This is a genomic window from Paraburkholderia sp. EG287B (assembly GCF_040965595.1).
GTDB lineage: Bacteria > Pseudomonadota > Gammaproteobacteria > Burkholderiales > Burkholderiaceae > Paraburkholderia.
This window is the reverse complement of the sequence record NZ_JBFRCG010000001.1, coordinates 283,678-398,094: the sequence shown is the minus strand read 5'-3', so window position 1 is coordinate 398,094 and position 114,417 is coordinate 283,678. Positions and strand designations below refer to the sequence as shown.

Genomic DNA, 114,417 nt, shown 5'->3' with positions numbered 1-114,417 from the left:
CGCCAACTCGATCCTGATCAAGATCAACCAGATCGGCACGCTGACGGAAACCTTCGCGGCCATCGAAATGGCCAAGCGCGCGGGTTACACGGCCGTGATCTCGCACCGCTCGGGCGAAACCGAAGACTCGACGATCGCCGACATCGCCGTGGGCCTGAACGCGGGTCAGATCAAGACCGGTTCGCTCTCGCGCAGCGACCGCATCTCGAAGTACAACCAGCTGCTGCGCATCGAGGAAGATCTCGGTGATATCGCCAGCTACCCGGGCAAGTCGGCGTTCTATAACCTCCGCTAAGCGGACCCAGCGCCGGCAGCAGCCTTGCTGTCACCCTCCGTCATCTCTCTCCGCCGCCCTGCGTATAGCGCAGGGCGGCGTGTATTTATCCGGCACCTTTCATGCGGCTTGTCACTGTCGTTCTGATCATCCTGCTCGTGCTGATCCAGTATCCGCTCTGGTGGGGCCATGGTGGTTGGCTGCGTGTCCACGAACTGCAGCAGCAACTCGCGCAGCAGCAAAAGCAGAACGACGACGAGAAACTGCGCAACGAACGCATAGCGGGCGAAGTGCAGGATCTGCAGAACGGCACGGCGGCGGTCGAGGAGCGGGCCCGCTATGAGATGGGCATGGTGAAGGACAGCGAGGTGTTCGTGCAGTTCGTCTCGCCGAACCAGACGCCGCCGGTTACGCCGAGCGGTTCGTCGAATACCTCGACGCGCGGCGAGATGTCGGCGGCGCCGGTGAGGGTGGTGCCGAACCCCGTTTCGCGTGTGCCGGAGAAGAAACACGGGCACGCGAAGGAAGCGAAGAAGGCGGGTTGAGCGGTCCGCTTGCGCCGAGCAGGCGAGCAAGCCAGGAGCAAACAAAAAGGCGCGGCATTGAGCCGCGCCTTTTTTTTGTTCTGAGCGTTCACGTCGCGAAGCCGCGCGATCACCAGCCCCAACCTGGATAGCCGTAGCCAATCCCGGTACCCCAGCCGTGCCCCCAGCCGCCGCTGTAATAGCTGCCGTAGACGGAGACCGGCGGCGCATACGCGCGCGACCAGGCTTGTGCGGCAGCTTCCGCAGCCATGGCGTTGTCCTGCTCGGCGAGGACCTGACGGTCGATCGCGTCGTAGCGTGCCTTCTCGTCGGGCGTGAGCACGGGCGCGTTGGCCGGGAGGCCCGACTGCGCCGGGGGCAGCCGGCTGTAGATTGGCGACGGGCCCGGCGGGTCCATCATGCAGCCGCTCGTCGACGCAACGGCCGCGCCGAGCGTTGTGAGTACGAGCAACGCGCTCACGCGCGGCATGCGCTCGCGTAGTGGACGTGCGAAGGGACGTATGAAGCGCTTGTTCTTGATCATGCTCTCTCCATCTGTCGGACGCCTAAGCAATTTGCGATGAAGGCAGCGCCGCATTTCAACACGGTTCCCGGTCCTGCCTGCGTGCCGCTGCGCGGGGCGGCGACGCAACTCGCGTTGCGCCGCCTCGGTGTTATCGCCTCAATGTGCCCTTGTGCGCCTCAGGTTGCTTCAGTGGCGACGCTCCGCGGCGGGGCTCACGCTTTCTGAGAGCCCCGTCACGGCAAAAAGTTGCGCCACATCCACAGGGTCGAACTCATAGCGCTGATTGCAGTAGTCGCAATGAATCTCGACATGACCGCGTTCCTCGATCACGCCGTCGACTTCCTCGCGGCCCAGCATCTTGAGCATCGCGCCCACCTTCTCGCGCGAGCACGAACACTGGAAACGCGGCGCAAGCGGCTCGAAGTGACGGACGTTCTCCTGCCAGAAGAGGCGGCGGAACAGCGTCTCGCCGTCTTCCTTGAGCATTTCGTCGCGCGTGAGCGTGCTGCCGAGCGTGCAGACACGCTCCCACGTATCGAGGTCGTGCTCGCCCTGGTGCGGCACGATCCCGCCGTCGCCCGGCAGTTTCTGCAGCAGCATGCCGACCGCGCGGTCGTCGTTGGCGGCGAGCCACAGGCGCGAGTCGAGCTGTTCCGAGTGATGCATGTAATGCTCGAGCACGGCGGCGATCGACTTGAGCGGGCCGTCTTCGCCATTCAGCGGCACGATGCCCTGGTAGGGCTGCTGGCCCGGCTGCTTTTTCGCGGGATCGAGCGTGATCACGCAGCGGCCCTGGCCGTCCGGATTGACGAGGTCGGCGAACGTGAGTTCCTCGCCGAGCGGCAGGGCGTTCTCGCCCGTGAAGTCTTCGCCGAGGCGGGCGGTGGCGCGCATCGTCAGATCCGAGCCGCACTGCACGACCAGCATCTTCACGGGGCCGTCGCCGAAGATCTGCATGATCAGCGTGCCGTCGAACTTGAGATTCGCCGAGAGCAGCGAGCACGCCGCCATCATCTCGCCGAGCACCGTGCGCACGGGTGCCGGATACTGGCGGCGCTTGAGCACTTCCTGCCACGTGTTGCCCAGCGAGACGATCTCGCCGCGCACCGGCGCTGCGCTGAACATGAATTTTTGCAACTGGTCGTTCACAATCTTTTCCTTCGTTTCAATCGGGGCGGCGCGGCCCGCGCCGCACACGGCGAGAGCGTGCTCTCAACCGATGCGCACGAGCTGCGCCTTGAAATATTCGCGGCGCTGCGCGTAGACATCCGCGTTGCGCTTGAGGCCGGCGATGTCGGCCTCGGTCAGTTCGCGCACGACCTTGGCCGGCGCGCCGAGAATCAGCGAGTTGTCGGGGAACACCTTGCCTTCCGTGACCACCGCACCCGCGCCAACCAGACAGTTGCGGCCGATGACCGCGCCATTCAAGACCACGGCCTGAATGCCGATCAGCGCGCCTTCCTTCACGGTGCAGCCGTGCAGCATGGCCTGATGGCCCACGGTCACGTTCGCTTCGAGCGTGAGCGGGTAGCCGGGGTCCGTGTGGAGCACCGCGCCTTCCTGAACGTTGCTGCGCGCGCCGACGGTGATCGGCTCGTTGTCGCCGCGCAGCGTCGCGCCGAACCAGACGCTCGAGTCTTCGGCCAGTTCGACCTTGCCGATGACGGTCGCGTTGTCCGCGACGAACACGCTTTCGTGAATGGTCGGTGCGGCTTCGCCAAGCTTGTAGATGGCCACGGTGTTGAGTCTCCTGTGTCTTTCGGGGCTGCTGCCGGTCTGCGGGCGACGCGCAACGGCTGCGCACGACGCGAGGCAGGTGAATCGCGTATTGTAAACGGTTGCGTGCGCGGTCCGCTTGGGGGCTTTTCGGGCGCCCCCGCGCGACAGTTTTCCACTCCCGCTTTTCGGTCCCTGTTTCTTTTGCCGATGAATTCCGTTTTCTCTGCCGCCGGCGCGAGCGCTGACGTCCCAGGACCCACCGATGTCGAGCCCTGCTGGCGCCTCGCCGCACTCGCCGCGCTGCGCGAACGCGACCCGGTCGCCAAGGCCAATGCAGTGCGCGCGCTGCACGCGCAGAGTCAGGCGCAGGCCGCTGCGCCTCGCTGGGAGCCGCAGCGCGTTATCCCGACGCCGGCCGGCTTGCCTGGCCGCCCCGCCGAGCCGCCGCTCGTCGAGCCGCGCGAGCTGCAGCGCCGCAGCATGAGCACGCCTCAAGGCCGCGTCGTGCTGCTGCACGCGCTGGCCCACATCGAATTCAACGCGATCAACCTCGCGCTCGACGCGGTCTGGCGCTTCCCCGCCATGCCCGACGCCTTCTACGCCGACTGGCTCAAGGTCGCGGCGGAGGAGGCGTATCACTTCTCGCTGCTGCGTGCGCGGCTCGCCGACTATGGTCACGCGTACGGCGATTTCCCCGCGCACAACGGCCTGTGGGAGATGTGCGAGCGTACGAGCGCCGACGTGCTCGCGCGCATGGCGCTGGTGCCGCGCGTGCTGGAGGCGCGCGGGCTCGACGCCTCGCCGCCCATCCGCGCGCGCCTGAAGCAGGCTGGCGACGATGCATCGGCCGCGATCCTCGACATCATCCTGCGCGACGAAGTGGGACACGTGCGCATCGGCAACCATTGGTTCCGCCACCTGTGCGAGGCGCGCGGTCTCGACCCGCACGCGGCATGGCTCACGCTCGCGGAGCAGTACCACGCGCCGCGCATGCGCGGTCCGTTCAACTTCGAGGCGCGCCGCTCGGCGGGCTTCGACGAAGCCGAACTGGACACGCTGGCGGCCCAGGACGCCGCGGAGCAGGCCGCCACGAAGCAGTCAACGGGGCGTCAGTCGAACGAATGACGTACTGCAAGCGCCCAGCGCCTATATAATCGAACGATCATTCTTTTTTGCGGCGGCGCAAATGAATCAATCCCGGTCCGAATTCGTCGACGTCAACGGCATCCGGCTGCACGTGCGCCGCTGGGGCGCCGAGGGCGCGCCCGTGCTGTTCATGCTGCACGGCTGGATGGACGTGGCGGCGTCGTTCCAGTTCGTCGTCGATGCGCTCGATGTTCGCGGCGGCGACTGGCAGGTCATCGCGCCCGACCTGCGTGGCTTCGGCCTGTCCGACTGGCCCGTTGCGCAGGGGCAGGGCAGCAATTACTGGTTCCCCGACTACCTCGCCGATCTCGATGCGCTGCTCGCCCATTACGCGCCCGAGGGGCAGGTGGATCTCGTCGGGCACAGTCTCGGCGCGAACATCGTGTGCCTCTATGCGGGCGTGCGGCCCGAGCGCGTGCGGCGTGTGGTCGACCTGGAGGGTTTCGGGCTGCCGGCGCCGTCACCCAGGCAGGCGCCGGTCCGCATGCGCGAGTGGCTCGACGAGGTGCGCACGCCGCCGCAACTGCGCTCGTACGCGTCGCTCGACGAGGTGGCCGCGCGGCTCGTGAAGACCAATCCGCGTCTGATCGCATCGCGCGCGCGCTTTCTCGCGCAACACTGGTCGAAGCCGGACGGCGAGGGCGGCTATGTGCTGCTCGGCGATTCGGCGCACAAGATGCGCGGTCCGCTGCTGTACCAGCTCGACGAGGTGATGGCGATCTGGTCGCAGGTGAGCGCGAGGGTGCTGCACGTCGAAGCCGCCGGCTCTGAAACGCTCGCACGGCTCGCCGGGGCGGTGCCCATCGACGCATTCAAGAAGCGTTTCGAGGCGTTTCCCGACTGGCGCGAACGGATCGTCGACGGGGCGGGGCACATGGTGCACCACGACCAGCCGGAAGAGGTCGCGCGCCTGATCGAGGCGTTCTGCGCCTGAGTGCAAGGCACTTCGAGTGCACATTCGGGCGGCGGCGAGGCACGAGGCGCCGCCCGACGACTTCACTGCGTTGCAGTAAAATGGACGTTCATCCTTTTCACGCATCCAATGAACGCCGATCTCCACTGTCACTCCACTGTCTCCGACGGGCAACTGGCCCCGGCTGCCGTCGCGCAGCTGGCGAAAGCGGGTGGCGTCGGCTTGTGGGCGCTCACCGATCACGACGTGCTCGGCGGCCAGCGCGAAGCGCGCGAGGCGGCCGAGGCGCTCGGCATGCGCTATCTGAGCGGCGTCGAGATCTCGGTCACCTGGGCGTCGCGTACGGTGCACATCGTCGGTTTGCATGTGGACCCGGAGTGCGCCGCGCTCGTCGACGGGCTCGCGCGCACGCGTGACGGCCGCGCGGCGCGCGCCGAAGCGATTGGCGAGCGGCTCGGCGAACTCGGCATTCCCGACGCGTACGAAGGCGCGTTCCAGTACGTCTCGAATCCCGACCTGGTCTCGCGCACCCATTTCGCTCGCTTTCTCGTCGAGAGCGGCCGTGCGCAGAACACCCAGGACGCGTTTTCGCGCTGGCTCGGCGAAGGCAAGCCCGGTTACGTTGCGCACCGCTGGGCCAAGCTCGCCGACGCCGTTGCGTGGATCAAGGCGGCGGGCGGCGAGGCGATCATCGCGCATCCGGGCCGCTATGCTTACACCCAGCTCGAATTCGACACGCTCTTCGGCGAATTCCTCGATCTGGGCGGCAAGGCCATCGAAGTCGTCACCGGTAGCCATACGCCCGACCAGTATGGCGAGTACGCGGCCGTTGCGCGGCGCTTTGGCTTCGAGGCGTCGCGCGGCTCCGACTTCCATGCGCCCGGGCCCGACGCGATCGAGCCCGGCACGCTGCCGCCTTTGCCTTCCGACCTCAAGCCTGTCTGGGAGCGATGGCTGTAGGCCGCGCACGGCGCGCGGCCCACTGATCCCGCCCGTTTGCTGCAAGGCGTTTCGCGCAGGTCAATCCCGCTTTGTCGTCGCTTCGTGGTAACTACGTGCAGTCGCCTGCCGTTCTCGCGCATCGTCCCGCTGCTTTCATCGCCCGCTGTTTTCATCGCCATTCGTCAGCTGATTACTGCCATGTCCCAGTTCTTTCGGCTTCACCCAGAAAACCCGCAGCCGCGTCTCGTCAAGCAGGCGGTGGAGATCATCCGCGACGGCGGTGTGATCGCATTGCCGACCGATTCGAGCTACGCGCTCGCCGCGCGCATCGACGACAAGCACGCGGCCGAACGTCTGCGGCGCATCCGCGGGCTCGACGAGAAGGCGCTGCTCTCGCTGATGGTGCGGGATCTGTCCGAACTCGCAAACTTCGCCATGGTCGACAACCGCCAATACCGGCTCATCAAGTCGGTGACGCCGGGGCCATATGTGTTCGTGCTGGTGGCGACGAAGGAAGTGCCTCGGCGTCTCTCGCATCCGTCGCGCAAGACCATCGGCCTGCGCGTGCCCGGTCATCCGATTCCGCTGGCGATTCTCGAGGAACTGGGCGAGCCGCTGCTTGCCACCACGCTGATCCTGCCGCCCGACACCGAGCCGCTCAACGACCCCGAGGAGATTCGCGAGCGCCTCGAGAAACAGCTCGATCTCGTGATCGACGGCGGGGCGTGCCCGTGCGAGCCGTCCACCGTGATCGATCTCACGGGCGAGGAGCCAGTGCTCGTGCGGCCGGGGCGGGGTTCGCTGGCGCCGTTCGGCATCGAAGAAGAAGAGGCGTGATGAGACCTGCGCGGCATGAACGCGGCATGACCGTGGCCTGAGCGCATTGACGCATTGATACAATAGCCCGCCATGGAAGCCAATCTGATTCAGACGATCGTCGTCTACGCCTTGCCCGTGATCTTCGCGATCACGCTGCACGAAGCCGCGCACGGCTACGTCGCGCGCATGCTCGGCGACAACACCGCGTATGTGCTCGGGCGCGTCTCGTTCAACCCGATGCGCCACATCGACCCGATCGGCACGATCGCCATGCCGCTCGTGCTCTATTTCCTGACGAACGGCGCGTTCGTGTTCGGTTACGCGAAGCCCGTGCCGATCGCCTTCAGCAATCTGCGCAATCCGCGCTGGGGCACGCTGTGGGTCGCGGCGGCCGGACCGCTGTGCAACTTCGTGCAGGCCATCGTATGGGGCGTGTTCGGCGTGGGGCTCGCGGTGCTCGGCGTGGACGAGCCGTTCTTCACGCGCATGGCCGCCGCCGGCGTGGGCGTGAATCTCGTGCTCGGCGTGCTGAACCTCTTTCCGCTGCCGCCGCTCGACGGCGGCCGCGTGCTCGGGGCGCTCCTGCCCACGCGCGCGAGCATTGCGCTCGCCCGTATCGAGCCCTATGGTTTCATCATCGTGATGGGGTTGCTCGTGAGTGGCATCTTCACGCGATTCTGGCTGCGCCCGCTCGTGAGTCTAGGTTACGACGCGGTCACGGCCATCCTTACCCCACTTGTGTCGCTCTTTTCATAACATCATGTTCCCAGACCGTATCTTCTCCGGCATGCGGCCCACCGGGTCGCTGCACCTCGGCCACTATCACGGCGTGCTGAAAAACTGGGTGCGCCTGCAGTCCGAGTATCCGTGCTTCTTCTGCGTGGTCGACTGGCATGCGCTCACCACGCACTATGAAACGCCGGATGTCATCGAGAAGAACGTCTGGGACGTCCTGATCGACTGGCTCGCTTCGGGCATCGACCCGAACCAGGCCACGCTCTTCATCCAGAGCCGCGTGCCGGAGCACGCCGAACTCGCGTTGCTGCTCGGCATGAGCACGCCGCTGTCCTGGCTCGAACGCGTGCCGACCTACAAGGAGCAGATCGAGAAGCTGCGCGACAAGGACCTCGGTACCTACGGCTTCCTCGGCTATCCGGTGCTGATGGCCGCCGACATCCTGCTGTACCGTGCGTCGCTCGTGCCGGTGGGCGAGGATCAGGTGCCGCACGTCGAAATGGCGCGCGAAATGGCCCGCCGCTTCAACTACATGTACGGCCGCGAGCCGGGCTTCGAAGAGAAGGCCAACGATGCGGCGAAGAAGCTGGGTGGCAAGCGCTCGAAGCTCTACCACGAGCTGCGCAACGCCTATCAGCAGGAAGGCAATGAAGAGGCGCTCGAACAGGCCCGCGCGATGCTTTCGGAGTCGCAAAGCCTTTCGATGAGCGATCGCGAGCGCCTCTTTGGCTACCTCGAAGGCTCGCGCAAAATCATCCTGCCGGAGCCGCAGGTGCTGCTCACGGAAGCCTCGCGCATGCCGGGTCTCGACGGCCAGAAGATGTCGAAGTCGTACGGCAACACCATCGGCCTGCGCGAAGACGCCGAGTCGATCACGAAAAAGGTCCGCACCATGCCGACCGACCCCGCGCGCGTGCGCCGCACCGATCCGGGCGATCCGGACAAGTGCCCGGTGTGGCAGCTCCACCAGGTCTACACCGACGAGCAGACGCACGACTGGGTGCAGAAGGGCTGCCGTTCGGCCGGGATCGGTTGTCTGGAGTGCAAGCAGCCCGTGATCGAGGGCATCCTGCGCGAGCAGCAGCCCATGCTCGAGCGCGCTCAGAAGTACATGGACGACCCCTCGCTGCTGCGTGCAATCGTCGCGGACGGCTGCGACAAGGCGCGCAAGTTCGCCAACGAGACGATGCGCGACGTGCGTGAGGCCATGGGCCTCTCGTACAGCTGATCGAGCCGATGACGTCGACGCCTGCCGCCGGTTCGCACGCCCATGGGCTTTCCGAGCCGTCGCGCTGGGTGCGCCGCTGGGCGCACCTCATCGCGCCCGGCGGCACGGTGCTCGACGTGGCCTCCGGCGCGGGCCGGCACACGCGCTGGCTGGCCAGCCAGGGGCACCCGGTAACGGCGCTCGATCGCGACGCCGCCGCGCTCGCCACGTTGCATGACGTAGCGGGTGTCGCGACGTTAGAGTGCGACCTCGAAGGCGCGCCCTGGCCGCTCGCACCGGACGCCCGCTTCGCGGCCGTCGTCGTCACGAACTACCTGCATCGCCCGCTCGTGCCCCGTCTCATCGAGGCGCTGGCGCCGGGCGGCGTCCTGATTTACGAAACCTTCGCGCAAGGCAACGAGACCGTCGGAAAGCCATCGAACCCCGCTTTCCTGCTCGCTCCGGGCGAGTTATTGGCCGTCTGTGCGCCTGCGCTGCGGGTAGTCGCCTATCAGGACGGATTTCTTTCGGAACCGCGTGAGGCGTATATTCAGCGCATCTGCGCGGTACGGGAAAAAACGACCTCAGTGTCCCTCGAAAGAGCCAGTAATGTACCTGAGAACCAGGGCCTACCCGTAACGCGTTACGATCTGACCGGCTAATCCGCTACAATCGCGGTTTAACCGACTCATTTTTCTGGCGTTTCATGGCTAACGGCACTCAGGACGGCATTACGCTGCAAGGCAGCATTCCCGCGATCGTCACCCCCATGCACGGGGACGGCAGTCTCGACCTGCCGGCATTCCGCAAACTGATCGACTGGCACGTGGAAGAGGGGACGGATGCCCTCGTCGTCGTCGGTACGAGCGGGGAGTCCGCCACGCTGGACGTCGAAGAACACATCCTGATGATCAAGACGGCGGTCGAGCACGCTGCCGGCCGTATGCCGATCATCGCGGGCGCCGGTGGCAATTCCACCGCCGAGGCGATCGAACTCACGAAGCACGCGAAGGAAGTGGGCGCACAGGCGTCGCTCCAGGTCGTGCCCTATTACAACAAGCCGACCCAGGAAGGCATGTACCGCCACTTCGCGAAGATCGCGGAGGACGTGGACCTGCCCGTCATCCTCTACAACGTGCCGGGCCGTACGGTCGCGGACATGGCGAACGAGACCATCCTGCGTCTGGCCGAAGTGCCGGGCATCATCGCGGTGAAAGAAGCGACGGGTAACATCGACCGCGCCGCGCACCTCATCAAGCATGCGCCGAAAGGCTTCAAGATTTTCAGCGGCGACGATCCCACGGCGATCGCGCTGATGCTGCTTGGCGGCCACGGCAATATTTCGGTGACCGCGAACGTTGCGCCGCGCCAGATGAGCGACCTGTGCAAGGCCGCGCTCTCCGGCGACGCGAAAACGGCGCGTGCGATCCATATGAAGCTGTTGTCGCTGCACAAGAACCTGTTCATCGAATCGAATCCGATTCCGGTGAAGTGGGCGCTGCAGGAACTCGGCCGCATCGAAGGCGGCATCCGACTGCCGCTCACGCCGCTCGACGCGCGCTACCACGACGTGGTGCGCGCCGCGCTGCGCGAAGCCGGTCTGGCTGGCTGATCCGATCAGCCAGCCGCCGATTTATCAACCGACGCCGCCACGGCCCAGCCGCCCAATCACTGAAAGACCTCGGACCGACCTCGGTCCACCGTCTCGAAGAGCAAGGCTTAGCGTTCCCGTATCACGAAGGCCCACATGAAACGTTCCGCTTTTTCCCTCCACGCAACCCGCATGGCGGTGCTGGCGCTTGCCCTCGGGTCGCTCGCAGGTTGCGAGTCGCTGAACGACATGTTCGCGTCCGATCGCGTCAACTACAAGGACACGCCGACCGCGCCGCCGCTGAATGTGCCGCAGGATCTGTCGTCGGCGCCGAACGACCAGAAGTACGTCGCGCCGCCGCCCACGATCACGCTTGGCGGCTCCGCTCAGCGCACGGTCATGCCGGCCGGCAACGCCACGCTCGGCGTGCCGGATGCGCAGGACCCGTTCGGCATGCACGTGGAGCGCGACGGCGACCGCCGCTGGCTCGTGGTGGACGGCCGCTCGCCTGACGACGTCTGGCCGCAACTGCAGGAATTCTGGACGGAGAACGGCTTCACGCTGACGACCGACTCGCCGTCCACGGGCATCATGACGACCGACTGGGCCGAGAACCGCGCCAACATTCCGGACGACTGGTTCCGCCGCACGATCGGCCGCGTGATTGATTTCGCGTACTCGTCGGGCACGCGCGACCGCTTCCGCGTGCTGGTCTCGCGCGGCCCGGACGGTCAAACCGATATTTCCGTCACGCATAACGCGATGGAAGAAGTGCTGACGGGGCAGGACAAGACGGGGTCGAAGTGGGTCGAGCGTCCGCGCGACCCGGCACTCGAAGCCGCCTTTCTCGCGAAGATCATGCAGAAGTTCGGCCTGACCGACGCGCAGTCCAAGCAACTGCTGACCGATGCGCGCCCGTCGACGGCTGGCGTCAAGGTCGCCGCCGGTCCTGACGGCACGACGCTCGACTTGCCCGAAGCGTTCGACACCGCGTGGCTGCGTGTGGGCCTCGCGCTCGACCGCACGAACTTTACGGTCGACAATCGCGACCGCGAGAAGGGCCTCTACTTCGTGCGCTACGCCGATTCGATGCAGGAGCTCAAGGGTGACGGCCTGCTCGGCAAGCTTTTCTACAACCCGAAGAAGGCCACGAAGGATCAGGGTCCGGAATACCGCGTAGCCGTGCGCTCGACGGGCAATTCGACCCAGGTTGCCGTGGTCGACCAGAGCGGCCGCGTCGACACCTCGTCGGACGCACAGCGTATCGTCTCCGCGCTCCACGCGCAGCTGAACTAGCGTGCGCTGATATGCGATTTGCGAGCCTCGGCAGCGGCAGCGAGGGTAACGCACTGGTCGTAGAAGCAGGCAGCGGCACGACGCCCACGCGCGTGCTGCTCGACTGCGGATTCTCAGCGAAGGAAGTCGAGCGGCGCCTCGCCCGCGCGGGGCTGGCCGCCGACGCGCTCACGGCAATTCTCATCACCCACGAACACAGCGATCACGTCGGCAGCGCGCTCACGCTCGCGCGCCGCTGGTCGATTCCGCTTTACATGAGCTGGGGCACGGCGCAGGCCGTGGGCGCCGACGACGCCGCAGGCGTCGAACTCAACGTCTTGTGGGGCGACGAGACGGTCGAGATCGGCGAACTCGGCGTATTGCCCTACACGGTGCCGCACGACGCGCGCGAGCCGCTGCAGTTCGTGTTCAGCGACGGCGCGAGCCGGCTTGGCGTACTGACCGACGTCGGCGAGTCGACCTCGCATATCAGCAACGTGCTGAGCGGTTGTGACGCACTGGTGCTCGAATGCAACCACGACCTCGAGATGCTCGCGGCGAGCCGTTATCCGGCTTCGCTCAAGGCGCGCATCGGTGGGTCGCATGGCCATCTGAACAACGAGGCGGCCGGCGGTATCCTCGCGGGGCTCGATCGCGCGAAGCTGCGGCATTTGATCGCCGCGCACCTGAGCCAGCAGAACAACACGCCGGAGCTTGCGCGCGCGGCGATGGCTGCGATTCTGGGAAATGCCGCGACGCAGATCGGGGTCGCTTCGCAAGCCGAGGGTTTCGACTGGATTGCGCTCTGAGTCCCGCGCCCGCGACGCGGCCAAACGAATAGACGAAAAAAGCCCATGACGAAAGTCATGGGCTTTTTGCTTGCTGAGGCGGGAATCCATCGATCCGGCCCCGCCAAGCTTTGATTAGACTTTAGTTACGATTGCCGCCGAAGATGCCGAGGATGGCCAGCAGGTTCGTGAACACGTTATACAGGTCCAGATAGATCGCGAGCGTGGCCGAGATGTAGTTCGTCTCGCCGCCGTTCACGACGCGCTGCACGTCGAACAGCATGTAGGCCGAGAAGATCGCGATGGCGAGCACCGAAACCGTGAGCATCAGCGCGGGCAGCTGCAGGAACATGTTCGCGACGCCGGCCAGCAGGATCACGATCACGCCCATGAAGAGCCACTTGCCGAGGCCCGAGAAGTCGCGCTTGCTGACCGTGGCGATGGTGGCCATGGCGGTGAAAATGATGCCGGTGCCGCCGAACGCTAGCATGATGAGCTGTGGGCCGTTCGAAAAGCCGAGGACGAACGACAGCAGGCGCGAGAGCATCAGGCCCATGAAGAACGTGAAGCCGAGCAGCACGAACACGCCGATCGAGCTGTTCTTGGTGCGCTCGATGGCGAACATGAAACCGAAGGCGATCGCGAAGAACGCGAGCAGGCTCATGGCCGGGCTGGTAGCGGCAAAAAGCGAGAAGCCGGTCGCGACGCCCACCCACGCGCCGAGCACCGTCGGCACCATCGACAGCGCGAGCAGCCAGTAGGTGTTGCGCAGTACGCGGTTGCGGGTCTCCGCCGAGGTGACGCTGCCGCCGCGGCCGAAGTTATAGGGATACTCGTTCATGCTTTCTCCTTGCGTGAGACGCGTGGGTGAGGGCGCGCAGGTGCGCGGTCCGCTCCCCCATAAGATAAGTGCGCCGACCCAGAGTTTCAACGGGTTGCCACACAGTTTCCGTTATGTTTGCACAGCGTATGCCGCCAATCTTAAGCCTCTCTGAATGGTACGGCAGCGCAGTGCGTGTGCCCGGCTTGCGCTCATTTGCCCCGGTTTGCCGGGCTATGAGGGTTCAATCGCAATCATACATGGGAACATGCTACAATTGCGGATTCATTTGAATCTGTAACCTCTTAATTTTCTGGAGTTTTTATGGCGATCGAACGCACCCTGTCGATTATCAAGCCGGACGCAGTGGCGAAGAACGTGATCGGCCAGATCTACAGCCGCTTCGAAAACGCTGGCCTGAAGATCATTGCCTCCCGCATGGTTCACCTCTCGCGCGCCGACGCTGAGAAGTTCTATGCTGTTCACGCAGCGCGCCCGTTCTTCAAGGACCTCGTCGATTTCATGATCTCGGGTCCGGTCGTGATTCAGGTTCTGGAAGGCGAGAACGCTATCCTGAAGCACCGCGATCTGATGGGCGCAACCGATCCGAAGAAGGCTGAGAAGGGCACGATCCGCGCCGACTTCGCCGACAGCATCGACGCGAACGCCGTGCACGGCTCGGACGCCGCTGAAACGGCAGCCGTGGAAGTCGCGTTCTTCTTCCCGCAAGTCAACGTCTACTCGCGCTAAGCACGGCGCGAGCTGACTGCAGTAGTAGCATAGGGTCGCGAACGGCGATGACGCTCACCGTCCAGTTCCCGATGCCGCGCAAGTGCGCAGGCAGCCGGGCAGCGCGGGCGGTGAGCGCGCTCTCGCACTGAAATGGCAGGATTCGACATGACGAGCAGTTCCACCGTCAACCTTCTCGATCTCGACGCCCAAGGGCTCGTCGCCTATTGCGAGAGCCTGGGCGAGAAGCCGTTTCGCGCCAAACAGCTTCAGCGCTGGATCCATCAGTACAACGCCGCCGACTTCGACGGCATGACGGATCTCGCCAAATCGCTGCGCGAGAAGCTCAAAGGGCGCGCCACCATCGGCATGCCCGGCATCATCAGCGACAACGTTTCCTCCGACGGCACGCGCAAGTGGCTCGTGGACGTCGGCAACGGCAACGCGGTCGAAACCGTGTTCATCCCCGAAGACAACCGCGGCACGCTGTGCGTGTCGTCGCAGGCGGGATGCGCGGTCAACTGCCGGTTTTGCTCCACCGGCAAGCAAGGTTTTTCACGCAATCTCACCACCGCCGAGATCATCGGCCAGCTGCGCATGGCGGAATTCGCCCTGCGCGCCTCGCTTCTGGGCGAGGCTGGAGGCCGTGCGACCGGCGGTGACGGCAAGGGCGAACGCGTCATCACGAACGTCGTGATGATGGGGATGGGCGAGCCGCTGCTGAACTACGACGCGGTCGTGCCCGCCATGCGCCTGATGCTCGACGACAACGCCTACGGCCTGTCGCGCCGGCGCGTCACGCTCTCTACGTCGGGCGTCGTGCCGATGATGGATCGTCTCGGCGCCGAGCTGCCCGTGGCGCTCGCCGTTTCCTTGCACGCACCGAACGACGCGCTGCGCGACGAACTCGTGCCGCTCAACCGCAAGTACCCGCTGCGCGAGTTGATGGCGGCGTGCCAGCGTTACCTGGAAGTGGCGCCGCGCGACTTCATCACGTTCGAGTACTGCATGCTCGACGGCGTCAACGACACGGAAGAGCACGCACGCCAGTTGCTCGCCGTGACGCGTGACGTGCCATGCAAATTCAATCTGATCCCGTTCAATCCGTTCCCCGAGTCGGGCTTGCTGCGCTCGAAATCGGACCAGATCAAACGCTTCGCGCAGATCCTCATGGATGCGGGCGTCGTCACGACCGTGCGCAAGACGCGCGGCGACGACATCGACGCGGCCTGCGGGCAGCTCGCCGGCGAAGTGAAGGACCGCACGCGCCTTGCTGAGCGCACGGGCCGGGCCGCGGGCAAGGTCATCGAAGTACGGCCGGTTCAGCACTGAACCGGCATCAGGAGGGCCGATGGCCGCGTGCGGGGGAAACGCGCGGCCGTGGGCGGTAGTAAAAGAAACGTTGCAGAAGCGATCGGAAGCGGCACACTGGCCGCACATTTTGTTATAAACGGTCTGCGAATCGGGTAGAGGCGGGGCGGGACGCGCCCAACCGGTTCCAGTATTGAAAAGAATCGACGCAAGGACTTTGGGATGAGCGAGCCGCAGCACCCTTTCGGGACAGACGGAACTGACAGCAACGCAGGTCGTTCGGCGCCGGGCGCCACACCTTCGCCGGTGCAGGCAGTGCCCGACACGATGGCCGCGGCCGGCGCGCGTCTTGCGCAGCTGCGCGAGGCCAAGGGTTGGGCGATCGAAGATGTCTCGGCGCGCCTGAAGGTGTCGGTGTCGAAGCTGCGCGAACTCGAAGCGGGCGATATCAGCCACCTGCCGGACACGACGTTCGCGCTCGGCGTGGTGCGTGCCTACGCGAAGCTGCTCGGTACCGATTCCGCGCCGTTCACGCAGGCGCTGCGCCGCGAGCGCGGCATGGCGCAGCCGGATCTGTCGATGCCGGCTTCGGCGGGCTCCGATCTGCCGCGCGGCCGCGTCTCGCTCTCGCTCGGCGGCAGTGGCGCGCGGGCTCCGCGCCGCCGCGCTTCGTGGTTGTGGGGCGTGGCGATCATCGTTATCGCGGTGCTCGCGATTTCCATGTGGCACACGAACAGTGGCGAATCGTCGGCCTGGTTTGCGCGCCTGAAGGCGATGGCGAACGGCGCGAGCGTGCAGACGGGCGCGTCGTCGCCGACCGTGACGCAGGGCGTTGCGACCGGCAACGAGGGTGCATCGGCCGTCCAGGGCGCGGATCAGTCCGTCGCGCCGCAGGCTGGTGACGCAAACGACGCCGGCGACAACGCCAACGCCAACGCGGCGCCCGATCAGGACGCTACGGCGAGCGCGCCGCAGGCTGCGCAACCGGCGCCTCAAGCTGCGCAACCCGCGCCTCAAGTTGCGCAACCGGCACCGCAGGCCGCGAAGCCTGCCGCTGCAAGCGCCGCACCGGCGGCGGCCGTTGCCAACGCGGCAAGCGCTGCGCGCGCCCAGGCGGCGAGCGCGCCGGCCGCAGCGGCAGCGCAGACCGCGGCAGCCGACAACGGCGCCGACACCTCGACGTTCGCGATCCGCGTGACCCAGGACACCTGGGTCAGCGTGCGCCAGAAGGATGGCAAGGAAGTTTTCTCGGGGCTGATCCACGGCAGCGACGCGCGTGAGATCAGCGGCACCGAGCCGCTCAAGGTCACCGTGGGCAACAAGGCCGGCATCGAGTCGATGACCATCGACGGCCAGCCGGTCGACACGTCGAAGTACGCGTCGGCGCGTGGCAATGTCGCGCGCTTCGTGCTGCCCTGATCAAGACATGGCATGCGTCGCGGCCTGGCAAGTCTCATTGCCGGCCGCGACGCTTTTTCAATTCACGCAGTGCCGCCGCCGGCTAGCCGGCGCTAGTGCGCGTGAGGCGTAAATGGGTTTTTCGATGCAAAGCGAAACGCAATCCTCGACCAGCAACAGTCAGATCTGCTCGAACGAGCCGGTTCTCGGCGGCCACGCGCCGCGCCGCAAGTCGCATGCCGTGCATGTGCGCTGGGGCGGCCAGCTGGTGACGATCGGCGGCGACGCGCCGGTGCGCGTGCAGTCGATGACCAACACCGACACCGCGGACCCCATCGGCACCGCGATCCAGATCAAGGAACTCGCGCAGGCGGGTTCGGAGCTCGTGCGTATCACGGTCAACACGCCGGAAGCGGCAGCGGCCGTGCCGCATATCCGCGAGCAGCTCGACCGCATGGGCGTGATGGTGCCGCTCGTCGGCGACTTCCACTACAACGGCCACCTGCTGCTGCGCGACTATCCCGCCTGCGCCGAGTCGCTGTCGAAGTACCGCATCAACCCGGGCAACGTGGGCCAGGGCGCGAAGCGCGACACGCAGTACGCGCAGATGATCGAAGCGGCCATCAAGTACGACAAGCCGGTGCGTATCGGCGTGAACTGGGGCAGCCTCGACCAGGACCTGCTCGCGCGCATGATGGACGAGAACGGCGCGCGCAAGGAGCCGTGGGAAGCGCAGAGCGTGATGTACGAAGCGCTCATTCAGTCGGCCATCGGCTCGGCGGAACGAGCCGTCGAACTCGGCCTCGGCCGCGACAAGATCATCCTGTCGTGCAAGGTGAGCGGCGTGCAGGACCTGATCGCGGTCTACCAGGAACTCGCGAAGCGTTGCGATTTCGCGCTGCACCTGGGCCTGACGGAAGCGGGCATGGGCTCGAAGGGCATCGTCGCGTCGACGGCGGCGCTTTCCGTGCTGCTGCAGCAGGGCATCGGCGACACGATCCGCATCTCGCTCACGCCGGAACCGGGCGGTGCGCGCACGGGCGAAGTCGTGGTCGGCCAGGAAATCCTGCAGACCATGGGCCTGCGCTCGTTCACGCCGATGGTCATCGCGTGCCCCGGCTGCGGCCGCACGACCAGCACGCTGTTCCAGGAACTGGCTTCGCAGATCCAGGGCTATCTGCGCGCGCAGATGCCGCTGTGGCGCGACGAGTATCCGGGCGTCGAGACGATGAACGTTGCCGTGATGGGCTGCATCGTGAACGGCCCGGGCGAGTCGAAGCACGCGAACATCGGCATCAGCCTGCCGGGCTCGGGCGAGAACCCCGCGGCGCCGGTCTTCATCGACGGCGAGAAGGTGAAGACGCTGCGCGGCGAGCACATCGCCGAAGAATTCCAGCAGATCGTGAGCGACTACGTCGCGCGCAAGTACGGCAAGGCCGAAGCGACGAACTGAGCAGGCGGGTCGATCCGTTTGTAGTTCGCATGTAGCCCGCTTGTCGCTCGATACGCACAACCGCATAAAGCCAATTCGCAACGCAATGACTGAACAAAAACGCAAGCCCGAAAAGCTCTCGGGCGTGAAGGGCATGAACGACATCCTGCCGCAGGAGGCAGGGCTGTGGGAATTCTTCGAAACCACGGTGAAGTCGCTGCTTCGTTCGTACGGCTATCAAAATATCCGCACGCCGATCGTCGAGCACACGCAACTATTCACGCGCGGCATCGGAGAAGTGACCGACATCGTCGAGAAGGAGATGTACAGCTTCACCGACGCGCTCAACGGCGAGAACCTCACGCTGCGCCCGGAAGGCACGGCGGCCGCCGTGCGCGCGTCGATCGAGCACAACATGCTCTACGACGGTCCGAAGCGCCTGTGGTACATCGGCCCGATGTTCCGTCACGAGCGTCCGCAGCGCGGCCGCTATCGCCAGTTCCATCAGGTGGGCGTCGAAGCGCTCGGTTTCGCGGGCCCCGATGCGGACGCTGAAATCATCCTGATGTGCCAACGCCTCTGGGACGACCTCGGCCTCACCGGCATCAAGCTCGAGATCAACTCGCTCGGCGTGGCCGAAGAACGTGCGGCGCATCGCGTCGAGCTGATCAAGTATCTCGAGCAGCACGTCGAGCTGCTCGACGAAGACGGCAAGCGCCGCCTCTACACGAACCCGCTGCGCGTGCTCGACACGAAGAATCCCGCGCTGCAGGAGATCGCGGACAAGGCGCCGAAGCTGATCGACTTCCTCGGCGAAGAATCGCGTGCGCACTTCGACGGGCTGCAGCGCATTCTCAAGTCGAACAACATCCCGTTCAAGATCAACCCGCGTCTCGTGCGTGGTCTCGATTACTACAATCTGACCGTGTTCGAGTGGGTGACCGACAAGCTCGGCGCGCAGGGCACCGTCGCGGCGGGCGGTCGTTACGATCCGCTGATCGAGCAGCTGGGCGGCAAGCCGACGGCAGCGTGCGGCTGGGCCATGGGCATCGAGCGCATTCTCGAACTGCTCAAGGAAGAGGACCTCGTGCCGGAAGAAGATGGTTGCGACGTCTACGTTGTCCACCAGGGCGAAGCCGCGCGCGAGCAGGCGTTCATCGTGGCGGAGCGTCTGCGCGATACGGGTCTCGACGTGATCTTGCATTGCAGCGCCGACGGTCAGAGCGCGAGCTTCAAGTCGCAGATGAAGCGCGCGGATGCCAGCGGCGCGGCCTTTGCCGTCGTGCTCGGCGAGGACGAAGTGGCCAGGGGCGAGGCCGGTGTGAAGGCGCTGCGCGGCACGGCTGCGGAGGCCCGCAGCGAGCAACAAACGGTAGCGCTTGAGGACTTGACCGAATATCTGATCAATGCGATGGTTGCATCCGCCGAAGACGGCGACGACTAACAGGGCCGCCCAAGGGGCCGCCCGGTGGGGCTGCCCAGGTCGCTGCGCATTCGAAAACAGGCTTCAGAATAAACGAGGAATCGCTACGCGATGAGTTACCACGACGAACAGGAATCGATCGAGAGCTTCAAGGCATGGTGGGGGCAGTGGGGTAACGCCACTACGTGGGTCGTGCTGATCGTTCTGCTCGCGCTCGCAGCGTGGAACGGCTGGAACTTCTGGCAGCGCCGCGAGGCGGCCGAAGCCGCCGTGCTGTACGACCAGGTGCAGCAGGCCGCGAACAGCAGCGACAAGGCCATGCTCACGCGCGTGGCGTCCGACATGGAAGATCGCTTCGGCAGCACGGCGTACGCGCAGATGACGGCGCTCGGCGTGGCCAAGGCGCTCTATATGGCGGGCGACACGGCCGGCGCGAAGGCACAGCTGCAATGGGCCGCCGACCACGCCAAGGACGACGAATTCCGCCAGATCGCAAAGCTGCGTCTCGCTTCGCTCCTGCTCGACGAAAAGGCCTACGATCAGGGCCTCGCGCTGATTCCGCAACCCGATTCGGGTCCGTTCAAGGGCATCGTGGCCGACGGTCGCGGCGATCTGCTGGCCGCGGCCGGCAAGCGCGACGACGCGCGCGCGGCCTACAAGCTGGCCCTCGACAGCCTGCCGAAGAGCGACGCTTCCGAGCGTCAGCTGATCCAGTTCAAGCTGGATGCGCTCGGCGGCTGAATCGCTGGCTAAATTGCGAAGCGTGCCGGACGTGCGCGCCGCGTTGCGAAACCATTCAAACCAATTTCATTCATGCGTCGTTCACCGATGAATCTGCTGAAACGAACCGTTGTGCCCGTCGCGCTCGCGATGACCGTCCTGGCTCTCGCAGCCTGCTCATCGACGAAAGACGTGCGCCGCGTGCCGGTGCCGCTGACCGAATTCAAGCCGGCGCTGGACGTCCAGCAGGTGTGGAAGTCGAGTGTCGGCAAGGCGGGTCGCTATCTGTTCGCGCCGGTCGCCGTGGGCGACGCTGTGTACGCGGCGGGCGAGAACGGCTCGGTCGCGAAGATCGACGCCGCATCGGGCAAGGACGTCTGGCGCACCAAGCTCAAGGACGACCTCTCGGCGGGCGTGGGCAGCGACGGCAATCTCACGGCAGTCGGCGGCCTGAAGGGTGACGTCTACGTGCTCGACTCGAATGGCAAGCTCTCGTGGCAGGCCAAGGCGCCGGGCGAGATCATCTCGCCGCCGCTCGTCGGCAACGGCCTCGTGATCGTGCGCACGATCGACGGCCAGATCGTCGCCTTCAACGGCCAGACGGGCGAGCAGAAGTGGATCTACCGCAACCGCGCCGTGCCGCTGAACCTGCGCGTTTCGGCCGGCATGACGTTCGCGGGCGAACAGGCCGTGCTGGCCGGGTTCCCGGGCGGCTCGTTCGCGGCGATCAACCTGCAAAGCGGCGACGCCTTCTGGGAAACGCCGGTTTCGTACCCGAAGGGCGTGACGGAAGTCGAGCGCATCAACGACGTGAGCGGTCCGCCCACGCTGGTCGGAGCCACGACCTGCGCGGTCACGTTCCAGGGCCAGCTTGGCTGTTTCGACGCCAATTCCGGTCGTCCGATGTGGCAAAAGCCGTTCTCGAGCACGAGCGGCATCGCGCAGGATGAAACCACGGTGGTGGGCGGCGACGACTGGTCGGTCGTGAAGGCCTTCAGCGTGTCGACGGGCGAGCCGACCTGGACGAACGAGAAGCTCAAGAGCCGCGACGTGAGCGTGCCCGCCGTGCTGGGCCACGCGGTCGTGCTCGGCGATTTTCAGGGCTACGTGCATTTCCTCTCGCTCGACGACGGCAGCTTCGTCTCGCGCGTGAAGACCGACGGCAGCCCGATCGCGGCCGCGCCGGTGCTCGCTGGCAACACCCTTGTCGTGCAGACGAAGGACGGCGACCTGTACGGTCTGCGTCCGCATTAAGCGTCGTCTGCGGCGGCGCCTCACGAGCGTCGCGCGGATGGATGCAGGTGCATGAGGCGCTGGAGCCCGCAGGTTCCGACGCCTTGCCCGCTGGCCGGCTGAAGCCGGCCGTGCCCGTTTTAGGAATGCGGCGTGCACGACCCCGCCGTTCACCGTTACCGCCACCCGGCGGTTGCGCGGCGTCCCGCCCCGGTCGCGCCGCGCTTTCGGCTCGGGGCCACGGCCCGGTCCGTGAATTTCGTGATAATTTGCAACTGATGCAGCCCCGCAGGCGCGGGGTTTGCCGCGCAGCGCGCCGGACTCGCCGGCGCCGCGCCTTACTGTAGAAAAGATCAGATGAAACCCGTAATCGCCCTCGTCGGGCGCCCCAATGTGGGGAAATCCACGCTGTTCAACCGGCTCACGCGTTCGCGCGATGCGCTGGTGGCCGACCTGCCCGGCCTCACGCGCGACCGTCACTACGGTGAAGGGCGCACGGGCGATCGCCCGTATCTCGTGGTCGACACCGGCGGCTTCGAGCCGGTCGCCAAGGACGGCATCCTGCACGAGATGGCTCGCCAGACGCGCCAGGCCGTGGAAGAAGCCGATATCGTCGTGTTCATCTGCGACGGCCGCAATGGCCTGGCACCGCAGGACAAGCACATCGCCGACTACCTGCGCAAGACCGGCCGGCCGATCTTCCTCGTCGTCAACAAGGCCGAAGGCATGAAGTACAGCGCCGTGGCCGCCGACTTCTACGAACTCGGTCTCGGCGACCCGCGCGCGATTTCCGCCGCGCACGGCGACGGCGTGACGGAAATGATCAACGAGGCGCTCCAAAAGGCGTACGCCGACCAGCCCGAAGAAAGCGAAGAGGACGCCGCGAAGCACGGCGTCAAGATTGCGATCGTCGGCCGCCCGAACGTAGGCAAGTCGACGCTCGTCAACACGCTGATCGGCGAAGACCGCGTGATCGCATTCGACATGCCGGGCACGACGCGCGATTCGATCTATGTGGATTTTGAGCGCAACGGCAAGAAGTACACGCTGATCGACACGGCGGGTCTGCGCCGCCGCGGCAAGGTGTTCGAAGCGATCGAGAAGTTCTCGGTGGTGAAGACGCTGCAGTCGATCGCCGACGCCAACGTCGTGATTCTGCTGCTCGATGCGCAGCAGGAAATCTCCGACCAGGACGCGCATATCGCGGGCTTCGTGGTGGAGCAGGGCCGCGCGCTCGTGGTGGGCGTGAACAAGTGGGACGGCATGGACGATCACGCGCGCGAGCGCACCAAGCACCACCTGCAGCGCAAGCTGAAGTTCCTCGACTTCGCGGAAATGCGCTTCATCTCGGCGACCGAGAAGTTCGGTATCGGCCCGCTGATGCGCTCGGTGGACGACGCCTACGCCGCCGCCATGGCGAAACTGCCCACGCCGAAGCTCACGCGCGCGCTCATCGAAGCCGTGGAGTTCCAGCAGCCGCGCCGCCGCGGCCCCGTGCGTCCGAAGCTGCGCTACGCGCACCAGGGGGGACAGAACCCGCCGATCATCGTCATTCACGGCAACGCACTCGACGCCGTGACTGAGACCTACAAGCGCTATCTGGAGAACCGTTTCCGGGAAACTTTCTCGCTCACCGGCACTCCATTGCGCATAGAGTTTCGCTCCTCGACGAATCCCTATACTGAGAAAAACTAGGCTGTTGCTGAATAGCGTTCGCTACCCCGCAAAGGCCTCCTGGCCGAACCGCCAGGAACCGCGCGGGGGAACGAGAATCGGCTATAGTGTAGCGATTGGTGGTGGATTTCTTTTTCTTCACCCCAATATAAGTTAAACCTGCAAAAAAATACGGAGTTTGCTATGAGCAACAAAGGGCAATTGTTACAAGACCCGTTTCTGAACGCGCTGCGCAAGGAGCACGTGCCTGTTTCGATCTATCTGGTCAACGGCATCAAGCTTCAAGGGAACATCGAATCGTTCGACCAGTACGTCGTGTTGCTCCGTAATACGGTTACGCAAATGGTTTACAAGCACGCCATCTCCACGGTGGTTCCGGCCCGTCCGGTGAACTTCCACCCGGATACGGAAGCGTCCTGACCCATGACGCGGCCGGCCCGGGGCGCCTCGCAGGCAGCTCTGGTCCGGCCGCTTTCATTTTGACATCCTCTAATTTGATCAACGCCGCACTCGTCGGCATCGACTTCGGCAAGACCGAGTTCGAAGCCAGTCTCGAAGAACTCAGCCTGCTCGCCAAAAGCGCGGGCGCCACTCCCGCTGTCACGCTCACCGGGCGACGCTCCAGCCCTGACGCCGCCATGTTCATCGGCAGCGGCAAGGCCGAGGAACTGCGTCTCGCCTGTGAGGCGAACGACATCGAAATCGTCATCTTCAATCACGCGCTGTCGCCCGCCCAGCAACGTAATCTGGAGCGCGCGCTCAATCGCCGCGTGGTCGACCGCACGAGCCTCATCCTCGACATCTTCGCCCAGCGCGCCCGCAGCCACGAAGGCAAACTGCAGGTCGAGCTCGCGCAGCTGCAATACCTCGCCACGCGCCTCGTGCGCGCCTGGACTCACCTCGAGCGCCAGAAGGGCGGTATCGGCCTGCGCGGCCCGGGTGAAACGCAGCTCGAAACCGACCGCCGCCTCATCGGCGAGCGCATCAAGATGCTGCAGGGCAAGCTTGCGAAGCTGCGTCGCCAGCATGGCACGCAGCGGCGTCAGCGCGAGCGCAACCGCACGATGTCGGTGTCGCTCGTGGGCTATACGAACGCGGGCAAGTCCACGCTCTTCAATGCGCTCACGAAGGCGCAGGCCTACGCCGCCGACCAGTTGTTCGCAACGCTCGACACGACCTCGCGGCGCGTCTGGCTCGGCGACGCAGTGGGGCAGATCGTGCTGTCCGATACGGTCGGGTTCATCCGCGAACTGCCTCACCAGCTCGTCGCCGCGTTTCGCGCGACGCTGCAGGAAACGGTGCAGGCCGATCTGCTGCTGCACGTGGTGGACGCGTCGAGCGCCGTGCGCCTCGATCAGATCGATCAGGTGAACGGGGTGCTGCACGATATCGGCGCGGACACGATCCGCCAGGTGCTGGTCTTCAACAAGATCGACGCCGTGCCGGAACTGGCGGCCCGCGGCGGAACGGTCGAGCGTGATGAATATGGTAATATTTCGCGCGTCTTTTTGAGCGCCCGCACAGGTGTCGGACTGGATGCGCTGCGCTCCGTCATCGCCGAAATCGCGACTGCCGAGCCGCTTGCCGATGCGCCGCAGTCCCTGGCCGCAGACTGGAGCGCGGTGCAGGAAGAACCTCGCTGGGAACCCGAACACGAGCGCTGAGGCGCGCCCGGCATTGTCTTGCACGCAAGGCCGGCCCAGCGGCTCCGACGGAATCCGCACGCAATTGACCCGCTGTCTACTCTGGTGAACGAACACAGGTGAACGATTACAACAAGCGGACTGGCTGGCAGCGCGCGCGCGCCATTTTCTCGCTGAACGACCCGCGTTGGGGTCGAGGCGACGGCAATGGCCAGCGTTCTGACGACGGGCGCCGCCCGCCGGGCAATAACGGCAACAAGGGTGGCAACGGCGACAAGGGCGACGGTCCGCCGGACCTCGACGAAATGTGGCGCGACTTCAACCGCCGCATGTCCGCTTTCTTCGGCCGCAAGGGCAAGGGTCCGGGCGGCTTCGGACCGCGTCCGGACAATGGCCATGGCGCGCGCATCGGCGTGGGCATCGTGCTCGGCGTGCTGATCGCGATCTATGTGGGCAGCGGCGTGTTCGTCGTGCAGGAAGGCCAGGCCGGTGTCGTGCTGCAGTTCGGCCAGTATCGCCACACGGTTGGCCAGGGCGTGCACTGGCGCATGCCCTATCCGTTCCAGACTCACGAAATCGTCAACATCGGTCAGATCCGCACCGTCGAGATCGGCCGCAGCAACCTCGTGCGTCCGGCAAACGTGAAGGATGCCGCGGTCATCACGCATGACGGCGACATTCTCAACGTGCGCCTGACCGTGCAGTACCAGGTCAAGCAGCCAACCGACTACCTGTTCCGCAGCGTCGATCCCGACCTCACCGTCACGCAGGCCGCCCAGGCGGCGGTGCGCACCGTGGTGGGCGCGCGCAGCACGAACGACATGCTGTACGCGGACCGCGAGCCGATTCGCGCCCAGCTTGCCGATACGATCCAGCACTCGCTCGACGAGTACAAGACGGGCCTCGGCGTGACCGGTGTCGCGATCCAGAGCGTCTCGGCGCCCGATCAGGTGCAGGCCGCGCTCGACGACGAAGCCAAGGCGCGCCAGGACCGCGAACGCGCGAAGCGCGACGCGCAGGCCTATGCCGACCAGCTGCTGCCGCGTGCGCAGACCGAGGCGGCGCGTCTCGTCGACGAAGCCAAGGCGTACAGCGAACGCGTGGTCTCGCAGGCGCAGGGCGACGCGCAGCGCTTCACGCAGGTCTACGAACAATATGCGAAGGCGCCGGCTGTGATTCGCGAGCGCATGTATCTCGAGACGATGCAACACATCTATTCGAATGCGACGAAGGTGTTCGTCGACAGCAAGTCGGGCAACAACGTGATTTATCTGCCGCTCGACAAACTCGTCGATACGACGCGTCAGCGCGCCGCCGTGGCGGCGGGCGCAACGGGCGCGGCTGCGGCCTCGGGCGCCGGCGCTGCGCCGGCAAGCGCGGCTTCGGACGCCAATGCGGCTTCCGCGCCGGCAGCGGGCAGCGAGCCACAGCCAGGCGCACAGCCAGGGGCCCAGCCGGGCGCCCAGCAGCAAGGCTCGCAGCAGCAGGGCGCGGCTCCCGCAACCACGGCCAGCGACGCGGCAGCCGCCGCGAGCGACGCCTTCCGTTCGCGCGATGCGTTCCGCTCGCGCGGCCGCGAAAGCGACGTGCAATAAGGGGCGCGCCGATATGAACAAGATCATTGCGCTCGTCGTTGCCGTCGTGGTTGTCGTGCTGGTTGCGTCGTCGGCCGTCTTCATGGTCGATCCGCGCCACGTCGCCATCATTTCTTCGTCGGGCGGGGCCAATGCCACGCTCGCCGGTCCCGGGCTGCATGTGAAGCTGCCGCCGCCGTTCCAGACCGTCACGTTCATCGACACGCGCATTCAGGCGTTCGATGCGCCCGACGCCGACCGCTACACGACCTCGGACAAGACCGAGCTGCTTGTCAACCCGGTCGTGCGTTACCGCATTTCCGATCCGCTCAAGCTCTTCGCGGCGACCAAGGGCGATGCGCAGACGCTTTCCGACCGTCTCGCGTCGCTGTCGCGCGACGCACTCGGCGACGCGATCTCGAAGGTCACGCTCAGCGAGGCGCTCGCGCAGCAGGAAGCCATCGCCAACGGCGCGCGCGACGCGCTGAGGCAAACCGCGGCGCCGCTCGGCATCGACGTGATCGCGATCGAGCTCACGCGCGTCGATTACCCGCCGGAGCTGGCGCAGACGGTCTTCAAGCGCATGAGTGCCGCGCGCGAGCAGGCCGCTGCCGAGATTCGCGAGAAGGGCGTGGCCGAAGCGCAGCAGATCAAGGACGACGCGGAGCGCAAGCAGCAGGGCGTGCTGGCCGATGCCTATGCTCAGGCGCAAGCGATCAAGGGCGAAGGTGACGGCCGGGCCGCCGCGATTGCCGCCGAGGCGTTCGGGCGCGACCCGGACTTCTACCGGTTCTATCAGAGCATGCTCGCGTACCGCGAGAGCTTCCGGCCCGGCGATGTCATCGTGGTCGATTCGTCGAGCGACTTCTTCCGCTTCATGCGTGGTCCGAACGGCGGCGCGAATAGCGGGGACAACGCTCCCGCTTCCGCCACCCCGCGCAAACACTAGACAAAACGAGACACACGCGCCGCGCTCTGCGCGGCGTATTTCTTCGCATGGACATAGCTGGCTCCCTCTTGCTCGCGATCGCGCTGATGCTGATTATCGAGGGCATGTTCCCGTTCGTCTTTCCGACGGCGTGGCGCGACACATTCCGTAAAATCGCGGAACGGCCGCCGCATCACATCAGGATCGGCGGGCTCATCGTGATGGGGCTCGGCCTCGTCCTGCTGATGCTGGCGACCTGACGGCCTCGTGCCGCAGTCGCCCTCAGAGGCGGTGTGCGATTGGCGTTTTTGACGGATTCCGAAATATCGGGCCGCGTGGCGTTTGGCCGCGCGCGGCCCTCATTGTGGCAGGACTCAACCGATGTCGACCTGGTTACTCCCCGAGAATATTGCGGACGTGCTGCCGTCCGAAGCGCGCAAGATCGAAGAGCTGCGCCGTCGCCTGCTCGATCGTTTTCGCGCGTATGGCTACGAAATGGTCATGCCGCCGTTGCTCGAGTATCTCGAGTCGCTGCTCGTGGGCAGCGGCCGCGACCTGAACCTGCGCACGTTCAAGCTCGTCGATCAGCTCTCGGGCCGCACGCTCGGCCTGCGCGCCGACATGACGCCGCAGGTCGCGCGCATCGACGCGCACCTGCTGAACCGCCAGGGTGTGACGCGCCTGTGCTACGCGGGCAACGTGCTGCACACGCTGCCGCGCGGTCTGCACGCCACGCGCGAACAGATCCAGACCGGCGCGGAAATCTACGGTCATGCGGGCCTCGAAGCGGACCTCGAAATCCAGCAGCTGATGCTCGATGCGCTGCGCCTCGCGGGCCTCGCGAAGGTGCGTCTCGACCTTTCGCACGCCGGTGTGCTCGCGGCGATCTTCGAAGCGGATCCCGCTGCGGCGGCGCTTGGCGATGCTTTGTATGAAGCGCTCGCTGGCAAGGACGTGCCGCGTCTCGCAGAACTCACGCAAAACCTCGGAGCCGCCACGCGCGACGCCTTGCGCGCGCTGCCGTCGCTTTACGGCGACGCGAGCGTGATCGACGAGGCACGCACGCGCCTGCCGGCGCTGCCGGGCATTGCTCGTGCACTCGACGACCTCGCGTTCCTCGTGCGCGAGATCAAGGGTGCGGAGCTGATGATCGACCTCGCGGATCTCGGCGGCTACGCGTACCACAGCGGTGTGATGTTCTCGGCCTACGTCGACGGCGTGCCGAACGCGGTGGCCCGCGGCGGCCGTTACGACAAGGTGGGCGAGGTCTATGGCCGCGCTCGGGCGGCAACGGGCTTCTCGCTCGATTTGCGCGAAGTGGCGCGTATTTCGCCGGTCGAAGCGCGCAGCAGCGCGGTCCTCGCGCCGTGGCGCCATGACGAGGCGCTGCGCAGCGCGGTCGCCGCGCTGCGCGATGCGGGCGAGGTCGTGATCCAGGCGCTGCCGGGCCACGAGCACGACATGGACGAGTTCGCCTGCGACCGCGTGCTGGTCGAGCGCGATGGCGTCTGGGTCGTCGAAAAGCACGCCTGATACCGCACTCGGGCGGCCATTCGCGCCGCCCGGCAAGCCTCCGCGCAAGCGTGCCAAAGCACGCTTCGGATCGCGCATGCCGTTGAGTGCAAAAGGAAATTCCGCGAATTTCGGGAAAAAAAGGCGGCCTTGCCGCTGAACCCAGGTAGAATACGTTTTTAACCAGCTAACGAAACACCATGTCTGCCAGCGCAGTGAATGTAACCCCGGGGCGCAATGTCGTCGTCGTGGGCACCCAATGGGGCGATGAGGGCAAGGGCAAGATCGTCGACTGGCTGACGGACCACGCGCAAGGCGTGGTGCGTTTCCAGGGCGGTCACAACGCCGGCCATACGCTCATCATCGGCGGCAAGAAGACCATTCTCCGACTGATCCCGTCGGGCATCATGCGTGCCGGCACCGCCTGCTATATCGGCAACGGCGTGGTGCTTTCGCCCGAGGCCCTGTTCAAGGAAATCGGCGAGCTCGAAGATGCGGGCATCGACGTCCAGAAGCGTCTGTTCATCTCCGAAGCCACCACGCTCATCCTGCCGTACCACATCGCCATCGACCAGGCGCGCGAAGCCAGGCGCGGCGCCGCGAAGATCGGTACGACGGGTCGCGGCATCGGTCCGGCCTACGAAGACAAGGTGGCACGCCGCGGCCTGCGCGTGCAGGACCTGTTCGAGCCGGAAACTTTCGCCGAGCGCCTGCGCGAGAACCTCGACTACCACAACTTCGTGCTTACGCAGTACCTGGGTGCGCCGGCTGTCGATTATCAGCAAACGCTCGACACGATGCTCTCGTACGCCGATCGTCTGAAGCCGATGGTCACGGACGTTTCGCGTCGTCTGTATGACGTGAACCACGAAGGCGGCAACCTCCTGTTCGAAGGCGCGCAAGGCACGCTGCTCGACATCGACCACGGCACCTATCCGTTCGTCACGTCGAGCAACTGCGTCGCGGGCGCGGCGTCTGCTGGCGCGGGCGTGGGTCCGCAAAAGCTCAACTACGTGCTCGGCATCACCAAGGCGTACTGCACGCGCGTCGGTTCGGGCCCGTTCCCGAGCGAACTGTACGACGCCGACAACGCCGATCGCCAGGAAGAAGTGGGCCTCACGCTCGCCAAGGTCGGCAAGGAATTCGGTTCGGTCACCGGCCGTCCGCGTCGCACCGGCTGGCTCGACGCCGCCGCGCTGCGCCGCTCGATCCAGATCAACGGCGTGACGGGTCTGTGCATCACGAAGCTCGACGTGCTCGACGGTCTCGACGAAGTGAAGCTCTGCGTCGGCTACAAGGTGGCTGGCCAGGACGTGGACATCCTCCCGCGCGGCGCCTCGCAAGTGGCCGCATGTGAGCCGGTCTACGAGACGTTCGAAGGCTGGAACGAAAGCACCATCGGCATCACGCAGTTCGACGCGCTGCCGAAGAGCGCGCAGGCGTATCTCACGCGCGTGCAGGAAGTCGCCGGTGTGCCGATCGACATGGTCTCGACCGGCCCGGATCGCGACGAAACGATCCTCCTGCGTCATCCGTTCAAGGTCTAAGTGGTAAGAAGGCAGAAGCAAAAATGATTCAAATGATGGACCCGCGCAACGACGAAAAGAACCTGTGGGTCGGCTGGGACGAGTATCACCGGCTGATCGAACTGCTCGCGCTCAAGGTGCACGAGTCGCGCTGGAAGTTCGACCAGATCCTGTGCCTCGCACGCGGCGGTCTGCGCGTGGGCGACCAGCTCTCGCGCATTTACGACCTGCCGCTGGCGATCCTCGCAACCAGCTCGTATCGCGAAGCCGCCGGCACGGAGCAGGGCGAGCTCGACATCGCGCAGTACATCACGATGACGCGCGGTCACCTGGAAGGCAACGTGCTGCTCGTCGACGATCTCGTCGACTCGGGCGTCACGCTCGCACGCGTGCAGGAGCACCTCAAGGAGCGCTACCCGGCCGTGACCGGTGTGCGTTCGGCGGTGCTCTGGTACAAGGGCTGCTCGAAGGTGACGCCGGACTATTTCGTCCAGCATCTGCCGACCAATCCGTGGATCCACCAGCCGTTCGAGGAGTGGGATACGGTGCGCCCGCACAATCTCAGTGCGTGGATCAAGCGTGGTCTGCAGCGAGCGCAAGACGCGCAGAAGTAATGCAGGGATCGTGCCGCCGCCAGGGTTCCCATACCCGCGGCGGCCAGATCCAGTGACGGAGCCTTCATGGCTCCGTTTTTTTTGTGCGTCGCCCACCGAATCGCCGGCGGCGGCGCAGGCGGGCAGACGGCATCTGGGGCCGGTGCTAAACTGCGCGGGGATCGGCGGATGTCGCAGTGCCGCGACGACCGCTCGGTTTCCGCCGCAGCCCGGTTTAGAATAGCGCTCGTTTTTTCCGCCTCGCAACGGATTACCGCGTATATGACAACTAGCACACACGTGGCCAAGCAGCCGCTACCTACTCTCGCCGTAGCGGCCATCGGCGTGGTGTTCGGCGACATCGGCACAAGCCCGCTGTATTCGCTGAAAGAGGCCTTCAGCCCATCGCACGGCATTCCGCTCAACGACACGTCCATTCTCGGCGTCATTTCGCTGCTGTTCTGGGCGATCGTGATCGTCGTGAGCGTCAAATATGTCCTTTTTGTGATGCGTGCCGACAACAACGGCGAAGGCGGCGTGCTCGCGCTCATGGCGCTTGCCATGCGGTCGTTCAACCGCAAGAGCAGGTCGGCTGCGCTGCTCACGGCATTGGGGATCTTCGGCGCATGCATGTTCTACGGCGATGCCGTGATCACGCCGGCCATCTCGGTCATGTCGGCGGTGGAAGGCCTCGAAATCGCCGCGCCCAAGCTCACGCATCTGGTGCTGCCGCTCACGATGGTGATCCTGATCCTGCTGTTCTGGATCCAGCGGCACGGCACCGCGCTGGTCGGCCGCCTGTTCGGCCCGATCATGGTGCTCTGGTTCATCACCATCGGCGTGCTCGGCGTCTCGCGCATCGTCCAGGCGCCCGGCGTCATCGCGGCGCTCAGCCCGTATTACGCGGTCAGTTTCATGGGCGCGCACATGCTGCAGGCCTACGTGGTGCTCGGCTCGGTCGTGCTGGTGCTGACCGGTGCGGAAGCGCTCTACGCCGACATGGGCCACTTCGGCGCGAAGCCGATTCGCTTTGCCTGGTACGCGCTCGTGATGCCCTCGCTCGTGCTCAACTACTTCGGGCAGGGCGCGCTGCTGATGCAGGACCATCACGCGATCGAAAATCCGTTCTTCCTGCTCGCGCCGGAATGGGCCTTGCTGCCGCTCGTCGTGCTTTCCACGGTGGCGACCGTGATCGCTTCGCAGGCCGTGATCTCGGGTGCGTATTCGCTTACGAGCCAGGCCATTCTGCTTGGCTATGTGCCGCGCATGAAGGTGCTCCACACGTCGGACCTCGCCATCGGCCAGATCTACGTGCCGGTCGTGAACTGGATGCTGCTCTTCATCATTCTGTGCATCGTGGTCGCCTTCAAGAGTTCGGACAACCTGGCGGCCGCATACGGTATCGCCGTGACCGCCACGATGGTGATCACCACGGTGCTCGTCGCCGTTGTGATGACGAAGGTGTGGAAGTGGAACAAGGCGCTCGTCACCTGCATCATCGCGGTGCTGCTGGCCGTCGATCTGGGCTTCTTCGGAGCGAACCTGCTGAAGGTCGAGGAGGGTGGCTGGCTGCCGCTCGGCATCGGCGCGCTGCTGTTCTTCCTGCTGATGACCTGGTTCAAGGGCCGCATGATCGTGAAGGACCGCACGGCCGCCGACGGTATTCCGCTCATGCCCTTCCTGCAGGGGCTGCTCGCGCATCCGCCGCATCGCGTTTCGGGCACGGCGATCTATCTCACGGGCAGCGAGTCGCTCGTGCCGGTGAGCCTGCTGCACAACCTCAAGCACAACAAGGTGCTGCACGAACGCACGATCTTCCTCACGTTCGTGATTCGCGACATTCCGTATGTGGCGGACGCCGAGCGCGTGACGGTGAAGGATATCGGCGGCGGGCTCTATCTCGTGAAGGCCGATTACGGCTTCAACGAAACGCCCGACGTGCAGGCGGTGCTCGACGAGATTTCGCGCACCCACAATATGACGTTCGAGATGATGGACACGTCGTTCTTCCTCGCGCGCGAGACGGTCGTACCGACGCAGTTGCCGGGCATGTCGATCTTCCGCGAACGCGTGTTCGCGTGGATGCATCAGAACGCTGCGAAGCCCACCGATTTCTTCAGCATTCCTGCGAACCGCGTGGTCGAACTCGGGACGAAGATCGAGATCTGATCGCGTCGTTTCGACCAGTAAAAAAGGCACCCTCGGGTGCCTTTTTGTTGCGCACGCAACGCGAGCCGCTGCGGCCCACGCTGCGTCATGCGGACATCAGCGCTGCGTGAGCTTCGCGAACGCCGCCGCCATCGCGCCTGCCGGTTCCGCATCGCGCGAACGCTGACCGCCGCGGTTGTCACGACCGCCGCCGCCGCGATTGTCGCGGTTGCCAGACTGGCCCGCGCTGCCGCCGCTGCGCGACGCGCCGGCGCTCGCGGGGTCGTCGTCCAGACGCATCGTGAGCGCGATGCGCTGACGCTTCACGTCGACGTCGAGCACCTTCACCTTCACGACCTGGCCGGCCTTGACGACTTCATGCGGGTCCTTGATGAACTTCGTCGACATGGCCGAGACGTGCACGAGCCCGTCCTGATGCACGCCCACGTCGATGAATGCGCCGAACGCGGCCACGTTCGTCACGACGCCTTCGAGCAGCATGCCCGGCACGAGGTCGGAGACTTTCTCGACGCCGTCGCGGAACGTCGCCGTCTTGAACTCGGGGCGCGGATCGCGGCCCGGCTTTTCCAGCTCGCTCAGGATGTCGCGCACCGTCGGCAGACCGAAACGTTCATCCACGAACTCGGTGGGCGCGAGGCCCGAGAGCGCTTCGCGGCTGCCGAGCACGTCGCCGATCGTACGCTTGATCTTCGCGAGCATGCGCTCGACGACGGGGTACGCTTCCGGGTGTACCGACGAGCGATCGAGCGGGTTGTCGCCGCCGTTGATGCGCAGGAAGCCGGCGGCCTGCTCGAAGGTCTTGTCGCCCAGACGCGGCACCTTCTTCAGATGCTCGCGCGAAGGGAACGGGCCGTTCGCATCGCGGAAATCGACGATATTGCGCGCGAGCGTCGAGTTCAGGCCCGACACGCGGGCGAGCAGGGCAACGGAGGCCGTGTTCGCGTCGACGCCCACGGCGTTCACGCAGTCTTCGACCACGGCGTCGAGCGAACGCGCGAGTTCGCGCTGGTTCACGTCGTGCTGGTACTGGCCCACGCCGATCGCTTTCGGCTCGATCTTCACGAGTTCGGCGAGCGGGTCCTGCAGACGGCGCGCGATGGAAACGGCGCCGCGCAGCGACACGTCGAGCTCGGGGAATTCCTTCGCAGCCAGTTCGGATGCCGAATAAACCGATGCGCCGGCTTCGGAAACCACGATCTTCTGCAGTTTCAGTTCGGGATGCTTCGAGATCAGCTCGCTCGCGAGCTTGTCGGTTTCACGCGAGGCCGTGCCGTTGCCGATGCTGATGAGTTCCGCCTGCGTCTGCGCGGCGATGCGCGCGAGCTTCGCGAGCGAGCCGTCCCAGTCGCGGCGCGGCTCGTGCGGGTAGATCGTATCGGTGGCGAGCAGCTTGCCCGTGCGGTCGACCACGGCGACCTTGACGCCCGTGCGCAGGCCCGGATCGAGGCCGATCACGGCCTTGGGGCCGGCCGGCGCGGCAAGCAGCAGATCCTTGAGGTTGCGCGCGAACACGCGGATCGCTTCGTTTTCCGCCTGCTCGCGCAGGTTGGTGAGCAGCTCGTTTTCGATATGCGGCTGCACCTTCACGCGCCAGCACCAGCGGCAGACATCGGAGAGCCATTTGTCGGCCGGACGATTCTGGTTCGCAATGCCGAAGTGGCGCGCAATCATCGCTTCGCCCGGATGCGGCACCTGCGTGTCCAGCTCGCCGCCGAGGCCGAGCTTGACCATCAGCACACCGGCGTTGCGGCCGCGGAACAGCGCGAGCGCGCGGTGCGACGGCACGGTCTTGATGGTCTCGGAATAGTCGTAGTAGTCGCGGAACTTCTCGCCTTCCTCGTTTTCCTTGCCCTCGACCACGCTCGACATCACCACGCCCTGGTTGTGCAGCCAGTCGCGCAGCTTGCCCAGCAGCTCAGCCGTTTCGCCGAACTGCTCGGAGAGGATGTCGCGCGCGCCGTCGAGCGCGGCCTTGACGTCGGCGACACCCTTTTCGGCGTCGACGTACTGTGCGGCTTCCGTTTGCGGGTCGAGCAGCGGGTTCGCGAGCAGTGCGTCGGCGAGCGGCTGCAGGCCGGCTTCGCGCGCGATCTGTGCACGCGTGCGGCGCTTGGGCTTGTAGGGCAGATAGAGGTCTTCGAGAACCTGCTTGCTGTCGGCCGCCTCGATGGCGCTGCGCAATTCGTCGGTGAGCTTGCCTTGTTCCTCGATGCTCGCGAGGATCGCCGCGCGGCGGTCTTCGAGTTCGCGCAGATAGAGCAGGCGCTCTTCGAGCGTACGCAGTTGCGTATCGTCGAGATTGCCCGTGACTTCCTTGCGGTAACGGGCGATGAACGGAACGGTCGAGCCTTCGTCGAGAAGCTGCACGGCGGCTGCGACCTGGCGCGGCTGCACGCTCAGTTCAGTGGCGATACGCTGGACGATCTTGAGTGCTACGGTTTCCGTCATAGGGTCTGGATATTCCTGCGAGGATCGGATTGCGGTCCGGGTTTGCGGTCCGGCGGCCGGTGCGGGCTCGAGCGCGCGGGGCGCCCGGTGTGCAAAACGGCACGTTGCCGGGTGCGTCCGCCGGCCGGTGGAGCGGGGCATTTTGCCATAAATGGCCGAGCGCTCAACCCGGGGGGTGTTAGAATTTCCCTCATGTTCCGCTGCCCACAGAAGACGTTGACGACCTCCCGCTTCTCCCCTGATTTGCCCCTTGCCCGGTTTCGCACGCCTCATGGCGTCACGCGGCGGTTCCCCGCTCTTGGGGCAATTTGTGCCGTCGCGTTGAGCCTCGGTGCAAGCGTTCCGGCCCTCGCGCAGGCGGTCGGGGTGACAGGGCCGCTGCAGCAGCAAGGTGCGGCAGCTGCGCCGGCGCAGCCGGCGCCTTCGGGCAACGCGCCGCTCGCGGCGTCCGAAGCGGCTGGGGCCGGCGGCGCGCCACAGTCGCAGCAGAGCGACTTCGACGCGCGGCAACAGGTGCTGGACCGTCGTACCGCGGAGAACGACTATCAGTTTGCAGTCGCGCAGCACAACTGCTACAGCACGTTCTTCGTGAATCATTGCATCGGCAAGGCGCGCGACAAGATGCGTGTCGTGCAGGCCGACATCCGCCGCGAGCAACTGGCGCTCGACGACGAAAAACGTACCGCGCATGCGCAGCAGCGCGACCAGCAGGCCGCCTTGCAACGCGCGCAGGACGAAGCCAATGCGCCGCAGCGCGCCGCCAACGAAGCGGCCAGCGCGCAGGCGTACGAACAGAAGCAGCAGCAACACGCGCTCGATCAGGCGCAACGCCAGGCCGAAGCGCCGCAGCGTGCGGCGAACGAGCAGGCGTATCAGGAAAAGCAGCGGCAGCATGCGCTGGCCCAGGCACAGCGCCAGGGCGAGCAATCGCAGCGCAACGCGAACCAGGCGGCGTACGACCAGAAGCAGGCGAACTACCAGAACCAGCTCGACGAAGCGCGCCGCCAGGGCGAACAAAAGGCTCAGGAACGCGCCGACAAGGCCCAGCGCTACCAGCAGAAGCAGGAAGACGCGGTGAAGCACAAGGCCGATGTCGCAGAGCGTCAGAAACAGGCGGCCGAGAAGGCGCAACAAAAGCAGCAACAAGAAGAACAGCAGAAGCAACAGGAAAAGCAGCAGCAGGAACAACAGCAGGACCAGTAGCACGAGTAGCACGCTTTTTCAGCCGGACTGCAACCTCAGGCGCGTCGTCCTTCGCAAGCGCGCGCCGCATATGTCGAGGAGGCGAGCATGCGCGAGCATCGTGAAGTCAAGACCGAGGTCCTTCGTGACCGCATTCTGCAACTGGAATCGGAACATGGCGATCTGGACCGCCTGATAGACAGGATGTCCGACACCCCGGACTATGACGATCTCGAACTGCAGAGGCTGAAGAAGCGCAAGCTCAAGGTCAAGGACAACATCCTCCTGCTGCAACTGCAGCTGGACCCCGATTCAACGAAGACTTCGGACGGGCACGCCTGATTCCGGGTCCTGGCAGGCGCCGGGGCGCGGCAGTCGGCGCGTTGCGCCGTTCCGGACCGAGCAGGAACCGCTTGCCTTGAATTCAACGACCGTTTCCCGTTCCCGGCCCGCGCGCGAAGGCGGCGCGCCGGAGGCCGACGCGCGCGCGGCGCAAACAGCCGCTGCACCCATGTTGAGCGCACGCCGTGCCGCCGAGCTCGAGGAGCTCTTCGCGGCCGACGGCTTGCTCGCCCGCGAGATCGACGGCTATCGCCCACGCGCTGCCCAGATCGAAATGGCGCGCGCGGTCGCGGCCGCAATGGAAGCCGCCGCGCAATCCCTGCCCGATCCCGCGGCGTTCGAACTCCAGTCGCGCCCGGCGCGGCGGGTCGAGCGTGGTGCGCCGGCGCAGCCCGCCGCCGGGGAAGCGGCGCGCGCCGCGGCCGAGAACGGCGACAACACGCTGATCGTCGAGGCGGGCACGGGCACGGGCAAGACCTATGCGTACCTCGTGCCGGCCATGCTGTGGGGCGGCAAGGTGGTCGTCTCGACGGGCACGAAGCATTTGCAGGACCAGCTCTTCGCGCGCGACATCCCCACGGTGCGCGACGCCCTGGCGGTGCCCGTGAGCGTGGCGATGCTTAAGGGGCGCGCCAACTATCTGTGCCACTACTACCTGCAGCGCACGGCCGACAATGGTCGGCTGCCGTCGCGCCAGGAAACCGCGTATCTGCAGGAAATCGTGCGCTTCGCGAAGATCACGCGCTCGGGCGACAAGGCCGAGCTCGCGAGCGTGCCCGAGACGGCGGCCGTCTGGTCGATGGTCACGTCGACGCGCGATAACTGTCTTGGCCAGGAGTGCCCGCATTACAAGGACTGCTTCGTGATGCAGGCGCGCCGCGAGGCGCAGCAGGCCGATATCGTGGTGGTCAATCACCATCTGTTCTTCGCCGACATCATGCTGCGCGACACCGGCATGGCCGAACTGCTGCCGAGCGCGAATACGATCATCTTCGACGAAGCACACCAGCTGCCCGAAACGGCAACGCTCTTTTTCGGCGAAACGCTCTCGACGGCGCAGTTCCTCGAGCTCGCGCGCGATTGCGTGGCCGAAGGCCTGAGCCACGCGCGCGACGCGGTGGAGTGGGTCAAGCTCGGCGCGGCGCTGGAACGCGCTGCACGCGACGTGCGGCTCGCGTTCAAGGAAGATTCGCTGCGGTTGTCGATCACGCAGTTGCCCGAGGATCACCCGCTCTTCGATGCGCTCGACGCGCTGCAGACCGAACTGGGCACGCTTGCCACGGCACTCGCGGGGCAGGCCGAGCGCGCTGAATCGATCGGCGCGTGCCTGCGCCGCGCGCGCGAGCTGCAGGGCATCCTCGCGGGCTGGACCGCGCCGCAGGGCGCCGCGCCAGCGCGCGAAACACTAAAGGCCGACGCGGACGGGCAGGACGAAAACGCGCACGCGCCGGACGACGCGGACGAGAAAGTCCGCTGGGTCGAGGTGTTCTCGCACACGGTGCAATTGCATGAAACCCCGCTTTCCGTGGCGCCGATCTTCGCCAAGCAGCGCGCCGGCGTGCCGCGCACCTGGGTCTTCACGTCGGCGACGCTTTCGGTGCGTGGCGACTTCACGCACTACGCGGCGCAAATGGGCCTGAGTTCGCGCCGTTCGATGACGCTGCCGAGCCCGTTCGACTATCCCACGCAAGGGCTGCTTTACGTGCCGCGCAACATGCCGCAGCCGTCGTCGCCGCAGTTCACCGACGCCGTGTTCGATGCGGCGCTGCCGGCGATCGAGGCGTCGGGCGGCGGTGTCTTCATGCTATGCACGACGCTGCGTGCCGTCGACCGCATTGCCCAGAAGCTGCGCGACACGATCGAGGCGCGCGGCTGGAATACGCCGCTGCTCGTGCAGGGCGACGCGAGCCGCACGGAGCTGCTCGAGCGCTTCCGCGCCTATGGCAATGCGATCCTCGTGGGCAGCCAGAGCTTCTGGGAGGGGGTGGATGTGCGCGGCGATGCGCTCTCGCTCGTGGTCATCGACAAGCTGCCGTTCGCGCCGCCCGACGATCCGGTGCTGGCGGCGCGCCTCGACGCGCTGGCGAAGAAAGGTCTGAGCCCGTTCGCGGTCCACCAGCTCCCGCAGGCGGTAATCACGCTCAAGCAGGGCGCGGGGCGACTGATTCGCGCGGAAACCGACCGCGGCGTGTTGATGATCTGCGACACCCGACTCGTCGACAAGCCGTATGGACGACGCATCTGGCAAAGCCTGCCGCCGTTCAAGCGGACCCGGGAGATCGAAGTGGTGCAGGCGTTCTTCGAAGAGAAGAACGGGCCGGCGGGGGAGCCTGGCGAAGCGCATTGAGTTTCATGCGCACCGCATAACAAAAAAGCCACGAACGTGAGTTCGTGGCTTTTTTGCTTGCCCGCCGTATGTCTGAAGCGCGTTTGACGCAAGCAGCAGACCGTACGGCGATTCGCTGCGATGCCCGCCGGGACCGAGGTCCCGGGCGAGCGTCGCGCGAATGCAACTTACTGGCTTGCGCCCGAAGCAGCAGCCGGAGCCGAAGCGCCTGCGTCCGAAGCAGCAGCGCCAGCGTCCGAAGCAGCGGCGGTAGCCGAAGCAGCAGCGTCGCTCGCAGCAGCAGCAGCGCCCGAAGCAGCAGCTGCCGAATCCGAAGCAGCAGCAGCCGGTGCCGAAGCAGCAGCAGCATCGCTAGCCGGCGCAGCAGCTTGGTCGCTGCTCTTGTTGCACGCAGCAAGTGCAACAGCTGCCAGCAGGGATGCTACGAGGAGGGATTTCTTCATGATCACGTCCTTTTATGGTTAAAGGTAAGCAACAGCGCAAAATAATACCGGTAAATGTGCCCCAACACCGACCTGAGCCGCTGGTGGAGACGCACTGCAAGAGCGTGAATCTTCCCTACGGCCTGGCCGGAAATTATAGGCACTTTCGTATCGACCGTCGACAAATCCGGGGACAATACGTTGTCTTTCTCATACAAGCACTATTTTAGTACGGTATAACAGTCCGAAGCGCTTAGGCAAGCACCCCGGTCCGAATCCAGCCCGCACGATACCACTCGTGTAGCAACGCTGTCACACACGAATCGTGTGAGAGTGTTACAAAGCGTTTCCCGTCCATAGAGCGCCTGTCGGCCAGTGCCGGCAGCCACTTTCTTGCCTCTTTGAGCAAGTACTGTTCCCCATTCAGGTAATACGACCGCGAATCGTAAAGCAGGATCGTCCTGCGGTCGAGTGTTATCCCGTTTTTTGCCGCTTGCGCAACGAAACGGGCTTCGTCGAGCGGCTTTTCGGGGGCGTCGAACACCACATTGGCTTTCGGTTCGGACAGCCAGGAGCCCACGAACGAGGAGACGTCGGCGTCGCTCCAGCGCACTTTAGCAAGCACGTCGCCAACACGCTCTACGAGTGCCGGAGGAAGCTGTGCCGGATGCGCCACGGCCGGCTGGTCGGGGTCGCGGTAGAGCGTGGGCTTGCCGCTGCCGTTATCGGCGCCGCGCTCGGCGAGCCAGTAAAGAAACTGGCTCGTCAATTCGTTCGTGGAAGGAGAACGAAAGCCAATCGAACACGTCATGCATTCGCCTTCGGCGATGCCGTCGTGGGCGATGTGCGGCGGCAGGTACAGCATGTCGCCCGGCTCCAGCACCCACTCTTCTTCAGGCTCGAAGTTCGCGAGAATCTTCAGCGGCAGGCCTTCCTGCAGGGAGAGATCGCGCTGGGCGCCGATGCGCCAGCGGCGCTTGCCGTGCACCTGCAGCAGGAAGACATCATACGAATCGAAGTGCGGGCCGACACCGCCGCCGTCCGATGCGTACGAGATCATCAGGTCGTCGAGACGTGCGTCGGGCGCGAAGCGAAAGCGCTCGAGCAGGGCACGCGCGCGGTCGTCGTGCAGGTCGGCACCCTGCACGAGGAGCGTCCACTGGCGGGTTTTCGGCGTCGGCAGTTCGTCCGGCGAGAACGGGCCGTGTTCGAGCGCCCAGCGGCGGCGAAAATGTGTGATGAGACGCGACTCGACATCGTCGCTGTCTGCGAGCGCGAAGAGGGCTTCGCGCGAGAGCGGCGCTTCGATGTCGGGAATCGCCTGGCGGATCAACAGCGGCTTTTTCTGCCAGTATTTGCGCATGAACTGCGCCGGCGTCAGGCCGCCCAGAAGCGGCGTGGCAACATCGGGCGCGGGGCATGCCAGGGGGAGGGAGGCGCGCCGCTTGCGCGCGTCCACCGGGTGGTCTGGGGACCGCTTCGGCATCGTATAATATGGTCTGTAATCTGGAGGAACGAATGAAAATTGCAAAGGACACCGTCGTGTCGGTCGCTTACAAGCTATCGGATGCGCAGGGCAATCTGATTGAGGAAAGCGACGAGCCGATGGTCTATCTGCACGGCGGCTATGATGGCACGTTCCCCAAGATCGAGGAAGTGCTGGACGGGCAGGAGCCGGGCTTCGAGACCCAGATCCAGCTTGAGCCGCAGGACGCTTTCGGGGAGTACGATCCCGAGCTCGTGAAGATCGAGCCGCGCAACCGCTTTCCCGAGCCGCTCGAAGTCGGCATGCAGTTCGAAGGCACGCCCGAAGAAGGCGATGAAGATCTCGACACGCTCATCTATACGGTCACGGATGTTGCCGAAGACAAGGTCGTGCTCGACGGCAACCATCCGCTGGCGGGTATGGCGCTGCGTTTCGCGCTGACGGTCAAGGAAGTGCGCACCGCCACCGAAGACGAAATCGAGCATGAGCACGCGCATGGCGCGGACGGCCTCGAAATCATTGACGAAGACGAAGAAGACGACGGCGACGAAGGCGCCTCGAAACCCACCCTGCACTAAGCGCCGCTCAATGCGCGAAGCCGCCTGACGCCGGTGCGCCGGGCGGCTGCAGCTGACCAGGCGGCTGGCCATTGCCGCTGCCGTTTCCACCCTCCTGGCCGTTCTGGCCGTTCGCATCGTTCCGACCATTTAGTCCATTCGGGCCACCCTGGGTGGGCCACGCTGGCATCAGCACGCCGTTGCCGGCCGGCGGCAAGCCGGGCGGCACGGCGGTTCCCGGTGCGCCAGGCGTCGCGGGCGCGACATCGGGCGACTGAGGCATGCCGGGAATCTCGGTCACGTCCGGCATCGACGATACTTCGGGCATTTCCGGCATCGCGGGCGACGATCCCGCGCCGGGCGTGTACGGCGAAGGCTGCGCGGGCAACAGCGGCAGATGCTTCGGCACATCGCGCACGCTCACGCGCAGCGGCGTACGGCGCGCCATGTCGGCGTCCACCTGCAGCCATTGCGTGAGCGGATCGTGCAGTGAGAATGCGATGCGCGTAACGTTTTCTATCCTTGCGCCCTTGTCGTTACGCAGCGGCTGATCGATCGTGAAGCCATGTGCGAGCTTCGAGTCGTCGGCATTCACGACGATGATCTGGCCGCGGAAAATCTCGGCGAGCTTCACGAGGCTGCGGCGCAACTCGAGATAGCCGTCGCGCGGTGCGCGGTGAAAGCGCAGCCACGCGAAGCGGTCGGGACGCTCGTAATGCTCGGGCATCGCGTTGCCTTGCATGAAGATGACGATCGCGCGCGCGTTGCGGCGCTTCGCATATTCGGCCGCATGTTCGAGCCAGAAGCCGTTGGCGATCACGCGGTCTTCGAACTCGCCGTTGCGCCCGCCCGCATTGAGATAGTGATTGTTGCCGTCCGGCACGTTCAGCCCGATGAACACGGTGTCGCCGAGTTGCCAGCGCACGTTTTCCCGATACGGCCGGAAGCGCGAGACTTCACTCTCGCGCGTGAGCGTCAAGGGGGTTTGGCCGAGCGCGTTGGGATCGGAGAAGAAGTTCTGGCGCAGGAAGTCGAGTCGCTCGGCGGGGTCGTAGGCGCCCGAACCGTTCATGCCGCAGCTGACCCAGTCGCGTTCGCCGGGCACGAACACGAGCGGCGCACGTGACGCATCGAGCAGGTCGCGACGCTGCTCGTAAAGATGGTCGGCACAGGTTTCGTGTGCGCCTTTGAGATTGCCGTCGTAGACCGTGAACGCGATTTGCGGATCGCGCCCGATGGCGTCGATGAGCCGCTGCGCCGATGCTTCCTCGGACTGCGAGGTGAGCGCGTTCGCCACGACCGCGAAGGCATAGCGCGGCGCCTGCGCGAATGCCGCGACCGGCGTACCCAGCGAAGCAGCCAGCATCAACGTGCACGACGCACGGCGCATCGTTTTCAGATAGCGCGCGCGGGGACCGCCGCGGCCCGCCGGTTGCGGTGGCCGCGGCGGCGTCGCGAGGCGACGCTCAGCGATTGGCGTCCGGCGCCGTGGCCAGCTCATGCAGTTCGTACAACAGGTCGAGTGCGTCGCGCGGGCGCAGTTCGTTCGGATCGAGTTCGCGCAGCCGCTGTGCGACGAGCGACGCGCCACGATCTTCCTCGACCGGCGCGGCGCGATCTTCGACGATGGGTGCATCGTCCTCATACTCGGCGGCGGGCGCGGCGAACAGGTCGAGTTGCGGCGTGGGCTGCCCCGCCGATTGCTGCTCCAGATGCACGAGATGCTTGCGCGCGGCGCGGATCACGGCGGCAGGCACGCCCGCGAGCTGCGCGACCTGCAGGCCGTAGCTCTGGTTCGCCGGGCCTTCCTGCACCGCATGCAGGAAGACGATGCCGTGGCCATGCTCGACGGCCGAAAGATGCACGTTCGCCGCCTGCGCAAATTCGGCCGGCAGTTGCGTGAGCTCGAAGTAGTGGGTGGCGAAGAGCGTGTGGCAACCGTTGTGCGCGAGCAGATGTCGCGCGATGGCCCACGCGAGCGCGAGGCCGTCGAACGTCGACGTGCCGCGCCCGATCTCGTCCATGAGCACGAGGCTTTGCGGCGTGGCGTCGTTGAGGATGGCCGCGGCTTCGGTCATCTCGACCATGAAGGTCGAGCGGCCGCCCGCGAGGTCGTCGGCGGCGCCGATGCGCGTGAAGATGCGGTCGATCGGCCCGAAGCTCGCGCGCTTTGCCGGCACGTAGCTGCCCACGTAAGCGAGCAAGGCGATCAGCGCGGTCTGCCGCATGAAGGTCGATTTACCGCCCATGTTCGGGCCGGTGATGAGCAGCAGCTTGCGCTCGGCCGAAAGCAGGCAGTCGTTGGCGATGAACTGCTCGACCTGCGCTTCGACCACGGGATGGCGACCTTGCTCGATCCCGATGCCGGGCGCCTGCGTAAACGTGGGCGCATTCCAGTCGAGCGCGCGCGCGCGTTCCGCGAACGCGGCCAGCAGGTCGAGTTCCGCGAGCGCGGCGGCCACGCGCTGGCAATCGGGAATGAACGGCAGCAGCGACTGCAGCAGCGCGTCGTAGAGCGCCTTTTCGCGCGAAAGCGCGCGTTCCTGCGCCGACAGCGCCTTGTCCTCGAACGTCTTCAGTTCCGGCGTGATGTAGCGCTCGGCGTTCTTGAGCGTCTGGCGACGGCGATAGTCGTCGGGCACCTTGTCGGTCTGGCCGCGTGTGACTTCGATATAGAAGCCGTGCACCTTGTTGTACTCGACGCGCAGATTGCCGATGCCGGTACGCGTGCGTTCGCGCGTTTCGAGGTCGAGCAGGAACTGACCGCAGTTCTCGGAGATGTCGCGCAGTTCGTCGAGATCCGCGTCGTAGCCGCGTGCGATCACGCCGCCGTCGCGCACCATCGCCGCCGGTTCCGGCGCGACCGCGCGCTGCAGGAGCGCCGCGCACTCGGCGGGCGGTTCGAGCGCCTCGGCAATGTGCGCGAGCGACGTGGCCGCGCCGCTGGCGGCGGCGACCTGTTCGCGCAGCGCGGGCAGCGCCGCGAAGGTGTCGCGCAGGCTCGACAGATCGCGCGGGCGCGCGGAAAGCAGCGCGAGGCGCCCGGTAATGCGCTCGACGTCGGCGATCTGGCGCAAGGCGCCGCGCAACGTATCGACGCTCGCTTGCGGCGGCGCCTCGAGCAACGCGCCGATGGCCTGCTGGCGCATTTGCGCGATCACGGCTTCGCGCGGCGGGTGATGGAGCCAGTGACGCAGCAAGCGGCTGCCCATGGCCGTGCTGCACGTGTCGAGCAGCGAGCAGAGCGTGGGCGATTCGGTGCCGCGCAGCGTTTCCGTGAGCTCGAGATTGCGGCGCGTGGCCGGATCGAGCCCGATGTATTCCGATTCGGCTTCGACCTTCAGGCTGCGCACGTGGCGCAGTTGCTGCCCCTGCGTGGCCGCCGCGTAGAGCAGCAGCGCGCCTGCCGCGCCGCACGCGCTCGTGAGCGTTTGCGCGCCGAAGCCGTCGAGGCTCGCCACGTCGAGCTGGTCGCACAGGCGTTGCTTGCCCGAGCCGACGTCGAAGTGCCAGGCAGGCACGCGGGTGAGCGCACCAGATCCGGAGGGTGGCGCCCACGCGGCGGTTTCCGCCGGCATTTCCGCGACGAGAATTTCCGCGGGCCGAATGCGCTCGAATGCCGTGGCGACCTGTTCCGGCGCGACTTCCGCGAGGCGCAGCGCGCCGCTCGCGAGATTGAGCCACGCGAGGCCCACGTTGACGGTCGCGCCGCGGCGGTTGTGGCCGGGGCAAACGGCCATCAGGTAGACGTCGTTCTTGTCGGAAAGGAGCGCGGCGTCGGTCAGCGTGCCGGGCGTCACCACGCGCACGACCTTGCGCTCGACCGGACCCTTGGAGGTGGCCGGGTCGCCGATCTGTTCGCAGATCGCCACCGACTCGCCCAGCTTCACGAGCTTCGCGAGATATTGCTCGACCGCGTGATGCGGCACGCCCGCCATCTTGATCGGATTGCCCGCCGAGGCCCCGCGCTGCGTGAGCGTGAGGTCGAGCAGGCGCGCGGCCTTCTCGGCGTCTTCGAAGAAGAGCTCGTAGAAGTCGCCCATCCGGTAGAACACGAGCGTGCCCGGATGGTCGGCCTTGATGCGTAGGTACTGCTGCATCATGGGAGTGTGTTGCGCGATGTCGGCTGCGCCGGCGGTGTGTGTAGCCATCCTCGGTGTCTTGCTAGGGGTTCAGGGCGTGAGTTTAACGCGCGCCGATTGCATGTAAAGTCAGCCTTTCGGCTAACGCCGTCACCAGTGCTTCCGTCATTCGTCGACCAGCGCCTGCAGGTCCACGGTGCGCGCGTTTGCCGCGCTGTGCCGCATGGCGAGCCAGATCATCGTCGAAACGAACAGGCCGAACGCGACGATGATCCACTGCACGGGGACTTTCGCGGTGAGCAGCAGCGCATACGCGCCGAGCATGAGCAGCACCGCGAGATTCTGGTTGAAATTCTGCACCGCGATCGAGTGGCCCGCCGAAAGCAGCGTCGCGCCGCGATGCTGGAGCAGGGCGTTCATCGGCACGATGAAAAAGCCGGCGAGCACGCCGAGCAGCACCATCAGCGGGTACGCGAAAAGCAGATAGAAGGGCACGATGAAGCTGCCGAAGCGCACGCCGACGCCCTGCGGAAAGAGGCCTTTGCTGTAGAACGCCATGCCGATCGCCACCGCGCCGCACAGCACGCCCACGGGCAGCACGCGCAGCGAGGCGCGCAGCGACACCCATGCGGCTGCCGCGCCCGCGCCGAGCGCGATGCCGAGCCCCGTCACGCCCTGCATCACGGCGGCTTTCGAGAGCGAGAGTCCGAGATTCGCGTCGGCCCACTTGAGCACGAGCAGTTGCAGTGTGACCGCCGCGCCCCACATCAGGGTCGTGACCCAGAGTGCGATCTGCGCGAGCTTGTCGGTCCAGAGCACGTTGAAGCTATGCGTGAAATCGCCCATGAGGCGAGCCGGCTCCCTGAGCCGGTTCTCATAGCGCGCGCCCGTGTCGGGAATGCCGATGTTGATGATCGCGGCGAACACGTACGTGATCATGACGGCGAACATCGCGAGGTCGGCGGCCGAATGGATCGCCGGCCACGGATGACGCGTGACGAAACGGTCGGCGTAAGTCGAAACGAGTGCGCCGCCCATCATCGTGCCGAGGATGGTGGAAAGCACCGTAGCCGACTCGAGCCACGCATTGGCGGCGATGAGCTTTTCGGCCGGCAGCAATTCCGTCAGGATTCCGTACTTTGCCGGCGAGTAAGCCGCCGCGCCAAAGCCGACCACGCCGTACGCGATCATCGGATGCACGCCCGCGATCATCAGGAGGCAGCCGCACGCCTTGAGCGCGTTCGAGACGAACATCACGTGGCGCTTTTGCAGGGCGTCGGCAAACGCGCCGACGAAAGGCGCGAGCAGGACGTAGGAGATCGTGAAGAAGATCTGCAGCAGCGGCGTCACCCAGGCGGGCGAAGCAATGACCGTGAGCAGTGCAATCGCCGCGATGAGGAGCGCGTTGTCGGCGAGCGACGACACGAACTGCGCGGCGATGATCGTGTAGAAGCCTTTTTTCATCGGATGCGTGCGTGGTCCTCTTGCAGCAGGGCGACGGGCGAAACAAAAAAGCGGCCGAAGCCGCTCGCTGCACATGCGTGGGCCAGGCGTGACTGGCGCGCGCTCTGCACGCGTCGCGGTGGAACAAGGCGTGCACCGCGACGCGCATGGGCGCTTACGCCGCCTTGGGCACGCGCGTGTACTTCGAGAGGATCGGCACCATTTGTGCGTAGATCTTCGGGTTGCCCGCGACGACTTCGCCCATGTGCAGGAAGTCCGAGTCGCCCGTGTAGTTGCCGATCAGACCGCCGGCTTCCGTCACGAGCAGGCCGCCTGCGGCGACGTCCCACGGATTGAGGCCCTGCTCGAAGAAGCCGTCCATGCGGCCGGCGGCGACGTTGGCCAGATCGAGCGCGGCCGCGCCCGGGCGCCGCAGGCCCGCGCACGCGTTGGTCATTGCGGCGAACAGCTCGCAGTAGCTGTCGAGGCCGTCCTTTTCGCGGAACGGGAAGCCGGTGCCGATCAGGCCGTCGGCGAGACGGTCGCGGCGGCCCACGCGGATGCGGCGGTCGTTCAGGAAAGCGCCGCGGCCGCGCGAGGCGGTGAAGAGGTCGTTGCGCGTCGGGTCGTAGACCACGGCCTGCGTGACGAGGCCCTTGTGTGCGAGCGCGATCGAGACGCAGTAGTACTGGAAGCCGTGGATGAAGTTGGTGGTGCCGTCGAGCGGATCGATGATCCACTGGTACTCGGACTCGTTCTCCGACTGGCCCGATTCCTCGGCGAGGATGGCGTGGTCGGGGTAGGCGGTCTTGAGCGTTTCGATGATGGCGGCTTCGGCCGCCTTGTCGACTTCCGTGACGAAATCGTTGTGCTGCTTCTTCGCGACCTGCACGAGATCGAGGTCGAGCGACGCGCGGTTGATGATCTGTCCGGCGCGGCGCGCGGCCTTGACAGCGATGTTGAGCATGGGATGCATGAGCCAGGATCCTTGTTGTCCGGCGCTCGCGAAGGCTGGATGCGCGCCGGTGGTGCAAAAGATAAAAGCGTCTAACGATTGGACAGGGCGCGGGCCTCGAGCGGACCTGCGGAACCTGTCCCGTCAACGGAGACGAATTGGATAAGAGCGGGGCGCGGCGGCGCTGTTGGCCAGCGACTTGCCGGGCGCCTGGCGGGCAGCAACACGGCTGCACGATTCGCCCGACGCGCGCGAGACCGCCATTTTACCCGAGTATCGGCGTTTCCATGGCTTCTCCCGGGCAGGATATCGGGATTTCTATGGATAGGACGTTCGGTCAGCGCGCCCGCCCAGGCAACCGTGGTGCACGGCGGCCATGCGCGGCAGGACGTGCATGAGCGCGCATCGCCGCGGCGCCGGGCGCGCTAACATAGACATTTCAATATCCTTTTCGCGGTTAGAGAACCATCTTGGCGCACCCCGATTCACCTGATTCCGACGCAACTTCCCACGCTACGGCGCCGGCTTCCGGCGACGCCCACGAGCCGCTGCGCGGCGGCTTCACGTCCACCCGCTTCGTGCTCGTCGAGCCGAGCCACCCCGGCAACGTCGGCGCGGCCGCGCGCGCGCTGAAGACCATGGGATTCTCGCGCCTCGTGCTGGTGGCGCCGCGCGTGCCGCAGGTCCACTGCGACCCGGAAGCCGTGGCCATGGCGAGCGGCGCCGACGACGTGCTCGCGGCCGCCCACATCGTGCCGACGCTCGCCGACGCGCTGGCGGGCGTGCAATGGTCGCTCGCGCTCACGGCGCGCACGCGCGAGTACGGTCCGCCGCCTGCGGCGCCGCGTCAGGCGGTGCAGGACGCCTGCCGCCAGGCGGTGCACGGCGGCGACATCGCACTCGTGTTCGGCAACGAGCGCACGGGCCTGTCGAACGACGACGTCGAGCGCTGCAGCGCGCTTGCGCATATTCCGGCCAATCCTGCCTATAGCTCGCTCAATCTTGCCCAGGCGGTCCAGGTGCTCTCCTACGAGTTGCGCCTCGCGTACCTCGGGGAGAGCGCGCCGGCCGCCGCACTGCCAGCGGCGGGCGGAGCGGGCGGCGCCGCCCAGCCTGCGGCCGGGTCGCCGCTCGCGACGAGCGACGACATCGAGCGCATGTACGTGCACCTCGAGAACGCGCTCATCGCGCTCGAGTTTCTCGACCCCGCCAATCCGAAGAAACTGATGTCGCGGCTGCGCCGGCTGTTCGCCCGCTCGGGGCTCGAGCGCGAGGAGGTCAATATCGTGCGCGGCATCGCCAAGCACATCCTCCTGCTCAAGAGCAAAGGCGACGGCAAGGGCGAGAGCCGCTGATCCTCTGCGCCGGCGCGGCTGCGTGCGCGCCGGCTCCAACCTTGCCACCGACGGGGGCTTCCGACCTCGAATCGGCTTTGCGCCTACAATCGGCTGAAAACCGGCGAAAAATTCATAAGCAAATGCGCGCGGCTGCAATAGCCGGTGCGCCGCTTGCGCGCATGCTGCGGCGTCGCGCGGCCGCCATTCCCCATGTTTCACCCGTTTTTAGCGTGACTGCCATGTTCAAGAGACTTCGCGAAGACATTGCCACGATCCGCGAGCGCGATCCCGCCGCCCGCAGCGCGTGGGAGGTCCTGACCTGTTATCCGGGTCTGCACGCGCTCGTGCTGCATCGCTTCGCGCATGCGTGCTGGCTCGCGAAGCGCCGCTGGCTCGCGCGCTACGTTTCGCAGGTCGCGCGTTTCCTGACGGGCATCGAGATCCATCCGGGCGCGACCATCGGCAGGCGCGTGTTCATCGATCACGGCATGGGCGTCGTGATCGGCGAGACGGCCGAAGTGGGCGACGACTGCACGATCTACCAGGGCGTGACGCTCGGCGGCACGTCGCTCACGCGGGGCGCGAAGCGCCACCCGACGCTGGGTCCGGGCGTGATCGTCGGTGCGGGCGCAAAGGTGCTCGGCGGCTTCACGGTGGGCGCCGGGGCGAAAATCGGCTCGAACGCCGTGGTCGTGAAGCCGGTGCCGGAAGGCGCGACGGCGGTGGGCAACCCCGCACGTGTCGTCGCGCCCGCGAAGACCGCGTCGGTGCAGGCGAAACCCGCCTCGGCGCGCGAGGGCTTTTGCGCCTATGGCATTACGCCCAATGCCGACGACCCGGTTTCGCTCGCGATCCACGGCCTGATCGACCACGCGGCTACGCAGACGCAGCGCGTCGATGCGATCGTCGTCGCGCTCGAGCGGCTCGGCGCGCGACTCGAGGCGCTGCACGGCGCCGATGCGGCGCTCGCCGAATTGCGGCGTCTATCCGAGGGGCTGGAATGCGGCGGCCCGCAAGCCGAAGCGTCGAGCCGCGAAGAAGAGAAGGCGCCTGCGCGCGTTTGAGGCGTGGCGCGAGGCGGGTGCTGATAGCGAGGCGCCAAAAGCGCGGGGCTAAAAGTAAAAGCGTCGCGCCTCAGTCCAGCGGCAGCACCCTGAAGCCTTCGGCATCCACGCGCAGATAGCCGCCGCGCGGCTTGCCGTGATCGAGATCCCAGTCGGGCAAGACCCAACGCGTGCCGCCGGGCTCCTGGTGGCGCGCCGGCCGGTGCGTGTGGCCGTGCACGATGGTGTTCGCACGCGCGCGCTTGAAAAGCGCCGCGACACCTTTGACGGTGACGTCGTACTTCGGCAGACGCGGGCCGCTGCGTTTGTTCTCGCTCGCGCGGCGCGCCCGCTCGGCGATCGCCCGCCGCCAGCGAAACGGCCACGCCAGAAACAGCAACTGCACGAGCCGGTTGCGCGCGAGCTTGCGAAAGAGCTGATAGCCGTGATCGTCGGTGCACATCGCGTCGCCGTGCGCGAGGGCGAGGCGCGTGCCGAACGCGGTGATCGCGATGGGGTCGGGCAGCCAGATCGCGCCCGCGGCTTTCATGAAGCGCTTGCCCATCAGAAAGTCGCGGTTGCCGTGCATGATGTAGAGCGCGATGCCGCGCTCGGAGAGCGTATGCATCAGCGCCGCCATGCGCGCGGGGAACACATCGGTGAGCATGTCGTCACCGATCCAGTATTCGAAGAGGTCGCCGAGTATGAACACCGAGTCGGCCTGATCGGCCGTGACCCGGATGAAGCGCTCGAACGCGGCGACCGTGCGCGGAATCCCTTCATTCAGATGCACATCGGAAATGAACAGAAACGGACGAGCCGCGTGCGGGCGCTTGCCCTCGCCGGGCACGCCCGCGGCAGCGTGTCGTAAAGCCTTTTCCTGCAGCATCGATGAAGGGGGTGCGTGAGAGTTGTATGAAGCTTATTCGGCGACGACAGCCTTCTCGATCACGACGTCGTCGACCGGCACGTCCTGATGGAAGCCCTTCGAGCCCGTCTTGACCTTCTTGATCTTGTCGACCACTTCGAGGCCTTCCACGACCTTGCCGAACACGGCGTAGCCCCAGCCTTGCGGCGTCGGCGACGAGTGGTTCAGGAAGTCGTTGTCGGCGACGTTGATGAAGAACTGTGCCGATGCCGAGTGCGGGTCGTTGGTGCGCGCCATGGCGATCGAGCCGCGCTCGTTCTTCAGGCCGTTGTTCGCTTCGTTTTCGATCGGCGCTTCGGTCGGCTTCTGCTTCATGCCGGCGTCGAAGCCGCCGCCCTGGATCATGAACCCGTCGATGACACGGTGAAACACCGTGCCGTCATAGTGGCCGTTCTTCACGTAGTTGAGGAAGTTGGCGACCGTCTTCGGGGCCTTCTCGGCGTTCAGTTCGAGCTTGATGACGCCGTGGTTCGTGTGCAGTTCGACCATGATGGGTTCCTTTGCCTGTGGCTGGGGGAATGAACGTCGCTGCATCGGCAAGAGGCGGGGCGTGTTGCCCAACGCGTGTGCCGGCGCCGCGACGTGCGACGGGTGAGGGCGGCGCTGCCGCCCGGTTAGTCGATGATTAACTGGCGTGTTGCCGACGTGCTCATTTGCCGACGACGGTCGCCGACTCGATCACGATTTCCTTTTGCGGCACGTCGGCCATCGGGCCTCGCGAGGTGGTGGGCGCCGCTTCGATCTTCTTCACGACGTCCATGCCTTGCGTGACCTTGCCGAACACGGCATAGCCGTTGCCGTCCGGGTTCGGATAGTCGAGGCCGGCGTTGTCGACCGTGTTGATGAAGAACTGCGCGGTGGCCGAATTCGGGTCGCTCGTGCGCGCCATCGCGATCGTGCCCGTGAGATTCTTCAGGCCGTTCTTGCTCTCGAGCGCGATCGGCGCGCGCGTGGGCTTCTCGACGAAGCTTTGCGTGTAGCCGCCGCCCTGGATCATGAAACCGCGAATCACGCGATGAAAGATCGTGCCGTTGTACTGGCCAGACTTCACGTACTGCAGGAAATTGTCGACGGTCTTCGGCGCTTTCTCCGGATAGAGCTCGACGCGAATGTCGCCTTCACTGGTCTTGAAGAGCACTTGCGGATGCGCGGCGGCCGGCTGGCCGTTTTGCGCAAAGGCGGGTGCGTTCGCGATCAGGGCGGCGCTGCCGAGCGCCAACATCAACCATTTCATGAGTATCCTCGGAAGTGCGGGAAAAACGTGTCGCGGCGCGCACGCTGCGCGCCAGATGTTAGTTCGACGGCGCCACGAAAGGCGGCATCGCGAGCGACCCCGTCGAGCCGCCGAACTGGTACGCGGGGTTGCTGAGCGCGGGCACGATGGCCGACGGGCTCGCTGCCGATGCGCCTTCTGCCGCTGCGGCGGCCGACTTCTTTTGCGCGGGCGGCGGCGAGATGATTTTCGCGATGTCGGCCTGGCGCTGCTGCGTGGTGGCGCTTGCATGGCCAAGCGTTTGCGCGCGGCGGTATGACGCGTCGGCCAGACGCAGGTAAAGGTCGCCGAGATTTTCCCACGCGAGTCCGTACGACGGGTTCGCCTTGACCGCGGTTTCGAGCGCGACGCGCGCCTCGTCGTAGCGGCCATGCTTCGCGTAAAGCGCCGCGAGATTGTTGTAAGGCTCGGGCAATTCGGGGTAGAGCTGCGTGAGTTCGGTGAACGCCTCGATCGCGTCGTCGTCGCGGTTCAGGCGCGCGAGAATGGTCGCACGCTTGAACTTCGCCTGCACGTCGCGCGGGTTCGTCTTGATGCGCGCGTCGAGCTGGCTGAGCGCGCCAGCCCAGTCGTGCTGGCTGATCGCGGCGTCGGCGCCGGGCGTCGCGTCGGAGGTCGCCGGGGGCGCGGCATGCGCGATGCTGACACTGCACAGCACGATCGCGACGCTCGAGAGAGCCGACGCGGCAAGGGTCGCAGCACGGGGCGCGCGGCCGCTGGAAGGTTTCATAGGGTGAGGTCGCGGTGTTATACTCCGAGCCATTCTAACAAAAGGTCTGTGCGTTTTCGTCGCGCGCTTTGTCCCTCGCCCGTTTCATTCGCATTCCGGGCGCGCTGCGCGAGTCGCCGGGCTTTCCAACGCCACTCGTGGTCGTCTCCGCCCCGATAGCAACCTGGTTGCAGTCCGGACGCCGACAGACAGCAGCCTGAGCAATGCGGGCATCACCCGCTGGCTGCGGTCGGCGCCGCCGCGGATTTCTTTCGACCCACGTATCCATCGCCTTTATGGAATCACTGCGCATCTACAACACGCTCGCGCGTGACAAGCAAAATTTCGTGCCACTCGAGCCCGGCGTCGTGCGTATGTACGTCTGCGGGATGACGGTGTACGACTATTGTCATGTCGGGCATGCGCGTGTGATGGTGGTGTTCGATATCGTGCAACGCTGGCTGCGCGCGATCGGCTACAACGTGACCTATGTGCGCAACATTACCGATATTGACGACAAGATCATTCGTCGTGCGGTAGAAAACGGCGAGACGATCAAGCAGCTCACCGACCGCTTCATCGCAGCGCTGCACGAAGACGCGGACGCGCTCGGCATCGAGCGTCCCGATCATGAGCCGCGCGCGACGCAGTACATCCCGCAGATGCTCGACATGATCGGCAAGCTCGAGCGCAACGGCTACGCGTACCAGGGTACGGACGGCGACGTGAACTACGCGGTGCGCAAGTTCGCGAACTATGGCGCGCTCTCGGGCAAGTCGATCGAAGACCTGCGCGCGGGCGAGCGTGTGGCGACGAACGATGCCAAGCAGGATCCGCTTGACTTCGTGTTGTGGAAACAGGCAAAACCGCAAGAGCCGGCCGACACGAGCTGGGACTCGAAGTATGGACGCGGGCGTCCGGGCTGGCATATCGAATGCTCGGCCATGGGCTGCACGTTGCTCGGCGAGCACTTCGACATTCATGGCGGCGGCCAGGACCTGCAGTTTCCGCACCACGAGAACGAGATCGCACAGAGCGAAGGCGCGACCGGCAAGACGTTCGTCAATACATGGATGCATAACGGCTTCGTGAATATCGACAACGAGAAGATGTCGAAATCGCTCGGCAACTTCTTCACGATCCGCGAAGTGCTGGCGAAGTACGATGCCGAAGTGGTGCGCTTCTTCATGGCGCGCGCGCATTACCGCTCGCCGCTGAATCACAGCGACGCGCATCTCGACGACGCGCGCAACGCGCTCACGCGTCTTTACACCGCGTTGAAGGACGTGGCGCCGGACGCGGGCGAGCTTGACTGGAACGAGCCGTACGCGCAACGTTTTCGTGCGGCAATGAACGACGATTTCAACACGCCGGTGGCGATCGCCGTGCTGTTCGAACTCGCGAGCGAGGTGAACCGCACGCGCGACGCCATGCTCGCGCGTCAGCTGCAGCGCCTCGCACGTGTGATCGGGCTGCTCGTGCGCGAGCCGCGCGTGTTCCTGCAACAGGCCGCGGGCGCACAAGATGCAGGCGCGCTCGACGTGGCAGCGATCGAAGCAAAGATCGCGGCGCGCACGGCGGCCAAGCAGGCGAAGCAATATGCGGAGGCGGACCGGATTCGGGCCGAACTGCTCGAATCCGGTGTCGCGCTCGAAGACAAACCGGGCGGGTTGACCGAGTGGCGCCGCGTGTAAGCGGGCTGTCCAGTTTCCACTGATCGATTCGCGAGGCAGGAGGCAGGATGGCAACGGCCACGAAGACGCAGACCAGGCGGTCTGCGTCGCTAACGGGCGGAACTGCGGGCGCACCCGCAGGTGCAAAGCGTGCGCTCAATGGAGCGGGCGGCAAGGCAGCGACAAAGGCGGCTGCGAAGACGGCGCGTGGGAAAACCAACGGCGCGTCCGGCTCGCACGAAGTGCTCGACGGCGCGGCCATCGAGGCTGCGCTCTCCACTGGTCCGGCGGCACTCGAAGCCGTGGAGCCCGCGGCGAACGCGCTGGGCGATCTCGAGTTCGAAGTGCAGCGTCCCGACTATTGGGACAAGGCCTGCGCGGACCTCGTCAAGCGCGACCGTATTCTCAAAAAGCTGATTCCGAAGTTCGGCCCCGTGCATTTGTTGAGCCGCGACGATCCGTTCGTCACGCTCGCGCGCTCGGTGGTCGGCCAGCAGATTTCGACGGCGGCGGCGCAGGCGCTTTGGCAGCGTGTGGAAGCCGCATGCCCAAAGCTCGTGCCGCAGCAATTCCTCAAACTCGGTCACGAAAAGCTGGCCGCGTGCGGCCTCTCGAAACGCAAGACGGAATACATCCTCGATCTCGCGCAGCACTTCGTTTCGGGTGCGTTGCACGTCGGCAAGTGGACGTCGATGGACGACGAAGACGTGATCGCGGAGCTCACGGCGATTCGCGGCATTGGCCGCTGGACCGCCGAAATGTTCCTGATCTTCAATCTCGCGCGCCCGAATGTGCTGCCGCTCGACGATCTGGGCCTGATCCGCGCGATCAGCGTCAACTATTTCAGTGGCGAGCCGGTCACGCGCAGCGAAGCGCGCGAAGTCGCGGCCAACTGGGAGCCGTGGCGTACCGTCGCGACCTGGTATATGTGGCGCAGCCTCGAGCCGTCGTGAGGCCCTAGGCAGTCGTCAGTGACTAAGAAAAATGCTATCGATCGAAGAAATCGATAGTTCTGAGCCGATTTCGGCGCGGGCTGGCGCGGTTAGAATACGCGCTGCCGCAAAGTGAAGGATTCCCACACATGAAGACCACGTTTCTGGATTTCGAACAGCCGATCGCTGAACTGGAAGCGAAGATCGAAGAACTGCGCTTCGTTCAGGACGATTCGGCCGTCGATATTTCGGAAGAAATCGAGCGGCTGTCGAAGAAGAGCCAGCAGCTCACGAAGGACCTCTATGCGAACCTGAGCCCGTGGCAGGTTTCGCAGATCGCGCGTCATCCGCAGCGTCCGTACACGCTCGACTACGTGCACGAGTTGTTTACCGATTTTCACGAACTCCATGGCGACCGCTCGTTCGCGGACGACCTTTCCGTCGTCGGCGGCCTCGCGCGCTTCAATGGCCAGGCCTGCATGGTGATCGGCCACCAGAAGGGCCGTGACACGAAGGAGCGCGCCGCGCGCAACTTCGGCATGCCGCGCCCGGAAGGCTATCGCAAGGCCGAACGCCTGATGCGCCTCGCCGAGAAGTTTGGCCTGCCCATCTTCACGTTCGTCGACACGCCGGGTGCGTACCCGGGCATCGGCGCGGAAGAGCGCGGCCAGTCGGAAGCCATCGGCCGCAATCTCTATGTGATGGCCGAACTCAAGACGCCGGTCATCACGACGATCATCGGCGAAGGCGGATCGGGCGGCGCGCTCGCCGTGGCCGTGGCCGATACCGTCATGATGCTGCAGTTCTCGACCTACTCGGTGATTTCGCCGGAAGGCTGCGCGTCGATTCTCTGGAAGAGCGCCGCGAAGGCGCCGGAAGCCGCTGAAGCGCTGGGCCTGACGGCGCACCGTCTGAAGGCGCTGGGCCTCATCGACAAGATCGTGAACGAGCCGCTCGGCGGCGCGCATCGCGACCCGAAGGGCATGGCCGCGCTGCTGCGTCGTGCGCTTGCCGACTCGCTGCGCCAGTTCCAGGGCATGAGCATCGCCGACCTGAAGCAGCGCCGTTTCGAGCGCCTGATGGCCTACGGCAAGTTCAAGGAAACGACGCCGGGCGCGTAAGGCGCGCGACGCCAACGCTCCTCGACGTCTGCGGTCCTGCTGTGACCGACCATCCCGAATCCGACGCCGGGCGCATCGTTCTCGATGCGCTCGGCGTTGTGCTTTCCACGCTTGCCGACGACGCACGCATCGCGATCGCGTATAGCGGCGGGCTCGACTCGTCCGTGCTGCTGGACGCCGCGGTGCGGGCGGCCGGAGCGCAGCGTCTCGTCGCACTGCATGTGCATCACGGCCTGAGCGCGAATGCCGACGCATGGCTTGCCCACTGCGAGGCGACTGCGCACGCGTATGGCGTGACGTTCGACGCGAGGCGCGTAGAGTTGGCGCGCGACGACGCGGCCGGCGTCGAGGCGGCTGCCCGCGACGCGCGCTACCGCGCGCTCGACGCGATGTGCGTGGCGCACGGCGTGCAGGCGCTCTGGCTCGCGCAGCATGCGGACGATCAGGCGGAAACGGTGCTGCTGCAGTTGCTGCGCGGCGCCGGGCTCGCGGGGCTCGCGGCGATGGCGCCCGCACGTGCGAGCGTGAATGGCGTGGCGCGCATGCGGCCGCTGCTCGCGCTGTTGCGCACGCAACTGGAGCGCTATGCCCGCGCGCACGGCCTGCACTGGATCGACGACGAATCCAACGACGACACGCGCTACGCGCGCAACGCCTTGCGTCACGACGTGATGCCGGCGCTCTCGGCCCATTTTCCCGGTTATCGCGATGCGCTCGCGCGCACGGCGGCGCATGCGGCTTCTTCGCAGCGTCTGCTCGACGATCTCGCGCGCATCGATTTGCGCGACGCTGGACGCGAGCGCGACAGCGCGCTTTCACATGCCGCGCTGCTCGCGCTCGACGATGCGCGCGCGCTCAATCTGCTGCGTTACTGGATGCGCGCGCTTGGCCTGCCGGCGGCATCAACGGCGCGGCTTGCGGATATGCTGCGGCAGTTGCGCGAGATTGCGCGCGATGATGTGAGCGGTCACGCGCTGCGCGTCGATCACGCCGGACACCGCTTGCGTGTGTATCGCGGCATCGTCTCGTGGGAAGCCGTGCGCGCGCGCGACGAACGCGCAGGCGAGGGCGTCGCTCATGCGCGCGCACCCGTGTCGTTGACCTGGCGCGGCGAGGAAGTCTGGCGGCTGCCGGCATGGCGCGGGACCTACGTCTTCGCGCCCGCCGCTCCCGACGATGCCGAGGCCGTTCCCGAGCGCGTGCTCGCGAGCGCGCCGCTCGTCGCGCGCGAGCGCAGCGGCGGCGAGCGCCTGCGCGACGAAGCCGCGAACGTGAGCCGCACGCTCAAGAACCTGTTCCAGACGCGCGGCGTGCCTGCATGGGAGCGCGACGTGCCGTTGCTCTATGTGGGCGAGACTTTGCTGTTCGTGCCCCGTATCGGCGTGAACCGGTCGGCGTTCGGTGCGACCCCCGGCGAATCTGGCGCGGCCTGGCGTCGCATCGAATGGCGCGAGGATGTGCTGATCGCCTGAAGTCGCGTCCGACGTCACCGATCAATTCGCCGACGCGAAGGGTGATCGTTCCCCCGCAAATCCTTGCGGCGCAAGCCTTTTTCGGCATCCGCAAGCGTGTTCTGTCTTGTAATTTGGGCGTCAATCGGGTAGTGTAAGTCGTTTGTCCAGCCCGCTTTTTCGCGTTCGCGGACGCCGTCAAAAGCGGCGTGTCTCGTGAAGGCGCGATTTTTCCTTCGAGCGGTATCCGACGGTTGCAGGGACGTCGTAGCGGCATGCGGGCAGGGCGCGAGTGCAAGGCACCAGCGCGCGTCGACACGATGCGCCGGCCTTCGCGCCCCTGAGGCAAAACCCCGCGCGTGCTGCACGCGCTGAAGCCGCCGCCGTGGCCCCAAGGCGTCCGGGCGGCCCGGTTCTTCAGTGCGCCAGCGCGGTAACATCTCCAGTTCAGAACGACAATGGCACTCATCGTACACAAATACGGCGGCACCTCGATGGGCTCGGTCGAGCGCATCAAGAACGTCGCCAAGCGCGTCGCCAAATGGCACAAGGCCGGCCACAAGATGGTCGTCGTGCCCTCGGCGATGTCCGGCGAAACCAATCGTCTGCTCGGTCTCGCGAAAGAAATTTCGCCGCAGCCCAGCCCGCGCGAGCTCGACATGATTGCGTCGACCGGTGAGCAGGTGAGCGTCGGCCTTTTGTCGATCGCCCTGCAGGAAGCAGGCGTCGACGCAATCAGCTACACCGGCTGGCAAGTGCCGGTCAAAACCGACAGCTCGTTCACCAAGGCCCGCATCAACGACATCGACGGCGAGCGCGTGCTGGCCGATCTCGACGACGGCAAGGTGGTCGTGATCACGGGCTTCCAGGGCATCGACCCGGAAGGCCACATCACCACGCTCGGCCGCGGCGGCTCGGACACGTCGGCGGTTGCAGTCGCAGCGGCGCTTAAGGCCGACGAATGCCTGATCTATACGGACGTCGACGGCGTCTACACGACCGACCCGCGTGTGGTCGACGACGCACGCCGTCTCGACCGCATTACGTTCGAAGAGATGCTGGAAATGGCCAGCCTCGGCTCGAAAGTGCTGCAGATCCGCTCGGTGGAATTCGCGGGCAAGTATCAGGTGAAGACGCGCGTGCTCTCCAGCCTGACCGACCCGATGATGAACCTCGACGAGGAAATGTCCTCGGGCACCCTGATTACTTTTGAAGAAGACGAGACCATGGAAAAAGCAGTCATCTCGGGTATCGCGTTCCAGCGCGACGAGGCCCGCATCATCGTGATGGGCGTGCCCGACAAGCCGGGCATCGCATATCAGATCCTCGGCCCGGTGGCGGACGCGAACATCGACGTCGACATGATCATCCAGAACCAGAGCGTGGCCGGCAAGACCGACTTCACGTTCACGGTGCCCCGCGGCGACTATCAGCGCGCCATCGACGTGCTGAATAACCAGGTGAAGGGCCACGTGAGCGCGGAGCAGGTGCTCGGCGACGCGAAGGTGTCGAAGGTTTCGGTGGTCGGCGTGGGCATGCGCTCGCACGTGGGCGTGGCGAGCAAGATGTTCCGCACGCTCTCGGAAGAGGGTATCAACATCCAGATGATCTCGACCTCGGAAATCAAGATCTCCGTGCTGATCGACGAGAAGTACATGGAACTGGCGGTGCGCGCGCTGCACAAGGCGTTCGACCTCGAGCACGCGTAAATCGCGCTGTTTTTGCGCGGCCGTCGCGCCGCGTTTGCGTTGTGTGACGAGGGTGTGACGCGGTTTTTCCGCTCGATTCCGCTTCGCGATGCCGCGCATGACGTTTGTTGTGCGCTTGCGGAAAAAACTTTGCAAAAAAGCGTCGTATGAATTGACCGGAAGGCGCTAACCCGCTATTATCTTTGCTTCGTTGCGCTGCCTCCCTGGCGCGAACGAAGTTTTCGGGAGACGTGGCCGAGAGGTCGAAGGCACTCCCCTGCTAAGGGAGCATCTGGGCCAAAACCTGGATCGAGGGTTCGAATCCCTCCGTCTCCGCCAGTAATGGCGGCGGAACCCCGCAAGTCTCGGCTTGCGGGGTTTTTGTTTTTTGGGTCGCCAATTGCTCGATGTGAGCAAGCAATGTGTCGTCGTTCGAGGGGAGGGAAGAGGTGCTGCAACAACCTTCAGGAATACCAGGTAAATTGCAGTGGCGCGCTCGCGAGCAAAGGTTCTGCATCGAGGCGCCGATAAATGGAATGGGCTTCGCGCGTTATGCGGGGTCTCCTGCGCACCGGTGCAAGCGATGCTATTCTCCCCGGCGCTGTTGGCCATCCGCCGCCCAGTGTAACGAGACGTAACGACATCGAACGCAGGCCAGGTTTGTGCATCAGTTATTACAAGTTTGAAATACGCGGGCGAAAGCCGTGCGTTATATTGGCTTCAACAAAACATCAAACCCGAAAGGTGAGTCCATGAAGTTCCCACGTGTTGTTGCAATGCTGCTCGGGGGCGTGGCTATCGGCGCATCGAGTGCTGCTATGGCTGGCGTGAGCGTTGGTGTCAACATCGGTATTCCGGCCCCGGTCTATGTCGCTCCGCAACCGGTCTACGCGCCGCCGCCTCCGCCGCCGGTCGTCTATCAGCCGGCGCCTGTTTATGCGGCGCCGCCGGCCATCGTCATCGGCTGGCACGGCGATCGTTACTGGGATGGCCGCCGCTACTGGGGGCGCGACGACTGGTATCGCCACCACGGCGGCTACGGCGGTCCGGGCCGCGGCCACTACGACCGCGACCACTACGACCGCGACCACGGTGGTCCTCCGGGACATTGGCACTAAGCCGCGAGGCTCATTGCCGGCGTGATGCGCGTGACACGGTGCGCATCGCACACCAGGCGTCGCGCCAAAAGAAAAGCCGCCCAGTGGGCGGCTTTTGCATTCTTGCCGTTGTGCGCGCAACGACGCCGCGAAGAGAGGCTTACTCGAGGCCGGCCATGCCGCCAACCACGGCGTTGAAGCCCGAGTCGACGTGCATGATCTCGGCGGTCACGCCGGCAGCCAGATCGGAGAGCAGGAACGCGGCGGAGTTGCCGACCTGCTCGATGGTCACGTTACGCTGCAGCGGGGCGTTCTGCTCGACGAAGTCGAGAATCTTGCCAAAGCCCTTGATGCCGCTTGCCGCGAGCGTCTTGATCGGACCGGCGGAAATGCCGTTCACGCGCACGCCTTGCGCCCCGAGCGCCACCGCGAGATAACGCACGCTCGCTTCGAGTGCGGCTTTCGCGACGCCCATGGTGTTGTAGTTCGGAATCGCGCGCTCCGCGCCGAGATAGGTCAGCGTCAGCAGCGAAGCGTTCTGCGCGAGCATCGGCTTGGCGGCCTTGGCGAGCGCCGGGAAGCTGTATGCCGAAATATCGTGCGCGATGCGGAAGTTCTCGCGCGTCATGCCGTCGAGGAAGTCACCCGCGATCGCTTCGCGCGGCGCGAAGCCGATCGAGTGGACGAGGCCGTCGAGCGTATCCCAGTGCTGCTTGAGGTTCGTGAAGAGCGCTTCGATTTGTGCGTCGTCGGCCACATCGCAGGGGAACACGAGGTCGCTGCCGAATTCCTGCGCGAACTCGGTGATACGGTCCTTGAAGCGGTCGCCGACGTACGTGAACGCCAGTTCCGCGCCTTCGCGCTTGCATGCCTGCGCGATGCCGTACGCGATCGAACGGTTCGACAGCAGGCCGGTCAACAGGATGCGTTTGCCAGCGAGGAAGCCCATGAATTCTCCTAAATCAGGTCAATGCGCCAGCGCCAGTGGGGGCGGCGCCGCGTGGTTTGGGTAGAATTCTCTCACAACTGACAAGGCAGCCTGGACAATTACCGATCTATGACGACAGGAACGCGAGGCAGGACGGCGCTTGGCGCGCTTGGGGCAACCGTTCCTGCGGCTCGGCTCGCACTTGCCAAAAGGCTGGCGGCGATGGGGCTGGCGCTCGCATGCGGCCTGCTGGCCATGCCGTGCGCGCACGCGGTCTACGCCATCGCGCAGTACGGCGAGCCCAAATATCCGCAAGGCTTCGCGCACTTCGACTACGTGAATCCGGATGCGCCCAAGGGCGGTACGCTCGTCCTCGCCAATCCTGACCGACTCACGAGCTTCGACAAGTTCAACCCGTTCACGCTGCGCGGCAACGCGGCGCCAGGGCTCGGCATGCTGTTCGAGAGCCTCACGACGGGGAGCCTCGACGAAGTGGCGTCGGCCTATGGTTTGCTCGCCGACGACATCCGTATCGCGCCCGACGCGCTTTCGGTGACGTTCCACATCAACCCGAAGGCGCGCTTCTCGAACGGCGATCCGGTGACAGCCGAAGACGTGAAGTTCTCGCTCGACACGCTCAAGAGCCGCCAGGCCGCGCCCTCCATGCAGGCGTATTTCAGCGAGATCACGCGCGCGGTGGTGGTCGATCCCGCGACGATCCGCTTCGAGTTCCGCAGCAACAACCGCGAGCTGCCGCTCATCGCGGGCGGCATGCCGGTGTTCTCGCACAAGTGGGGGTTGCGTCCGGACGGCAGCCGCATCGCCTTCGATCAGCTCGCGTTCGAGCAACCGATCGGCAGCGGCCCGTATGTGATCGACCGCTACTCGAACGGCCGCACGATCACCTACAAGCGCGACCCGAACTATTGGGGCAAGGAACTGCCGGTGCGGGTGGGCACCAACAACTTCGAGCGCATTACCTACAAGCTCTATTCGGACGACGTGGCGCGCCTCGAGGCCTTCAAGGCGGGCGAGTACGACGCGCTCGTCGAATACGTCGCGCGCAACTGGGTGCGGCGCGATGTCGGCAAGCGCTTCGACAGCGGCGAGCTGATCAAGAAAGAATTTCCGCAGCACAACGGCACCGGCATGCAGGGCTTCGTCATGAATCTGCGCAAGCCCGTGTTCCAGGACGTGCGCGTGCGCCGCGCCCTCGATCTCGCGCTCGACTTCCCGTGGCTCAACCGCATGCTGTTCTATAGCCAGTACCGCCGCATCGACAGCTGGTTCGCGAACACGCAGCTGCAGGCGAAGGGTCTGCCATCGCCTGGCGAGCTTGCCTTGCTCGAGCCGTGGCGCAAGTCGCTCGATCCCGCCGTGTTCGGGCCGCCGCCCTTGCAGCCCGATACGACCCCGCCGGGCTCGCTGCGTGCGAATCTGCTCAAGGCGCGCGCGCTGCTCGCCGAGGCCGGCTGGACCTATCGCGACGGCGCGCTGCGCAACGAGAAGGGCGAACCGTTCACGTTCGAGGTGCTCGACGATACGAGCGCTTCGACGCAGTGGGCGCCGATCATGGCGCAGTACACGCAGGCGCTCAGGCGCCTTGGCATCCAGGTGAACTATCGCTCGGTCGATTTCGCGCTCTACCAGAAGCGGCTCGATGCCTTCGACTTCGACATGACGACCATCAAGTTCCCCGACGTCCAGGTGCCGGGCGCGGAACAGGTCGACCGTTTCGGCAGCAAGGCCGCCGACGAGCCGGGCTCGGGCAATCTGCTCGGCCTGAAGTCGCCGGCCGTCGATGCGATCCTCAAGGCGCTCACGCAGGCGCAGACGCTCCAGCAATTGCTCGACGCCACGCATGCGCTCGACCGGGTGCTGATGCACGGCTACTATGTGGTGCCGCAGTGGTACAGCGCGACGCACCGGGTGGCGTTCAAGAACACGCTGGCGTATCCGGCGAAATTGCCGCTGTACTATGGCGCGAACGACTGGATCATCTCGACGTGGTGGTTCAAGCCGCAGCCCGAGCCCCAAGCGGCCGGTCATTGACAACGGACACGACGGGAGCAACGAATCATGTGGAGCTACATCGTCAAGCGCCTGCTGCTGATGATCCCGACGCTGCTCGGCGTGCTCACGCTGACCTTCGGCGTGATCCAGTTCGTGCCGGGCGGCCCCGTCGAACAGGCGGTGCGCGAATTGCGGCGGGGCGCGGAGCAGGGCATGCCGTTCGGCATGCGCGCGCATTCGGGCGTGGACGCGCAGCAGATCGCGCAGCTCAAGCAGCTTTACGGCTTCGACAAGCCGCCGCTGCAACGCTATTTCCTGATGCTCGGGCGCTTTGCGCGCTTCGATCTCGGACAGAGCTATTTCCATCACCAGAGCGTGTGGTCGCTGATTATTTCCAAGCTGCCGGTTTCGATCAGCATCGGCCTCTGGACCTTCTTTCTCACGTATCTGATATCGGTGCCGTTGGGCATCGCGAAGGCGGTGCGCAACGGCTCCCGGTTCGACCTCGTGACGAGTCTCGTCGTGCTCGTCGGTTATGCGATTCCGGGCTTCGTGCTGGGCGTGCTGCTGCTCGTGCTGTTCGGCGGCGGCTCGTTCCTGCAGCTCTTCCCGCTGCGCAATCTCACCTCTGACAACTGGGACACGCTCTCGCTCGGCGGCAAGATTCTCGACTATCTCTGGCACATCACGCTGCCCGTGACGGCCTCGGTCGTGGGCAGTTTCGCCGTCACGACCATGCTGACCAAGAACGCCTTTCTCGAAGAGATCCGCCGCCAATACGTGCTGACCGCGCGTGCGAAAGGCCTCTCGGAGCGCACCGTGCTCTGGAAGCACGTCTTTCGCAACGCGCTGCTGCCGCTCGTGGTGGGCTTCCCGGCGGCGTTCATCGGCGCGTTCTTCACCGGCAGCCTGCTGATCGAAACGCTGTTCTCGCTCGACGGGCTCGGGCTGCTTTCGTACGAATCCGTCGTGCGGCGCGATTATCCGGTCGTGCTCGGCACGCTGTACCTCTTCACGTTGATCGGACTGCTAACCAAACTGATCTCCGATCTGTGTTACGTGTGGGTCGATCCCCGCATCCAATTCGAACAACTGGAGCGCTGAGTTGAACCGAGTCCGCGCTGGCGCCGAGCCCGAACTGCGTACCGAGAGCGTGCGCGCCTTCAAGTCCCCCACACCGGCCCGCCGCGTGTGGCTGCGCTTCAGGCAGCAGCGTCTTGGCTACTGGAGCCTGATCGTGTTTCTCGTCGCGTTCGCGGCGAGTCTCGCGGGTCCGCTCTGGTGCAACGACAAGCCGCTCGTCGTGCACTACGACGGGCACCTGTATTTCCCGTTGTTCAAGGACTATCCGGAAACCACGTTCGGCGGCGATTTTCCGACGCCTGCCGACTACCTCGATCCATACATTCGGCACCGCTTCGACGCGCCGGGCAACTTCGCGATCTATCCGCCGAACCCGTACTACTACGACACGCTCAACTACTTCGCGAAAGTGCCGAACCCGGCGCCGCCGTCGCGCCAGAACTGGCTCGGCACCGACGAGAGCGGCCGCGACCTGTTTGCCCGCCTGCTCTATGGCTTTCGCGTGTCGGTGGAGTTCGCGCTCGTGCTGACCGCTATCGGCACGCTGCTCGGCGTGCTGGCGGGCGCGGTGCAAGGGTATTTCGGCGGCAAGGTCGATATCTTCGGGCAGCGTCTCATCGAGATCTGGAGTTCGCTCCCCGAGCTTTATCTGCTGATCATTTTTGCAGCGATCTTCGAGCCGGGCTTCGTGCTGTTGATCGTGCTGCTTTCGCTGTTTGGCTGGATCGGACTATCCGACTATGTGCGCGCCGAATTCCTGCGCAACCGCAACCAGGACTATGTGCTCGCCGCGCGCGCTATGGGCCTGTCGAACTGGCAGATCATCTGGCATCACGTGCTGCCCAACAGCCTCACGCCGGTCATCACGTTCCTGCCGTTTCGCATGAGCGGCGCGATTCTCGCGCTCACGAGCCTCGACTTCCTGGGCCTTGGCGTGCCCGCACCGACGCCGAGCCTCGGCGAGCTGCTCGCGCAGGGCAAGCGCAATCTCGACGCATGGTGGATCGCGCTCTCGACCTTCGGGGTGCTCGTGGCGACGCTGCTGCTGCTCACGTTCATCGGCGACGCGCTACGCAACGCGCTCGACACGCGCATTTCCGACGCCATGAAGGCCGGAGGCAACCAGTGAGCGCCGTGCCACAGGACGCCGCCGCGCCGCTCCTCTCGATCGAACACCTGAGCGTGCGCTTTGACGAGACGCTTGCCGTTGACGACGTCACGCTCGCGATCGGGCGCGGCGAGCGCGTGGCGCTCGTCGGCGAGTCGGGCTCGGGCAAGACCGTCACCGCGCTCGCGGTTCTGCGCCTCCTGCAGGACGCGCAGATCAGCGGAAGCATTCGCCTCGACGGCGACGATCTGCTCGCGAAGAGCGAGCGCGCGATGCGCGGCCTGCGCGGCAACGACGTCGCGATGATCTTCCAGGAGCCGATGACGGCGCTCAATCCGCTCTACACGATCGGCGAGCAGATCGCGGAAACCATCGTGCTGCACGACGGCGTCTCGAAGAGCGCGGCCTACGAGCAGGCGGTGGGCTTGCTCGAGCGCACGGGCATCACCGAGGCGCGGCGGCGCGTGTCGAGTTATCCGCATCAGCTTTCGGGCGGCCAGCGCCAGCGCGTGATGATCGCGATGGCGCTCGCGTGCCGTCCGCGCCTGTTGCTCGCCGACGAGCCGACCACGGCGCTCGACGTGACGATCCGCGGCCAGATCGTCGATCTGCTGCTCGAACTGCAGCGCGAGGAGGCGGCGCGGCGCGGCATGTCGGTGCTGCTCATCACGCACGACCTGAACCTCGTGCGCCGCTTCGCGCAGCGCGTGGCCGTGATGGAGAAGGGCAGGCTCGTGGAGTCGGGCAGCGTCGAGCAGATCTTCGAGGCGCCGCAACACCCGTATACGCAACGGCTGATCGCGAGCCGGCCCGAGCGCCACGTGCTGCCCGTCCTGCCGATCGCGCCGGTTCTCCTGCAGGCGAAGGACGTGATCGTCGACTTCGCAACGAAGCTGCCGGGTTTTCGCGGCTGGTGGCAAAAGGGGCGTTATCGCGCCGTGAACGACGCGAACCTTGCGGTGCGCCAGGGCGAGACGCTCGGCATCGTCGGCGAGTCCGGATCGGGAAAAACGACGCTGGCGATGGCGATGTTGGGGTTGCAGCGAACGGCAGGCGGTGTCGTCGAGTTCCAGGGGCGGCCGATCGCGAGCTACAAGGGCCGCGACAGGCTGTCGTTGCGCTCGCATTTGCAGGTTGTCTTTCAGGACCCGTTCAGTTCGCTTTCTCCACGCCAGACCATCGAGCGCATCGTGGGGGAGGGGCTCGCGCTGCATCGGCCCGATCTCTCCAGCGAGGAGCGGCGCAAGCGCGTCGTCGGCGTGCTGCGTGAAGTGGGCCTCGATCGCACCGCCTTGCAACGATACCCGCACGAGTTTTCGGGCGGCCAGCGCCAGCGTATCGCCATTGCGCGCACGCTGGTGCTGGAGCCGCGCGTGATCGTGCTCGACGAACCGACCAGCGCGCTCGACGTGTCGATCCAGCAACAGGTGTTGAGATTGTTGACGGAATTGCAACGCAAGTACAACCTGGGCTACGTGTTCATCAGCCACGACCTGGAGGTGATCGGCGCGATGGCGCATCGGGTGGTGGTGATGCAGGACGGGGCGATCGTCGAGGCAGGAGAGGTCGCGAATATCTTCGACAGACCGGCCCATCCTTACACCCGGAAATTGTTGAAAGCTGCCTTCGATCGCTAGGCTTTGGCGGAACTTTAGGTTGAATTTCGGTGAAATTCACCAATGAGGTGAATGTCGCGATTGAATTTTTCTATTTGTTTTGACACACAAATACTTACTGGCTAGTATCGTCCAAACTTTTCTACTAACTCCCTGATTTACGGGCAATTTCTACCGACCAATGCAGCACCGATACCTGACCCAGGCTTGCGCGCGCGTCGTCGCCGGGATGTTCATCGGCGTACTGATGGCCGCAGCTCCCAGCGCGTTCGCCGACGAAGTAAGCAGCTTTAACCAGAATGCCTCATTTTCGCCGAGCAATTCGGCGAATCCGCAGTCAATCCCCGCAGTTCAGAACGCCCTCCAGAATGCCAACCAGGCGACCCCGGCGGCGGCTCCGGCCCCGACCGAAGGCGGCGCCAAGGCGTTCCTGTCCGGCATGGCCGGCAAAGCCGGCGACGTCGTTGTCGGCGCACTCAATATGATCGGCGTGCGTTACCGCTGGGGTGGCAACACGCCCGACTCCGGACTCGACTGCAGCGGCTTCGTGCGCTACGTGTTCCAGGACACGCTCGGCATGTCGCTGCCGCGCCGCGCCGAGGAAATGAGCCGCGTGGGCGAGAAGGTCAGCATGAGCAACCTGAAGCCGGGCGACCTCGTGTTCTTCAACACGATGCGCCGCACGTTCTCGCACGTCGGCATCTACATCGGCGACAACAAGTTCGTGCATTCGCCGTCCACCGGCAGCACGATCCGCGTCGACGACCTCGACGACGGCTATTGGGAAAAGCGCTTCACGGGTGCGCGCCGTGTCGAAACGTCGTTCACGCCGGACCAGCAGCAAAACCTCAAGCGCGTGAGCGCTCAGTTCGACGGCAACGGCGGCAACTGATCGGGGTTGTGTAGCGAACAAAAAAGCCTGCTTCTTGCGAAGCAGGCTTTTTGCGTTTTCTGTGCCCCTGCGCCCGCCGAAGGGGCGCTCAGATCAAGCGATCAAGCCGTCAGGCGCGCTGCGGCGAGCTTGCGCTCGAGCTCCGGCATGATGCGCGCCGCGGCTTCCTCGCCTGCGAGAATCGCCGCGTTGCGCTGCGTGAAGTCGCTGGACGACATCGCGTTGAGGTTCGGGCGGATCACGACATCGGCGTACTTGTCGAGTTCGTAGGTCTTGATCGTCTGGCCCATGATCGTGAAGGTCTGCATCAGCACGTCGAACTGGCTCAGCGTCGAGGCCGTCTCCGGGCGCGCCGAGATGTCCACGGCGATCACGAAGTCGGCGCCCATCTTGCGTGCGAACGAGGCCGGCACCGGGCTCACGAGGCCGCCGTCCACGTATTCATGTCCCGCGATTTTCACGGGCTCGAAAATCGACGGAATGCTGCACGACGCGCGCACGGCAATGCCCGTGTTGCCGCGCTGGAACAGGATGGGCTGGCCCGTGCGCAGGTCGGTCGAGACGACGCCGAGCGGCTTCGCCATCTTCTCGATGGGCCGGTCGTGCAGCGTGGTGTTCAGATAGTTCTGGAGCGCCACGCCCTGCAGGAGCCCGCGCGTGCGAAACGGCATTGCCCAGTCGCTGATCGAGGCTTCGTCCATCGTCAGCGCGAGCTTGTTGAGCGCGAAGCCGTTCATGCCCGAGGCGTAAAGCGCCGCGACGACCGAGCCTGCGCTCGTGCCGACCACGAAGTCGACCTGCACGTTGCGCGCCTCGAGCGCCTTGATCACGCCGATATGCGCGAAGCCACGCGCCGCGCCACCGCCGAGCGCGAGGCCCACGCGAACCGGGTGCGCCGGCCTGGCGACGGGCGGCGGGGGCGCGGTGGTGACGGGCGGCGGGACGCTGGCGGTCTGCGTGCCCGCGGTCGTGCACGCGGCCAGGACGGAGGAGGCGGCCGCAAGCGAAAAGTGCCGGCGGCTCAACGAGGGCGATGACTGCTTCAAGAAGGTTCTCCATGCGGTCCGCGGGCGTGTCCGGCAAGGAACGACGCGGTACCCCGGTCTGCTCGCGCGGGCGGCCGAGTATCTGTGTTTGCGCGCGCGACGCCGCATCGTGGTGGCGGCGCGCCGACATCATAAGGCAAAGCGCGGCCGGTTTAGCAGGCGTGCATGTAACGCGATGTGTCCACGATGTGACGGCAGATGACAATGTGCTCGGCGGCTTGCGGGCGCGCGGACGTTTGCAGCAAAGAAACCGGGCGCCCGCACGCGAGCCTCGGGCCTCGCCCCCCGGCCGAAGTGGTGCATGGCGGGTATAATCCCGTCTCTAATTTTCCGGATTCCCGTTCGTGTGCGCGAGGCTGCGCGCGCCCCGGCGTTCCCGCGCTAGCCGCGCGGGCCGAACGCGCCGCGAACCCCGGCCGTCCGCCGCCGTCGCTGCTGTTATCGCCAGCGCCGCGCTCCGGATGGCATCGTCTTCGAGTAATCGCCCATGACTACCTCCGTCGTCCGTACCCGCTTCGCGCCGAGCCCGACCGGCTTCATCCACCTCGGCAACATCCGTTCCGCGCTCTACCCGTGGGCGTTCGCGCGCCACAACAAGGGCGTCTTCGTGCTGCGGATCGAAGATACCGATCTCGAGCGTTCGACGTCGGAATCGGTCGATGCGATCCTCGAAGGCATGGAATGGCTCGGCCTGAATTTCGACGAAGGTCCGTTCTACCAGATGCAGCGCATGGACCGTTATCGCGAAGTGCTCAGGCAGATGCAGGAGCAGGGCCTCGTGTACCCGTGCTACATGTCGACCGAAGAGCTCGACGCGCTGCGCGAGCGTCAGCGCGCGGCCGGCGAGAAGCCGCGCTACGACGGCACGTGGCGCCCGGAGCCGGGCAAGGTGCTGCCCACGCCGCCGGCGGGGGTGCAGCCGGTGCTGCGCTTTCGCAACCCGCTCACCGGCGTGGTGGCATGGGACGACGCCGTCAAGGGCCGCGTGGAGATCTCGAACGAAGAGCTCGACGACCTCGTGATCGCGCGCCCGGACGGCACGCCGACCTACAACTTCTGCGTGGTCGTGGACGATCTCGACATGAAGATCACGCACGTGATTCGCGGCGACGATCACGTGAATAACACGCCGCGCCAGATCAACATCCTGCGCGCGCTCGGCGGCGAGCCGCCGGTCTACGCGCACCTGCCTACCGTGCTCAACGAGCAGGGCGAAAAGATGAGCAAGCGCCACGGCGCGATGAGCGTGATGGGTTATCGCGATGCGGGCTATCTGCCGGAAGCGGTCCTCAACTATCTCGCACGTCTGGGTTGGTCGCACGGCGACGCCGAAGTGTTCACGTGCGAGCAGTTCGTGGAGTGGTTCGATCTCGAGCATCTCGGCAAGTCGCCCGCGCAATACGACCACAACAAGCTCAACTGGCTCAACAACCACTACCTGAAGGAAGTGGACAACGCGCGCCTCGCCGCGCTCTCGAAGCCGTTCTTCGCTGCCCTCGGCGTGGACGAGGCGGCGCTCGCCAAGGGGCCGTCGCTCGAAGGCGTGGTCGCGCTTTTCAAGGACCGTGCGAACACGATCAAGGAGATCGCCGAGAGCGCGATGATGTTCTACCGCGAGCCGCAGCCGGAAGCCGAAGCGCTCGCACAGCACATCACGGAAGCCGTACGCCCCGCGCTCGCCGATCTCGTCGTCGCGCTCAAGGGCGCGGAGTGGACGAAGGAGGGCGTCTCGGCAGCGCTGAAGGCGACGCTCGCCACACACAAGCTCAAGATGCCCCAGCTCGCGATGCCGGCCCGCCTGCTCGTGGCAGGGACGACGCATACGCCTTCGGTCGATGCGGTGCTCGTGCTGTTCGGCCGCGATGCGGTGGTGAGCCGCCTCGAGAAGGGCATTTCGGCTGCAAACTAAAAATTTTGAAGAATATTCGCCCGGACCCTAGCGCCCGGGCGGCAGTTCTTGTAGTATTCGGGCTCCGTTGAATACGGAGCGCGAGAGAGTCGCAAACAAGCGGCAAATAAGCAGCAAATCTCACGCAAAGAGCCGCAGAATCGGGCAACGATGTTTCAAGGAAACCTCGAAGCGCTTCAAAAAACGATTCAAAAGCTCTTGACGAAAGCGAAATTGATGTTTAAAATCTCGCTTCTGTTCTGCAAGGGGGTATAGCTCAGCTGGGAGAGCGCTTGCATGGCATGCAAGAGGTCAGCGGTTCGATCCCGCTTACCTCCACCAACAGAACATGCAGTAAGCAGTAGAGTGCGGTAAAGGCATTATCTGAAAAGATCATGTCCCCTTCGTCTAGAGGCCTAGGACATCACCCTTTCACGGTGAGTACAGGGGTTCGAATCCCCTAGGGGACGCCAGACATGAGCGTCGTCAATGAGATTGGCGTAGCATCAGGTGGAAATCAACCGACATCCATCTGATTGTGTCGAACTGGAGCGGTAGTTCAGTCGGTTAGAATACCGGCCTGTCACGCCGGGGGTCGCGGGTTCGAGTCCCGTCCGCTCCGCCAGATCGAGCCCGTTCAGAAACTGTGAGCGGGCTTTTTAGTTAAAGTGACGATTACAGGCGCAAGCCCGTGTTGTCCCCTTCGTCTAGAGGCCTAGGACATCACCCTTTCACGGTGAGTACAGGGGTTCGAATCCCCTAGGGGACGCCAAATCAAAATGCGGCGCCAAAGTGTAGTGTGGCGACGCCGCCAGCGGGAATCGACCGACGCCCGCCGGTGTGAGCAGCAAGCTGGAGCGGTAGTTCAGTCGGTTAGAATACCGGCCTGTCACGCCGGGGGTCGCGGGTTCGAGTCCCGTCCGCTCCGCCAGATTCAAAGCCGTTCCGACGTTGCTTCGGCAACTGCGAACCGCTGCAGTTCAAAGGTGTAAGCCTGCGCTTATACCCGTGTTGTCCCCTTCGTCTAGAGGCCTAGGACATCACCCTTTCACGGTGAGTACAGGGGTTCGAATCCCCTAGGGGACGCCAAATCAAAATGCGGCGCCAAAGCAGTAGCACTGCAAGCAGTATGGCGACGCCGCCAGCGGGAATCGACCGACGCCCGCCGGTGAGCAGCAAGCTGGAGCGGTAGTTCAGTCGGTTAGAATACCGGCCTGTCACGCCGGGGGTCGCGGGTTCGAGTCCCGTCCGCTCCGCCAGAACGAAGCCCGTTGGATACGTCCAACGGGCTTTTTCTTTTTCCACAGACGTTTCTCCCGCGTCCATCCCCATCCTTCATTTCGTTGGCCGTACGGACAATCTGCGATTGCCGGCGGCCGCGCGTTATCGTAGCGTTGTCGAAACCTGGTTTCCTCGCTTGCCGACATGTTCGCACCGAACGACATCCCATCGCCGTTTCAGCTGCGCCGCGCCACCATGGACGATTTCGAGTTCGCGGAGACGCTCACGCGCAACAACATGGGTGGCTACTATCTGCGGCATCACCTCGTCTGGCGCGGTGATCTCTTTCTGGCGAGCTATCGCGAGTCGGAGAATTTCGTCCTCGAACTCGACGGCGAGCCGATTGGCGTGCTGCGCGTGACGCAGGAGGGCGACTCGCTGCACATTCGCGACGTGCAGATCGCCCAGGGGTATCGCGGCAATGGCGCCGGTACGTTCCTGCTCGACATCTCGCACCAGTGGGCCCGCGAGCGCGGCCTGCGCGAATTGCAGCTGCGCGTGTTCGTCGACAATCCGGCGGCGCGTCTTTATCTGCGCATGGGCTATCGCGTGGCGGGTCCGAGGCTTGCTCGCCTCGGCTCGATTCGCCACATGACTCGGCTCGTCTGAGCTTGGGCAGTCACTCGCTTAACGCGGGTGGTCGTCGCGCACCGCGGCCACGGAATCTTCCGGTTCGTCGTAGTCGCGATCGCCCGTGCCGCGCGCGATGAAGGCGCGCGGGCTCTCGCCGAAGGCGCGGCGAAACATCGCCGAAAACGCACTCTGGCTCTGGTAGCCGAGTTCCTGCGCCACGACGGCCATCGGGCGTCCCTGATTGAGCAGCGGGATCGCGCGCGCGAGGATCGCCTGCTGACGCCATTGCGAAAAGCTCACCCCGAGTTCCTGACGAAAGAGCCGTGCGATCGTGCGCGTGCTCGCGCCCACGTGAGCAGCCCAGTATTCGAGCGAGCCGGGTCCCGCCGGGTCGGCGATCAGCGCTTCGCACAGCGCGCGCAGGCGCTTTTCCTCGGGCATCGGCACGGCGAGCGGCAGCGGCGCCGAGCGCGTGATCTCGTCGAGCGCCAGCGCGCCGAGCAGGCGCTCACGCGCGGTGGGAATGCCGCGCTCGTCGAGGGCCGCGATCGTCTCGCGCAGGAGGCCCGAGACCTCGACCACGCGGCACGCGCCGAGGCCGGGCGGAATCACCGATTCGTCTACGTAGAGCGTGCGCAGGAACGCGTCCTCGACGATCGCCACTTCGTGCGTGATGTGTGGCGGCACCCAGATCGCGCGCGAGGGCGGCACCATCCACGTCGTGCCGGGCGTCGCCATACGCAGCACGCCGCGCGACGAGTAGGCGAGTTGCGCCCACGCATGGGTGTGCTGCGCGATGCACACACCGGCCGGCATGGGCCGCGAGCGCACGCGGATCGGATGCGTGGGTGTCGGCGCGAACTCGGGCGGGATATCGACGAGTTCGGCGCGCGGCAGCGCCGCGTTGCGAGCGCCGCTGGATGCGGCGTTGGGCAGGTCCTCGGGCATGACGGGCAGGGCGTCGGGTTTGGCGACGACTTTGGCGATAAGCGCATTCATTGTAGACGTCTCGCGCGCGAAGGCATGGGCCGCACGCATTTATGGCCGGGCATAATGTGGGCGAATCGACAGCGTGCTCGTGTGGCGCGAGCCGCCCTGAAGGAGAGAGAAGCCATGAAATACGTGTTCGTCTACGGCACGCTGCGCGCGGGCGAGATCAACGACATCAACCTCGCGGCGGATCGCAACGCGATCGCGCGCCCGCGTCACCTCGGTCTCACCAGGCTCGCCGGCCGGCTCTTCGACTTCGGCAGCTATCCTGGGATGGTGGCCGGGTCGGCGAGTGCGCAATCGACGGTCGTCGGCGACGTCTACGAGATCGACGACGCGCTCCTCGCCGTGCTCGACGAAATCGAGCAGGTGTATCCGGGCGCCGACAATCTGTTCGTTTCGCAGGAAGTGGATATCGAGGTGCAGGGTGAACGTATCGCTTGCCTCTACTATCCGGTGGCGTTCGCCGCCATTGCCGGGCGCCCCGAGATCGCAGGCGGCGACTGGGTCGCGCATCGGCGCACGCGCTGATCGCTCAAGACGCGGCGCATGAAAACACGAAGGCCCGGCGGGCTCACACCCGCCGGGCCTTTTTCATCGGCGATTCGTTAGATGTGCCGAGCGATTAGATCTCTTCGTACAGCGGCAGCGTCAGGAACTCGACGAAGTTTTCCGACGTCGACATCTGCTCGAAGATCTGCGCGGCACGCTCGTACGGCTTCGTGTCGCCGCCGACCGACGCCTTCACCTTGTCCAGCTCCTGCGGGATCAGTTCGCGCACGAGTTCGGCCGTGACCTTGCGGCCGTCTTCGAGCTTGCCCTTGGGCGAGCGGATCCACTGCCACACCTGCGAGCGCGAGATTTCGGCGGTCGCGGCGTCTTCCATCAGGTTGTGGATCGGCACGCAGCCATTGCCCGCGAGCCACGAACCGAGGTAGTGGATGCCCACGTTGATGTTGTTGCGCAGGCCCGTTTCGATGATCGGCGCTTCCGGACGGAAGTCGAGCAGATCCTTGCCCGCGACATTCACGTCCGCGCGCTGCTTGCTGATCTGGTTCGGCTTGTCGCCGAGCACCTTCACGAACTCTTCCATCGCGATGGGCACGAGGCCCGGGTGCGCCACCCAGCCGCCGTCGTAGCCGTCGGTGGCGTCACGCGCCTTGTCCGAACGCACGCCGCCCATGGCCTTGTCGTTGGCGGCCGCGTCGTTCTTGATCGGGATGAGCGCGCTCATGCCGCCGATCGCCGGTGCGTTGCGCTTGTGGCAGGTCTTGAGCAGTTCGAGCGCGTAGGCGCGCATGAACGGCACCGTCATCGTGATCTGCGCGCGGTCGGCAAGACAGAAGTCCTTGTCGTTCTTGAACTTCTTGATCGCCGAGAAGATGTAGTCCCAGCGGCCGGCGTTCAGACCCGAGCTGTGTTCGCGCAGTTCATAGAGGATTTCGTCCATCTCGAACGCCGCGAGGATCGTCTCGACCAGCACCGTCGCGCGGATCGTGCCGCGCGCAATGCCCACGCCTTCCTGCGCTGCGACGAAGACGTCGTTCCACAGACGCGCTTCGAGGTGGCTTTCCATCTTCGGCAGATAGAAGTACGGGCCGCTGCCGCGCGCGATCAGTTCCTTCGCGTTGTGGAAGAGGTAGAGCGCGAAGTCGAAGATGCCGCCCGACACACGCTGACCGTCCACCGTCACGTGCTTCTCGTCGAGGTGCCAGCCGCGCGGACGCACGATCAGCGTGGCGGTCTTGTCGTTGAGCCGGTAGGTCTTGCCGTTCTGTTCCAGCGAGATCGTGCGGCGCACCGCGTCCTTGAGGTTGAGCTGGCCGACGATCTGGTTTTCCCAGTTCGGCGCGTTCGAGTCCTCGAAGTCGGTCATGTACGCATCCGCGCCCGAGTTCAGCGCGTTGATGATCATCTTGCGCTCGACCGGGCCCGTGATTTCCACGCGGCGGCACTCGAGATCCTTCGGCAGCGGCGCGATCTTCCAGTCGCCTTCGCGGATCGATTTGGTGTCGGCAAGAAAGTCGGGGCGCTCGCCGGCGTCGAGGCGCTTCGTGCGCTCGACGCGTGCCGTCAGCAGTTCCTGGCGGCGCGGCTCGAACGCGCGGTGCAGCTTCGCGACGAGTTCGAGCGCTTCGGGCGTGAGGATCGTCTCGAAGCCGGGCTGGATGTCAGCCGTGATCTGCATGCCTTGCGGCAGCTGCAATGTGTTCGCCATTTGCTTGCTCCTTGGTCGGTCAGTTTGTGAATGTGTGGTTGTTGTGGCTGCGGCGAGCGGCGTGTCCGTCACGCGCCCGGGCTGGGGCGAGGGCGGCCTTGTCGTTCGGGCGCGGCGGTTTCGAGAAAGGCGGCGAGTTCTGCCATGCCGCTGCCAGTGCCATGCGGCGCCACGCCGAGCTCTTCGGCGGGCAAGCGCTGGCGGTTGATCCAGAACGTGGTGTAGCCGAACCAGCCGGCGCCCGCGGCGTCCCAGCCGTTCGACGACACGAACACCAGCTCGCGTGGCGCGGCGTCGAAGGCACCCGTGCCGAGCGAATATGCGGCGGCGGCAGGTTTGTAGGCGCGCACGGCATCGACCGACAGCACGTGGTCGAAGAGGCCGCTCATGCCGGCGCTCTTCACCGCGATGTCGAGCATCTGCGGGTTGCCGTTCGAGAGGATCGCAAGGCCCATGCGCGTGCCGTCTTCGCGTGGCTCACGCAGGCGGCGCAGCACGGGCAGCACGTCGGGGAACGCCGACAGGCAGGCGTATTCGTCCATTAGACGCTTTTCGCCCGCGCCCGTGAGCGACAGGTTCAGGCGGCGCGCGGCGTAGCGCAGCGCGTCGAGCGTGATGTCCCAGAACGGGCGATAGCGCGCGCCGGCCGGGTCGGAGAGCGTGCGCAGCTGCGTGTACTCGATCTGCTTGAGGCGCCACAGCTGCGAGAGCGCTTCGCCCTGGCCGGGGAACATCTGCTCGGCGGCGGCGACGACCGAATGCACGTCGAACAGCGTGCCGTACGCGTCGAAGACAACTGCCTTGGGAAATCGTGTCGTTGAGGGTGTCGTTGTGGCCGACATAGCCTTGCACTCCATCTTCAGAGGTCGAGGTCGATTGTATTCATGAGTCGTATCACTGAAAAAGGCGGGATTGATCACTTGATCTTTTACTTTTACCCACCTAATCTGTCGGCCTGTCTTCTCTTTTCCACTGTTTCTGTCGCCCAGTGCGCGCAGCATCGACCGATGGACCGCTTCAAGCAGATCGAGACCTTCGTCACCGTGGCTGCCAAGGGCAGCCTTTCCGCCGCCGCCCAGGCCGAGGGGGTGGCGCCCGCCATCATCGGCCGGCGCATCGACGCGCTCGAAGAGCGCCTCGGCGTGAAGCTGCTCGTGCGCACCACGCGGCGCATCACGCTCACGTTCGAAGGATCGGCGTTCCTCGAGGACTGCCAGCGCATCATTCACGACATGCAGAACGCCGAGGCGAGTGTGTCCGAGGGCGGCGTGAAAGCGAGCGGGCACCTGCGCGTGTCCGCGCCGGCGGGCTTCGGGCGTCGCCATGTCGCGCCGCTCGTGCCCGATTTCACGGTTGCGCATCCGGACGTGAGCATCGCGCTCGATCTTTCGGACCGGCTCGTCGATCTCGTGAACGAAGGCTTCGACTGCGCCGTGCGCCTCGGCGAATTGCCCGATTCGTCTCTCGTGTCGCTCAAGCTCGGCGAGAACCGCCGCGTGTGCGTGGCGGCGCCCGCGTATCTGTCGCGACGCGGCGAGCCGGAAACGCCCGCCGACCTCGCGCGCCATAACTGCCTCGCCTTCGGCGCGAGTCTGAACCAGCAGCGCGGCTGGGCGTTCCAGCAGGACGGCAAGGTGGTGTCGATCCGCGTGGCGGGCACGATGGAATGCTCGGACGGCGCCGTGCTGCATGAGTGGTGTCTCGCAGGCCACGGTCTGGCGTGGCGCTCGTGGTGGGAAGTCGGCGAGGACATCGCGGCGGGCCGGCTCGTGACCGTGCTCGACGCGTTCGCCGCGCCGCCCATCGGCATTCACGCCGTGTTTCCGCAGCGCCGCCATTTGCCGCTGCGCGTACGCCTCTTTCTCGACTATCTCAAGCATACCTACGGTCAGCCCGGTTACTGGGGATAGGGGCGCCGTGCGTGTTTCCGATATCCGGAATGACCCGCACGCACGGCTTGCACTGATTTTTCGCGCACTACAATCGACCTGAGGGCCCAGGCGCTTGCTTGCGCGAGACGCCCGCCGAGTCTTTGCCCCGCGGCTTCATTCTTGACTTTGACCCTAGCCTTGCCCGTAATCCGATAGACCACGGAGGGCGCCATGTTCAAGCACATCCTCGTTCCGACGGACGGTTCCGAACTGTCGAAAAAGGCGATCGACGGCGCGATCGACCTCGCCCGTACCGTGGGCGCGCGCGTGACGGCCTACGCGTGCCTGCCGCAATATCCGTACTCGCCTTATGCCGACGTCGTGATCGAGCCGCCCGGCGACTTCCAGACGCGCAGTGAGCGAGAGGCGCGCGTGCATCTGGACGAAATCGAGGCGGCGGCACGCAACGCAGGCGTGATCTGCGACAGCCGCACGAGCGTGCATCCTTCGCCCTATCTCGGCATCATCGAAGCCGCCGAAGCGGGCGGCTGCGACGTCATCTTCATGGCCTCGCATGGGCGTCGCGGGCTCGGCAGCCTGCTGATCGGCAGCGAGACGCAGCGCGTGCTCACCCATACGAAGATTCCGGTGATCGTGTATCGCTAGCGGGCGTTTTCCCGTGGATTCGCGATGAAGCACGAGGCCATGCTCGCCCGCTGCGTCGGCTGGGCGAGCCGCGGGCCGGATTCTGTCCGGCACGCGCGGCCTGTGTCCTCTACCGCTTCCTCCCTGAACGTCCTGCGGCGTGCGCCCGCGCCGCGTCGGCAGACGGCCGGCGCGCCCCGCCAAGGTACGCGTGCCGGCTGCCCGTTCGAGCGCGGCGGCTGGCGCCGCCGATGCTGCCGGTGGTCTTACGCCACCTTCTTGTCGAAGAACTGCTCGTCTTCCGTCGAACCGTGCAGCGCCGTGGTCGAAGCCTCGCGCTCGACCGTCTGCGTCACGGCGTCGAAGTAGCCGGTGCCCACTTCGCGCTGATGCTTCACGGCGGTGAAGCCCTTCTCGGCGGCGGCGAACTCGGCCTGCTGCAGTTCCACGAAAGCGCTCATGTTCTGGCGCGCGTAGCCGTGCGCGAGGTTGAACATCGAGTAGTTGAGCGAGTGGAAGCCCGCGAGCGTGATGAACTGGAATTTGTAGCCCATCGCACCGAGCTCGCGCTGGAACCGCGCGATCGTCGCGTCGTCGAGGTTCTTCTTCCAGTTGAACGACGGCGAGCAGTTGTACGAGAGCAGCTTGCCCGGGAACTGCTTGTGGACCGCTTCGGCGAACTTCTTCGCGAATTCCAGATCCGGCTTGCCCGTCTCGCACCAGATCATGTCGGCGTACGGCGCGTAGGCGAGACCGCGTGAGATCGCCTGGTCGAGGCCGTTCTTCGTGCGGAAGAAGCCTTCCACGGTGCGCTCGCCGGTGAGGAACGGGCGGTCGTTGTCGTCGATGTCCGAGGTCACGAGGTCGGCGGCTTCCGCGTCGGTGCGGGCGAGCAGCACGGTCGGCACGCCGCAGACGTCGGCGGCCAGACGCGCAGCCGTGAGCTTCGCGACGTTCTCGCGCGTCGGCACGAGCACCTTGCCGCCCATATGGCCGCACTTCTTCACCGAGGCGAGCTGGTCTTCGAAGTGCACGCCCGCGGCGCCCGCTTCGATCATCGCCTTCATCAGTTCGAACGCGTTGAGCACGCCGCCGAAGCCGGCTTCCGCGTCGGCCACGATCGGCTGGAAGTAATCGACGTAGCCTTCGTCGCCGGGATTCTTGCCTTCGGACCACTGGATCTGGTCGGCGCGCGTGAGCGTGTTGTTGATGCGCTTGACCACCTGCGGCACCGAGTTGGCCGGGTAGAGCGACTGGTCCGGGTACATTTCGCCGGCGAGGTTGGCGTCGCCCGCGACCTGCCAGCCCGAGAGATAGATCGCCTTGAGGCCGGCCTTCACCTGCTGCATGGCCTGGTTGCCCGTGAGCGCGCCCAGTGCGTTGATGAACGGCTCGGTGTTCACGCCTTTCCAGAGCTTTTCGGCGCCGTGCTTCGCGAGCGTGTGCTCCGGCTGGAGCGACCCGCGCAGCCGCACCACGTCTTCAGCCGTGTAGTTGCGCTTGATGCCCTTCCAGCGCGGATCGGTTTCCCATTGCTGTTGGAGTTGCTGAGCTTGCTGTTGACGAGTCGACATGGTGGGCTCCTTCGTTTGCCTGATGAGTGGATCGCCGAAACGAAACTGCTGAACCGCTGAATCTCGCGAAACGCAGGCGCCGGGGTTGTGGGTTGGGCGTTTCGTTTCGCGGACTCTTATATAAGAGTCTAGGCAAATCGATCGACCGGCAACAGGCGGGCAATGAGCTTTTTCGATGTTTTTTATTTTAAAAAAATCAACAAGTTATGTGGTTTGTTTTGAGATGCGAAACGTTATTTTCCATCTTGCAATGGGTCCCTTTGTGCCACGCAGCACGATTTTTTACGAAGCAAAAAAATTTTTCGTATCGTGAAATCTGCGCGGAGATAAAAAAAGACCGGTGCCTGAGCACCGGTCCTGGGTATTTCGCTGCGGCGGCGGGGCGGCTCGAAGGCCGCGCCGCGCGCCGTTTAGGGCGATTTAGCTGTCGCGACGTGCGCCACGCGGGCCGTCGTTACGGCGTGCGCCGTAACCGCCGCCGCCTTCGCGCGAGCGGCCGTAGCCTTCGCGTTGCTGGCCGTAGCCGCCGCCACGGTTGCCTTCGCCGCCGCGCGAGCCGCCGCCGAAGCCGCCTTCACGCGAACCCGAGTTGTAGCCGCCTTCGCGGGCACCGTAGCCGCCGCGCGAGCCTTCCGGCTTGTTGCCCCAGCTGTTGCCGTTGCGATCGCCGCCGTTGCCGCCGTTGCCGCCACGGGCGCCGTAGCCACCCGGCTTGCCGTTACCGTTGCCGAAGCGACGGCCACCGCCATTGCCGCCACCCGGACGGCCGCGGCCGCCGAAGCCACGGTTGGCCGGCGGCGCCTTGCGCGGCTCGAAGCCTTCCACGACGTTCACGGGCAGCGGCGAGCGCACGAAGCGCTCGATGCGCTTGAGCGCGCCTTGCTCGGCATGATGCACGAGGCTCACCGCGGTGCCCGAACGGCCCGCACGACCGGTACGGCCGATACGGTGCACGTAGTCTTCGGCGAACTTCGGCAGGTCGTAGTTGAACACGTGCGTGATGCCGGGGATGTCGATACCGCGCGCCGCGACGTCGGTCGCGACGAGCACGCGCACGCGACGCTCGCGCAGCGCACGGATCGTGCGGTTGCGCGCGCCTTGCGGCAGGTCGCCGTGCAGCGCGGCGCTTTCGAAGCCGGCGTCGGCGAGCTTGCCGGCGAGCTGGTCGGCGTCCATCTTGGTGGCCGTGAACACGACGGCCTGGTCGAGGCTCTCGTCACGCAGCAGGTGGTCGAGCAGACGATCCTTGTGATCGCGGTCGTCCACGTAGTGCACGGTCTGCGCGATGTTCGAGTTCGCTTCGACCTTGCGCACGATCTCGATACGCTCCGGGTCCTTCAGCAGGCGGCCGGTGATCGAAGCGATCTTGCCGTCGAGCGTGGCCGAAAACAGCATCGTCTGACGCGTTTCGGGCGTCGCGGCGACGATCGTGTCGATGTCGTCGATGAAGCCCATGTCGAGCATGCGGTCGGCTTCGTCGAGCACGAGCATTTTGAGTTCGGACAGGTCGATGCGGCCGCGCTCGAGGTGATCGAGCAGACGGCCCGGGGTCGCCACGAGAATCTCGGGGTTCTTCGCGAGCAGCATCAGCTGCTGGCCGTACGCCACGCCGCCGAGAATGCTGACCGTGCGCAGACGGCGCAGGTGCTTGCCGTACGTCGAAGCGGCCGTGGTCACCTGCATCGCGAGCTCACGCGTAGGCGTGAGGACGAGCAGACCGGGGCGTGCCACCGGTTGCGGACGGCGCTGGCGGCGATCGCCTTGCTGGCCGTTCGCGCCTTGCGGGCGCGGCTCGCGCGGCTGGGCGGCCTGGGCCTTCTGGATCTGCGCGAAGCGCTCGATGGCGGGCAGCATGAAGGCTGCGGTCTTGCCCGAACCGGTCGGGCTCGAGACCAGCAGGTCGCGGCCGGCGATGGCGGCAGGAATGGCGCGTTCCTGCACGGGCGTCGGGGCCTTGTAGCCCGCTGCGATCAGCGCGGAGACGATCTCCGGCGACAGACCGAGCGACGCGAACTCCGAACCGTCGGTCGCATCGGCGGCCTGCGCGGGGGCTTCAGCGGAAGCGTCGGCGGCGGCGGAAAGACCGAGGGCCTGATCGGCGATGGCGTCCAGGGGGCTTTGGGTATTGCTCGAAGTCATGAAAATCCTTGTTACACAGGAAATAGAACGTCGGCGCCAATCGGCATACCCAAGTCGTCGGATTTTGCGAGCAAATCGAAAAACGGGGGCAATCCGCCCACAATGGCGGATTTTTCGTTAGAAGCTGTTTTGGGTGCGGCTCAGGCCGGGATTGGCCAGCCGCCAGCCTGATATTGACGGCCCGAAAAACAGGGCCATGGCAGGGGGGACAGGTTCTAAACTGGATTGGAGCTTAACGCTACGAGGCGTTGTGCTGATCGAATGGGCGACCGGAGCGCAACGCAGCGCGAAGTATAGCTTGTTTTGTTGCGGCGCGCCAGAGCGACGCACCGCGCGGGGACGGGTGCGGCGGCGTGACGCAGCAGAAGGCGGGGCGGCCCGCCTCTGTCACGCGCGCCGTGTCAGTTGCGCGGGTTCAGCTCGTGGCGCCGCTCTTGAGCGATTCGACGAGTTCGACGTATTGCTGCCTGGCCGTTTCCTGCGCGGTGCCTTGCAGCGCGGCCCATGCCTCGTACTTGTACTTGCCGACGATATCGGTGAAGCCGGGCTTGTCGCCGTGCACGTCGCCTTCGGTGGCCTGCTTGAAGAGTGCATAGAGGCGCAGCAGCGTCAGATTGCCAGGACGCTCCGGCAGTTGCTGCACGTCTTGCTGGGCTTGGGCGAACTGTGTGTTCAAGTCGCTCATGGTTGTTTCCTCCGCATAGTGGTTCAGGTCAGCGCGCCGATGGTAGCAGCGCAGACCCCGGAAAAGCTGGAGCGATTCCTCCACTCGCGCCGGGCACGGATGAGTCAAAAGCGGCCTTGACGCCTGCGCATCCGCCAGTTGGCGAGAGCCCTGGGCCCGCGCGGGGGGCGGGGCATTACAATAGCGCTCATGACCGAAACCGTGCTGCTTGCCCTCGATACTTCGACCGAATATTGCTCGGTCGCGCTGCTTCGCGTCGCCCCTGGCGACGCAGATCGTTCTCCCTCTACAGGCGGCGAGGCCGCTACCGCGTCGCGCTCGGAAGTCAGCGTCTGGGTGCGCCACGAAGCCACGGGCGCCGTCTCCAGCACGCGGCTCCTGCCGGCCATCGGCGAATTGTTCGACGACGCCGGCCTCACGCTCGCCGACTGCGACGCGATCGCGTTCGGCGCGGGTCCGGGCTCCTTCACGGGGTTGCGCACGGCGACGGGCGTGGCCCAGGGGCTCGCGTTCGGCCTCGATATCCCGGTGGTGCCCGTGGGCACGCTGCTCGTGTGTGCGGAGAGCGCGCGGCTGCGCGATCCCGCCGCGACCCGCGTGCTGGCTGCACTCGACGCGCGCATGGACGAAGCCTACTGGGCCGACTACGCGTGGGACGCCGCAGCCGGCGACTGGCGCACGCTGCAGGCCGCATCGCTCGATTCGCCGGAGCACATCGCCGCGCCCGACGCACCGTTCACGCTGGCGGGCAACGCCGCCGCCGCGTTCGGCGCGCGCCTGACGGCGGCTGCCGCCGCGCGCACGATCGACGCCGAGGCGCTCCCGCACGCGTTGCCGCTGGCGCACGCGGCGCTGCGCGCGTATCGCGCGGGCCGCACGCAACCCGCCGACCAGGCCGCGCCCGAATACGTGCGCAACAAGGTCGCGCAGACCACGGCCGAGCGGCTTGCCGCGAAGGCCGCCGCCCACGGTGGCACGGGTGGCGAGGGCGCAGGCGGCGAGGGCGCGCAATGAGCGGCGTGCTCATGACCGACCGCTACCTGTCGCCGATGACCGAAAGCGACCTGGACGAAGTCGCGATCATCGAGCGCTCCGCGTACGAGTTTCCGTGGTCGCGCGGCAACTTCGAGGACTCGCTGCGCAACGGCTACTACGGGCTGTGCATGCGTCACGTCACCGGCACGCTGATCGGCTATTGCGTGTTGATGCCCGTGGTCGACGAGATGCATCTGCTGAATCTGTGCGTCGCGCCTCAGGCGCAGGGGGCGGGCGCGGGGCTCGCCATGCTGCGCGAGGCGGTGCGCATCGCGCGCATGCAGGGTCTCGAAGGCCTGCTGCTCGAAGTCCGGCCGTCGAATCACCGGGCAATCCGGCTTTACGAACAGTTCGGCTTCGTCACGATCGGCCGCCGCAAGAACTACTATCCGGCCCGGCATCACAGCCGCGAGGACGCACTCGTGATGCGATTTTCTTTTGCAGGGGAGGGCGCGGATGTCGCTCGATGAGATCGCGCTGGAGGAGCTTGGGCTCGCGCCGCGCTGGGTACGTAAAGAGGCGCGGGGTGCCGCGCCGCTCGAAGCGGCTCGCGAAGATGAGGTCGTTGCGCCGTCGTCCGCGGTGACGCGCGCCGAAGCCGAAGCGCAGATGGCGCCTGCGGTGCCGGTCGTGCAAACCACGCGTCCGGTCGCTGCGCCGCAGCCGGCCGAAGCACGACCGGCCGCCGAGGAGCGCTCGCAACCGTCGCAACCCGTTACGCGCGCCGCTTCGCCATCGACGCTCGCACCGCATTCGTCCGACGAACCGCCGCCCCTCACCGACGAAGATTTCGCCTGGTTCGACACTGTGGCCCAGCCGGTTCTGCCACACGACGCCGAGCCGGATCAGGCTGGCGGCGCACCGCGCAACGATGTCGCGACGCTCGACTGGGACGCGCTCGCCGAACGCGTGGCCTCGTGCACGCGCTGCCGCCTGTGCGAAAAGCGCACCAACACCGTGTTCGGCGTAGGCGATCGCGAGGCCGACTGGATGCTGATCGGCGAGGCGCCCGGCGAGAACGAGGACCGCCAGGGCGAGCCCTTCGTCGGGCAGGCCGGCAAGCTGCTCGACAACATGCTGCGCGCGCTCTCGCTCGCACGCGGCGAGAACGTCTATATTGCGAACGTCATCAAGTGCCGCCCGCCTGGCAACCGCAATCCGGAGCCCGACGAGGTCGCGCGCTGCGAGCCGTATCTGCAGCGTCAGGTGGCGCTCGTGAAGCCGAAGATCATCGTCGCGCTCGGGCGATTCGCGGCGCAGAGCCTGCTCAAGGCCGATGGCAGCATCGCCTCGCTGCGCGGACGCGTCCACGAGTACGAGGGCGTGCCCGTCATCGTCACCTATCACCCCGCTTATCTGCTGCGCAGCCTGCACGACAAGGCGAAGGCCTGGACCGACCTTTGTCTCGCGCGCGACACCTGGCGCGCGGCGTCCGGCGGCGAGCAATGAACGCCGCGCGGCCCGCGGACGGTTCCGGTGCCCAATGTGCCGGGGGCGACGGCGGGCCGCGAGATGATGCTGGGTCTCAACACGTGCCCGGTACTGGCGCGAACCGCGACGGACTCGATCGCCTCGCCGATCCGGCCGTGCGCGACCTCGCGTGGCTGCTCTTCAGCGCCGATCTGTTGCGTGCGCAACCACCGCTCGCGCCGCTGGCGCAATGGTGCGCCGATGCCGACGAAGCGCGCGCCACGCGCGACTGGCTCGCGCAACTCGATCGCGATCCGGCGCGTCTGCACGAAGCGCTTCTGGCCGCGCCGACGCATCGCCTTGGCCGCTATGCCGAAAACTTGCTGGGATGGTTTCTCGCGCATGGACCGGCGGCGCGGCTCGTCGCGCAGAACGTGCCGCTGCGGCGTGCCGGGCTCACGCTCGGCGAGTGCGATTTTCTCGTGCGCACGCGCGCCGGAGAACGTCTGCATTGGGAGCTGGCGGTGAAGTGCTACCTGCACGCAGGACCCGGCGGTGACGCACGTGCCTCGCTTGCCGAATTCGTCGGGCCGAATCTGCGCGATCGCTTCGATCTGAAACTTACGCACCTGCGCGACCGTCAACTGCGGTTGAGCGCGCACGAAGCATTCGCCTCGCTGGGCTACGAAGGTCAGTGGCTTGCGCAGATGTTCGTGAAGGGCTGGCTTTTCTACCGGGCGGGAGAGGCGGCGCCGTCACGCGTGGAAGACGCCCCTGAACTGGCCGCCGATCATGGACGCGGCTGGTGGGTGACGCGCTCGGACTGGCCGGCGTTCGCCGGGCAACAGGCGGCCGATGGCTGGAGCGTGCTGCCGAGGCTCGCGTGGCTCGCGCCGCGCAGGCTGGCGGCTGCGCCCACCGTCGACCCCAACGCGTTACTCGACGTGCTGGCCCGGCCAGACGACCCCGTACTGATCGCGGCATTCACGGTCGACAGCACAGGCGGCTACCGCGAACAGTCGCGCGGCTTCATCGTTCCCGACGACTGGCCTGCTCGCGCCGCGACATTTGCACGTCAATGAGCGCGAGCAAGCACGCTCACCACCAGCGCCAGAAATGATGCACGGGGCCGACGCCATGACCGACGTCGAGCCGATCACTGGCTTCCAGCGCCGCCGTCAGATACTGCTTGGCTTCGCCAACGGCCGGGGCGAGCGCGCCGCGCTGCGGCCACAGTGCGGCAATCGCAGACGAGAGCGTGCAGCCCGTGCCGTGCGTATTCGTGACCGGCACGCGCGGGCCGCCCAGGCGCAGTGTGCCGCCGGCTTCGATGAGCCAGTCGGGGCTGTCCGCGCTGCCCAGATGCCCGCCTTTCATCAGGACCGCCTGCGCACCGAGCGCGCGCAGCGCTTCGCCTTGCTCGACCATCGCGGCTTCGTTTGCGGCGGGCGGCACGCCGAGCAGCGCCGCGGCTTCGGGCAGATTCGGCGTGACGACGCCCGCTAGCGGTAGCAGCTCCTCGCGCAGCGCAGCGACGGCTTCGGGCGCGAGCAGGGCGTGATTGCTCTTCGAGATCATCACGGTGTCGAGCACGACGCGCGACGGCCGATGGCGGCGCAGCGCGTCGGCGACAGCGCGCACGATCTGCGCGTTGGCGAGCATGCCGATCTTCACGGCATCGATGCGGATGTCGTCGAACACGGCGTCGAGCTGCGCCGTGACGAAACTTGCGTCGGGCGCGTGGATCGCGGTGACGCCGCGCGTGTTCTGCGCGGTGAGCGCCGTAATGACGCTCGCGCCGTACGCGCCGAGCGCGGAGAACGCCTTGAGGTCGGCCTGAATGCCCGCACCGCCGCCCGAGTCGGAGCCGGCGATCGTGAGAACGTTGGAAATCGGTGAAGTCATGGCAGCGTCAGGTGCGCGTCGCGCGCGGCCGGGTCGACAAGACGTGCCGCGCGTGCGCAGGGAGGAAGGATCGATTCAGCAGACGTGGCGGCCGGATGGTGTGCGCACAGGCACGCCCGTCAATGCCTGTGATTTTCGCCGATCAGGGCGACCGAGTCGAACGAGCGTTGATTCGCCTGGTGGCGGCGCATCACGAGCCACATCATCAGACAGACGAAGGTGCCGAACAGCACGATCACGATGGTCACCGGCACGTCGAGCCAGACGAGCACGGCGTAGAGGCACAGCATCACGAGCACCGAGAGGTTCTCGTTGAAGTTCTGCACGGCGATCGAGTGGCCCGCGGAGAGCAGCACGTGGCCGCGGTGCTGGAGCAGCGCGTTCATCGGCACGACGAAGAAGCCCGAAAGGCCGCCCACGACCATGAGGAAGAGGTACGCGAAAATCAGGTAGCCGGGAATGCGCATGTGGCCGATATGCAAGCCCCAATGCGGCGGAAAGAGATGGCGCGTGTAGAACGCCATCAGCATGACCGCGAGACCCATGATGATGCCGACCGGCAGCACCGAGAGCGACTTCTTGAGCGGCACGCGCGCGGCCGCGATCATGGCGCCGGCCGCCACGCCCACGGCCACCACGGCCTGCAGCACAGCGCCTTCGGAAAGCGACATGCCGAGCGAGACTTCGGCCCATTTCAGCACGATGAACTGCAGCGTCGCGCCCGCGCCCCAGAACAGTGTCGTGACCGCGAGCGAGATTTGCCCGAGCTTGTCGCGCCAGAGCGTGTTGAAGCAGTCGGCGAAGTCGGTGATGAGGCGAATGACACCGTGCTGCTGGCGCGGGTAGCGTGCGCCGGTGTCGGGAATGCGCAGATTGAAGAGGGCGGCGATTACGTAAATCACCATGATGACGACCATCGCGGCTTCGGCGGGCGTGCTGATCGCGGCGGGCGTATGGCGCAGCACATGCGAGGCGATGTGGGGGCTGATCAATGCGCCGCCGAGTACGGTGCCGAGGATGATCGAGCCGACTGTCGTGCCCTCGATCCAGCCGTTGGCGGCGACGAGGCGCTCAGGCGGCAGCAGCTCGGTCAGGATGCCGTACTTGGCGGGAGAATAAGCCGCAGCCCCGAAACCCACTACGCCATAGGCCAACAAAGGGTGGGTGCCTGCCAGCATCATCGCGCAGCCCACGACCTTGATCGTGTTCGTGATGAACATCACGCGGCCCTTGGGGCGGGAATCTGCGAAGGCGCCGACGAAGGCGGCAAGAACGACGTAGGAGAGGACGAAGAACAGCTTGAGCAGCGGCGTCATCCAGTTCGGGGCGTTGAGGTCTTTCAGCAGTGCAATTGCAGCGATGAGGAGCGCATTGTCGGCCAACGACGAAAAAAACTGCGCGGCCATGATGGTGTAAAAGCCTTTTTTCATCTGATGCGATGCTTTCCTCGCTGCGGTCCGTCCGCCCCGGACGGGTGGGAGGCATCCGGGCTTATTACGTTCGAAATGGGTTGTGCGCAGGGCTTTATATCACGAAAATAGGTGCATTCGGACTAGCACAATCCTTGAGCGCCCGTCAGGCGGGCCTGCGGGGTGCTGAAAACACCCTGTAAGCTCCTGATTCGAAAGCGTCTTTGCGAAAAAATCTCCCATGCCGCGCCCCCTCTCAGCAACGATTCACACCGCCGCTCTCGCCAATAACCTCGCCGTCGTCCGCAAGTACGCGCCAAAGTCGAAAATCTGGGCCGTGGTGAAGGCCAACGCCTACGGGCACGGGCTTGCGCGCGCGTTCCCCGGCCTGCGCGCAACCGACGGTTTCGGCCTGCTCGACCTCGAGGAGGCCGTGAAGCTGCGCGAACTCGGCTGGGCCGGGCCGATCCTCCTGCTCGAAGGTTTCTTCCGGCCGACCGACATCGACGTGATCGACCGCTATAGCCTCACGACCGTCGTGCACAGCGACGAGCAGATGCGCATGCTCGAAATGGCGCGGCTGTCGAAGCCGGTCAACATCCAGCTCAAGATGAACAGCGGCATGAACCGGCTCGGCTACACGCCGGAGAAGTACCGTGCCGCATGGGAGCGTGCGCGCGCCTGCGCGGGCATCGGCCAGATCACGCTGATGACGCACTTCGCCGACGCCGACACGCCGCGCGGCGTCGGCGAGCAGATGGAGACGTTCGAGCGCGGCGCGCAAGGCATTGCCGGCGCGCGCAGCCTCGCCAATTCGGCGGCCACGCTCTGGCATCCGTCGACGCACTTCGACTGGGTGCGCCCCGGCATCATTCTTTATGGCGCGTCGCCATCGGGTTTCGCCTCGGCGCTCGAAGGCACCGGTCTGCAGCCGGCCATGACGCTCTCGTCCGAACTGATCGCCACGCAGCATGTGGCCGAAGGGCAGACCGTTGGCTACGGCTCGATCTTCACGGCGCGCAAGCCCATGCGCATCGGCGTGGTGGCGTGCGGTTATGCCGACGGCTATCCGCGCGTCGCGCCCGAAGGCACGCCCGTGATCGTCGACGGCGTGCTCACGCATGTGGTGGGCCGCGTCTCGATGGACATGCTCACCGTCGACCTCACGCCGGTGCACACCGCGGGCGTGGGCGCGCGCGTGGAACTGTGGGGCAACAATCTGCCGATCGACGACGTCGCGAAAGCCTGCGGCACGATCGGCTACGAGCTGATGTGCGCCGTTGCGCCGCGTGTTCCCGTGCGGGCCGAATAACGCCATGGCAAAGAGCATGGCGAAGGTCAAGACACTGTATACGTGTACCGAATGCGGCGGGCAGGCACCCAAGTGGCAGGGCCAGTGCCCCGCGTGCGGCGCGTGGAACACGCTCGTGGAAGGCGTTGCCGAAACGGCGGGCAGCCACCGCTTCCAGTCGCTCGCGAAGAGCGCCCCGGTGCGGCGTCTCGCCGATATCGAGGCGTCCGACGTGCCGCGCTTCACGACCGGCGTAGGCGAGTTCGATCGCGTGCTGGGCGGCGGCCTCGTGGCGGGCGGCGTGGTGCTGATCGGCGGCGACCCCGGGATCGGCAAATCGACGCTGCTGCTGCAGTCGCTCGCGCAAATCGCGGCTGAGCGTCGCGCGCTCTATGTAAGCGGTGAAGAATCGGCGGCGCAGATCGCGTTGCGCGCGCAACGACTGGCGCTGCTCGACCCCGGCTCCATGGCGAGCGAGCTGCAGCTGCTTGCCGAGATCCAGCTCGAAAAGATCCAGGCGACGATCGAGGCCGAGAAGCCCGACGTCGCGGTCATCGACTCGATCCAGACGATCTACTCCGAAGCGCTGACTTCCGCGCCCGGCTCGGTCGCGCAGGTGCGCGAGTGCGCGGCGCAGCTCACGCGCATCGCGAAGCAGTCGGGCACGGCGATCATCATGGTCGGCCACGTGACGAAGGAGGGCAACCTCGCGGGGCCGCGGGTGCTCGAGCACATCGTCGACACCGTGCTGTATTTCGAGGGCGACACGCATTCGTCGTTCCGGCTGGTGCGCGCGTTCAAGAACCGCTTCGGCGCGGTCAACGAGCTGGGCGTGTTCGCGATGACCGAGAAAGGCCTGCGCGGCGTGGCGAATCCGTCGGCGCTCTTCCTCTCGCAGCACGAGCAGAGCGTGCCGGGCTCCTGCGTGCTCGTGACCCAGGAAGGCTCGCGGCCGCTGCTCGTCGAAGTGCAGGCGCTCGTCGACACGGCGCACGTGCCGAATCCGCGGCGCCTCGCCGTCGGTCTCGAACAAAACCGGCTTGCCATGCTGCTGGCGGTGCTGCATCGCCATGCCGGCATCGCGTGCTTCGATCAAGATGTGTTCCTCAACGCCGTGGGCGGCGTGAAGATCACGGAGCCGGCAGCCGACCTGGCTGTGCTGCTCGCCATTCATTCTTCGATGCGTAACAAGGCGTTGCCCAAGGGTCTGATCGTTTTTGGCGAAGTCGGCCTCGCGGGTGAGATCCGCCCCTCGCCGCGCGGCCAGGATCGTCTGAAGGAAGCGGCGAAGCTCGGTTTTTCATGCGCCCTGATTCCCCGCGCCAATGCGCCGAAACAGCCGATCGACGGTTTACAGGTGATTGCCGTGGAGCGCCTCGAAGAAGCGATCGACCGGATACGCGAGCTGGATTGAGCCGTCGTGCGCGTGCCGATGGCGTGTACTGGCGCGTAATGATTAGTAACAACCCTGGTTCCGGCTGTAACCATTTCAGACTGCGATTTCCCTATCCTTGGCGCGGTGTTCAACCCGTGTCGAGCGGAAAGGATAGCGACTTGAAACAGACTGATACGTCCTTCGACGGTCGTTCGATCGTCGTGCGCGGCTGCCGGGTGTCCGAGCCGCTGATGCAACCCTGGGGCAGCACGTGCCGCATCGTCGAGTGGATCGACGGCGACGGGCGCATTTCGCGCCGCGTCGTGGCGGAAGACGTGACGGCGGCCGAAGTGCGCAGCACCATTGCGCACCACGTGGAAGGCCGCAAATACGTGATGTACGACGACGAGCGGACGCCGCGGCAAACGCTGCCGCGACGCTAAACAAAAATGGGCGCTGCGAAGCGCCCATTCATTGTGCCCACGGATGATGCGGGATACGGCGAGGGCTAGCCCCAGGGCCCGTAGGTGAAGGGCTTTTTGCCACCAGGCGCGCCCGATGTTTCGGCGCCCTGGCCGGGTTGCGCAGGCTGGCCGGGTTGGACCGGCCGGGCAGGTTGGACGGCATGCGTGCCCGGCGGCTGACCGCCCGGCTGAAAAGGCGCCGCCTGCATGCCGGGCGCGGCCTGCTGCGTGTGTCTCGCGGCCATTTCGTCCATCATGGCCTGCAGCACTTCGGCATTGAAGAGGGGATGGCGCGAAGCCTCGCCTGGCGTGAGGACGGGCGAAACACAGGTGTCGATCGCCTCCAGACGGTCGATCCAGGTCTGCAGCGACTCCGACTCGATGATGGCCCCCAACTCCCGCGTGAGCGCGGCGGCATCGGCGCCGCCGATCGCCTGGCCGAGACTCCAGTGGCGCTCGGCCCAGTCGTCGCGGCCAATGGCCTGGCACAGCGTCTGCCAGAACTTCAGTTCGAGCGCGCCGACGGCGAGCCACCGTCCGTCCTGCGTGCGATAGAGGTTGTAGCAGGGCACGCCGCCGTTGAGCAGCCCGCCGCCCGGCTGCAGCGCCGCGGCGTCGTCGTTGGCCAGCGCGACCTGGGCGACCACGTTGTGCGCGTAACTCGCGTGCGCCATCGAAACATCGACGAAACGACCCTCGCCGCCGCGCGCCACATGCCAGAGCGCCGCGAGAATCTGCGTGACCGCGCTGAGCGCGCCGCCAAGCAGGTCGGCGATCTGGAAGTTGGGCAGCACCGGCACGCCGTCGCGCGTGGCCAACTGGTCGAGCACGCCCGAATAGGCGACATAGTTGATGTCGTGGCCCGGATGGCCGGCGAACGGGCCGGTCGTGCCGTAGCCCGTGATCGCGCAGTAGACGAGTTTCGGATTGACCTTGCGCAATGCCTCGTAGCCTACGCCGAGGCGGTCCATCACACCGGGCCGGAAACTTTCGACGAGCACGTCGGCGTCGCGCGCGAGCGCGAGCAACACCGAGCGGCCGCTCTCGGTCTTCAGATCGACGCGCGTTTCGCGCTTGCCGCGATTGACGAGGCGATAGAACGCACCGGGGCGCGCGGCCACTTCGTCCACCGCACTCTGCATCATCACGCGCGCCGCGTCGCCCGCACCGGGCGGCTCGATTTTCAGGACATCGGCGCCCATTTCCGCGAGCCGCAAGGTGGCCACGGGCCCGGGCAGAAGGCGGGTCAGATCCAGTACGCGAAGGCCCTGCAATGCGGCGGGTGACGACACTCGTGGCTCCCTGGCGAAAATAGCTGGCGAAAGCGCCTGATGGCGCGATGGTGACTCAGCGCTGCGCTAGCCGATCTGCTCGAGTTCCTCGTGCGCATCGAGCCACTCGGCTTCGAGCGTTTCGAGGCGCGTGGCGACTTCGGCCTGGCGGCGAATCGCTTCGGTCAGGCGGCTCTTCTGCTGAGGCTCGTAGCTCGCCGGGTCGGCGACGAAGGCGTCGAGCGTGCTCTTTTCGCTGTTGAGCGCATCCATTTCCTTTTCGATCTTGCCGATTTTCGCCTGTAACGGCTTCTTCAGGTGCGCAACCTTCTGGCGCTGCCCGGCTTCCTGGCGGCGCTGTTCCTTGCGATTGACGCCATCGGCGGCAGTTGCGCCGTTTGCCGCATCCGCCGTGCCGGAAGCGGCCTCCTTGAGCGCCGCGCGTTGCTCGGCCGCGTGCTGCAGCAACCAGTCGCGGTAGTCGTCGAGGTCGCCGTCGAACGGCTGCAGACGGTGCTTCGCCACCAGCATGAACTGATCGGTCGTGGCACGTAGCAAATGCCGGTCGTGCGACACGAGGATCAGCGTGCCTTCGAATTGCGCGAGCGCCATGGTGAGCGCATGGCGCGTTTCGAGGTCGAGGTGGTTGGTCGGCTCGTCGAGGAGCAGCAGGTTGGGCTTTTGCCAGATGATGAGCGCGAGCGCGAGGCGCGCCTTTTCACCGCCCGAGAACGGCGCGATGGGCGCTGTGGCCATCGCGCCGGGGAAGTTGAAGCCGCCGAGGAAGTCGCGCAGCTCCTGCTCGCGCGTGTCGGGCGCGAGCCGGGCGAGATGCTGGAGCGGCGAGTCGTCCGGGCGCAGCGTTTCGAGCTGGTGCTGCGCGAAATAGCCGATCTGCAGGCCCTTGCCCGTGCCCAGCTCGCCGGAGAGCGCCGCGAGCGTGCCTGCGAGCGTCTTGATGAGCGTGGACTTGCCCTGGCCGTTCGCACCGAGCAGGCCGATACGCTGGCCGTTCTGGATCGATAGCGTGACGCGCTCGACGATGGGCGTTTCGCTGCCGTCCTCGGCCCGATAGCCGCAGCGCACGTCGTCCATCACGAGCATGGGGTTGGGCGCGGAGTCGGGCGTGCGGAATTCGAACGTGAACGGCGAGCTGGCGTGCGCCGGTACGATCAGCTCCATCTTTTCCAGCGCCTTGACGCGGCTTTGCGCCTGGCGCGCCTTGGTGGCCTTGGCCTTGAAGCGGTCGATGAAGCTTTGCAGGTGGGCGACGGTGCGCTGCTGCTTTTCATACGCGCTTTGCTGGAGCGCCAGTTGTTGCGCGCGCAGGATCTCGAACTGCGAGTAATTGCCGCCGTAGCGCTTGATCTGCTGGTTCTCCAGATGCAGCGTGACGTTGCAGATCGAGTCGAGGAACTCGCGGTCGTGCGAGATCACGACGAGCGTGCCGGGATAGCGGTGCAGCCAGTCTTCGAGCCAGACGATCGCGTCCAGATCCAGGTGGTTCGTGGGCTCGTCGAGCAGCAGCAGGTCGGAGCGGCACATGAGCGCCTGCGCGAGGTTCAGGCGCATGCGCCAGCCGCCCGAGAAGCTCGAGACGCTCTGGCGCGTCTGCTCGAGCGTGAAGCCGAGGCCGAGCAGCAGCGCTTCCGCTCGCGCGGGGGCGGTGTAGCCATCGGCGTCGGCGAAGGCGCCGTGCGCTTCGGCTTCCGCCGCGCCGTCGTGCGCCGCCGAGGCCGCGGCGATGCGGGCCTCGATGTCGCGCAGCGCGGCGTCGCCGTCCAGCGCGTAGTCGAGCGCGGTGCGGTCGACCGCCGGAGTTTCCTGCGCGACGTGCGCGATGCGCCAGGACGGCGGCAGCGAGAAGTCGCCGGCGTCCGCGTGCAGTTCGCCGCGCAGCACGGCGAACAGGGTCGATTTGCCCGCGCCGTTCGCGCCGATGAGACCGACCTTTTCACCCGGGTTCAGCGTGAACGAGGTCTGTTCGAAAAGCGGCTTGGTGCCGCGGGCAAGACTGAATTGGTTGAAGCGGATCACGACGGCGCCGGCGGGAAGAAAACCAAAGAAGGCGGTATTTTAAACCGGGGCGCGCAGACCGGGGCGCGCAGCCTGGGCGCGCTGCAGCCGACATTGGCCGGACGGCTAGCCGTCTGGTCGGGTGCTAATTGCGCGTTTTCTCACGTAGACTGGCGCTTTTCCACGGGAGAGCCAGATGACATCGATCTATTCGTTTTCGGCGCAACCGCTCGGCGGCGGCGAGCCGGTGAGCCTCGAGCGCTATACGGGCAAGGTGCTCCTGATCGTCAATACCGCGAGCGAATGCGGTTTCACGCCGCAGTACGCGGGTCTGCAAACGCTCTACGACCAGTACGCGGCGCGCGGGCTCGCGGTGCTCGGCTTTCCGTGCAACCAGTTCGGCAAGCAGGAACCCGGCGACGCCGCGCAGATCGGCAGCTTCTGCGAGAAGAACTTCGGGGTCACGTTCCCGATGTTCGAAAAGATCGACGTGAAAGGGGCGAACGCGCATCCGCTGTATCGCTGGCTCACGGGCGAGGCGCCGGGGCTGCTCGGGCTCGGCGCCATCAAGTGGAATTTCACGAAGTTTCTGGTCGATCGCAACGGCGACGTGGTGAAGCGCTATGCGCCGATGACGAAACCCGAGGCCATTGCGGCGGACATCGAAAAGCAGCTCTGAGCGCAGCCTGGCGGCACCGGTGCGCTAGAGAATCGGCGCGAAGAGCCGCGCGAGATGCATCGTGATCTTGCGCCACGCGGGCGCGTCGCGGTACTCGCTGCGATCGATCTCGAACGTCTCGTTGAAATCGCGCAGCAGCATCGCTTCGACTTCGGCCGCGAAGCCGCGATGCACGGTCAGCACCATGATCTCGAAGTTCAGGCGAAACGACCGGTTGTCAAGATTCGCGCTGCCGATGGCGGCAGCCACGTCGTCGATCAGCACGACCTTCTGGTGCAGGAAGCCCGGCTTGTAGCGAAAGATGCGGATGCCCGCGCGCACCGCATCGAAGGCGTACAGCATCGACGCCTCGAAGACCACATAATGGTCGCGCCGGCTCGGGATCATGATGCGCACGTCCACGCCGCGCAGCGCTGCGAGGCGCAGGGCCGAAAACACGGCCTCGTCGGGCACGAGGTAGGGCGTCGTGATCCACAGGCGTTTTTTCGCGGCGTTGATCGCCTCGACGAAGAACAGCGAGCAGGTCTCCTGGCGGTCCGCCGGCCCGGTGGGCAGGACGAGGCAATACATATCGTCGCCATCCTGCGGCACGACCGTGGGCGGCTCGCAGCCGGGCAGCTGCTGGGTGGCCCAGTACCAGTCCTCGGTGAAGGCGAACTGCACGTTGGCGACCGCCGGTCCGCGCAGCTCGATATGCGTGTCGCGCCACGGAGAAAGCCGCGCGTTCGCGCCCAGATATTCGATGCCCACGTTGTGGCCGCCCACGAACGCGTGCTGGCCGTCTACCACGACGATCTTGCGGTGGTTGCGGAAGTTGAGCTGGAAGCGATTCACGAAGTGGCGCTTCGTGGAGAACGGGTGCACTTCCACGCCGGAGTCCTGCAACTCGTGGACGTAGCTGGCGGGCAGGTCGAACGAGCCGATGCTGTCGTAGAGGAAGTACACGCGTACGCCGCGTTTCGTGCAGTCGAGCAGCACGTCCTTGAGCATGTCGCCGAGCGCGTCGGCGCGCACGATGAAGAACTGCACGATCACGTAGTGCCGGGCCTGCTCGATCGCATCGAAGATGGCGGAGAAGGTCGCTTCGCCGTTCACGAGCGTGCGCACGGCGTTGCCCGGCACGAGCGGCATCCCGCCGAGGCGCGCGAACGTGCGGATCACGCGTACGCCCAGCTCGTCGGCGGGCCATTCGCCCGCGGAGACGAGCTTGTCCCAGTCGGGCGCGTGGGCGCGCGAGCGCAAGGTTTCGTTGCGCAGGCGCCGCGCGTCCGCATAGCCCGCGAACTTGCTGCGGCCGAGAAAGAGATACGGGACGAGCGTGAGGTAGGGCATCGTCGCGAGCGAGACGGCCCAGGCAATCGCGCCTTGCGAGGTGCGCGTGTTGAGGATGGCGTGGCACGCTGCGATCAGTCCAAGCAGATGGATGAGCGCGAGCAGCGTACCGAGGTGTGACCAGTCGAATCGCATAGATGCGTGGGACGCTCCTTCAGCCGGACGCAGGACCGGCCCGCGCCGGGAAGCGCACGGCCGGAGGGCTCAATCTTACCGAACCCGCTGCGATGACGGCGATCGTCCCGGTCCTGCACGCGGCGAGACACGGCGCTCGGGCGCCGCGGCTCGCTCGGACAAGACGCACAGGACGATCAGACCGGCAGGTCGCAGGCCTGAATCAGGAAGACCTGGTCGTCGCCGGCGCTCGTCGAGAGCCAGACGAGATCGAGGCCGCCGAACGCCGCTTCCACGTTCTCGCGCTCGTTGCCGATCTCGATCACCAGCACACCGTCGTCGGTGAGCCAGTTGCGTGCTTCCTTGACGATGCGGCGCACGATGTCCATGCCGTCCGCGCCGCCCGCGAGCGCCATTTCCGGCTCGTGGCGGTACTCGGGCGGCAGCGCCTGCATCGAGTCGGCATTCACGTAGGGCGGGTTCGTGATGATCACGTCGTAGCGGCGCTCGGGCAGCGGCGCGTACAGGTCGCCTTCGAAGAGGGCAATGCGCTCGTCGAGAGCGTGTTCATGCACGTTGCGCCGCGCGACTTCGAGGGCGGGCGCGGACAGATCGACGGCGTCGATGTCGGCGTTCGGAAACGCGTGCGCCGCGAGAATCGCAAGGCTCGCCGAGCCGGTGCACAGCTCCAGCACCGCGGTGACCTGTTCGGGATCTTCCACGTAGGGCTGCAGGCCGTCTGCGAGCAGCTCGCCGATGAACGAGCGCGGCACGATGACGCGCTCATCGACGTAGAAGCGCAGGCCGTGCATCCACGCTTCCTGCGTGATATAGGCGGCGGGGACGCGATCGGTCGCGCGGCGCTCGATCACGCCGAGCACCTTGTCGATTTCCTCGCTCGTGAGGCGCGCGTCGAGAAACGGATCGAGCAGGTCGAGCGGCAAATGCAGCGTGTGCAGGATCAGGTACGCGGCTTCGTCGTAGGCGTTGTTCGAGCCGTGGCCGAATGCGAGTTGCGCGGCCGAAAAGCGCGAGACACCGTAGCGCAACAGGTCGCGAACGGTGGCGAAGGTGGCGGCGAGCGGATGGGTCATGTTCTGGACTCCAGAGCGTGTTCGGTGGGCCGGTCAGGCGATCAGTTGTTCGAGCACGCGGCGATAGACGTTCTTGAGCGGATCGATGAATTTCACTTCGATATGCTCATCGATCTTGTGGATGCTGGCGTTCGGCGGCCCGAACTCCACCACCTGCTCGCACATGCGGGCGATGAAGCGGCCATCGGACGTGCCGCCCGTGGTGGACAGTTCGCTCGTGACGCCGGTTTCGTCGTGGATCGCCTTTTCGAGCGCGTTCGAGAGCGCGCCGCGCGGCGTGAGAAAGGGCAGGCCGCTCACGCTCCAGTGCAGGTCGTATTCGAGGCCGTGCTTGTCGAGGATCGCGTGGACGCGCTGTTGCAGGCCTTCCACCGTGCTCGCGGTCGAGAAGCGGAAGTTGAACATCACATCGGCGTGGCCCGGAATCACGTTGCTCGCGCCGGTGCCGCTGTGCAGGTTCGACACCTGCCACGTGGTGGGCGGGAAGTACTCGTTGCCGTCGTCCCACTTTTCGGCGACGAGTTCGGCGAGCGCGGGCGCCAGCAGATGCACCGGGTTCTTCGCGAGATGCGGATAGGCGATATGCCCCTGCACACCCTTCACCACGAGCTTGCCCGACATCGAGCCGCGGCGGCCGTTCTTCACGCAGTCGCCGAGCGTATGCGTCGAAGTCGGCTCGCCCACGATGCAGTAATCCATCTTCTCGCCGCGCGCCTGCAGCGCCTCGACGACCTTCACGGTGCCGTCGGTGGCCGGGCCTTCTTCGTCGCTCGTGATGAGGAACGCGATGGCGCCGCGATGCTGCGGATGCGCCGCCACGAACTCTTCGCTCGCCACCACGAAGGCCGCGAGCGAAGTCTTCATGTCGGCGGCGCCGCGGCCATAGAGAACGCCGTCGCGATGCGAGGGTTGGAACGGCGGCGAACTCCATTGCTCGATGGGGCCGGTGGGCACGACGTCGGTGTGGCCCGCGAAGGCGAGCAGCGGGCCTTGCGCGCCCGCGGTGCCGCGCTTGACGGCCCACAGGTTGGTCACGCCGTTGGATTCGATCGTTTCGCACGCGAAGCCGAGCGCGCCAAGGCGTTCGGTCATGATGCGCTGGCAGTGCTGGTCGTCGGGCGTGACGGACGCGCGCGCGATCAGGGCTTCGGTAAGGGCGAGGGTGGCGGACATAAAAAGACCACTTTCAATAAAAATGCCGGCGCCGCTGATGGAGCAGGGGCCGGCAACAACTTGTCATGACCGTGTGCCCGACCTGCCATGGGGCAGTTCAGGCGCACCGGTCTCATGCGGCGCTCAAGCGAACAGCTCCGCATACTGGTCGGCGGAAAAGCCGAGCGTCTTCACGCGGCCGTTCACCACGACGACGGGCCGCTTGATGATCGACGGCTTGTGGATCATCAGCGCGATCGCGCCGGCGGTCGTGTCGGCTTCGGCTTTGTGCACATCCGACAGGCCGCGCCAGGTGGTGCCGCGCTTGTTGATGAGCTGATCGAGCGACACGTCCTTGAGCCAGTCCTGGACCAGCGCATTCGAGACGCCCGCTTTCTTGAAGTCGTGAAACTCGAACTCGACGCCGTGCTCTTCGAGCCACACGCGGGCCTTCTTCACGGTGTCGCAGTTCGGAATGCCGTAAACGACGGTCTTGGCGGACTTCGCCATCAGTCGCCTCGCAGCAGCTCGTTCAGGCCGACCTTGGCGCGCGTCTTGGCGTCGACCTTCTTGACGATCACGGCGCAGTACAGGCTGTGCGAGCCGTCCTTCGAGGGCAGGTTGCCCGCGACCACGACCGAGCCTGCCGGGATGCGGCCGTACGAGACTTCGCCGGTTTCGCGGTCGTAAATTTTGGTCGACTGCCCGAGGTACACGCCCATCGAGATGACCGAGTTCTCTTCGACGATCACGCCTTCCACGACTTCCGAGCGCGCGCCGATGAAGCAGTTGTCTTCGATGATGACCGGGTTGGCCTGCAGCGGCTCCAGCACGCCGCCGATGCCGACGCCGCCCGAGAGGTGCACGTTCTTGCCGATCTGCGCGCACGAACCGACCGTGGCCCACGTATCGACCATCGTGCCTTCATCGACATACGCGCCGATGTTGGTGTACGACGGCATCAGCACGACGTTCTTCGCGATGAACGAGCCGCGGCGCGCGATGGCCGGCGGCACGACGCGGAAGCCGCCCGCGGCGAAATCTTCGGCCGTGTAATTGGCGAACTTCGAGGGCACCTTGTCGTAGAACTGGCTGTAGCCGCCGGCGGGCATCGGTGCGTTGTCTTCCAGGCGGAACGACAGCAGCACGGCCTTCTTCACCCATTGGTTGACGACCCAGTCGCCGTCCTTCTTCTCGGCGCAGCGCAGCGCGCCTTTGTCCAGCTCGGCGATGACGTGGGCGACGGCTTCGCGCACGTCGTTCGGAGCCGACTTGGGCGAGAAGTCGGCGCGGTTTTCCCAGGCGGTGTCGATGATCTGCTGAAGTTGTTGCGACATGGTGGTGATTTCGTGAGATTGATGGTTGAAAGCGGTGTTGCGCGCCGCGAGGTGCGGGACCCCGGCGCGCACGAAAAAGGCTTTACGGTTTGAGCGAGCGGCAGAACTCGACGATGCGCTGCGCGCCCTCGATGCACTCTTCGACGTCGGCGACGAGCGCCATGCGCACGAAGTCTTTGCCCGGATTCGTGCCGTGCGCCTCGCGCGCGAGGAACGAGCCGGGCAGAACCGTCACATTATAGTCGGCGTAGAGACGCTGGGCGAACGCGGTGTCCGTGAGGCCGGTGCGCGCGACGTTGGCCCAGAGGTAGAACGCGGCGTCGGGCAATTTCACGTCGAGCACGTCGGCGAGCATGGGTGTGACGGTCGAGAACTTCTTCACGTATTTCGCGCGGTTTTCGCGCACGTGCGCCTCGTCGCCCCAGGCCGCGATGCTGGCGGATTGCCAGACCGGCGACAGGGCCGCGCCGTGATAGGTGCGGTACAGCAGGAACTGCTTGAGGATGGCGGCGTCCCCGGCGACGAACCCCGAGCGCATGCCCGGCGCGTTCGAGCGCTTCGAAAGGCTCGACAGCATGACGAGGCGCTCGAAGCCGCGGCCCAGCTTGTGTGCCGCTTCGAGACCGCCGAGCGGCGGCGTGGCTTCGTCGAAGTAGATCTCCGAGTAGCACTCGTCCGAGGCGATCACGAAGCCGTAGCGGTCGGAAAGCGCGAACAGCTCGCGCCAGTCGTCGAGCGTGATCACGGCACCCGTGGGATTGCCGGGCGAGCACACGTACAGCAGCTGCGTGCGCGCCCAGACCTCTTCGGGAACCTGCGAATAGTCGCAGGCGAAGTTGCGGGCCGGATCGCTGTTCACGAAGTACGGCTCGCCGCCGCCCAGCAGCGCGGCGCCTTCGTAGATCTGGTAGAAAGGGTTCGGGCAGAGTACGATCGCCCGCTTTGCCGGGTCTTTCACGCCCGCCGTCGGGTCGATCACGGCCTGCGCGAGCGCGAACAGCGCCTCGCGCGAGCCGGACACGGGCAGGATTTCCGTGTTCGCATCGATCGCCGGCAGCCCGTAGCGCGCCTTTACCCAGTTCGCGATCGATTCGCGCAGTGCCGGGGTGCCCGCCGTGGCCGGGTACGACGAGAGGCCGTCGAGCGACGCGACGATGGCGTCGCGGATCAGCGCCGGCGTCGGGTGTTTCGGCTCGCCGATCCCGAAGCTGATGTGGCGCAGGCCGGCGTTCGGCGTGACGTCCTTGAAGAGCACGCGCAGCTTTTCGAAGGGATAGGACTGAAGGGTGTCGAGTAGCGGATTCACTTGGGGCTGGACAGGCGTGAGCGAAAGACGGATGGCGTGGCGCGCAGGATGGGAGTGGCCACTGCGGGCCGGCGAGCCGGTCGCGCCGCGCTGGGCGAAACAACACGGATGCGCGGCGCGGCCTTGCGGCTGCAAGCGGTCGATTATAGCGTGGCGCCGCTGCTGCTGCGGGCGCCGGCCGGATCCCGCCCCGGCGCCGCCGGTGCCTGCCGGGCGACGAAATAAAGGAAAAGCATGAAATTCTCGAACGACGTTTCGAACCACGGCGCACGTGCCGCGAACCCGCGGCCGGGCCACGGGAAGCGCGAGCCATGAGCCACAGCACGGGCTTGCGCGCCGCGTGGCCGACGCTCGCCATCATGATTGGCGCGTCCGTCTGGGGTTTTGTCTGGTATCCGCTGCGCATGCTGGCGGCCGCCGGGCTCACCGGTACGGCCTCGAGCGCGGCAACGAGCGCGGCCGGCTGTCTCTTCGTGCTGGTGCTGCGCTGGCGCTCGCTCGCGAGCGTGCGCTGGCACTGGGTGCTGCCGATGCTCGGACTCGCCGCAGGCGTGACCAACGTCGGCTTCGTGTGGGGCGCGATCCACGGCGAAGTGATGCGCGTGCTGCTGCTCTTTTATCTGACCCCGGCGTGGACGGCGATCTTCGCGCACTTCATCCTGCACGAGCGCCTGAACTGGGCGGGCGGCGCGCTGGCGGCGCTTTCGCTGCTCGGTGCGGTGCTGATGCTCTGGTCGCCGCGGCTCGGCGTGCCGCTGCCCGCCAACGCGGCCGAATGGGCGGGTCTCATCGGCGGCATGGGTTTCGCGATGAGCAACGTGCTGGTCGTGAAGACGAGCCGCGTGCTGCCGCACATGAAGCCTGAGATGCGCACGGCCGTGATCTTCGCGGGCGCGGCGCTGTTCGGCGCGCTGACCTCCTGTTTCGAGCCGATGTCGGCCGCACCGGCGGGCGAGCACCTTGCGCGTGTCGTGCTGCTCGTGCTCGCGCTTGGCATCGTGCTCGGCAGCAACAACATGCTCGTACAGTACGGGCTCGCCCGCGTGCCGGCGAACCGCGCCTCCATCAACATGCTGTTCGAGATCGTCGTGACGGCGCTCACGTCGTGGCTCTTCGCCGGCGAGACGCCGGGCCCGCGCGAATGGGCGGGCGGCGCGTGCATCGTGCTGGCTTCCCTGCTGTCGAGCTGGGTGCACCGGGCGCAGGACGCGCGCAAGCGCGGCGCGCACGCGAGCGCCGATGCGAGCGTCATGACCCACGCCGACGCGAGCCGCACCGATGACGCGGACGACGCCGACGGCAACGGCCCCGGCGGCGACGATGGCAACGGCGGCGGCAACACAGGCGGCGGCACGGGCCCAGGGCCTTCCCGCGCGCGGAATGGCGCGCGTGCGATGGTATGATTGCCGCTGATTCCCGTCGGCCGCACGCGCGCATGCGCGTTCGTACGGCGAGCCGTGGCGGCTGCCCAGTGTGCACTCCGCCGTCGCGCGATCGGTTGCGGATGCGCGGCGGCAAGCGAGGTACGGCACGGGCGGTCCCGTTCACCACTATTCAAACAGCGATATCGCCGTGCGTCTGACCTCGATTAAACTCGCTGGCTTCAAATCATTCGTCGATCCCACGCATTTCCAGGTTCCGGGCCAACTCGTCGGGGTGGTCGGGCCAAACGGCTGTGGGAAATCCAACATCATCGACGCGGTGCGCTGGGTGCTGGGTGAATCCCGGGCGTCCGAGCTGCGCGGCGAGTCGATGCAGGACGTCATCTTCAACGGTTCCACCGCGCGCAAGCCGGGCAGCCGCGCGAGCGTCGAACTGGTGTTCGACAACGCCGATGGCCGCGCCGCCGGGCAGTGGGGCCAGTATGCCGAAATCGCCGTGAAGCGCGTGCTCACGCGCGACGGCACGTCGAGCTACTACATCAACAACCTGCCGGCGCGCCGGCGCGACATCCAGGACATTTTCCTCGGCACGGGCCTAGGCCCGCGCGCCTACGCGATCATCGGGCAGGGCATGATCGCGCGGATCATCGAGGCGAAGCCCGAAGAGCTGCGCGTGTTCCTCGAAGAAGCCGCGGGCGTGTCGAAATACAAGGAACGCCGCCGCGAGACCGAGAACCGCCTGCACGACACGCGCGAGAACCTCACGCGTGTCGAGGACATCGTGCGCGAGCTGTCCAGCAACCTCGAAAAGCTCGAGGGCCAGGCGGTCGTCGCCACGAAATACCGCGAGCTGCAGGCCGAGGGCGAGGAAAAGCAGCGCCTTCTGTGGCTCTTGCGCAAGAACGAGGCAGCGGGCGAGCAGCAACGCCAGCAGCGCGCGATCGAGCAGGCGCAGATCGACCTGGAGCGCCATACGGCTCAGCTGCGCGAAGTGGAAGCGCAGCTCGAAACGCTGCGCGTGGCCCACTACTCGGCGAGCGACGCCATGCAGGGCGCGCAGGGCGCGCTTTACGAAGCGAACGCCGAGGTGAGCCGTCTCGAGGCCGAGATCAAGTTCATCGTCGAGTCGCGCAACCGCGTGCAGGCGCAGATCGCCGCGCTCACCGCGCAGCGCGAGCAATGGCAGGTCCAGGCGCAGAAGGCGCAGGACGATATCGAAGACGCCGAAGAACAGCTGGCGATCGCCGAGGAAAAGGCGGCGCTGGCCGAGGAAGATGCGGCGGCGAAGCAGGAAGCGCTGCCCGCGCTCGAAAACCGCTGGCGCGACGCACAGGCGCAACTGAACGACGAGCGCGCGGGCATCGCGCGCACCGAGCAGGCCATCAAGCTCGAAGCCGCGCATCAACGCAACGCCGACCAGATGCTCCAGCAGCTTCAGCAGCGCCACGAGCGTCTGAAGTCGGAGGAAGGCGGCCTCGACGCGCCCGACGAAGCCCAGCTCGAAGAGCTGCGCATGCAGCTGGCCGAACAGGAGGAAGTCCTTAACGAAGCGCAGGCGCGCCTTACCGATGCGCAGGAAACAGTGCCGCGCCTCGACGCGGAACGCCGCGCCGCGCACGAGCGCGTGCAGGCGGAAAACGCACAGATCCACCAGTTCGAAGCCCGTCTCGCTGCACTCAAGCAGTTGCAGGAAAACGTGCAGACGGAAGGCAAGATCCAGCCGTGGCTCGAACGTCACGAACTGGGCGCGTTGCCGCGGCTGTGGAAGAAGCTGCACGTCGAGGCGGGCTGGGAAACGGCGCTCGAATCGGTGCTGCGCGAGCGGCTCGCTGCGCTCGAGGTGTCGAACCTCGACTGGGTGAAGGCATTCGCGAGCGACGCGCCGCCTGCGAAGCTCGCGTTCTATTCGCCGCCGGCCGCGGGTCAGGCGCCCGCTGCGCCCGCGGGCCTCACGCCGCTGCTCTCGCTCGTACGCATCGACGATGCGGGCTTGCGCGCGGTGCTCACCGAATGGCTCGGCTCGACCTACGTCGCGAGCGATCTCGCCGAGGCGCTCGCCCAGCGTGCGCAGTTGCCCGGCAGCGGCGCGTTCGTCGTGAAGGCCGGTCATATGGTCACGCGCGTGGGTGTGCAGCTGTACGCCGCCGACACCGAGCAGGCCGGCATGCTCGCGCGTCAGCAGGAAATTGAGAATCTCGAGCGTCAGGTGCGCGCCCAGACGCTGCTCGCCGACGACGCGCGCACGGCTGTCGTGCGCGCGGAAGCGGCGCACACCCAGGCCGCCCAGGTGCTCACGGACGTGCGCCAGCAGGCCGAACGCGCGACCCAGCGCGTGCACGCGCTGCAGATGGACGTGCTGAAGCTGACCCAGGCGCATGAGCGCTACACGGCGCGCAGTACGCAGATTCGCGAAGAGCTCGACGAGATCCGCACGCAGATCGAAGAGCAGCGCGCGTTGCGCGCCGAATCGGAAGCGAACTTCGAGCGCCACGATGTGGAACTCGCCGAACTGCAGGCTCGCTTCGAGGACAACCAGCTCGCCTTCGAGGCGCTCGACGAGGAACTCGGCGCGGCGCGCAACGAGGCGCGCGACCTCGAACGCGCGGCGGCCGACGCGCGCTTTGCCGCGCGCAACATGGCGAACCGCATCGAGGAGTTGAAGCGCAACATTCAGGTCGCGCACGATCAGAGCGAACGCGTGGCCGCATCGCTCGAAGACGCGCGCGCCGAGCTGGAAACGATCAACGAGCAGACCGCGCACACGGGCCTGCAGGACGCGCTGGAAATTCGCGCGCAGAAGGAAGACACGCTGCGCGCCGCGCGCGCCGAACTCGACGACCTGAGCGCGAAGCTGCGCGCCGCCGACGAAACGCGCCTCGCCGCGGAGCGCGCGCTACAGCCGCTGCGCGACCGGATCACCGAGCTTCAGTTGAAGGAGCAGGCCGCGCGCCTGAACGGCGAGCAGTTCGTCGAGCAGCTGCAGGCCGCGGGCGTCGACGAGGCCGCGCTGCAGGAAAAGCTCACGGCCGATATGAAGCCGTCGTATCTGCAAGGCGAGGTTACGCGCATCAACAACGCGATCACGGCGCTTGGGCCCGTGAACATGGCCGCGCTCGACGAACTGGCCGCGGCGAAGGAGCGTAAGACCTTCCTCGACGCGCAGTCGGCCGACCTCACGAGCGCAATCGAAACGCTCGAAGACGCGATTCGCAAGATCGACCAGGAAACGCGCACGCTGCTGCAGGGCACCTTCGACGAGGTGAACCGTCATTTCGGCGAGCTGTTCCCGCGCCTGTTCGGCGGCGGTCAGGCGAAGCTCATCATGACCGGCGACGAGATTCTCGACGCCGGCGTGCAGGTGATGGCGCAACCGCCCGGCAAGAAGAATTCGACGATTCACCTGCTTTCCGGCGGCGAGAAAGCGCTCACGGCCACGGCGCTCGTGTTCGCGATGTTCCAGCTCAACCCGGCGCCGTTCTGCCTGCTCGACGAAGTGGACGCGCCGCTCGACGACGCGAACACCGAGCGTTTCGCGAACCTTGTTCGCGCGATGTCGGACAAAACACAGTTCCTGTTCATTTCGCACAACAAGATCGCCATGGAGATGGCGCAGCAGCTCATTGGCGTGACGATGCAGGAACAGGGCGTTTCGCGCATCGTCGCGGTCGACATGGAAACTGCGGCGGGTTTCGCCCAAAATACGGTCTAATCGATTTATACGGTCTAACGGACGGCGCGCGATGCGCGGCCGGCGGCGCCATCGGTGAGGCAGCCGCCGCGCGCAATGCGCTCGCCAGAGCAACGGCGCACAGAGTGCGCGCGCCGTCGAATAAGAATTGCTGATGGAGCATGCATGGATGAGTTGACTCTCGGGTTGATCGGCGCGGGCGCCGTGGTCGTCGGGGGCGTGGTGGTGTACAACGCGTGGCAGGGCGCGAGGGTGCGCCGACGCATGCCGCGCCCGATGCCCGAAGAGGCGGTCGAAGCGCCGCAGCGCGACGAGTTCCAGGAGCCGAGTCCGTTCATCGAACCGGCGCGTGCGCCGTCGCGCCGCGAGCCGTCGCTCGCGGGCAGCACGGAAGCCGAGCGCGTGGAGCCGGGTTTCGGGACCGCGGCGCCGCTCGACACGCCGGCCGACATCCAGGCGGAAACGACGACGCCCAACGGCTTTCCGGAGGCCGAATCCGGTGCGGAGGAGGCTGCCGACAAGGCTGCCGACAAGGCTGCTGACAAGGCTGCTGACAAGGCGCCGGCTGCAAGTGCGGCTGCCCCGCAATCCGCGAAGGACGACGCCGACGAAGCCGGGCGCATCGAGCCGGTCATGCCGGCCGCCACGACGATCTCTTCGGCGCCGCCCGCCGTGGTCGACCGTCGCATCGACTGCATCGTGCCGATCCGGCTGGGTGCGCCGATGGCGGGCGAGCGGGTGATTCCGTTTGCGCAGCGGCTGCGCCGCGCTGGCAGCAAGCCGGTTCACATCGAAGGCAAGCCCGAAGGGGGCGACGGCTGGGAGTTGCTCCAGAGCGGCGTGCGCTACGAAGAACTGCGCGCGGCTGCGCAACTCGCGAACCGCAACGGCCCGCTCAACGAACTCGAGTTCTCGGAATTCGTGACCGGCGTGCAGCAGTTCGCTGACGCGCTCGACGCCGCGCCCGAGTTCCCGGACATGATGGAAACGGTCGCCATGGCGCGCGAGCTGGACGGCTTCGCGGCGCAATGCGACGCGCAGCTTTCCGTGAACGTGATGTCGGATGGCGCGCCGTGGTCGGCAAACTACGTGCAGGCGGTGGCGGCGCAGGACGGCCTGCTGCTTTCGCGCGACGGCACGCGCTTCGTGAAGCTCGACGCGAAGCAGAGCCCGGTTTTCATGCTGCAGTTCGGCGATACCAACTTCCTGCGCGACGACCTCACGTACAAGGGCGGCGAGCTGATCACGCTGATCCTCGACGTGCCCGTGGCCGACGAAGACATCCTGCCGTTCCGCCTGATGTGCGACTACGCGAAGTCGCTCGCCGAGCGCATTGGCGGGCGCGTGGTCGACGACCAGCGCCGGCCGCTGCCGGAATCGGTGCTGCAGTCGATCGACAAGCAACTGATGACGCTTTACGCGAAGCTGGAGCAGGCCGGCATTCCAGCCGGCTCCCCGGCCACGCGGAGACTGTTCAGCCAGTAACGCCGCAGGCCTGCAGGCGGCCAATACGCAAGGCGCGACGCCCTAAGGGTGCCGCGCCTTTTTTGCGCGCAGGCGGTACAGCGTAACGGGCATCGGCACGCGTGTTGCAGTGCATTTGGGTTCGTCTTGCAGGACCTGGGCGTCAATGCAACGGAGGCGGCGTTCGCCGTTCGGCCAGGACGCTGGCGAGGCCCGTTCGGCGGCGCACGAAGATGGCCGCTCGGCCGATGCGACAGGTGCCGCTTCCTGAGATAATCTGACGTCCGAAATCATTTTCAACAGCGAGTTGCCCAAGGCATGGTCCGTACTCCCGCCCGTCCTCCCGAAGAAGCCACCGCTGCGCAGCGCGCGGTGTGGTTGCGCGCCGAACTCGAGCGTGCGAATCACGCCTACTACGTGCTCGACCAGCCGGAGCTGCCCGACGCGGAATACGACAAGATGTTCGGCGAACTTCAGAGAATCGAGGCCGAGCACCCCGACCTCATCACACCCGATTCGCCCACTCAGCGCGTGGGTGGCGAAGTCGCCGGGGGCTTCGAGCCCGTGGTCCACGACGTGCCGATGCTGTCGCTCAACAACGGCTTTGCCGATGAGGACATCGTCGCGTTCGACAAGCGCGTGGCCGACGCGCTCGGCAAGATCGAGGGCGCCGGCGTCGTCGAGGTCGAATACGCCGCCGAACTCAAGTTCGACGGCCTCGCCATCTCGCTGCGCTACGTCGACGGCGTGTTCGTCCAGGCGTCCACGCGCGGCGACGGCGCGACCGGCGAGAACGTCACGGAGAACGTGCGCACGATCCGCTCGCTGCCGTTGCGCCTGAAGGGCAAGCGGGTGCCGAAGGTGCTCGACGTGCGCGGCGAGGTGCTGATGTTCCGCCGCGACTTCGAACGCATGAACCAGCGTCAGCGCGACGCCGGCCACAAGGAATTCGCGAACCCGCGCAACGCGGCGGCGGGCAGCCTGCGCCAGCTCGATCCGAAAATCACGGCGCAGCGGCCGCTGTCGTTTTTCGCCTACGGCATTGGCGTGCTCGAGGGCGAGCCGATGCCGGCCACCCATAGCGACCTGCTCGACTGGTACGCGGAAATGGGCCTGCCGGTCAATGCCGAGCGTGCGGTCGTGAAGGGCGCGCAAGGCCTGCTGGAATTCTTCCGCGCCGTAGGCGAGAAGCGCGACGGCCTGCCGTACGACATCGACGGCGTGGTCTACAAGGTGAACCGCCGCGACGAGCAGGACGCGCTCGGCTTCGTTTCGCGTGCGCCACGCTTTGCGCTCGCGCACAAGTTCCCGGCCCAGGAGGCGCTCACGAAGCTGCTGGCCATCGACGTTCAGGTCGGCCGCACGGGCGCGATTACGCCGGTGGCGCGGCTCGAGCCGGTGTTCGTCGGCGGCGCGACCGTGACCAACGCCACGCTGCACAACGAAGACGAGGTGCGGCGCAAGGACATCCGCATCGGCGACACGGTGATCGTGCGACGCGCCGGCGACGTGATTCCCGAGGTGGTCAGCGCGCTCATGGACCGCCGTCCGGCCGACGCCCACGAATTCGTGATGCCGACCGAATGCCCGGTCTGCGGATCGCGCATCGAGCGGCTGCCCGACGAGGCGATCGCACGCTGCACGGGCGGCCTGTTCTGTCCGGCCCAGCGCAAGCAGGCGCTCTGGCACTTCGCCCAGCGCCGCGCGCTCGATATCGACGGCCTGGGCGAGAAGATCATCGACCAGCTGGTCGACCAGAGCCTCGTGCGCACGCCCGCCGATCTGTTCAATCTCGGCTTCGGCACGCTCGCGCAGCTCGAGCGCATGGCGGACAAGTCGGCGCAGAACCTGCTCGACTCGCTCGAGAAGGCCAAGGCCACATCGCTTGCGCGCTTCATTTACGCGCTCGGCATCCGGCACGTGGGCGAATCGACGGCCAAGGATCTTGCGAAGCACTTTGGCTCGCTCGATCCGATCATGAGCGCGTCGGTCGAAGAATTGCTCGAAGTGAACGATGTGGGCCCTATCGTCGCGCTCGCGATCCACGAGTTTTTTGCGGAAGAGCATAACCGCACAGTGATCGAGCAACTGCGCGCGCCGGGCAAAGTAACATGGGCGGAAGGCCCGCCCGCGCCGAAGGCGCCGGTGGGCGTGCTGGCCGGCAAGACGGTGGTGCTCACCGGCACGCTGCCCACGCTCTCGCGCGACGAGGCGAAGGAGATGCTGGAAGCAGCCGGTGCGAAGGTGGCCGGCTCGGTGTCGAAGAAGACTGACTATGTGGTGGCGGGCGCCGACGCGGGCAGCAAGCTCGCAAAAGCCGAGGAACTCGGCGTGCCGGTGCTCGACGAAGAAGGAATGCGCAAGCTCCTGGAGGGGCAAACGACATGATTCGCGAAATTCTCAGAATGGGCGATCCGCGCCTGCTTGCCATAGCGAGGCCAGTCGATCACTTCGACACGCCCGAGTTGCACGAACTCATCGCCGATATGTTCGACACCATGCACGCGGCCAACGGCGCCGGACTCGCCGCCCCGCAGATCGGCGTCGACCTGCAGGTGGTGATCTTCGGTTTCGAGCAGAACGAGCGCTATCCCGAGGCGCCGGCCGTGCCGCAAACGGTGCTCATCAACCCGGTCATCCATCCGCTGTCGCACGACATGGAAGAGGGCTGGGAGGGCTGTCTGTCGGTGCCGGGCATGCGCGGCGCCGTGAGCCGCTATTCGATGATCCGCTATGACGGCTTCGATCAGTACGGCACGCCCATCGAGCGTGTGGCCGAGGGCTTTCACGCACGGGTCGTCCAGCACGAATGCGATCACCTGATCGGCAAGCTGTACCCCATGCGCATTACCGACTTCTCGAAGTTCGGCTTCACCGATGTCCTGTTTCCGGAACTCGACCCGAACAGCGACGACTGAAGATCGAAGCATCAAGAAAAACGGGAGCCCGATGGCTCCCGTTTTTCATTCAGTGCGGCGTTTGACGCCGATGTGGCGTTAGAACGCTTCGTCGGCGGCCAGATAGCGCCATTGGCCCTGCGGCAGCGCGCCGAGCAGCACGCGGCCCATGCGCACGCGCTTGAGGCCAACGACCTTGAGGCCGACCAGTTCGCACATGCGGCGGATCTGGCGCTTCTTGCCTTCGCGCAGCACGAAACGCAACTGCTCGCCGTTTTGCCAGCTCACCTGCGCGGGCTTGAGCGGCACGTCGTCGAGCGACAGGCCGTGGCGCAACTGTGCGAGCGACTCGGGCGGGAAGTGCTGGTCGATTTCGGTCTCGATGTCGTTGTAGGTGACGCGCACGAGGTATTCCTTGTCGATGTCCGAGCTCTCGCCGATCAACTGCTTGGCCACGCGACCGTCCTGGGTCAGCACGAGCAGGCCGGTCGAGTCGATGTCGAGCCGGCCGGCGGGCGCGAGCGTGCGCAGATGCTTCGCCGAGAAGCGGATACCCGAGTGGTCGCCGTCCCAATGATTCTCGCCGGTGATGAGCGTGGCGGCGGGCTCATAGCCGTCCTCGGCCTGGCCCGACACGTAGCCCACGGGCTTGTGCAGCAGGATCGTCACCTGGCGCGCCTGCGCGGCGAGCGCGGCCGGATCGATTTCGATGCGCTGATTCGGCGTGACCTTGGCGCCGAGCGTGTCGACGACTTCGCCATCCACATACACCCAGCCCTTTTCGATCCATTCGTCGGCTTCGCGGCGCGAGCACAGGCCCAGTTCGGACATGCGCTTGGACAGGCGCAGGGTGTTGTCGCCATCGACTTCTTCGCGCGGCGCGCGGCGTGGTGCGGAGTCGGCGTCATCGGTGCGGCGTGGGGCTTTCCCGGCCGATTTGACCGGGCTGGCGGTCTTGCGGCCGCCGCCGCCTTCGCGGTCATCGCGCGAGGTGGCTTTCACCGGGCGCGCGAAACGGCGCTCCGTGCCCTCGTCACGGGTGCGTGCGGGGCGCCGCTCGTCGCTGTCCGTGCGGCGGGCGAAGCGTCCCTCGCTGCCTTCGCTGCGGCTGCGCGGCGGACGGCGATCATCGCCTTCGGTGCGCCGTTCGAAGCGACGTTCGCCACCTTCCTCGCGGCTGCGCGGGGGACGACGGTCATCACCCTCGGGGCGGCGCGCAAAGGGGCGTGCACCGCCTTCGTCGCGGCTGCGCGGAGGGCGACGGTCATCGCCTTCGGGGCGGCGCGCGAAGGAGCGTGCACCGCCTTCCTCGCGGCTGCGGGGCGGGCGGCGGTCGTCGCCTTCGGGGCGGCGCGTGAAGGGGCGTGCACCGCCTTCGTCGCGGCCACGTGCGGGGCGTCGGTCATCGCCTTCGGTGCGTCGTTCGAAGCGGCGTTCGCCACCTTCGTCACGGCTGCGAGGCGGGCGGCGGTCGTCGCCCTCGGGGCGGCGCGCGAAAGAGTGTGCGCCGCCTTCGTCACGGCTGCGAGGCGGGCGGCGGTCATCGCCCTCGGGGCGGCGCGCGAAGGAGCGTGCACCGCCTTCGT

At 65.9% G+C, this 114,417-nt stretch carries 98 protein-coding genes, 8 tRNA genes and 1 pseudogene (2 of these 107 cut by a window edge); 73 read left to right on the top strand and 34 right to left on the bottom strand.

What is annotated here, in order from left to right; translation table 11 throughout:
• Positions 1–295, top strand: partial view of a phosphopyruvate hydratase gene (eno, locus tag AB4Y40_RS01790; protein ID WP_028216897.1) — the final stretch only. The gene continues 989 nt to the left of window position 1, outside the view; only the last 295 of its 1,284 coding nucleotides appear in the window; the start codon falls outside the window, past its left edge; its stop codon occupies positions 293–295.
• Positions 296–396: 101 nt separating this feature from the next.
• Positions 397–819 (top strand): cell division protein FtsB, encoded by a 423-nt coding sequence (ftsB, locus tag AB4Y40_RS01785; protein ID WP_324160854.1) that lies wholly within the window; start codon positions 397–399, stop codon positions 817–819.
• A 109-nt stretch (positions 820–928) separates the two neighbouring features.
• Here the strand turns inward: ftsB and AB4Y40_RS01780 are convergent, their stop codons facing one another.
• The 3 genes from AB4Y40_RS01780 to AB4Y40_RS01770 form a co-directional block, all read right to left on the bottom strand.
• Positions 929–1,288: a hypothetical protein gene (locus AB4Y40_RS01780; RefSeq protein ID WP_368686345.1), complete on the bottom strand. Its 360-nt coding sequence runs from the start codon at positions 1,286–1,288 to the stop codon at positions 929–931.
• A gap of 222 nt (positions 1,289–1,510) precedes the next feature.
• Positions 1,511–2,473: an Hsp33 family molecular chaperone HslO gene (gene hslO / locus AB4Y40_RS01775; RefSeq protein ID WP_368686203.1), complete on the bottom strand. Its 963-nt coding sequence runs from the start codon at positions 2,471–2,473 to the stop codon at positions 1,511–1,513.
• Positions 2,474–2,536: 63 nt separating this feature from the next.
• Positions 2,537–3,061 (bottom strand): gamma carbonic anhydrase family protein, encoded by a 525-nt coding sequence (locus AB4Y40_RS01770; RefSeq protein ID WP_322029757.1) that lies wholly within the window; start codon positions 3,059–3,061, stop codon positions 2,537–2,539.
• 189 nt (positions 3,062–3,250) lie between these two features.
• Here AB4Y40_RS01770 and AB4Y40_RS01765 point away from each other — a divergent pair, with 189 nt between their 5' ends.
• The 10 genes from AB4Y40_RS01765 (at position 3,251) to AB4Y40_RS01720 (ending at position 12,480) form a co-directional block, all read left to right on the top strand.
• Entirely contained in the window at positions 3,251–4,168 is a 918-nt protein-coding gene (locus tag AB4Y40_RS01765; protein ID WP_368686202.1) for a ferritin-like domain-containing protein, read from the top strand.
• Positions 4,169–4,229: 61 nt separating this feature from the next.
• Entirely contained in the window at positions 4,230–5,123 is an 894-nt protein-coding gene (locus AB4Y40_RS01760) for an alpha/beta fold hydrolase (protein WP_368686201.1), read from the top strand.
• A 108-nt stretch (positions 5,124–5,231) separates the two neighbouring features.
• Complete coding sequence (locus tag AB4Y40_RS01755; RefSeq protein ID WP_368686200.1) at positions 5,232–6,062, top strand: 3',5'-nucleoside bisphosphate phosphatase; 831 nt, start codon at positions 5,232–5,234, stop codon at positions 6,060–6,062.
• 180 nt (positions 6,063–6,242) lie between these two features.
• Entirely contained in the window at positions 6,243–6,881 is a 639-nt protein-coding gene (locus tag AB4Y40_RS01750) for an L-threonylcarbamoyladenylate synthase (RefSeq protein ID WP_254315176.1), read from the top strand.
• 72 nt (positions 6,882–6,953) lie between these two features.
• A complete protein-coding gene (locus tag AB4Y40_RS01745; protein ID WP_233881344.1) occupies positions 6,954–7,619 on the top strand; it encodes a site-2 protease family protein in 666 nt (221 codons plus the stop codon).
• Between the two features lie 4 nt (positions 7,620–7,623).
• On the top strand, positions 7,624–8,826 hold the full coding sequence (locus AB4Y40_RS01740) for a tryptophan--tRNA ligase (RefSeq protein WP_042264918.1): 1,203 nt from the start codon (positions 7,624–7,626) through the stop codon (positions 8,824–8,826).
• 8 nt (positions 8,827–8,834) lie between these two features.
• The gene (locus tag AB4Y40_RS01735; RefSeq protein WP_368686199.1) at positions 8,835–9,467 is read left to right on the top strand and encodes a class I SAM-dependent methyltransferase; all 633 of its coding nucleotides are present in this window, start codon (positions 8,835–8,837) and stop codon (positions 9,465–9,467) included.
• 44 nt (positions 9,468–9,511) lie between these two features.
• Positions 9,512–10,417: a 4-hydroxy-tetrahydrodipicolinate synthase gene (dapA, locus tag AB4Y40_RS01730; RefSeq protein ID WP_368686198.1), complete on the top strand. Its 906-nt coding sequence runs from the start codon at positions 9,512–9,514 to the stop codon at positions 10,415–10,417.
• A gap of 135 nt (positions 10,418–10,552) precedes the next feature.
• Positions 10,553–11,692, top strand: a complete 1,140-nt coding sequence (bamC, locus tag AB4Y40_RS01725; protein ID WP_368686197.1) for an outer membrane protein assembly factor BamC — start codon at positions 10,553–10,555, stop codon at positions 11,690–11,692.
• 11 nt (positions 11,693–11,703) lie between these two features.
• Entirely contained in the window at positions 11,704–12,480 is a 777-nt protein-coding gene (locus tag AB4Y40_RS01720; protein ID WP_368686196.1) for an MBL fold metallo-hydrolase, read from the top strand.
• 121 nt (positions 12,481–12,601) lie between these two features.
• Here AB4Y40_RS01720 and AB4Y40_RS01715 read toward each other — a convergent pair whose 3' ends face one another.
• Positions 12,602–13,300, bottom strand: coding sequence for a Bax inhibitor-1/YccA family protein (locus tag AB4Y40_RS01715; protein WP_342925027.1), 699 nt, complete (start codon positions 13,298–13,300; stop codon positions 12,602–12,604).
• Positions 13,301–13,603: 303 nt separating this feature from the next.
• Between AB4Y40_RS01715 and ndk the strand changes: the two genes are divergently transcribed.
• The 17 genes from ndk to AB4Y40_RS01630 all read left to right on the top strand — a co-directional run bounded on the left by ndk (position 13,604) and on the right by AB4Y40_RS01630 (position 33,144).
• The gene (gene ndk / locus AB4Y40_RS01710; RefSeq protein ID WP_133181406.1) at positions 13,604–14,029 is read left to right on the top strand and encodes a nucleoside-diphosphate kinase; all 426 of its coding nucleotides are present in this window, start codon (positions 13,604–13,606) and stop codon (positions 14,027–14,029) included.
• 147 nt (positions 14,030–14,176) lie between these two features.
• Positions 14,177–15,340 carry a 23S rRNA (adenine(2503)-C(2))-methyltransferase RlmN gene (gene rlmN, locus AB4Y40_RS01705; protein WP_342925028.1) on the top strand — a complete coding sequence of 388 codons (1,164 nt, stop codon included), beginning with the start codon at positions 14,177–14,179 and terminating at the stop codon, positions 15,338–15,340.
• A 201-nt stretch (positions 15,341–15,541) separates the two neighbouring features.
• The gene (locus AB4Y40_RS01700; RefSeq protein WP_368686195.1) at positions 15,542–16,738 is read left to right on the top strand and encodes a helix-turn-helix domain-containing protein; all 1,197 of its coding nucleotides are present in this window, start codon (positions 15,542–15,544) and stop codon (positions 16,736–16,738) included.
• A 112-nt stretch (positions 16,739–16,850) separates the two neighbouring features.
• A complete protein-coding gene (gene ispG, locus AB4Y40_RS01695) occupies positions 16,851–18,170 on the top strand; it encodes a flavodoxin-dependent (E)-4-hydroxy-3-methylbut-2-enyl-diphosphate synthase (protein WP_321925303.1) in 1,320 nt (439 codons plus the stop codon).
• Positions 18,171–18,255: 85 nt separating this feature from the next.
• Positions 18,256–19,593: a histidine--tRNA ligase gene (hisS, locus tag AB4Y40_RS01690; RefSeq protein ID WP_368686194.1), complete on the top strand. Its 1,338-nt coding sequence runs from the start codon at positions 18,256–18,258 to the stop codon at positions 19,591–19,593.
• A gap of 90 nt (positions 19,594–19,683) precedes the next feature.
• On the top strand, positions 19,684–20,313 hold the full coding sequence (locus AB4Y40_RS01685; protein ID WP_368686193.1) for a YfgM family protein: 630 nt from the start codon (positions 19,684–19,686) through the stop codon (positions 20,311–20,313).
• Between the two features lie 87 nt (positions 20,314–20,400).
• Entirely contained in the window at positions 20,401–21,546 is a 1,146-nt protein-coding gene (gene bamB, locus AB4Y40_RS01680; protein ID WP_368686192.1) for an outer membrane protein assembly factor BamB, read from the top strand.
• 336 nt (positions 21,547–21,882) lie between these two features.
• On the top strand, positions 21,883–23,220 hold the full coding sequence (der, locus tag AB4Y40_RS01675; protein ID WP_368686191.1) for a ribosome biogenesis GTPase Der: 1,338 nt from the start codon (positions 21,883–21,885) through the stop codon (positions 23,218–23,220).
• A 162-nt stretch (positions 23,221–23,382) separates the two neighbouring features.
• Positions 23,383–23,619 (top strand): RNA chaperone Hfq, encoded by a 237-nt coding sequence (hfq, locus tag AB4Y40_RS01670; RefSeq protein ID WP_027793540.1) that lies wholly within the window; start codon positions 23,383–23,385, stop codon positions 23,617–23,619.
• A gap of 59 nt (positions 23,620–23,678) precedes the next feature.
• Positions 23,679–24,863, top strand: coding sequence for a GTPase HflX (gene hflX / locus AB4Y40_RS01665; RefSeq protein WP_368686190.1), 1,185 nt, complete (start codon positions 23,679–23,681; stop codon positions 24,861–24,863).
• 98 nt (positions 24,864–24,961) lie between these two features.
• Positions 24,962–26,437, top strand: a complete 1,476-nt coding sequence (gene hflK / locus AB4Y40_RS01660; RefSeq protein ID WP_368686189.1) for an FtsH protease activity modulator HflK — start codon at positions 24,962–24,964, stop codon at positions 26,435–26,437.
• Between the two features lie 13 nt (positions 26,438–26,450).
• A complete protein-coding gene (hflC, locus tag AB4Y40_RS01655) occupies positions 26,451–27,365 on the top strand; it encodes a protease modulator HflC (protein WP_368686188.1) in 915 nt (304 codons plus the stop codon).
• A gap of 47 nt (positions 27,366–27,412) precedes the next feature.
• Complete coding sequence (locus tag AB4Y40_RS01650) at positions 27,413–27,604, top strand: DUF2065 domain-containing protein (protein WP_028210024.1); 192 nt, start codon at positions 27,413–27,415, stop codon at positions 27,602–27,604.
• 121 nt (positions 27,605–27,725) lie between these two features.
• Positions 27,726–28,877 (top strand): ATP phosphoribosyltransferase regulatory subunit, encoded by a 1,152-nt coding sequence (locus AB4Y40_RS01645; protein WP_368686187.1) that lies wholly within the window; start codon positions 27,726–27,728, stop codon positions 28,875–28,877.
• A gap of 179 nt (positions 28,878–29,056) precedes the next feature.
• Positions 29,057–30,403 carry an adenylosuccinate synthase gene (locus AB4Y40_RS01640; protein WP_368617664.1) on the top strand — a complete coding sequence of 449 codons (1,347 nt, stop codon included), beginning with the start codon at positions 29,057–29,059 and terminating at the stop codon, positions 30,401–30,403.
• 23 nt (positions 30,404–30,426) lie between these two features.
• Positions 30,427–30,996, top strand: a complete 570-nt coding sequence (locus tag AB4Y40_RS01635) for a phosphoribosyltransferase (RefSeq protein WP_028204126.1) — start codon at positions 30,427–30,429, stop codon at positions 30,994–30,996.
• Positions 30,997–31,257: 261 nt separating this feature from the next.
• Positions 31,258–33,144: a potassium transporter Kup gene (locus AB4Y40_RS01630; protein WP_368686186.1), complete on the top strand. Its 1,887-nt coding sequence runs from the start codon at positions 31,258–31,260 to the stop codon at positions 33,142–33,144.
• 96 nt (positions 33,145–33,240) lie between these two features.
• Here AB4Y40_RS01630 and AB4Y40_RS01625 read toward each other — a convergent pair whose 3' ends face one another.
• On the bottom strand, positions 33,241–35,592 hold the full coding sequence (locus AB4Y40_RS01625; protein ID WP_368686185.1) for a Tex family protein: 2,352 nt from the start codon (positions 35,590–35,592) through the stop codon (positions 33,241–33,243).
• A gap of 366 nt (positions 35,593–35,958) precedes the next feature.
• On the opposite strand from AB4Y40_RS01625, the gene AB4Y40_RS01620 reads away from it, so the two are divergent.
• The 3 genes from AB4Y40_RS01620 (at position 35,959) to AB4Y40_RS01610 (ending at position 39,463) form a co-directional block, all read left to right on the top strand.
• On the top strand, positions 35,959–36,795 hold the full coding sequence (locus tag AB4Y40_RS01620) for a colicin transporter (protein ID WP_368686184.1): 837 nt from the start codon (positions 35,959–35,961) through the stop codon (positions 36,793–36,795).
• An 87-nt stretch (positions 36,796–36,882) separates the two neighbouring features.
• The gene (locus AB4Y40_RS01615) at positions 36,883–37,116 is read left to right on the top strand and encodes a DUF465 domain-containing protein (RefSeq protein WP_028204122.1); all 234 of its coding nucleotides are present in this window, start codon (positions 36,883–36,885) and stop codon (positions 37,114–37,116) included.
• Positions 37,117–37,192: 76 nt separating this feature from the next.
• Entirely contained in the window at positions 37,193–39,463 is a 2,271-nt protein-coding gene (locus AB4Y40_RS01610; RefSeq protein ID WP_368686183.1) for an ATP-dependent DNA helicase, read from the top strand.
• Between the two features lie 675 nt (positions 39,464–40,138).
• Here the strand turns inward: AB4Y40_RS01610 and AB4Y40_RS01605 are convergent.
• A complete protein-coding gene (locus AB4Y40_RS01605; protein WP_368686182.1) occupies positions 40,139–41,371 on the bottom strand; it encodes a cupin domain-containing protein in 1,233 nt (410 codons plus the stop codon).
• 32 nt (positions 41,372–41,403) lie between these two features.
• On the opposite strand from AB4Y40_RS01605, the gene AB4Y40_RS01600 reads away from it, so the two are divergent.
• Positions 41,404–41,949, top strand: a complete 546-nt coding sequence (locus tag AB4Y40_RS01600; protein WP_342921414.1) for a peptidylprolyl isomerase — start codon at positions 41,404–41,406, stop codon at positions 41,947–41,949.
• 7 nt (positions 41,950–41,956) lie between these two features.
• On the opposite strand, the gene AB4Y40_RS01595 is transcribed toward AB4Y40_RS01600, so the two are convergent.
• From AB4Y40_RS01595 to AB4Y40_RS01580, 4 genes are all read right to left on the bottom strand, one after another.
• Positions 41,957–43,294: a hypothetical protein gene (locus AB4Y40_RS01595; protein ID WP_368686181.1), complete on the bottom strand. Its 1,338-nt coding sequence runs from the start codon at positions 43,292–43,294 to the stop codon at positions 41,957–41,959.
• 100 nt (positions 43,295–43,394) lie between these two features.
• Positions 43,395–46,079, bottom strand: a complete 2,685-nt coding sequence (mutS, locus tag AB4Y40_RS01590; protein WP_368686180.1) for a DNA mismatch repair protein MutS — start codon at positions 46,077–46,079, stop codon at positions 43,395–43,397.
• A gap of 96 nt (positions 46,080–46,175) precedes the next feature.
• Positions 46,176–47,474, bottom strand: a complete 1,299-nt coding sequence (gene lplT / locus AB4Y40_RS01585; protein ID WP_368686179.1) for a lysophospholipid transporter LplT — start codon at positions 47,472–47,474, stop codon at positions 46,176–46,178.
• Between the two features lie 154 nt (positions 47,475–47,628).
• Positions 47,629–48,429 (bottom strand): inositol monophosphatase family protein, encoded by an 801-nt coding sequence (locus AB4Y40_RS01580; protein WP_324159241.1) that lies wholly within the window; start codon positions 48,427–48,429, stop codon positions 47,629–47,631.
• Positions 48,430–48,956: 527 nt separating this feature from the next.
• Here AB4Y40_RS01580 and AB4Y40_RS01575 point away from each other — a divergent pair.
• Complete coding sequence (locus AB4Y40_RS01575) at positions 48,957–49,763, top strand: RNA methyltransferase (protein WP_368686344.1); 807 nt, start codon at positions 48,957–48,959, stop codon at positions 49,761–49,763.
• A gap of 221 nt (positions 49,764–49,984) precedes the next feature.
• Entirely contained in the window at positions 49,985–50,809 is an 825-nt protein-coding gene (cysE, locus tag AB4Y40_RS01570) for a serine O-acetyltransferase (protein WP_368686178.1), read from the top strand.
• Between the two features lie 70 nt (positions 50,810–50,879).
• Here cysE and AB4Y40_RS01565 read toward each other — a convergent pair whose 3' ends face one another.
• The 4 genes from AB4Y40_RS01565 to AB4Y40_RS01550 form a co-directional block, all read right to left on the bottom strand.
• Entirely contained in the window at positions 50,880–51,677 is a 798-nt protein-coding gene (locus AB4Y40_RS01565; RefSeq protein WP_368686177.1) for a UDP-2,3-diacylglucosamine diphosphatase, read from the bottom strand.
• 33 nt (positions 51,678–51,710) lie between these two features.
• Positions 51,711–52,205, bottom strand: a complete 495-nt coding sequence (locus AB4Y40_RS01560) for a peptidylprolyl isomerase (RefSeq protein ID WP_368686176.1) — start codon at positions 52,203–52,205, stop codon at positions 51,711–51,713.
• A 160-nt stretch (positions 52,206–52,365) separates the two neighbouring features.
• Positions 52,366–52,950, bottom strand: coding sequence for a peptidylprolyl isomerase (locus AB4Y40_RS01555; protein WP_368686175.1), 585 nt, complete (start codon positions 52,948–52,950; stop codon positions 52,366–52,368).
• A gap of 58 nt (positions 52,951–53,008) precedes the next feature.
• On the bottom strand, positions 53,009–53,719 hold the full coding sequence (locus AB4Y40_RS01550; protein WP_368686174.1) for a tetratricopeptide repeat protein: 711 nt from the start codon (positions 53,717–53,719) through the stop codon (positions 53,009–53,011).
• Positions 53,720–53,994: 275 nt separating this feature from the next.
• On the opposite strand from AB4Y40_RS01550, the gene cysS reads away from it, so the two are divergent.
• The 7 genes from cysS (at position 53,995) to AB4Y40_RS01515 (ending at position 61,681) form a co-directional block, all read left to right on the top strand.
• Complete coding sequence (gene cysS / locus AB4Y40_RS01545) at positions 53,995–55,392, top strand: cysteine--tRNA ligase (protein WP_368686173.1); 1,398 nt, start codon at positions 53,995–53,997, stop codon at positions 55,390–55,392.
• 47 nt (positions 55,393–55,439) lie between these two features.
• Positions 55,440–56,324, top strand: coding sequence for a DNA-3-methyladenine glycosylase (locus AB4Y40_RS01540; RefSeq protein WP_368686172.1), 885 nt, complete (start codon positions 55,440–55,442; stop codon positions 56,322–56,324).
• 128 nt (positions 56,325–56,452) lie between these two features.
• Entirely contained in the window at positions 56,453–57,424 is a 972-nt protein-coding gene (locus tag AB4Y40_RS01535; protein WP_342921404.1) for an acetyl-CoA carboxylase carboxyltransferase subunit alpha, read from the top strand.
• Between the two features lie 41 nt (positions 57,425–57,465).
• Positions 57,466–58,896 carry a tRNA lysidine(34) synthetase TilS gene (tilS, locus tag AB4Y40_RS01530; protein ID WP_368686171.1) on the top strand — a complete coding sequence of 477 codons (1,431 nt, stop codon included), beginning with the start codon at positions 57,466–57,468 and terminating at the stop codon, positions 58,894–58,896.
• A 437-nt stretch (positions 58,897–59,333) separates the two neighbouring features.
• A complete protein-coding gene (locus AB4Y40_RS01525; RefSeq protein WP_028204105.1) occupies positions 59,334–60,584 on the top strand; it encodes an aspartate kinase in 1,251 nt (416 codons plus the stop codon).
• 224 nt (positions 60,585–60,808) lie between these two features.
• Positions 60,809–60,902: transfer RNA gene (locus AB4Y40_RS01520), tRNA-Ser, on the top strand.
• 413 nt (positions 60,903–61,315) lie between these two features.
• Positions 61,316–61,681, top strand: a complete 366-nt coding sequence (locus AB4Y40_RS01515; protein WP_368686170.1) for a hypothetical protein — start codon at positions 61,316–61,318, stop codon at positions 61,679–61,681.
• 139 nt (positions 61,682–61,820) lie between these two features.
• Here AB4Y40_RS01515 and fabI read toward each other — a convergent pair whose 3' ends face one another.
• Entirely contained in the window at positions 61,821–62,609 is a 789-nt protein-coding gene (gene fabI, locus AB4Y40_RS01510) for an enoyl-ACP reductase FabI (protein WP_368686169.1), read from the bottom strand.
• A gap of 201 nt (positions 62,610–62,810) precedes the next feature.
• Between fabI and AB4Y40_RS01505 the strand changes: the two genes are divergently transcribed.
• The 5 genes from AB4Y40_RS01505 (at position 62,811) to AB4Y40_RS01485 (ending at position 69,300) form a co-directional block, all read left to right on the top strand.
• Positions 62,811–64,640, top strand: coding sequence for an extracellular solute-binding protein (locus AB4Y40_RS01505; RefSeq protein ID WP_368686168.1), 1,830 nt, complete (start codon positions 62,811–62,813; stop codon positions 64,638–64,640).
• 27 nt (positions 64,641–64,667) lie between these two features.
• Positions 64,668–65,705 carry a microcin C ABC transporter permease YejB gene (locus AB4Y40_RS01500; protein WP_028204101.1) on the top strand — a complete coding sequence of 346 codons (1,038 nt, stop codon included), beginning with the start codon at positions 64,668–64,670 and terminating at the stop codon, positions 65,703–65,705.
• 1 nt (position 65,706) lies between these two features.
• Positions 65,707–66,813, top strand: a complete 1,107-nt coding sequence (locus AB4Y40_RS01495) for an ABC transporter permease (protein WP_368686167.1) — start codon at positions 65,707–65,709, stop codon at positions 66,811–66,813.
• Positions 66,810–68,429 (top strand): ABC transporter ATP-binding protein, encoded by a 1,620-nt coding sequence (locus tag AB4Y40_RS01490; RefSeq protein WP_368686166.1) that lies wholly within the window; start codon positions 66,810–66,812, stop codon positions 68,427–68,429. The genes AB4Y40_RS01495 and AB4Y40_RS01490 overlap by 4 nt, the downstream gene beginning before the upstream one ends.
• A 160-nt stretch (positions 68,430–68,589) precedes the next feature.
• Positions 68,590–69,300 carry a C40 family peptidase gene (locus AB4Y40_RS01485; protein ID WP_368686165.1) on the top strand — a complete coding sequence of 237 codons (711 nt, stop codon included), beginning with the start codon at positions 68,590–68,592 and terminating at the stop codon, positions 69,298–69,300.
• A 101-nt stretch (positions 69,301–69,401) separates the two neighbouring features.
• Here AB4Y40_RS01485 and AB4Y40_RS01480 read toward each other — a convergent pair whose 3' ends face one another.
• The gene (locus AB4Y40_RS01480) at positions 69,402–70,346 is read right to left on the bottom strand and encodes a patatin-like phospholipase family protein (RefSeq protein WP_368686164.1); all 945 of its coding nucleotides are present in this window, start codon (positions 70,344–70,346) and stop codon (positions 69,402–69,404) included.
• A 487-nt stretch (positions 70,347–70,833) separates the two neighbouring features.
• Between AB4Y40_RS01480 and gltX the strand changes: the two genes are divergently transcribed.
• The 9 genes from gltX (at position 70,834) to AB4Y40_RS01435 (ending at position 74,124) form a co-directional block, all read left to right on the top strand.
• Positions 70,834–72,255 (top strand): glutamate--tRNA ligase, encoded by a 1,422-nt coding sequence (gene gltX, locus AB4Y40_RS01475; protein WP_368686163.1) that lies wholly within the window; start codon positions 70,834–70,836, stop codon positions 72,253–72,255.
• 245 nt (positions 72,256–72,500) lie between these two features.
• Positions 72,501–72,576, top strand: a tRNA-Ala gene (locus AB4Y40_RS01470).
• A gap of 55 nt (positions 72,577–72,631) precedes the next feature.
• Positions 72,632–72,707 (top strand) — tRNA-Glu (locus AB4Y40_RS01465).
• Between the two features lie 75 nt (positions 72,708–72,782).
• Positions 72,783–72,859, top strand: a tRNA-Asp gene (locus AB4Y40_RS01460).
• A gap of 71 nt (positions 72,860–72,930) precedes the next feature.
• A tRNA-Glu gene (locus tag AB4Y40_RS01455) sits at positions 72,931–73,006 on the top strand.
• Between the two features lie 82 nt (positions 73,007–73,088).
• A tRNA-Asp gene (locus AB4Y40_RS01450) sits at positions 73,089–73,165 on the top strand.
• Positions 73,166–73,247: 82 nt separating this feature from the next.
• Positions 73,248–73,323 (top strand) — tRNA-Glu (locus tag AB4Y40_RS01445).
• Positions 73,324–73,416: 93 nt separating this feature from the next.
• Positions 73,417–73,493, top strand: a tRNA-Asp gene (locus AB4Y40_RS01440).
• Positions 73,494–73,659: 166 nt separating this feature from the next.
• Positions 73,660–74,124 (top strand): GNAT family N-acetyltransferase, encoded by a 465-nt coding sequence (locus AB4Y40_RS01435; protein WP_368686162.1) that lies wholly within the window; start codon positions 73,660–73,662, stop codon positions 74,122–74,124.
• An 18-nt stretch (positions 74,125–74,142) separates the two neighbouring features.
• Here AB4Y40_RS01435 and AB4Y40_RS01430 read toward each other — a convergent pair whose 3' ends face one another.
• Positions 74,143–75,087 carry a helix-turn-helix domain-containing protein gene (locus tag AB4Y40_RS01430; protein WP_368686161.1) on the bottom strand — a complete coding sequence of 315 codons (945 nt, stop codon included), beginning with the start codon at positions 75,085–75,087 and terminating at the stop codon, positions 74,143–74,145.
• A gap of 114 nt (positions 75,088–75,201) precedes the next feature.
• On the opposite strand from AB4Y40_RS01430, the gene AB4Y40_RS01425 reads away from it, so the two are divergent.
• Positions 75,202–75,609, top strand: coding sequence for a gamma-glutamylcyclotransferase (locus AB4Y40_RS01425; protein WP_368686160.1), 408 nt, complete (start codon positions 75,202–75,204; stop codon positions 75,607–75,609).
• A 94-nt stretch (positions 75,610–75,703) separates the two neighbouring features.
• Here AB4Y40_RS01425 and aceB read toward each other — a convergent pair whose 3' ends face one another.
• Both aceB and AB4Y40_RS01415 read right to left on the bottom strand, forming a co-directional pair.
• Entirely contained in the window at positions 75,704–77,296 is a 1,593-nt protein-coding gene (gene aceB, locus AB4Y40_RS01420) for a malate synthase A (protein ID WP_368686159.1), read from the bottom strand.
• A 68-nt stretch (positions 77,297–77,364) separates the two neighbouring features.
• Positions 77,365–78,138: a haloacid dehalogenase type II gene (locus tag AB4Y40_RS01415; protein WP_368686158.1), complete on the bottom strand. Its 774-nt coding sequence runs from the start codon at positions 78,136–78,138 to the stop codon at positions 77,365–77,367.
• 165 nt (positions 78,139–78,303) lie between these two features.
• On the opposite strand from AB4Y40_RS01415, the gene AB4Y40_RS01410 reads away from it, so the two are divergent.
• On the top strand, positions 78,304–79,206 hold the full coding sequence (locus AB4Y40_RS01410) for a LysR family transcriptional regulator (RefSeq protein ID WP_254352784.1): 903 nt from the start codon (positions 78,304–78,306) through the stop codon (positions 79,204–79,206).
• A 192-nt stretch (positions 79,207–79,398) separates the two neighbouring features.
• A complete protein-coding gene (locus tag AB4Y40_RS01405) occupies positions 79,399–79,833 on the top strand; it encodes a universal stress protein (RefSeq protein WP_028204090.1) in 435 nt (144 codons plus the stop codon).
• Between the two features lie 245 nt (positions 79,834–80,078).
• Here the strand turns inward: AB4Y40_RS01405 and aceA are convergent, their stop codons facing one another.
• The 3 genes from aceA to AB4Y40_RS01390 all read right to left on the bottom strand — a co-directional run bounded on the left by aceA (position 80,079) and on the right by AB4Y40_RS01390 (position 84,210).
• On the bottom strand, positions 80,079–81,386 hold the full coding sequence (gene aceA, locus AB4Y40_RS01400) for an isocitrate lyase (RefSeq protein ID WP_368686157.1): 1,308 nt from the start codon (positions 81,384–81,386) through the stop codon (positions 80,079–80,081).
• A 420-nt stretch (positions 81,387–81,806) separates the two neighbouring features.
• Positions 81,807–83,525, bottom strand: coding sequence for a DEAD/DEAH box helicase (locus AB4Y40_RS01395; protein WP_368686156.1), 1,719 nt, complete (start codon positions 83,523–83,525; stop codon positions 81,807–81,809).
• 415 nt (positions 83,526–83,940) lie between these two features.
• Positions 83,941–84,210, bottom strand: coding sequence for an acyl-CoA-binding protein (locus tag AB4Y40_RS01390; RefSeq protein ID WP_368686155.1), 270 nt, complete (start codon positions 84,208–84,210; stop codon positions 83,941–83,943).
• Positions 84,211–84,399: 189 nt separating this feature from the next.
• Here AB4Y40_RS01390 and tsaB point away from each other — a divergent pair, with 189 nt between their 5' ends.
• The 4 genes from tsaB to AB4Y40_RS01370 all read left to right on the top strand — a co-directional run bounded on the left by tsaB (position 84,400) and on the right by AB4Y40_RS01370 (position 87,737).
• Complete coding sequence (tsaB, locus tag AB4Y40_RS01385; RefSeq protein WP_368686154.1) at positions 84,400–85,224, top strand: tRNA (adenosine(37)-N6)-threonylcarbamoyltransferase complex dimerization subunit type 1 TsaB; 825 nt, start codon at positions 84,400–84,402, stop codon at positions 85,222–85,224.
• On the top strand, positions 85,221–85,715 hold the full coding sequence (rimI, locus tag AB4Y40_RS01380) for a ribosomal protein S18-alanine N-acetyltransferase (RefSeq protein WP_368686153.1): 495 nt from the start codon (positions 85,221–85,223) through the stop codon (positions 85,713–85,715). The genes tsaB and rimI overlap by 4 nt, the downstream gene beginning before the upstream one ends.
• Complete coding sequence (locus tag AB4Y40_RS01375; protein WP_368686152.1) at positions 85,702–86,694, top strand: uracil-DNA glycosylase family protein; 993 nt, start codon at positions 85,702–85,704, stop codon at positions 86,692–86,694. The genes rimI and AB4Y40_RS01375 overlap by 14 nt, the downstream gene beginning before the upstream one ends.
• Before the next feature lie 83 nt (positions 86,695–86,777).
• On the top strand, positions 86,778–87,737 hold the full coding sequence (locus tag AB4Y40_RS01370) for a DUF1853 family protein (protein WP_368686151.1): 960 nt from the start codon (positions 86,778–86,780) through the stop codon (positions 87,735–87,737).
• 16 nt (positions 87,738–87,753) lie between these two features.
• On the opposite strand, the gene thiD is transcribed toward AB4Y40_RS01370, so the two are convergent.
• Positions 87,754–88,560, bottom strand: a complete 807-nt coding sequence (thiD, locus tag AB4Y40_RS01365) for a bifunctional hydroxymethylpyrimidine kinase/phosphomethylpyrimidine kinase (protein WP_368686150.1) — start codon at positions 88,558–88,560, stop codon at positions 87,754–87,756.
• A 119-nt stretch (positions 88,561–88,679) separates the two neighbouring features.
• Positions 88,680–89,990, bottom strand: a complete 1,311-nt coding sequence (gene lplT, locus AB4Y40_RS01360; protein ID WP_368686149.1) for a lysophospholipid transporter LplT — start codon at positions 89,988–89,990, stop codon at positions 88,680–88,682.
• Positions 89,991–90,210: 220 nt separating this feature from the next.
• Here lplT (AB4Y40_RS01360) and alr point away from each other — a divergent pair, with 220 nt between their 5' ends.
• The 3 genes from alr (at position 90,211) to AB4Y40_RS01345 (ending at position 93,078) form a co-directional block, all read left to right on the top strand.
• Positions 90,211–91,281 carry an alanine racemase gene (gene alr, locus AB4Y40_RS01355; protein WP_368686148.1) on the top strand — a complete coding sequence of 357 codons (1,071 nt, stop codon included), beginning with the start codon at positions 90,211–90,213 and terminating at the stop codon, positions 91,279–91,281.
• Positions 91,282–91,297: 16 nt separating this feature from the next.
• Positions 91,298–92,674, top strand: a complete 1,377-nt coding sequence (gene radA / locus AB4Y40_RS01350) for a DNA repair protein RadA (RefSeq protein ID WP_368686343.1) — start codon at positions 91,298–91,300, stop codon at positions 92,672–92,674.
• 140 nt (positions 92,675–92,814) lie between these two features.
• Positions 92,815–93,078: a DUF2866 domain-containing protein gene (locus AB4Y40_RS01345; protein WP_028204079.1), complete on the top strand. Its 264-nt coding sequence runs from the start codon at positions 92,815–92,817 to the stop codon at positions 93,076–93,078.
• Positions 93,079–93,143: 65 nt separating this feature from the next.
• Here the strand turns inward: AB4Y40_RS01345 and AB4Y40_RS01340 are convergent, their stop codons facing one another.
• Positions 93,144–94,391, bottom strand: a complete 1,248-nt coding sequence (locus AB4Y40_RS01340; protein WP_368686147.1) for a CoA transferase — start codon at positions 94,389–94,391, stop codon at positions 93,144–93,146.
• A gap of 66 nt (positions 94,392–94,457) precedes the next feature.
• A complete protein-coding gene (locus AB4Y40_RS01335) occupies positions 94,458–96,407 on the bottom strand; it encodes an ATP-binding cassette domain-containing protein (RefSeq protein WP_368686146.1) in 1,950 nt (649 codons plus the stop codon).
• A gap of 175 nt (positions 96,408–96,582) precedes the next feature.
• Between AB4Y40_RS01335 and AB4Y40_RS01330 the strand changes: the two genes are divergently transcribed.
• Entirely contained in the window at positions 96,583–97,065 is a 483-nt protein-coding gene (locus tag AB4Y40_RS01330; RefSeq protein ID WP_324141169.1) for a glutathione peroxidase, read from the top strand.
• A gap of 24 nt (positions 97,066–97,089) precedes the next feature.
• On the opposite strand, the gene cls is transcribed toward AB4Y40_RS01330, so the two are convergent.
• From cls to dapC, 6 genes are all read right to left on the bottom strand, one after another.
• Positions 97,090–98,532, bottom strand: a complete 1,443-nt coding sequence (cls, locus tag AB4Y40_RS01325; protein WP_368686145.1) for a cardiolipin synthase — start codon at positions 98,530–98,532, stop codon at positions 97,090–97,092.
• 176 nt (positions 98,533–98,708) lie between these two features.
• Positions 98,709–99,605: a 50S ribosomal protein L3 N(5)-glutamine methyltransferase gene (prmB, locus tag AB4Y40_RS01320; protein WP_368686144.1), complete on the bottom strand. Its 897-nt coding sequence runs from the start codon at positions 99,603–99,605 to the stop codon at positions 98,709–98,711.
• A 33-nt stretch (positions 99,606–99,638) separates the two neighbouring features.
• Positions 99,639–100,778 (bottom strand): succinyl-diaminopimelate desuccinylase, encoded by a 1,140-nt coding sequence (gene dapE / locus AB4Y40_RS01315; protein WP_368686143.1) that lies wholly within the window; start codon positions 100,776–100,778, stop codon positions 99,639–99,641.
• Between the two features lie 123 nt (positions 100,779–100,901).
• Positions 100,902–101,267, bottom strand: a complete 366-nt coding sequence (locus AB4Y40_RS01310) for an ArsC family reductase (RefSeq protein ID WP_028204073.1) — start codon at positions 101,265–101,267, stop codon at positions 100,902–100,904.
• Positions 101,267–102,094, bottom strand: a complete 828-nt coding sequence (dapD, locus tag AB4Y40_RS01305; RefSeq protein ID WP_028204072.1) for a 2,3,4,5-tetrahydropyridine-2,6-dicarboxylate N-succinyltransferase — start codon at positions 102,092–102,094, stop codon at positions 101,267–101,269. Before dapD ends, AB4Y40_RS01310 begins: the two co-directional genes overlap by 1 nt.
• An 82-nt stretch (positions 102,095–102,176) precedes the next feature.
• Positions 102,177–103,400 (bottom strand): succinyldiaminopimelate transaminase, encoded by a 1,224-nt coding sequence (dapC, locus tag AB4Y40_RS01300; RefSeq protein ID WP_368686142.1) that lies wholly within the window; start codon positions 103,398–103,400, stop codon positions 102,177–102,179.
• A 311-nt stretch (positions 103,401–103,711) separates the two neighbouring features.
• Here dapC and AB4Y40_RS01295 point away from each other — a divergent pair, with 311 nt between their 5' ends.
• The 5 genes from AB4Y40_RS01295 (at position 103,712) to def (ending at position 112,852) form a co-directional block, all read left to right on the top strand.
• Positions 103,712–104,803 carry a DMT family transporter gene (locus AB4Y40_RS01295; protein WP_368686141.1) on the top strand — a complete coding sequence of 364 codons (1,092 nt, stop codon included), beginning with the start codon at positions 103,712–103,714 and terminating at the stop codon, positions 104,801–104,803.
• 169 nt (positions 104,804–104,972) lie between these two features.
• Positions 104,973–108,491: a chromosome segregation protein SMC gene (gene smc, locus AB4Y40_RS01290; RefSeq protein ID WP_368686140.1), complete on the top strand. Its 3,519-nt coding sequence runs from the start codon at positions 104,973–104,975 to the stop codon at positions 108,489–108,491.
• A gap of 144 nt (positions 108,492–108,635) precedes the next feature.
• Complete coding sequence (locus AB4Y40_RS01285) at positions 108,636–109,955, top strand: cell division protein ZipA C-terminal FtsZ-binding domain-containing protein (protein ID WP_368686139.1); 1,320 nt, start codon at positions 108,636–108,638, stop codon at positions 109,953–109,955.
• Positions 109,956–110,252: 297 nt separating this feature from the next.
• Entirely contained in the window at positions 110,253–112,322 is a 2,070-nt protein-coding gene (gene ligA, locus AB4Y40_RS01280; RefSeq protein ID WP_368686138.1) for an NAD-dependent DNA ligase LigA, read from the top strand.
• Positions 112,319–112,852 (top strand): peptide deformylase, encoded by a 534-nt coding sequence (gene def / locus AB4Y40_RS01275; protein WP_368686137.1) that lies wholly within the window; start codon positions 112,319–112,321, stop codon positions 112,850–112,852. Before ligA ends, def begins: the two co-directional genes overlap by 4 nt.
• A gap of 78 nt (positions 112,853–112,930) precedes the next feature.
• Here def and AB4Y40_RS01270 read toward each other — a convergent pair whose 3' ends face one another.
• The gene (locus tag AB4Y40_RS01270; protein ID WP_368686342.1) at positions 112,931–113,500 is read right to left on the bottom strand and encodes a pseudouridine synthase; all 570 of its coding nucleotides are present in this window, start codon (positions 113,498–113,500) and stop codon (positions 112,931–112,933) included.
• Positions 113,501–113,599: 99 nt separating this feature from the next.
• Positions 113,600–113,662: pseudogene (locus AB4Y40_RS01265) on the bottom strand (hypothetical protein); the annotation flags it as partial.
• Between the two features lie 669 nt (positions 113,663–114,331).
• Between AB4Y40_RS01265 and AB4Y40_RS01260 the strand changes: the two are divergent.
• Positions 114,332–114,417, top strand: partial view of a hypothetical protein gene (locus tag AB4Y40_RS01260; protein ID WP_368686136.1) — the beginning only. It continues 490 nt past the right edge of the window; 86 of the gene's 576 nt are visible here — the first part of the coding sequence; its start codon is at positions 114,332–114,334; the stop codon falls past the right edge of the window.

Excerpts from the sequence above, each read along its gene's own strand:
- ftsB (WP_324160854.1), top strand. The coding sequence starts at position 397 with ATGCGGCTTGTCACTGTCGTTCTGATCATCCTGCTCGTGCTGATCCAG.
- AB4Y40_RS01780 (WP_368686345.1), bottom strand. The coding sequence starts at position 1,288 with ATGCCGCGCGTGAGCGCGTTGCTCGTACTCACAACGCTCGGCGCGGCC.
- AB4Y40_RS01765 (WP_368686202.1), top strand. The coding sequence starts at position 3,251 with ATGAATTCCGTTTTCTCTGCCGCCGGCGCGAGCGCTGACGTCCCAGGA.
- AB4Y40_RS01760 (WP_368686201.1), top strand. The coding sequence starts at position 4,230 with ATGAATCAATCCCGGTCCGAATTCGTCGACGTCAACGGCATCCGGCTG.
- AB4Y40_RS01755 (WP_368686200.1), top strand. The coding sequence starts at position 5,232 with ATGAACGCCGATCTCCACTGTCACTCCACTGTCTCCGACGGGCAACTG.
- AB4Y40_RS01750 (WP_254315176.1), top strand. The coding sequence starts at position 6,243 with ATGTCCCAGTTCTTTCGGCTTCACCCAGAAAACCCGCAGCCGCGTCTC.
- AB4Y40_RS01745 (WP_233881344.1), top strand. The coding sequence starts at position 6,954 with ATGGAAGCCAATCTGATTCAGACGATCGTCGTCTACGCCTTGCCCGTG.
- AB4Y40_RS01740 (WP_042264918.1), top strand. The coding sequence starts at position 7,624 with ATGTTCCCAGACCGTATCTTCTCCGGCATGCGGCCCACCGGGTCGCTG.
- AB4Y40_RS01735 (WP_368686199.1), top strand. The coding sequence starts at position 8,835 with ATGACGTCGACGCCTGCCGCCGGTTCGCACGCCCATGGGCTTTCCGAG.
- dapA (WP_368686198.1), top strand. The coding sequence starts at position 9,512 with ATGGCTAACGGCACTCAGGACGGCATTACGCTGCAAGGCAGCATTCCC.
- bamC (WP_368686197.1), top strand. The coding sequence starts at position 10,553 with ATGAAACGTTCCGCTTTTTCCCTCCACGCAACCCGCATGGCGGTGCTG.
- AB4Y40_RS01720 (WP_368686196.1), top strand. The coding sequence starts at position 11,704 with ATGCGATTTGCGAGCCTCGGCAGCGGCAGCGAGGGTAACGCACTGGTC.
- AB4Y40_RS01715 (WP_342925027.1), bottom strand. The coding sequence starts at position 13,300 with ATGAACGAGTATCCCTATAACTTCGGCCGCGGCGGCAGCGTCACCTCG.
- ndk (WP_133181406.1), top strand. The coding sequence starts at position 13,604 with ATGGCGATCGAACGCACCCTGTCGATTATCAAGCCGGACGCAGTGGCG.
- rlmN (WP_342925028.1), top strand. The coding sequence starts at position 14,177 with ATGACGAGCAGTTCCACCGTCAACCTTCTCGATCTCGACGCCCAAGGG.
- AB4Y40_RS01700 (WP_368686195.1), top strand. The coding sequence starts at position 15,542 with ATGAGCGAGCCGCAGCACCCTTTCGGGACAGACGGAACTGACAGCAAC.
- ispG (WP_321925303.1), top strand. The coding sequence starts at position 16,851 with ATGGGTTTTTCGATGCAAAGCGAAACGCAATCCTCGACCAGCAACAGT.
- hisS (WP_368686194.1), top strand. The coding sequence starts at position 18,256 with ATGACTGAACAAAAACGCAAGCCCGAAAAGCTCTCGGGCGTGAAGGGC.
- AB4Y40_RS01685 (WP_368686193.1), top strand. The coding sequence starts at position 19,684 with ATGAGTTACCACGACGAACAGGAATCGATCGAGAGCTTCAAGGCATGG.
- bamB (WP_368686192.1), top strand. The coding sequence starts at position 20,401 with ATGAATCTGCTGAAACGAACCGTTGTGCCCGTCGCGCTCGCGATGACC.
- der (WP_368686191.1), top strand. The coding sequence starts at position 21,883 with ATGAAACCCGTAATCGCCCTCGTCGGGCGCCCCAATGTGGGGAAATCC.
- hfq (WP_027793540.1), top strand. The coding sequence starts at position 23,383 with ATGAGCAACAAAGGGCAATTGTTACAAGACCCGTTTCTGAACGCGCTG.
- hflC (WP_368686188.1), top strand. The coding sequence starts at position 26,451 with ATGAACAAGATCATTGCGCTCGTCGTTGCCGTCGTGGTTGTCGTGCTG.
- AB4Y40_RS01650 (WP_028210024.1), top strand. The coding sequence starts at position 27,413 with ATGGACATAGCTGGCTCCCTCTTGCTCGCGATCGCGCTGATGCTGATT.
- AB4Y40_RS01645 (WP_368686187.1), top strand. The coding sequence starts at position 27,726 with ATGTCGACCTGGTTACTCCCCGAGAATATTGCGGACGTGCTGCCGTCC.
- AB4Y40_RS01640 (WP_368617664.1), top strand. The coding sequence starts at position 29,057 with ATGTCTGCCAGCGCAGTGAATGTAACCCCGGGGCGCAATGTCGTCGTC.
- AB4Y40_RS01635 (WP_028204126.1), top strand. The coding sequence starts at position 30,427 with ATGATTCAAATGATGGACCCGCGCAACGACGAAAAGAACCTGTGGGTC.
- AB4Y40_RS01630 (WP_368686186.1), top strand. The coding sequence starts at position 31,258 with ATGACAACTAGCACACACGTGGCCAAGCAGCCGCTACCTACTCTCGCC.
- AB4Y40_RS01625 (WP_368686185.1), bottom strand. The coding sequence starts at position 35,592 with ATGACGGAAACCGTAGCACTCAAGATCGTCCAGCGTATCGCCACTGAA.
- AB4Y40_RS01615 (WP_028204122.1), top strand. The coding sequence starts at position 36,883 with ATGCGCGAGCATCGTGAAGTCAAGACCGAGGTCCTTCGTGACCGCATT.
- AB4Y40_RS01605 (WP_368686182.1), bottom strand. The coding sequence starts at position 41,371 with ATGCCGAAGCGGTCCCCAGACCACCCGGTGGACGCGCGCAAGCGGCGC.
- AB4Y40_RS01600 (WP_342921414.1), top strand. The coding sequence starts at position 41,404 with ATGAAAATTGCAAAGGACACCGTCGTGTCGGTCGCTTACAAGCTATCG.
- AB4Y40_RS01595 (WP_368686181.1), bottom strand. The coding sequence starts at position 43,294 with ATGCTGGCTGCTTCGCTGGGTACGCCGGTCGCGGCATTCGCGCAGGCG.
- mutS (WP_368686180.1), bottom strand. The coding sequence starts at position 46,079 with ATGGCTACACACACCGCCGGCGCAGCCGACATCGCGCAACACACTCCC.
- lplT (WP_368686179.1), bottom strand. The coding sequence starts at position 47,474 with ATGAAAAAAGGCTTCTACACGATCATCGCCGCGCAGTTCGTGTCGTCG.
- AB4Y40_RS01580 (WP_324159241.1), bottom strand. The coding sequence starts at position 48,429 with ATGCATCCCATGCTCAACATCGCTGTCAAGGCCGCGCGCCGCGCCGGA.
- cysE (WP_368686178.1), top strand. The coding sequence starts at position 49,985 with ATGTTCAAGAGACTTCGCGAAGACATTGCCACGATCCGCGAGCGCGAT.
- AB4Y40_RS01565 (WP_368686177.1), bottom strand. The coding sequence starts at position 51,677 with ATGCTGCAGGAAAAGGCTTTACGACACGCTGCCGCGGGCGTGCCCGGC.
- AB4Y40_RS01560 (WP_368686176.1), bottom strand. The coding sequence starts at position 52,205 with ATGGTCGAACTGCACACGAACCACGGCGTCATCAAGCTCGAACTGAAC.
- AB4Y40_RS01555 (WP_368686175.1), bottom strand. The coding sequence starts at position 52,950 with ATGAAATGGTTGATGTTGGCGCTCGGCAGCGCCGCCCTGATCGCGAAC.
- AB4Y40_RS01550 (WP_368686174.1), bottom strand. The coding sequence starts at position 53,719 with ATGAAACCTTCCAGCGGCCGCGCGCCCCGTGCTGCGACCCTTGCCGCG.
- cysS (WP_368686173.1), top strand. The coding sequence starts at position 53,995 with ATGGAATCACTGCGCATCTACAACACGCTCGCGCGTGACAAGCAAAAT.
- AB4Y40_RS01540 (WP_368686172.1), top strand. The coding sequence starts at position 55,440 with ATGGCAACGGCCACGAAGACGCAGACCAGGCGGTCTGCGTCGCTAACG.
- AB4Y40_RS01535 (WP_342921404.1), top strand. The coding sequence starts at position 56,453 with ATGAAGACCACGTTTCTGGATTTCGAACAGCCGATCGCTGAACTGGAA.
- AB4Y40_RS01525 (WP_028204105.1), top strand. The coding sequence starts at position 59,334 with ATGGCACTCATCGTACACAAATACGGCGGCACCTCGATGGGCTCGGTC.
- AB4Y40_RS01515 (WP_368686170.1), top strand. The coding sequence starts at position 61,316 with ATGAAGTTCCCACGTGTTGTTGCAATGCTGCTCGGGGGCGTGGCTATC.
- fabI (WP_368686169.1), bottom strand. The coding sequence starts at position 62,609 with ATGGGCTTCCTCGCTGGCAAACGCATCCTGTTGACCGGCCTGCTGTCG.
- AB4Y40_RS01505 (WP_368686168.1), top strand. The coding sequence starts at position 62,811 with ATGGGGCTGGCGCTCGCATGCGGCCTGCTGGCCATGCCGTGCGCGCAC.
- AB4Y40_RS01500 (WP_028204101.1), top strand. The coding sequence starts at position 64,668 with ATGTGGAGCTACATCGTCAAGCGCCTGCTGCTGATGATCCCGACGCTG.
- AB4Y40_RS01485 (WP_368686165.1), top strand. The coding sequence starts at position 68,590 with ATGCAGCACCGATACCTGACCCAGGCTTGCGCGCGCGTCGTCGCCGGG.
- gltX (WP_368686163.1), top strand. The coding sequence starts at position 70,834 with ATGACTACCTCCGTCGTCCGTACCCGCTTCGCGCCGAGCCCGACCGGC.
- AB4Y40_RS01435 (WP_368686162.1), top strand. The coding sequence starts at position 73,660 with ATGTTCGCACCGAACGACATCCCATCGCCGTTTCAGCTGCGCCGCGCC.
- AB4Y40_RS01430 (WP_368686161.1), bottom strand. The coding sequence starts at position 75,087 with ATGAATGCGCTTATCGCCAAAGTCGTCGCCAAACCCGACGCCCTGCCC.
- AB4Y40_RS01425 (WP_368686160.1), top strand. The coding sequence starts at position 75,202 with ATGAAATACGTGTTCGTCTACGGCACGCTGCGCGCGGGCGAGATCAAC.
- aceB (WP_368686159.1), bottom strand. The coding sequence starts at position 77,296 with ATGGCGAACACATTGCAGCTGCCGCAAGGCATGCAGATCACGGCTGAC.
- AB4Y40_RS01415 (WP_368686158.1), bottom strand. The coding sequence starts at position 78,138 with ATGTCGGCCACAACGACACCCTCAACGACACGATTTCCCAAGGCAGTT.
- AB4Y40_RS01410 (WP_254352784.1), top strand. The coding sequence starts at position 78,304 with ATGGACCGCTTCAAGCAGATCGAGACCTTCGTCACCGTGGCTGCCAAG.
- AB4Y40_RS01405 (WP_028204090.1), top strand. The coding sequence starts at position 79,399 with ATGTTCAAGCACATCCTCGTTCCGACGGACGGTTCCGAACTGTCGAAA.
- aceA (WP_368686157.1), bottom strand. The coding sequence starts at position 81,386 with ATGTCGACTCGTCAACAGCAAGCTCAGCAACTCCAACAGCAATGGGAA.
- AB4Y40_RS01395 (WP_368686156.1), bottom strand. The coding sequence starts at position 83,525 with ATGACTTCGAGCAATACCCAAAGCCCCCTGGACGCCATCGCCGATCAG.
- AB4Y40_RS01390 (WP_368686155.1), bottom strand. The coding sequence starts at position 84,210 with ATGAGCGACTTGAACACACAGTTCGCCCAAGCCCAGCAAGACGTGCAG.
- tsaB (WP_368686154.1), top strand. The coding sequence starts at position 84,400 with ATGACCGAAACCGTGCTGCTTGCCCTCGATACTTCGACCGAATATTGC.
- rimI (WP_368686153.1), top strand. The coding sequence starts at position 85,221 with ATGAGCGGCGTGCTCATGACCGACCGCTACCTGTCGCCGATGACCGAA.
- AB4Y40_RS01375 (WP_368686152.1), top strand. The coding sequence starts at position 85,702 with ATGTCGCTCGATGAGATCGCGCTGGAGGAGCTTGGGCTCGCGCCGCGC.
- thiD (WP_368686150.1), bottom strand. The coding sequence starts at position 88,560 with ATGACTTCACCGATTTCCAACGTTCTCACGATCGCCGGCTCCGACTCG.
- lplT (WP_368686149.1), bottom strand. The coding sequence starts at position 89,990 with ATGAAAAAAGGCTTTTACACCATCATGGCCGCGCAGTTTTTTTCGTCG.
- alr (WP_368686148.1), top strand. The coding sequence starts at position 90,211 with ATGCCGCGCCCCCTCTCAGCAACGATTCACACCGCCGCTCTCGCCAAT.
- radA (WP_368686343.1), top strand. The coding sequence starts at position 91,298 with ATGGCGAAGGTCAAGACACTGTATACGTGTACCGAATGCGGCGGGCAG.
- AB4Y40_RS01330 (WP_324141169.1), top strand. The coding sequence starts at position 96,583 with ATGACATCGATCTATTCGTTTTCGGCGCAACCGCTCGGCGGCGGCGAG.
- cls (WP_368686145.1), bottom strand. The coding sequence starts at position 98,532 with ATGCGATTCGACTGGTCACACCTCGGTACGCTGCTCGCGCTCATCCAT.
- prmB (WP_368686144.1), bottom strand. The coding sequence starts at position 99,605 with ATGACCCATCCGCTCGCCGCCACCTTCGCCACCGTTCGCGACCTGTTG.
- dapE (WP_368686143.1), bottom strand. The coding sequence starts at position 100,778 with ATGTCCGCCACCCTCGCCCTTACCGAAGCCCTGATCGCGCGCGCGTCC.
- AB4Y40_RS01310 (WP_028204073.1), bottom strand. The coding sequence starts at position 101,267 with ATGGCGAAGTCCGCCAAGACCGTCGTTTACGGCATTCCGAACTGCGAC.
- dapD (WP_028204072.1), bottom strand. The coding sequence starts at position 102,094 with ATGTCGCAACAACTTCAGCAGATCATCGACACCGCCTGGGAAAACCGC.
- AB4Y40_RS01295 (WP_368686141.1), top strand. The coding sequence starts at position 103,712 with ATGAGCCACAGCACGGGCTTGCGCGCCGCGTGGCCGACGCTCGCCATC.
- AB4Y40_RS01285 (WP_368686139.1), top strand. The coding sequence starts at position 108,636 with ATGGATGAGTTGACTCTCGGGTTGATCGGCGCGGGCGCCGTGGTCGTC.
- ligA (WP_368686138.1), top strand. The coding sequence starts at position 110,253 with ATGGTCCGTACTCCCGCCCGTCCTCCCGAAGAAGCCACCGCTGCGCAG.
- def (WP_368686137.1), top strand. The coding sequence starts at position 112,319 with ATGATTCGCGAAATTCTCAGAATGGGCGATCCGCGCCTGCTTGCCATA.